Here is a 115,343-nt window from a genome sequence, read left to right as displayed (position 1 = left end):
CTTTTAGTGATGAGTTTTAACGAAGCAACTTGCTGTGCACACAGTTTTTGGTGTAGTTCCGAATGTTTCGCATAAGCTAATCCGAGCAATCCAATGATGCTAAAAAAAAGTATTAAATAATAAACTGTCCAAATATTTCTTTTCATTAAATCTCTGCTTATTGAAGTCGCTTATGCATAAGCTTGCTTATAGTAGTGGCTAAATATTAATTATCAATTGAAATGTTTTGAATATAGAGTTTATCTAATCAATTTAAGTTTGATATATCAAATATATTAATCCATAGTTTATACGGCATTATCGCCAATAACTTTAATATATCTATGTTGAAAGGTTGTTAAAGCCGTAGCGTAACTTTTTACAAATTCACAATTTACCAGGCCTGGTAAATTGCTTTTTGAATTGAAATATTTGAGTTCTTAGAAGCTTAAAAATGGTTTGATTTGATTTTAATAAATTCAAACTTATTTTAGGTGGGTTAAATCATTATTCTTGGTTATAACTAATCGCATTCACAAACCAAGTTTTTTTGCCCGTTGGTATATTTACAACCACTTCATCATCAACGGTTTTGCCAATGCAGGCTCTGGCCATGGGAGAATCTATCGAGATATAGTCTTTTGCACCGTAAATCTCTTCTGGACCAACGATTTTGATTTTAAGTGTTGTGCCCTCTTCGTCTTCCAGCTCTACCCAAGCACCAAAAAAGATTTTGCCTTCTTGTTGTGGATGGTATTCAACAATTTTTACTTCTTCTAAGAATCTTCTTAAAAAGCGTACTCGGCGATCGATTTCTCTTAAACGACGTTTATTGTATTGGTAGTCTGCATTCTCCGACCTGTCTCCAAGACTGGCTGCCCAGGTGACAATTTTGGTGACTTCTGGACGTTCTTTACGCCAAAGTTCGTCCAGTTCAGCTTGGAGTTTTTTAAAACCTTGTTTGGTGATTAGTTTGGTTTTCATGTTTCTTTGTTATTTTCCGTTTAGCTTTGGAGAGCTTTAAAAGTCAAATAGGATTTCTAATTAATCGCACCACTGCTTTGTAATTGTTTATAAATTGCGTCTGCCATGGCTTGGTAACCTTGCTGATTAAAATGCACGTAGTCTGACTTCATGGATAACCTTTTCATAAGGTTTGCCACAATATCATCTTCTAGTGGTATGTTAAATTCGTTGGCTAATTCTGCATATAATTCTAATGAACTGCCAAACAGTTTTTTCTCAGGAACTCCTACCAATAAAACCGCTGAACCGCTATTTTGAATGATTTGAATCATCTTGGCTAGATTGGCTTTGATTTGTAACTCAGGGACTTTTTGAAGTACATCATTACCGCCTTCTAACAAAATAACGAGTTTGGGTGAATATTTCTCTAAAACATTGGCTAAACGCTGCAAACCTTGAATGGTAGTCTCTCCTGAAACCCCTTCATTGATTACTTTTAATCCTGTCATATCAGCTAATACATTTGGATAACTGTACTTTTTATCAACTCCATAGCCAGCTGTTAGGCTGTCACCAAAAGCAACAATCACATCACCTTGTTGTAAGGCCGGCAATTTAGCACGGCTACATGCAGTAAGAGAGATAACGCTAAACAGTAAAATACTGAATAATAAAAGACTAAAAACAGAATTTACCAGGCCTGGTAAAGTACAAAATTGATTTTTAGATTTCATTAAAGCTACCCTAACTATTTGATTGAATATATTTTAATTGGCTTATCTAGCGTGATATGAATAACCGTATTTGCTACTTCACTATTTAATTATAGCTTAGCTAAATCTACAGGCATTAATACTGCATTTATTATTGCAGATGAAGTGGCTTTTATATTGATTTACTTCTGGCTGGTAAACCTTTATGGAGACATATTAAACAAATACTTAAACACCTAATCAAACAATAGAATGCTTAAACAATTACGACTCTAATCATTTTATATTATTAATTTTTTTCTAAAGTTTTTAATATGTTGCCGTTATATCTATTTATAAAAATATAAAAAAATATAAAAAAATATAACCAAAAATAATAACAAATTAATCAAGGGAACCTTTAATCCACAATATAAAACAGGATAGGTTCATGAGAATACAAGACCAGAATATACAATTGCAATCGCAACATCATTTTTTGCAGCAAAGACAAAGTGAACGTGTACATGAGACGTTTATTAACGGTCAACTTGCTACACGACAATCGATGAACTTTACACAGACTCAGCAAAATACCAAAACGCTCTCTATTCAACCCAGTGCCTTAGAAAATCACCAACGGCAACTTAATAGCCGCACGCCTTTAGCACAGCAAGAAACACAAGGGTTGAACAATCTAAATCAGGTTGATGGTAAATCTTCAGGACCAAGAAGCCAACTGCCCCCTAATTTACAAAAAATGATTGCTGCGATAGAAGCGTTATTGGAGCGATTAACAGGCAAAAAATTCAGACTAGAGGTGTATGGTTATAACGATTCGCCAAAACAGAGTAACGACACTTCAACCTTTGCACCACAACAGGCTAAAAACTCAAGCATCAATACAGCACCACCCACTAGTGGACAACGTTGGTCATGGAAAGAGATGTTTCATGAAGAAGAGCACAGCCATTTTCAAGCAAGTGGTAATGTAACTACCGAAGATGGCCGCTCAATCAATTTTGATTTAAGTTCCAGCATGTCACGCCAGTTTAGTCAGCAATTTAGCTTTGAAAAACAACAAGGAGCCATCTTTAAAGACCCCTTAGTGATTAATTTAAATGGCCAACCAACTTCTTTGACCGTGGATAAATTTGCATTTGATTTAGATGCAGATGGTCAAAAAGATAACATCTCATTTGTTGACAGTAATTCTGGCTTCTTGGCTTTAGATAAAAACCAAGATGGCGTTATTAATGATGGTTCTGAGCTGTTTGGAGCTTTAACAGGTAATGGATTTAGCGAACTCAGTCAGTATGACGAGGATGGTAATGGTTGGATTGATGAGAATGACAGTATTTTCAGCCAACTGCAAATTTGGCAAAAGAATCCAAACGGTTTTGATCAATTATCTGGTTTATTGGAGTTAAATGTTGGGGCGATTAATCTACAAAACATACAAACTGAATTTGCACTTAACGACTCTAACAATCAGCAACACGGTCAAGTTAAAAGTTCAGGTGTTTTTCTGCATGAAACCGGGCAAGCGGGAACCATTCAGCAGATTGATTTAGTGGTTTAAATTTAAAATTATGCTTAGCTGAAATATGAACTAGATTCAATTAAGCTTTGTTCATTTTACCAGGCCTGGTAATTCTATTTTACACAGGCCTTACCAATCCTTGCCAATCTCTTGATTTACATTAATTTATAAATAAACAATCCCCCTTAGTTTGACTCGTCTCATATATACTTAACGTTAACTCATCAAGTTAAACCATCAAATTAAACCATCAAGTTAGCCCAAAATATCAATTTACACATTGGCTACACTGATGGCATTTTTATAAAATAGCTCAAATGTGAAATAGTTAAGACGTGATTAGATTATGCAATCAAAAGTAGCCCTTTCAGCCGACGCGGACAATACGGTTTTTGAAGTAGAAAACATCACCAAAGTTTACCAAATGGGTGAGGTTGATGTGCATGCATTACGCGGAATCAATCTAAAGCTTTATCAAGGTGAATTAACGGTTTTGCTTGGGGCTTCTGGTAGCGGTAAATCAACCCTACTCAATATTTTGGGTGGTTTAGATACGCCCTCATCTGGTACGGTGCTTTATCATAATTCAGATAAAGTCACCCAAACTATTCAAACCATCGATTTAAGTAAAGCCAGTGAGCATGAACTGACTGAATACCGTCGCTATAATGTGGGGTTTGTTTTTCAATTTTATAATCTTATTCCCAGTTTAACTGCTCGAGAAAATGTGGCGGTAGTCACTGAAATTGCTAAAAATCCAATGACACCTGAAGAGGCTTTAGAGATTGTTGGATTAGGTGAAAGATTAAATCACTTTCCTGCTCAACTTTCTGGTGGCGAACAACAACGTGTAGCCATTGCCCGTGCTATTGCTAAAAACCCTGATGTCTTATTATGCGATGAACCCACGGGAGCTTTGGATTCTCAAACTGGAATAAAAGTGTTAGAAGCGTTACAACGTGTGAACCAAGAATTAGGTACTACCACCGCAGTCATTACCCATAATGCCGGCATTGCTGAAATGGCCGATAGAGTGATTAGCTTATCAGATGGACAAATTATCAAAAGTTACACCAACGAAACACGAATTGATCCCCAAAAATTAACCTGGTAATGGCTTGATAAGAGTTAGCAAACAGTAATAACAAACAGTAATAACAAACTGACTTAGCTCCCTTTGCATTGCAGATAAAAATGACAAGACAATAATGCACAAAACAATAATCAGCGATATATTCATTAACAACACATTAATGAGCAACATAACTTTATGAATGCAATTGATATTAAATTGTGGCGAGAACTTTGGAAGATGCGTATGCAAGCCTTAGCTATTGCTATGGTGATTGTGAGTGGTGTGGCCATTTTTATTATGTCGTTAAGTACCTATGATTCACTCTATCAAAGCCGTGCTAGCTATTATCAGGATCACCATTTTGCAGATGTTTTTTCATCACTAAAACGCGCCCCTCTCTCGGTTGCTAAACGTATTGCAGAAATACCAGGCGTTGATAAGGTAGAAACCCGTGTGGTGAGTTACGTAAATTTAGAGATTGCGGGTTATAACGACCCTGTAAGCGGACATTTAATCTCTCTGCCTGATAATAGTATTACTGGTACTAGCGATAATCCACGTGGCTTACTTAATCAAATCTATCTACGTGATGGACGGGTTATTGAACCTGGTCATGATGATGAAATCATTCTCAGTGAAGAGTTTGCCGATGCTCACAAATTAAAAGCTGGCGATAAAATCAGAGCCAATATTAATGGACGTAGTAAAAGTTTAACCATTATAGGTACTGGGCTTTCTCCGGAATATATTTATCAAATTGCTCCTGGTGCGATGTTTCCAGACTATAAAAGCTATGGGGTAATGTGGATGGCACGAGCGCCTTTAGCCAGTGCTTATGATATGCAAGGCGCCTTTAATAACGTCACCTTAACCTTGCTAAAAGGGGCCAATACACAAGATGTTATTGACCGCCTTGACCAAATACTCAAACCGTATGGCGGTATAGGTGCTTACGCACGTAAAGATCAACTTTCAAATCGCTTTTTAACGGAAGAGTTAAAACAACTCAAAAACATGGCCACCCTATTTCCCATTATCTTTTTTGGGGTTGCTGCTTTTTTACTGAATGTGGTTATTAGCCGTTTAATTTCGCTTGAACGAGAACAAATCGCAGTACTTAAAGCCTTTGGTTACAGCAATCTTGCGGTTGGCATTCATTACAGTAAATTGGTATTAATGATTGTCTCTTTGGGGATTATTATAGGTACAGCCTTGGGCATTTGGATGGGCAAAGGCATGAGCCAACTCTATATGGATGTGTACAGCCTGCCCTATATGAATTATATAGTGCAACCGCATGTGATTGCTTCAGCCGTGTTAGTGAGTTTTGCAGTGGCTTTAATGGGCACGTTGCATGCCGTTTATAAAGCGATAAAGTTACCACCTGCTCAAGGCATGCGAGCCCAGGCTCCGGCCAGCTATCACCCCACATTTATAGAACGTTTTGGCTTACAAAATCAGTTTTCTCAACCGTCTAGAATGATTTTGCGACACATTGAACGCCGCCCGATTAAATCATTATTAACCACACTCGGCATTAGTATGGCATGCGGCATTATGATGGTTAGTGGTTTCCAGGAAGGTGCCATTAATGAAATGGTTGATGTGCAATACAATATGAGCCAACATGAAGATTTAATGGCTTTGTATGCAGAACCTACCGCAACCAAATCGCTGTACTCTTTAAAAAGCATTAAAGGCGTTGAATTGGCAGAAGGCTTTAGAAATGTGCCGGCTAACCTCAAATTTGAACACCGTTCATATCGTAGCTCAATCAGTGGCGTTGAGCCTAAGTCTTTTTTAACGGATTTATTAGATAGCAAGCTCAATAAAATCAGCGTACCGCAAGAAGGCGTGATTATTACCGATTACCTATCTCAACAGTTACATATTAAAGTGGGCGATATTCTGACAATTGAAGTTTTAGAAGGCAATCGCCCCACTATTCATGTCCCCATTATTGGTACAGTAAAACAATATTTGGGTTTAAATGTTTATATGCAACGCCGCACCCTAAACCGCTTATTAAAAGAAGGAAATGTCATTTCTGGTGCTTATTTACAAGTGGATGAAAAGTACCAAAAATCGGTGTATAACCAGTTAAAAAACATGCCTAGAATTGCGGGCGTAGTACAGCAAAAATCAGCCATTGAAGGTTTTTATGAAACCATGGATGATACCATTTTATTCTTTAGTTTTATCTCAACCTTACTAGGGGCAAGCATCGCTTTTGGGGTAGTTTATAACAGTATGCGAATTGCGTTATCTGAACGCAGTAGAGAACTGGCTAGTTTAAGAGTATTAGGATTTCATCGTTCAGAAATTGCCTATATTTTATTGGGTGAGCAAGCTTTATTAACCCTTTTGGCGATTCCACTTGGTTTTGTGATTGGTTATCTATTGTGTGGATATTTGGCCTTCCAATTTAATAGTGATCTGTATCGAATTCCACTTATTCTAGAAAACGATGTCTATGCCAAAGCCGCACTTGTGGTTTTAGCTTCATCGCTACTTTCTGGTTTTATGATATGGCGAAATCTTGGACAGCTTGATATGGTATCGGTATTAAAAGCCAAAGAATAAATAAAGATAAAGATTAAAAAACAAAACGGTCAATATCCAAACGATCTACAGCAAAAATTAAGAGTTTAACTATGAATAACCCATTTAAAAATTCAACCCTACTTAAACACCCAGGTATTCTGGTTACTCTCATTTTGATTATCGCAATGCTAATCTGGGGTTTTTGGCCAAAACCAATTATGGTAGAGGTTGTTAAAGTTAAAAAAGCTCCGCTTACCGTCAGCATTCAAGAAGATGGCCGAACTCGAGTCATTGACCGTTATGTGATTACCTCGCCCATTAATGGAATGACTTGTCGTATGCATTTAAAAGTGGGTGACACCGTAACTCAAGGCCAAAATCTACTTAATATCAGCCCATTAGAATCTCAAGTATTGGATGCCAGAAGCCGAGCTCAAGCACAAGCTCAAGTGTCGGTTGCCAATTCTGCTCTGCAAGCGGCCAAACAGCAAGTGGTTTTAGCAAAAGCCAATGCTAAACTGGCTAGTGATAAACTCAAACGATATAAACCGCTTTTAGCCAAAGGCTTAATTTCTCAAGAAGCCTTTGATGAAACAAAAACTGCTGCACTGACAACACAAAGCCAACAACGCTCGGCTACTTTTGCGGTTGAGGTGGCTCAATTTGAACTGCAATCAGCCAAGACGATTCTCAACTATTCCGCTGCGCAACCCCACAATAATAACCTAGAGCGTGTACCTGTTAATTCACCTATTAATGGCAAAATTTTAAAAGTCGCTCGTAAATGTGAAGGCCCTGTTATCACTGGCGAAGCATTATTGGAGGTGGGTGATCCAACTGCATTAGAAGTAGAAGTTGATGTACTATCTGCCGACGCCGTTAAAATCAAACCAGGTATGAAAGTATTATTTGACCGCTGGGGAGGTTTACAACCTTTAGAGGGTGTTGTAAGAGTGATTGAACCAGTTGGTTTTACCAAAGTTTCAGCTTTAGGAGTAGAAGAACAACGTGTATGGGTGATATGTGACTTTACCTCTGCAACACAAGAGTGGCAACGTTTGGGTGATGGTTACCGCGTGGAAGCTCAATTTATTCTGTGGCAACAAGACGATGTATTACAAATTCCTTCCAGTGCTTTATTTCGCTACAAAGATGGCTGGGCGGTATTTAAAAATGTAAATAACACCGCAATAAGACAAGAGGTAAAAGTTGGTCAACGCAATGGTTTAAGTGTGCAAATTTTATCAGGCCTGGTAGAAGGTGAATCCATTATTAATCACCCTAGTGATGCTGTTGAAAACAACAAAACCACAAAAACACGTATCAATAATTAATCAAAAAGATTAACGTCTCTTTTAAAATAGTAATTTACCAGGCCTGGTAAATTACTTTTCTACTTTGAACCTACAAATAACAATGGGCATAACGATCTTTAAAACAGTGGTTATAACCAATATAGCCATTAGTTTTATTAATTATACTTAATAAACAAAACTTATTAACATATCTTTATCAATCTTGGGATATGTTTATGAATCGCACAAAATTTTTTCTCTACATTTTGCTTTTAACGTCACCATTATGGGTGTTTGCTCTAAATAACGTTATGCAAAATAGCCAACTATTCACCTTTAATTTAATATTAATTGGTGCTCTTTTGGGTGCTAGTTTAAATTACTTTCAGTTTGGTTTTAGCAGTAGTTTTCGCTCTTCTATTACAGAAAAACGCACCGCAGGTATGCGATCAATTATTTGGTTGTTAGCTATAGCGATACTCTTGTTTGCCCCGCTTTTAGCCCTACAAGCTTGGCACGAGCAAACCTTTACTGGGTTTATTCGCCCATTGAGTTTAGCCATACCATTAGGGGCATTTATTTTTGGAATAGGCATGCAAATTGGCTGTGGATGCACCTCAGGTACACTTAACCGAGTGGGCCAGTTACAGGCTATGTCGTTCTCTACCCTACTGTTTATGATTATTGGCGGCAGCTTGGCAGCCATGACTTTTGCTGACTGGAATCAATTACCTGTTTTTGAACCCTTTGCTTTTCAACGTCAGTTTGGTTGGGCGTTAGGTTTATTGATTCAACTGCTTTTATTGGCATTTTTGTATCTGTTATTAAAACGTTTAGAGCAACGCCATCATCAAGATTATCAACCTTTAATCGCTAAACAGCATTTTTTAAAGACACACCCGTTTTTAGCCGCAGCCATCAGCTTGGCATTTTTAAATGCTTCGCTGCTGTTTATATCAGGTACACCTTGGTCTATTAGTTCAGTTTTTCCGTATTGGGGAACGAGCTTAATTGATTTATTTGGTCTTTCTATTGATTGGACATTTTGGGATTACACCATGGAAAACAGTACCCGAATGAATCAAGGACTGTTTGAAAACACCGTGAGTTTAACAACGATAGGCGTCATTTTAGGGGCTTTTATTGCCTCACTAATTCACCCAAGAATAAAGGTAAAGATTAGTGCAAAAGCCTTAGCCGCGAGTATGATTGGCGGTACCATTATGGGGTTTGGTGCGGTTATGGCTTCTGGCTGTAATATTGGGGCTTTTTTTAGCGGTATTGCCTCTGGCAGTTTACACGGATGGGTATGGTTAGTGTTTGCGTTATTTGGCAATATGTTAGGTTTAATGATTAGAAAACAAGTTTTTAATATTAAGACTTAATGATGAGTAATAGATTATGAATTTAAATAATGAATTCAAATAATGAACCCATAATCTATAACATTAAATATCACAGCCTGATTCCGCTATCTTTTATAGGACTCGGCTTAGTTAAAATTGACCAATAGACAATGGTTAAAATGGCAAAACTTATCGCCCAACCCCATTGGCTGAGATGCATCCATAAAACATAGTGACTGGCATCTACCAACGGTAAAATAACTCTAACAATAGCGGTAATCGTTAACAAAGCAAATACTGCAACGACTATTTTAGGAGGTTCAAATACATTTCTATTGGTATGTCCTAAAGAGATTCTCGCCATCATTGATGAGCACAATAAACCGATACCACCAGCGGCTAAAGCGTGAATGGCTAAAGACTCACTGACCATTTTCAAGCCAACAAACCCATACAAAAACATCCCTAAAATCATAAAGGCATAAGAGACATGTAACGGCCAAAGTAGTGTGATTTTCCAGATTTTAGGGTGATACCATTTTAACCAACGCCAGCTATGAATAAACCCAAGCGGAAATGCTATAACAGTGATTAGCCAATGGTTGGGTGCAAACATTACGACAATCATTAACCCTAAAAAGCCGCCTACTGCTGATGCATCAAGCCATTTTTCATTCACTTTTTCTGGCAATCCTAAAGCTTTCTCGGTAAAAAACGGAATCAAGCGACGCATCATAGTTAAATTAATGGCCAAGACCAAAAACAGCCCAGCTATCATGCCCCAGTACTCGCCTTTTTGCAGTAAGCCTAACGCACCTGAATAATAGAGAGTATTAGCGAAAATTAGCAAAAAGAATTTAACGGCTAAACCAGCTTGTTTCCACTGTTTGGTTTTATACACGGGTATAAAGAAGTGTAAAAATAGACCTATGGTAAAGCCGATATCAGCAATGGCAATGTATTGGATAGGTAGATCAACCAAATAACCAAAACGTGCTAATAACCATAAAACAAATAAACCCGCCAACCACTTACCAGAAGCTGAGTTTAAACCCGTCCAGTTCATTACTGCGGTAAGTAAAAAACCCGTTACCGTTGCCAAGGCGTAACCAAAAACCATCTCATGACCATGCCAATAAATAGGAGAAATACCTGAAAAACTGGTTAGCTTTAAGCTTGCATTTAGTACAGGATAATTAAGCCACCAAACAAGCATGGAAATGGTGGCAAAGATCGCTCCACCAAGAAAAAATGAACGGAAAGCTCGGTCAAAAAAATACATAATTCTGTAAAGCCTTTAAGCCAATGAGGTTTAAATTTTTAAAATTTTACCAGGCCTGGTAATTCTCTTTTATAAGTAAGATTTAGTTATCTCAAAAATAAGGCTGCTGTCGCTAGTTGACTAGTTGACTCATTAAATGATTACTTAGGTGACTTATCTTTCTTTTGCCAATAACTGGCAAAAACCGATCCTGAAATATTATGCCAAATACTAAACACCGCCCCTGGCAAAGCACTAGCGGCGGTAAAATATTTAAGGGCTAAAGCCACACTTAAGCCTGAGTTTTGCATACCCACTTCTATTGCAACCGTTCTGGCAATTACAGAATCGTAACCAAACTTTCTGGCTAAATAGTATCCAGAGGTCATACCAATTAAATTGTGCAATATCACCGCCGCAATCACCGTCCAGGCAACGGTTTCAATATTATTAGCATTTAACGCTACCACTATAGCAATAATTAATAAAATCACAGCCATAGAAAACAGCGGAAACAAAGGCAACACTTTTTGTAGTTTAGCATGCCAAAAATGATTAATTGCCATGCCCATTAAAATCGGCAACACAATCAACTTTAGTAACATCATCAACATAGACATCACTGGCACATCCACTTTTTGGCCAATATACAACCATGTTAATAACGGCAATAAAAAAACAGCGGCTAAAGTAGAAATTAGTGTCATGCTAACTGATAAAGCAACATCACCTTTTGCCAAATACGCAATGACATTAGAAGCGGTACCTCCTGCGGTTGCACCTACTAACATCATGCCAATGGTGAGCTCTAAAGAGAGCCCAAATAACATAGAGAGCAGCCAAGCGGCAAATGGCATAACCAAAAATTGGATGGCAACACCTAAAGCCACCACAAACCGATGCTGCCAAACCTGCTGAAAGTCTTGCCACTTAAGCGTTAACCCCATACCGAGCATAACCAGCATTAGTAAAGGGACAATCCATGATTTCAAATCCACAAATAGTTGCGGAAAAACCATGGCTAAACCACTTAAGAGTAACGCCCAAATTGGAAATGCTGTCATGACCATAAGCAGAGTCTTTTTTAAAAATTAAAATATATGATGGTGTGAATATAAATACAAAAAGCTAAACTACCAGGCCTGGTAATTTAGCTTTGAGATACGAATCGGTTTTGAAGTGTTATAACGGCATCATCATAAGTGCAGTAGTGATTAGGCCAATTAAAGCACCAAATACACCACCCCAAACAACTAACCATCCAAGATGCTCTTTAATCATTTTTTGCACCATCTCTTTAACCAACTGAGGCGTTAGCTCTTCTAAACGAGCATCAATGATTTCGGCAACTTTGGCTTGAATATCTGCCATAACATCGGGTTGATCTAGCTCTTCTTGAAGCATTTGGTGAAATTCATCGGTTTGCGTCATTTCGATTAATGAACTCTGCATATTGGTTAAAAACGGTTCTTTTAACGGTGTTAATGCATCTGCCCCACCAAACATCCCTAACATTGAACCAAATGATGAGTTCATAATCACTTCAACCAGACGTTCATAAGAAGGGGTTAAATCGACTTTTTCTATAATAGGTTTTAACTCGAATTTTGAATTTTGAGCACTGTTAGAAACAAACTTATCTATATTTTCTTGAGTAAAAAACTGTTCCATCATTAAAGATTTAATGGCTGTTTTAAACTCTTCAAAACGGTTAGGAATCACACCAGAACCTACCAGGCCTGGTACTTTTTCAAATAACATATAGATCGCTAACCAGTTGGTTAAAGCTCCAGACAAAGCAAAAATTCCCATCATTAAAAGAAACGTATTCTCTAAAACGTAACCTAAAACGATAAGAATTACTGCTGTTAAGTTAGTAACAAGCGATTTATTCATGCTAAAAAACTCCTAATATCTGTTGAATGGTTTATTCGTAATTAAATTTATATTACTAAGTTCGCTGTTCTGCGACCACAAAAGCAACAGTGTGATGCTTTTCGTCACTAATGCTTATCGCCCAGTCAGTAATACCCAACTCATTGGATTTTTCTAAGGTTGAGCCCGCTAAGACTAAAACCGGCTGACCACTCTCTTTGTGAGCAACCGTCATATCTTTAAAGCGAACACCTTGAGAAATACCGGTACCCAAGGCTTTAGATACCGCTTCTTTTAGCGCCCAACGTTTGGCTAAAAATCGTTCTGGATAAAGTTGATTGGTAAACTCATGTAACTCAGCTTCTGAAAGCAATCGTTGAGCAAAGGAATCACCCTGCTTTTTATAGACTTTTTCAATACGTTCTACATCAACAATATCTGTACCCACGCCAACTATCATCGCAACAGCCTATGCATCAGTTGAACTAGAATCATTTAAATACGCTTGCTGACGAGCTTCAATCATTAAACGTTTCATCTCTCTCACAGCCTCTGGCAAACCTGAGTAGATGGCTTGAGCAATAATAGCGTGCCCAATATTAAGCTCTTCAATCTCTTTCATTGCCGCTATTGGTTGAACATTGTGATAATGCAAACCATGCCCAGCATTAACCACTAAACCTAAACGATTTGCGTATTCTGCCGCGTGTTGAATACGGGCGATTTCTGCAGCAATTTCTGCTGGATTTTCTAATTCAGCGTAAGTTCCAGTATGCAGTTCAATTACTGGTGCCCCCACTTCTTTAGCAGCTTCAATTTGTGTTTCATCTGGATCAATAAACAAAGATACACGGCAACCCGCTTGAGCTAAACGAGCACAAACATCGGTTAACCAAGCTTTTTGTCCTGCCACATCTAAACCACCTTCAGTGGTCAGCTCTTCACGTTTTTCTGGTACTAAGCACACATCTTCAGGTTGTTGCTTAATGGCAATTTGCACCATCTCTTCAGTGGCCGCCATTTCAAGGTTTACTTTGGTTTGACGCATCGCTGAGATTTTAACCACATCCTCATCTTGAATATGGCGTCTATCTTCACGTAGGTGCAATGTAATACTGTCTGCACCTGCCATTTCGGCATCTAACGCTGCTTTGATAGGGTCTGGATAGCGAGTCCCTCGAGCTTGGCGTAAAGTGGCAACGTGATCAATATTTAAACCTAGGTAAATTGGATTCATTACTTTTCCTTGAAAATAGCGTGAATAAACATGTTAAGACCTTTAAATGAGTGAGGTCTCAATAAAATTAAGTGACTTATTATCACCGTTTAACGGTGAAATATCATTGAAAAAAACTGTATTAGACAGAAAAAAAGAGTTTACTTAAAAAGTTCGCGAGTCATTATCGGCTTATTGCCTAAATAAATGCTTAATACGCTTCTAAATAAGCGTTTTAAATCTGGCAAACAAGCTTCGCAATAAAGCATATCTTGAAGTGCTAACAAACATTGTCCTTTTATGGGCACACCTTGTTTTTGACTGTCTAAAGTGGCTAATACCGCACCATGTTGTGGGTAAAAATAGTAATCCTGATCTGGCAAAATAGCTTGTTGATTCATATCTGTATCGCATTGAATACCATGTCCCATTTCTGTAAGCAGTTGGTATTCAAATTGCCTTAATGACCAGGCCTGGTCAGAACGTTGTTTAGCTGCAAGTAATTCATACAAAGTTTGCTGATAGATTTCAAAAAGTGTTTCAGTGGCAACCTGCGGAAACAGTAAGCGGTATAACAATTCATTGATATATAACCCGCAAATATTAGCTTCAGCCATTAAGGGAAAACGAAGTGGAGCCATTTCTATCTGTTGAATACTAACTAAATCAGAACGATTATTGGGTTTTTCTCTCCACTGAATAGTGAGTTTTTGAAACGGTTGTAACAGTGCCGTTTTTTGAGATGAGGTTTTGCGACCACCTCTTACCCCACGCACTACGCCATTCATTTTGCCGTATTCAGGGGTAAAAAAAGTTACTAAGGCACTGGTTTCTCTGTAAGGTCGAGAATGCAGAACAAAAGCAGACTGTTCTATCTCCATAACTCAGAAAACCTAATCTAAGACAATATTAACTTGAATAATTATCGTCATACCCCAAACTGGCTAAGGCACGAGCATCATCAGACCAGTTTTCTTTGACTTTAACCCAAAGCTCTAGATGCACACGACCATCTAGCAGTGCTATCAAATCTTTACGAGCCTGTATTCCCATCTCTTTAATGAGAGCTCCCTTTTTACCAATAACAATCTGTTTTTGGCCTTTTCTTTCAACCAAAATTAAGGCATTAATAAACCAACGGTCTTCTTCTTTATCGTATTTAAACTGTTCAATTTCAACCGTTGAACCATAAGGCACTTCTTCACCCAAAGTACGCATTAGCTTTTCACGAATAATTTCTGCAGCTAAAAAACGTTGCGAACGATCGGTAACATATTCTTCTGGAAAGATTTTTTCTTGATGCGGAAGATATTTAAGCACTTCTTTTTTAATCAAATCCAAGCCGTTTTTCTTGTAAGCAGAAATGGGGATTAAGGTATCCATCTTGACGTTTTCGCCAACTTTTTGCATAAACGGAAACAGGTCTTCTTTGTTTTTGTAGTTATCGATTTTATTCATCAAAACCACAACTGGCGTATCAATACCTTCTAGCTTTTTAGCGACTGCGGCATCTTCTTTGGTCCAACGCCCTGCTTCTACCACAAATAAAATGACGTCCACATCTGCAAATGCACTATTGGCTGTGCGGTTCATGTATTCGTTAATCGACTTTTCACCGCCCAAATGCATACCTGGAGTATCCACATAAATAATTTGGTGTTCTGGCGTGGTGTAAATACCGTGAATACGGTGGCGAGTGGTTTGTGGTTTATGAGAAGTAATACTGAGTTTTTGACCTAGCATCTCGTTCATAATTGTGGATTTACCCACATTTGGACGACCAATTACCGCGGCAAAGCCAGCTTGGTAATCTGTAACCGCTTCTGCATCTTGTTCAGCAGAACCTGCTAGGATTTTTTCTAAAGATAATTCGTTATCTGACATTTTTTTCTCAATATAATCATACTATTAGATGATTTATTATAATTTATAAAGTGCGGTAAATAAAAGCTTTTACCAGGCCTGGTAAAAGCTTAATTGTTTCTGAAATAGCCAGCAAAAACAGCTGAAGATAACTATAGTTCGCCCAGTGCTTCTAATGCAATCTCTGCGGCTTTTTGTTCAGCTTTTCTGCGGTTTGAGGCGTTTGCTTCAAATTTTGAATTTAATTTACCTACATAACAAGAGACCGTAAACTCTTGGGCATGTGCCGCACCGTTTACGCTGATAATGCTGTATTCTGGTAAATCTTCGTTATGTGATTGCAGATATTCTTGCAGACGTGTTTTAGGATCTTTACCCACTTTTTTAGGGTCTAACTCTTCAAGGCGTTTTTTATAAAAACGCATGACTAATTCTCTACAAACGTCTAAACCACCATCTTCATAGACAGAGGCAATAATCGCTTCAACCGAATCGGCAATAATGGAGTTTCTTCTAAAGCCACCGCTTTTTAATTCACCTGGCCCAAGTACGAGGTAGTCACTTAAATCATACTCTTTACCAATAACGGCTAAAGTATCACCTTTAACTAAATGAGCACGCACACGACTCATATCACCTTCTGGCAAACGATTAAACTGATGAAATAAAACATCAGCAATCATAAAGTTTACTAAGCTATCGCCTAAAAATTCCAAACGTTCATTGTTGGTTGCCCCCATACTGCGGTGGGTAAGAGCATGCTGTAATAAAGCAATATCGTTATATTGGTAACCCAATTTTTTAGATAGTTGCTGTAATTTTGCCATGCGTTCAACAGAGAGTTTAGCGTTTGACTTAGCCATGTTAGTGAATCCCTGTTCCAAGTCTGTTTAGGTGTAAACCATCATCCCAGTTCATCCAGATACCAAAAGCTTTACCTTTTAGGTTTTTCTCAGGAACAAAGCCCCAAAAACGACTGTCGTTACTGTGATCACGGTTGTCACCCATCATAAAATAATGACCTTCAGGTACGGTAACCGTCTTCATATCAGCAGAAGACTTATCCATATCTAAAAGGATTTGGTGAATATTACCATCATCAAACGTTTCTTGAACCACTGAGGCACCATTCATAATGGCACTTGATTCTGTGCCATGGTATTTACCAATGTATTTTTGCGGCACAACTTTACCGTTAATAAAAAGTGTTCTATCAATGTAGGTAATTTTATCGCCTGGTAAACCAATAACACGTTTGATGTAATCAACATCTGGATCATTTGGGTATTTAAAGACCACAACATCGCCACGCTGAGGTTCTGAGATAGGAATGATTTTAGTTTGTAATACCGGTAATTTAATTCCGTAAGCAAACTTATTAACGGCAATAAAATCACCTATTTGTAATGTTGGATACATTGAACCTGAAGGAATTCTAAACGGTTCAATAATAAAAGAACGTAAAACCAATACCACTAAAAAAACAGGAAATAAAGAGCGCGCATATTCAACCAATATTGGCTCTTTTTCAGGCATCATTGCAGACAGTCTCTTAGGACGCCAAACTACACGATCTACGTAGGCAATTACACCCGTGATTGCCGTTACAATCACTAAGATTAACTCAAAACTCATAATTAAGACTCTCCTGTGTCTAAAATGGCCAAGAAGGCTTCCTGTGGCAATTCTACACTACCTATTGATTTCATGCGTTTTTTACCCTCTTTCTGCTTTTGCAGAAGTTTCTTTTTACGTGAAACATCACCACCATAACACTTAGCGGTTACGTTTTTACGTAGGGCTTTAACATTTGAACGGCCAATAATTTTACCGCCAATCGCCGCTTGAATGGCAACATCAAACATTTGACGCGGAATGACTTCACGTAATTTTTCAATGATGACTTTACCTCTTTGTACCGCAAAACTTCTGTGTGCAATTAAGGCCAAAGCATCGACCTTTTCGCTATTAATCATGAAATCAATACGAGTCAAGTCATCGGCTTGGAAACGCTTAAATTCATAATCCATCGAGGCGTAACCACGGCTGCATGATTTTAAGCGGTCAAAGAAATCTAGCACCACTTCATTAAGCGGTAGCTCATAATTAATTGATACTTGACCACCTGAATATTGCATGTCTTTTTGCACACCACGTTTTTCAATGCACAGTTTCATTACCGCACCAACATACTCATTTGGCACCAAGATATTCGCCTGAATAATCGGTTCACGAATTTCTTGAATAAGCCCTGCATCAGGTAATTCTGAAGGGTTATCAATAGTAATAACATTACCTGCTTTGGTTAAGACTTCATAAATAACCGTTGGTGCAGTTGTAATCAGATCAATGTCATATTCACGTTCAAGACGCTCTTGAATGATTTCCATATGCAACATGCCTAAGAAACCACAACGGAAACCAAAACCTAATGCTTCTGAGGTTTCTGGTTCAAAGTGCAAAGCCGCATCATTTAAACGTAGTTTACGTAGTGCTTCTCGTAGGTCTTCATATTGCTCAGAAGTCACAGGGAACAAGCCTGCAAAAACGCGTGGCTGTGCTGGTTTAAAACCAGGAAGAGCTTCTACATCTTCACGTGCAGCATCACATAATGTATCACCAACAGGTGCTCCGTCGATATCTTTAATACCCGAGATAACGTAACCTACTTCACCCGCAGATAAAAAGGGCTTTGAGGTTCTTTTTGGCGTAAAGATACCAACATCATCAACCAAATATTCCTCTTTAGTTGACATCACTTTCATCTTGGTTTTTTTACCAATTTTGCCATCTATCACTCTTACTAAAGAGACAACACCTAAATAGTTATCAAACCAAGAATCGATAATTAAAGCTTTTAGAGGAGCATCGGTATCACCTTCTGGCGGCGGAATCTTTAAAACAATATCTTCTAATGTTTCACGAATACCAATACCCGATTTTGCACTAGCATGAACGGCATCGACAGCTTCAACACCAATAATTTCTTCAATCTCTTCAATAACACGATCAGGGTCGGCAGCTGGCAAATCAATTTTATTAAGAACAACCAAAACTTCTAAACCTTGCTCAATAGCGGTGTAACAGTTAGCTACAGTTTGAGCCTCTACACCCTGAGAAGCATCAACCACTAGCAAAGCACCTTCACATGCCGCTAAAGAACGAGAAACTTCATAAGAGAAGTCAACGTGGCCTGGAGTATCGATAAAGTTTAATTGATAGGTCTCACCATTATCAGCCTTGTAGTTTAAGGTGACACTTTGTGCCTTAATAGTAATGCCGCGTTCTTTTTCGATATCCATCGAATCTAGAACTTGAGCTTGCATCTCACGATCAGTTAAGCCACCACATAAGTGAATAAAACGATCTGCAATGGTCGATTTACCGTGGTCAATGTGCGCAATAATCGAAAAATTTCGAATATGTTTTAAACTGTCTGACATTTAAGCTCCAACTTAATGATAAACGTTTCACCTGCTTCAAATCTTTAAGCAAATGAAATAAAAAATATAAAAAAAAGGGGCCACAGCCCCTTCTTAAACAACAATTATCTACCTAATTTTTTAAAAGATGTAAACAACGCTGTTCTGGTTACCAATGAATGGCGGATATTTTACGCTAATTAAAGCAATTTCGCATTGATAAATCACCTTGATTCATTTGCTTAATCTAAATTTAAAGCTAAATACCCTGCCGTTTTATTTATTTGTATTTTATAACCCTTTAAAAAGTTACTTATCTAGTACTAACGGTAAGAACAATGAACGTTTATTACGAACAACTCGTACCGGTAAAGAACGATTTTTTGGCAAGGTTTTCATTAATTTTTTCAAACCTTTTATACTTTTAACTGGTTTAAAATCAATAGTGACAATAATATCACCACTGCGCAAACCTGCTTTTTCTGCCGCTCCACCTAGAACATCAGTAACCATAACTCCAAACGGTAAATTGAGAGCTTTAAGTGATTCACTATCCAACTCTTTAACAAGAGCACCTAAACGGTTATTTTTATCAGGTTGAGCTTTTGAGTTTTGTGTGTACTCTTCAGCTTGATCAAGTGAGTTTAAATGCACTGTAAAATAGATTGTTTTACCTTGGCGTAACACTTTCACTTTTACTGATTTTTTTAGCGATGTCATACCAACTATCGGCGGTAAATCCGCAGATTTTTTAATTGGTTTACCATCAAATTCAAGAATAATATCACCTGGTTGAATACCCGCTTTAGCGGCAGCCGTATCTGGATAAGTTTGCCCTACCAAGGCACCTTCAGGTTTAGACAAGCCAAAAGACTGGGCTAAATCATTAGTGACTTCTTGAATTTGCACACCTAAATAACCACGTGCAACTTTACCGTTGGTCTTTAACTGATTCACCACATTCATAGCAATATCAATTGGAATTGAAAATGACAGCCCCATGGAACCGCCTGTTTTGCTGTAAATTTGTGAATTAATACCAACGACCTCACCATTTAAATTAAACAGCGGCCCACCTGAGTTACCTGGATTAATCGGAACATCAGACTGAATAAAAGGAACATAAGTATCTTCTGGTAAAGCACGTCCTAAAGCACTAATAATTCCGTGTGTAGCTGTAAAATCTAAACCAAATGGTTCACCTATAGCCAATACCCACTGCCCTACTTTTAGGTCACTTGATTTACCAATTTTGGCAAAAGGTAAATTATGTGCATCAATTTTAATTAGAGCCACATCTGTACGAGGGTCTGTACCAATCACTTTAGCTTTTAACTCTTGGCGATTACGCATTCTAACGATAATTTCGTCGGCACCATCTATGACATGGTTATTAGTTAAAATATAGCCATCTTCACTAATAATAAAACCTGAACCTAATGAATGAGTTTCTTGCTTTGGAGCTTTTTTAGGGTCTGAGTTCGGGTTCGGGTTTCCATTTGGATCGTTTCTAAACTGCGGCAAACCAAAGAAATGACGTAACATCTCTTCTGGCATCCCCTTAAATTGTTCTGCCATAGCTTGACGATCAATTTTTTTGGTTGTGCTGATATTAACAACACTTTGATTCGTATCGGCGACTAACTGACTAAAATCAGGCAAGCCGTATTTATTAGGACTAGCGGCAAAACTGGTAACTGGCTGAAACACCATCCAGGCACTGATAATGACACTAAAAAATATGGATGTTTTTTTCATAGTTAAATGACTCCCTATAAGCATCTTTTAAAAGCTGCATCACTTAAATTATTAAAACCTATTATTTAAGACCTATTGTTGTTAAAACTCATTGCTATACATATCAGGCCGCTAAGAAAACCTATAATGAATCTAAATCAATCAAGCAAACCCTACTTTATTAAAATCAAATAACAGCTTGCGAAGGCTCTAAGACTTTACTTAACTCCGGCATAACAGGCTTATAGATTTTACGGGTTATCCACCAACCACAATATAATCCAAACGCACCGCCTAAAATTGCCGCTAAATCTGCTTGACCAGGTAGCTGCAAAACATGCACAGCTAGGCTTGAAAAGGTAATTGAAAAAACAAATAGTCCAATTAATGGTAAACCATAAGCCATAAATGAATGTTGGAGCAATCGTGACTCATCCAATACTAACTCAACAGAGTCTCCAACTTGGCAGGAAAGGCTTTTCTTTACTCTAATCGGTTTTTTACTGGTACCAGAAAACAACTTAGATAAGGCCGAAGTACCGCAGCCAGATGCAGAAGCACACCCCGAACATCCAGTTGTTCTTTGGGTTTCTACTAAAACCTCTTGCCCCTCAATGGCAACCACAACGCCTTGCTCTCGCAATATTCGGCCAGTTTGATTTTCCATTAGTTTATTCTAGTCCTTTTTTAAATGATCTCTTCTATTGGCAAATATTGTACAAATCTAGCACCCGCTTTACTTGAACACTTTATACTTAATTTAAGGAATATTACCTCAAGTTTCAATATTATGTGAAATCCTAATCATAAAAGAGCCTTACAAAAGATGAATGCAGAGATTTTCATTTTTAAAGTAAAGTTCATTGTATGAGCATTAACAACGGTATTTTATAATGTTTGAGTAAAATATCTTTTTTAGATCACTCTACAGCCCAGTATAATAAGTGAAGTAAAAATAAATGTTATGTTTAGTAGATAAAAAATGACTAATAAAAAACGTAACCCTACATTTAAAAATCTAGACTTTTGGCTTAGCTCTTAACTCCTGCATATTACTTACTTAAGGAATAAATTTGTTTTCAGAAAATAGCTCAAATCATGATACTGACATCCTTGTTATTGGAAGCGGTATTGCAGGACTCTCCATTGCTTTAAAACTGGCTGAAGAACACCGCATTACGATTCTAGCCAAAGGCTCACTATCAGAAGGCAGTACCAATTATGCACAAGGTGGTATTGCTGGCGTTTTAGGCCCATTTGATAGCATACAAGCTCATATAGAAGACACTCAAAATGCAGGTGCGGGATTAAGTGACCCTAAAGCGGTAGCGATTGTGGCATCTCATGCCGCCGAATCTATTCAAGAACTGATTGAGCTTGGCGTACCTTTTAGTATTGATCACATTGAAAACAATGATCAAGATAAGTCAAAAAATGAGTTTCCATTTCATCTTACCCAAGAAGGCGGTCACAGCCACAGACGAGTGATTCACGCTGCGGACCATACTGGACAATCGGTATTAAAGACCTTAATTGATAAGGTTAAAAGTCATAAAAATATTAGATTACTACCAGATCACATGACTATTGATTTAATCAAAAATCAAAAACGTAATCGTTGCATTGGGGCTTATGTACTCAACCAAGAAGATAACAGTATTTACACCATCTCATCTCTGTTTACCGTTTTAGCCACTGGAGGTGCCAGCAAAGCCTACTTATATACCAGCAATCCTGATACCTCAACGGGTGACGGAATTGCTATGGCTTGGCGTGCTGGCTGTAATGTTGGTAATATGGAATTTAATCAATTTCATCCAACATGTCTGTTTCATCCTAAAGACCGCTCTTTTTTAATTAGTGAAGCGGTTCGTGGTGAAGGAGGAATTCTTCGTTTGCCAAATGGTGAAGCGTTTATGCATAAATACGATGAAAGAGCCGATTTAGCTCCTAGAGATATTGTGGCTCGAGCTATTGACCAAGAGATGAAAATTCATGGTATTGATTGTGTGTATTTAGACATCACACATCAACCCGCTGAATTCATTCAAAACCATTTCCCAACTATTTACGAACGTTGTAAAAAAGTGGGGATAGATATCACTAAAGAACAAATACCGGTTGTGCCAGCGGCTCACTATACTTGTGGCGGAGTTGTAACTGACTTAGAAGGTAAAACCAATTTAAACGGTTTATATGCCATAGGTGAAACCGCCTACACAGGACTGCATGGAGCCAACCGTTTAGCCAGTAATTCTTTAGCGGAAGGTTTGGTTTTTGCCAAGATGGCACAAAAAAGCATTAGTAAGGAGTTTGCAACTCACGAGTTTACCCGCGAACCGGTAAGACCGTGGGATAGCAGCGGTACAACTGAACCAAAAGAAAAAGTTTTAGTAAGCCATGATTGGGATGAACTTCGCCGAGTTATGTGGGATTATGTCGGCATCGTTAGAACTAATAAACGCTTAAAACGTGCTCGTCAACGTATTAAAAACTTACAAAAAGAAGTCGATGAATATTACCATCAACATACTTTAACGCGTGACTTACTAGAACTAAGAAACTTAGTGCTGGTTGCCGAGCTGATGGTAATCAGTGCTCAACGCCGTAAAGAAAGCCGTGGTTTGCACTATAACTTAGACTACCCGCATATTCATAAAATACCCAAACCAACTATCTTAAAACCCAAAACGAATTAATCAATATTAGCTTCATCAATACCTCACAATAAAATTCAAATTTACCACACCCCGCAAGGGGGGTATAAAGGCCTGGTAAATTTGAAAAAAATGCAATTTGAAAATCCAAATTTAAAATTACACAAGTTAAATTAAGTATAAAGTTCGATGGGAGGTTCTTGGGCTAAACGACTGATTAAATCACTCTCAGTAACAATACCTAAGATCTTTTGATATTCATTCATAATTACCAATACATCAATTTGATACTCAGTTAACGCTAAAGCAATATGCCTAATATCTGTTTCATGAGAAGTAGTAATTACCTCTGGCTTCATGACATCACTTACCTTTTCAGGTTTAACGCCTTCCAACTCACCAGACGAACTCACAATCATTCTTGTTAATAAATTAGCTTGTGAACACATAGCAACCAATTCACCATTATTTAAAACTGGCAAATGTTTAATCTTGTGTTTTTGCATTAAAAGCCAAGCTTCTTCTAACGAGCTATTACTTTCTACCGTAATCACTGGGGAACTCATTATTTCAGCAACTTTAACGATAATTTTTCGCTGTGAGCTTTGTTGATTTACCTTATAGGCATTTAAAGCACTATTTTCTTTTTTACTACTATCTTGACGATTTTTAATATCAACTTTTAAGCCTTCAAGCTCTGTCTCTTCAATTCTATTTATACGTTTAGCAGGATCAACTTTTAGTGCAGGTAAGTTTTGCAATGCACCAATAAAGCTCTGCCCTTCAGGGCTGTAAACAATAAACATAAAATATACCTAATCAAAAATTGAAACGTAACAAAGTATTACAACTTAAAAATAAATCATTACACAAATTCCTAAAAAAAGAATGAGTCATTTTTTATCTTATCAATAACTTTATCGGCCAGCTAATCTCAAAGCTTTAATGCAATGAATTCTCTTTGTTTGAAGACAAACTTGAATCAAACCTTTTTACAGGCCTGGTAAAAAACAAAATTGTTGGTTATTCACTAGAATAAGCCACCGTAATTGACTATACTATTTCAGTTAATTTAATCAGAATCATTTACTTAAATAAGGATGAAAACTATGTCAGTTCTTGTAACAAAACAGGCTCCAGATTTTACTTCAGCAGCAGTCTTAGCAGACGGTTCTATTGTTGATGACTTTAACCTAAAAAGCCACATTGCTGGTAAATACGCAGTTGTGTTTTTCTATCCGCTAGATTTTACTTTTGTTTGTCCTTCTGAAATCTTAGCATTTGATCACCGTGTTGAAAGATTTAAAGAACTAGGTACTGAAGTAGTTGGTATTTCTGTTGATTCTCAGTTCACTCATAACGCTTGGCGTAATACTCCAGTAAACCAAGGTGGTCTTGGTCCAGTTAAGTTCCCTCTAGTTGCTGACTTAGGTGGTTCTATTATGGAAGCATACGGCATTGTTCACCCAGGTAACGTAGCACTTCGTGGTGCATTCTTAATTGACACTGACGGTGTTGTTCGTCACCAAGTAGTTAACGATCTTCCTCTAGGTCGTAACGTTGATGAAATGGTTCGTATGGTTGAAGCACTTCAGTTCCATGAAGAAGTTGGTGAAGTTTGTCCTGCTGGTTGGAACAAAGGTGATGCTGGAATGAAAGATACTCCAGACGGTGTTGCTGAGTACCTAAGTGAGCATTCTGACGAACTATAATTCGTTGAGATAAATGTTAGCAACGGCCTTAATGAGTTTATTTAAACTCAATTAACCGTTAAAATAGCTACAATATTTATCGCACTCAAAGTGTGATTGTTTTCTTTAAAGACTTCAATCACACTCTAAAAAGAGGCCGTCAATAGACGGCTTTTTTTATGGAGAAAACTTTTGCAAACTCAACTTACTTTTTTTCAAGACCGAGTAAATCAAGCTCTAATAAAAAACCTGTCTTATTTTTGTAAACCTCAAATTAACTCTAACCAAAGCTTATTTGAAGCCATTCAATACGCAACGCTAAATCAAGGTAAACGTTTACGCCCTGCTTTAAGTTATGCTGTTGCTGACGCCCTTGGTATTCCATTGAATCAAATCGATAGTGCCGCCTGTGCCATTGAACTGATACATAGTTACTCATTAGTTCATGACGATTTACCCGCAATGGATAATGATGATTTACGTCGTGGACAACCAACTTGCCATATTAAATATGATGAAGCTACTGCCATTTTAGTGGGCGATGCGCAGCAAACCTTAGCATTTCAAATATTAAGTGAAGACTCACTGTTACAAGCCAAACATGCCTTAGAAATGATCTCTTTATTAAGTAAAGCCAGCGGCCCGCTTGGAATGATTGGTGGCCAAGTGTTAGATATAGAATCGGAAGGTAAGTCAATCTCAACCGAGCAACTTAAAAATCTGCATGGTTTAAAAACCGGAGCACTGATTCAATGTGCTTTATTGCTTGGTGCGGTGCAATCAGAGCAATACCAACAAATCAAACCAGGCCTGCAAAAATTGGGAGAATTAATTGGTTTGGCTTTTCAAGTTCAGGATGATATTTTAGATATCGAGGGTAACACTGAAACTCTTGGCAAACCGCAAGGCAGTGATTTACAACTTGATAAATCAACTTACCCAAAACTACTGGGGCTTGAACAGGCTAAAGCATACCGAGATTCACTCATCTCTGAAGCCAAAAACATCGTAAAAGAACTAAACTTTAACAGTCCTTTTTTAACTCAATTAATAGACTATATTGCCCAGAGAAAACATTAAGGTTAAATTTTATATTTACTCTTTACGGTTAGACTTTGGACAACTTTATATTTAAAACAAAAATCTTAGCTTTTCAAAAAGTTAGCTTTTATTAGTAAATAGTTTTGGTTATAATCTGTCCCCCTTCTGAGCTAGCGAAAAATAAATAGCTACTTGAGATACAATATACTTAAGCATCTCTTAGCGTAAACATTATTTAGATAACATTATTTAAATAACGCCAAATTCAGAATTCAACCAAATAGAAAAAGTGATTTACTATGGCACAAACGTTTGTATTAAAAACTCTACTTGATTTCGCCTCTGCTCATAGCCTAAGAGGTTATCCAGGCGACTGTGCAAAACTGCATGGCCATAACTGGAAAATTGAAGTACAAGTGTCAGGCACTCAGTTGAATGAAATTGGTATGGTCATTGATTTTAAAGAAATTAAACGCCATGCTAAAGAAGTGGTTAAAGAGTTAGATCACACGTTTTTAAATGATCACCCTCACTTCAAAACGGTAAACCCTACTGCAGAAAATATAGCCGTTTACATCTATAAAGAGATAGAAAATCGCATTCAAAGCCCAGAGGTTAAAATGCACAGCCTCACTGTTTGGGAAAACGATCGTAATTGCGTCACTTATTCAGAGTAAATTAATCAAAGTAACTTACATAAAAAAGCCGATTCTAATTTGAATCGGCTTTTTTCGTTATACGATGTGTCAATATTAACAAAACAATCAGCCATTTCCTGTTGGCATACTGTCCGCCTTCATTACAACATCTTTAATGATATTTTCAGAAGCTAACTTGTCTACATCTACCACAATCACCATGCGCCCCTTTTCAGATACAGCTATTTCATTTGCTGTTCCCATTCGAGCCGCACTACTCTGACCTTGACTATCTTTAATCGTTGTTAAACCCAAAATATATTGGCTATCAATTGAATCAGAAATATCTGGTGGTGCTTGCAAGTTACTAACATCAAATTGATGAACATCTGATACTGCATCAACCACTAAACCAACAATTCTTTCACCTTGAGAAGTCAGGATATGAACAACAATCACCACTGTTGTTCCATCATAATTCGCGTTAAGATGAAACTTCTCACGCAAATCAATAATGGGTACCACCGTCCCACGAAGATCGACCACCCCTTTAATATAGCTAGGTACATTCGGCAGTGGGTTAGGTCTCTCCCAACCACGAATTTCTTGAACGCGAAGAATTTCAACGGCAAATTCCTCTTTACCAATGATAAAAGTTAAAAATTCTTGCTTAGTACTCGACACAAACGGCCTCCGTTTTGCAAAATCAGCTGGTTAATACCAGAAAAAAATATTCTCATAGTGTTTAACATCCATCACACATCATAAAACACGCTACTGCCTTTTACTTAAAAGTCAGTTCTTCACCCCAAATTACACCTCATTGCCAAGGTTTTATTTATGTTAAAACTCATACAAACTGGCAATAAACGACTAATTTGGCATGCATCATATTAGGATTTTAGCCACTAATCAGTTAACGTTAATTTTACACGCAAGAAATACGCCAAGATATTTTGTTATTTTAATTGAGTAAGGTATCATCTGCTTAAAAATAAATTTAAGGATAAAAAATGGCAGCACAAAGCACTTTAAGCCCAATTTGGTCAGATTTTTTAACCAGCCAGAATGCTCAATTTGACGACACTGGCAAAATTTGCAGTTTTGGTCAGCCAGAACTAGAACGTTATTTAGTCAAAAATGGTCCTATTGTCACTAGCCTCACTGAGCAAGCTTTAATTAAGGTTGCTGGTAGTGAAGCCTTTACTTTCTTACAGGCTCAATTAACCAGTGATCTTGCTGAAGTCAGTGACAATAAAGCTCAGTTTTCTGCCTACTGTGACCCTCAAGGTCAAGTATTAGCTAACTTTTTAGTTTTTAAATATCAAGGTGATTATTATCTTAATTTTGATGGTTCTTTAAGAGAAGCTATTTTAAAACGTTTAACCATGTTTGTTTTGCGTTCTGATGTTCAATTAACCGAAGTCTCAGATGAATTGATTCAAATCGGTTTTGCTGGCGAATTTGCAGATTTAGATATTCAACGCCGTTTAAGCACCAAAGTAAAAGAAGTTTTTGAATCAGGTTTAGCCGAGCTTGAAGGTATTGAAGATGTATTAGTGATTAAAGTACCAGGCCCTTATCACAGATACGCTCTATTTGGTCCTGCAGAACAAATGATCCAAGCTTGGAAAAGAATTCGTGACAATAGTGATGTAACCAATAACTATGACTGGAGACTACTCAATATTGCCGCAGGTGTACCAGAAGTCACAGTAGCAACCAGTGCTCAATTTATTGCTCAATTCTTTAACCTAGATAAGTTTGATGCAATCAACTTCAAGAAAGGTTGTTTTCCTGGGCAAGAAATTATTGCTCGTATTCATTACCGCGGTAAAGTCACCAAGCGCATGTTACGTCTTCATTTAGATGAGGATCTGACCTTAAACGCAGGCGATACCTTAACCTTAAAAGATAATGCGGATAAGTCTTATAAATTGACGGTAGTGAGTTCTAATCCAGATGTTTTAAATGGCACACTTTGTCTTGCCATTGCCACCTTAAAATCACTTGAATCGGCAGAAGGCGATCTAATGACTGAATCTGGCAAAGAAGCGATTATTGAACCGTTACCTTATTCCATTACTGAAGATGAGTAATAAATAAAGTTCTGCTTAGACTTTAATAATCTACTGGATATAAAAAACCCCATATACCTACTTGGTATATGGGGTTTTTATTTAACTAAAATAAACTTAAAGTGGAGTTTAAAATTTAATTAGTGTTGACGCATATGAGGGAACAATAGAACATCACGAATAGAAGCCGAATCGGTAAACAACATAACTAAACGGTCAATACCAATACCCTCACCCGCTGTTGGCGGCATACCATGCTCTAAAGCGGTAATATAATCTTCATCATAATGCATCGCTTCATCATCACCGGCATCTTTAGCTTCTACTTGAGCTTTAAAACGCTCAGCTTGATCTTCTGCATCATTTAACTCATTAAAGCCATTAGCTAATTCACGACCACCAATAAACAATTCAAAACGGTCTGTGATAAATGGATTTTCATCATTACGACGAGCTAAAGGTGAAACTTCAGCTGGGTATTCAGTAATGAAAGTTGGATCCATTAACTTCTCTTCAACGGTTTCTTCAAAGATTTCAGTAATAATCTTACCTAAACCATAACCTTCTTTAACATGAATTTTAAGTGATTCTGCTAAAGCGGTTGCCGCTTCGATGGTATCTAGCTGTTCTGCAGTCACACCGTCATTGTATTGAAGAATAGCGTCTTTCATACTTAAACGTGCAAATGGTTTACCAAAATCAAATTCTTGACCTTGATAAGGTACTTTAGTAGATCCAACCGCTAATTCAGCAAGCTCTTTTAATAACTCTTCAGTGTAATCCATAAGTTGGTGATAATCCGTATAAGCGGCATAAAACTCAACCATGGTAAATTCTGGGTTATGACGAGTTGATAAACCTTCATTACGGAAAGAACGGTTAATTTCAAACACTCGCTCAAAACCACCCACAACCAAACGTTTTAGGTAAAGCTCTGGAGCAATACGCAAATATAAAGGCATATCTAAAGCGTTATGATGCGTGTTAAACGGCTTAGCTGTAGCCCCACCAGGAATAACATGCATCATTGGCGTTTCAACTTCCATAAATTCTTTACGGATTAAGAAGTTACGCACATGCTGAACAATTTTAGAACGTAACATAAAGGTGTCACGGCTCTCTTGGTTTACAATTAAATCAACATAACGCTGACGATAACGCATCTCTTGATCTTGTAAACCGTGGAACTTATCAGGCAGAGGACGAATTGATTTAGTCACTAATTCAATGTGTTCAACATGAATAGAAAGTTCACCCGTATTCGTTTTAAACAGATAACCTTCAGCACCAACGATATCGCCTAAATCCCATTTTTTAAACTGGGTGTTGTAAAAACCTTCTGGCAATTCATCTCGTGTGACATAAACTTGAATACGCCCTGTTGGATCTTGTAAAGTGGCAAAACTCGCTTTACCCATAATACGACGCAACATCATACGACCAGCAATCTTAACTCTTACTGGTTCAGCTTCAGCCAACTCTTCTTTGCTCATTTCGTCAAATTTAGCGTGTAACTCAGCAGCATCATTAGTACGGCGAAATGTATTTGGATAAGAATGCCCTTCTTCTCTAAGAGCATTTAGTTTGGCTCGACGCTCAGCAATAATTTTATTTTCATCGACTTCTGGTGCGTTGTTTTGTGTTTCCGACATCAACTTTCTCTCTTAAAACTTAACGCTTTAAAACAACCAGGCCTGGTAATTTGTGAATTAACCAGGCCTGGTAAATTTAAAACAAAATATAATTTGAAATATAAGGTCATTTTAAGCGTTTAGCTCATTAAACTCTAGCAAAATCGCTTTTAATTCCAATATTTAGAACAATACAATTGAACTGTAAAAATTTATACGCCAGACTTTAAACTAGCCACTATGAATTGATCAAGATCACCATCCAAAACACCTTGTGTATTGCCTGACTCAACGCCAGTTCTTAAATCTTTAATACGACCAGAATCTAAGACATAAGAGCGAATTTGACTCCCCCAGCCAATATCTGATTTAGTGTCTTCTAGCTCTTGTTTTTCAGCACTTCGGCTTAACATCTCTAACTCATACAGTTTTGCACGAAGCTGCTTCATAGCTTCAGCTTTGTTTTGATGTTGAGAACGACCGTTTTGACACTGGGTAACCGTATTGGTTGGTAAGTGGGTAATACGCACCGCCGATTCAGTTTTGTTAACGTGCTGACCACCTGCTCCACTGGCACGATAAACATCTATACGTAAGTCTGCAGGGTTAATATCAATCTCAAAACTGTCATCAATTTCAGGTGAAATAAATACCGAAGCAAACGAGGTATGGCGTTTGGCATTTGAATCAAACGGTGACTTACGAACTAAACGATGCACCCCCAATTCAGTTCTTAACCAGCCATAAGCGTAATCACCTTGAATATGAACAGTAGCTCCTTTAATTCCCGCTACATCACCGGCAGAGATCTCTGTAATTTCTGCTTTAAAGCCGTGACGATCAGACCAACGCAAATACATTCTAAGGATCATATTTGCCCAATCTTGAGCTTCTGTACCACCAGAACCCGACTGTATTTCTAAATAGGCATTATTAGGATCTAGTTCACCAGAGAACATGCGTTGAAATTCAAGCTTATCTAAACGCTCTCCTAAACGGTCTAGTTCAGCAATGACTTCATCAACCATCTCTTGATCTGAATCCATCTCAGCCATTTCTAGTAACTCTTTAGCAGATTCCGTTCCTAATGTTAAATCATCAATGGTTGAAACAATATTTTCTAGTTGAGACTTCTCTTTACCCAATGCTTGGGCTTCTTGAGGTTTATTCCAGATATTAGGGTCTTCTAACTCTTTAGAGACTTCTTCTAAACGTTCGGCCTTAACATCATAGTCAAAGATACCCCCTAAGAATTTCGCTACGTTCTTGGTAGTCTTGAATTCGATTGTAAACAGGATTTAATTCCATGCTAATTTGTCCATACTTTTTACTTTTTGAATAAGCCGCAAATAATACCAGGATTCATTGAATCCTGTTGTAATTCTCTGCAATCTCAGCAATATAAAACGCTTACTTTATTCATTTTAAACATTATTTTTAAATATCTACTCAAGATAACGTCGATTTAGCCGTTACATAAATTACAAACTCTATTTAAAAAATGAGCCTCTGTAAGTTTTGCCCTAAAATAATAGTTAAGTATCATAATAGTTAAGCATTTAAAAATGCTGGGGTTAACTTTGATAGAAACATTTGGCTCACATTTACTTTTGATTTCTTGACCAGAAAAAGGCTTCCATTATGGCTATCGACACAAAAAACTTAGGCTCTATCCAAGCTTATCAAAAACATGCATCGCTGCCCAATGCGGATATAGCTTCCACCAAAGCAAACCAACATAGTCGTGTTGCTCAATCGGCAGAACAACCAACCCTAGATGCAACTAAAATGACAATTCGTAATGAAAGACAAGCCAGTTTAGTTGCCCATCTTTTTGGTGATGGTCAGTCGGCACAATCTAGCTCTTTAAAACTGACCTATCAGGCTGCCATTGCAAAACTCAACGAGTTGCTAACCCCACAAGATAAGCCACAGGATTCAGTATCTGAAACTCAAAATGGTAGTGTTCCAAAACCGATTAGTGAGCAAGCTTTAAAACAACAAGGCGGCATGGATTACTGGACACCAGAGAACACGGCTAAAAGGATTGTTGATGGTGCAACTGCTTTTTTGGGTGGTTTTCAAAAAGCACATCCAGATCTCCAGGGTGAAGCTTTAATGAATAAATTTATGGAAGTTGTAGGTGGTGGTTTAACCCAAGGATTTGATGAAGCCAAAGGTATTCTTGGAGATTTAAATGTATTGCAAGGTGATATTGCAACCAACATAGAATCTACCTATAAACTAGTGCAAGATGGAATGGTAAACTTTAAAAATCAATATTTAGGTATTACTCCAACTGAAGAACCGAATACTGAAAACACTTCAGAGTCGATGTCCACAGAAACGGATAATGATAATAAAGAGACTACAACAAACTAGTCAATAAATAATGACAGACAGAAATTACAGATATAAAAAAAGGCGTTTTAAACGCCTTTTTTGTTATCTAGAAAATGAATACTATCTATATGATGGTAGATTATTCAATCTCTTCTAAACCTACTTTGGTTAAACCAGACTCGTTGGCATAGTTAGTTAACTCAGCCGTTGAAGTCATACCCATTTTGGTCATTAAATTTTCGCGGTGTTTAGAAACTGTTCTATCACTAATTTCTAATTTTTCAGCGATATCTTTAGTTTTAAACCCTTCTGCAACCAGTTTTACAACTTGTTTTTCACGTACTGATAAACGTTTATTAACAAGACCACCTTCTGCTTCTAGGATTGGTTGGATTTCAGAATGAATAAATGTTTCACCATTCATTACCTGACGAATTCCAGAAACCAATTCTTTTGGAGAGATTGACTTCATCGCCAACCCTTGGATTCCCATTTCCAACACTTCACGCCATACATTGGTTGTTTCAGCCGCAGTAAGGACAATAATTTTAGTATCAGAATATCTTTTTTGAATGTGGGTAATCGCGTTTACACCACTTAATTTAGGCATTGATAAATCAAGCAAAACAACATTAGGCGTTTTAGCTCGAATCAATTCTAAACATTCTAAACCATCTTCAGCTTCTGCAACCACTTCAAAGTCAGCTTCACCTTCAATGATAGATTTGAAGCCAGCTCGTACTAGTGCATGGTCTTCAGCTAATAAAACACTAATTTTTTCAGACATAGTCGTCTCTACCTAACCTGTTAATTTTACTTAGAATATAAGGATATTTATTTCTTGTTAACTGTTATTATGACTAATCGAGCCAGACTTCTCAAGACTTTTAACAATTAATACTATCTTAAGTAAGGCCTTTTCTGTTTTTTTCAAGCGTTGTTGTTTATTTATTATATTTTGCTTTGCGTCTTGCTGTATGGTTTCAATCAGTTTGAATAATTTAACTAGGCCTGATAATTGAAATAACATGCAATTACCTTTCAAATAATGCGCTAGCTTTTTAATCTCTTCTACTTCATTTTGTAGATTGTCCTGTTCAATTTTCTCTAAACCTGAATTCATCTCTTTTATAAAGGCTTCAAATAAATGATGAAATTGTTCAGGGATATCGCTCAAACTATGTAAAAAATCTTCTTCAACATCTACTGATTCACTAAACTCATTTTTTGCCAACGGGCTTTGAATCACTTCACCCAACGGATCTGGTGATTCAATTGCTTGAGGCTGACGGTAATTTTTGTCAAGTAAGGTAATAATCTGATTTTTACCAACAGGCTTCACCAACCATTGATCAAAACCAATACCCTCATGATGCTCGTTTTCGTCCATAAATCCTGATGAATCACCACCAGCGGTTATGGCAAACACACCTTTTAAATTTGGTAATTTGCCCTCGTCATAAAGGGATTGAATATTTTTACTTACCTGCAAGCCATCCATAAAAGGCATTTGAATATCCAATAACACATAATCAAATTCAGATTTTTGAAATAAATCCCACGCTTCTCGCCCATCTTTGGCCTCAACCACATCACAATTTAGTTCAGCCAAGTAACCAGCCAAAACCATACGGTTAATTTTAGAGTCATCAGCAATCAACACTTTATAATTCTCGCCATTAGCGATTTTATCTTCTTCTGGTAGCGGTTCTTCTTTCTTTGTAGCAGGTTTGGGGTTAATTTTTATTTTGGTTAAATTGGTTACATCCTTATTAGTGTGCGGTGATTTTAACAATGATTTTTGCTTGTCTTTATGAATACACGGCAATTGCAAACTAAATTCAAAAGTGGTTCCCACACCCACATTGGAAGTTACCTGAATAGTCCCTTGCATAAGCTCAACTAACTGCTTAACCACAAACAATCCAAGCCCTGCTCCTAAATAGGTGTTATTTCTAGTGTATGGCCCCTCAGCTTCTAGTTGAGCAAAGGGTTCAAAAATTCTATTGAGCCTACTTTCTGGAATACCCTCACCAGAATCGGTAATTTTAAAAACAAACAACCCTTCTTGAGTCTCATTTACTTCAATATTAACTCCGCCATACTGAGTAAATTTAATACCATTTACAATAAGGTTAATAAGTATTTGGGTTAAACGAACACCATCCACCATGACATAATCATGCTTACCCAGATATACAAGAGAAATAACCAAATTTTTATCAGAACCAATCGATTTGGTTAGCTGTTTTACACTCTCAAGCAGTTCAGATAACGAAACTTCTGAAGGATGTAAGGTAATACCGTCATATTCGGTTTGTGAGTAGGTCAAAATATCATTCACAAGATAGGTCGATTGCTCAGCCGTCATATGAATGGTTTTCAGCATATTTAATACTTCTGGAGAGGCATCTACTTCATTTCTTAAACGTTTCACTAGGCTACTAATACCTAACAGAGGTGATCGCAATTCATGACTGAGCATCGCTAAAAACCGAGATTGCTTATCATAAGAGTCATGTACAAAACGGTTTTTATCATTAATATACTGTTCTCTTTCCACCACCTGCTGTAAAGACAAACGCCCTTGAGCATCAACCATCTCTCGCTCTAAAGCAGCCAATTCTGAGACATCAATACACTGACACCAAACAACTTTATCGCCATTAATTTCTAAAACCCGTAATTGGTGTTGAAAAGTTTTTTTGCCTTTAAGCGTTTCATAACTGGCAACAAAACGCATATCAAAATCTTTATTGGTTGATTTTTTTGAAGCCAATGCCTCTGCTATTTTAAGTCTAAGTAATTGGGTTGCGTATTCACCCATAATATCTTCCACCACTGCCACTGGTCGGCCTAGATATTGTTGTAATCCATAAGAAATATGCAAAACTTCTTTATCACCTTCTTTGGCGTAAGACCACCATAAATTCTGGTGAAACATTTCATTGGCTAATATGGGTTGTGGAATAGTCATCTCTTTTCACTTAATAGCTGGTCTGTATTTTTAATTCAAAAATGCTAGAATAATTGGCATTAAATTGACTGCGTTTATTTAACCACGAATAAACACTTTCATCACTCCCAACCCGTAAATTTTGTTTACTAAAACTCTGCGGTTACTAAACATTAGGCCTAACAAGAATCCTTAACTATGTCACTACCAATCTCCACAACCGAAACTCGTATTGAAAAAGACAGCATGGGCAGTTTAAACGTGCCAAAAAATGCTCTTTATGGTGCACAAACTCAACGTGCTATTAATAACTTCCCGATTAGCGGAATCCCAATGCCAAAGAGCTTTATTCAAGCATTGTGCTATGTCAAATTTGCCTGTTCTGACAGCAACCAGGAGCTTGGTTTATTAAGTGAAGAAAAAGCCGATGCTATTCAAACTGCAGCTAAAGAAGTTATTCAGGGTGATTATTACGATCATTTTCCAATTGATATTTTTCAAACGGGTTCTGGTACAAGTACCAATATGAATGCCAATGAAGTTCTTTCAACCATAGCCAAACAACTTACAGGTATTGATGTTCATCCAAATGACGATATCAATATGAGCCAAAGTTCTAATGATGTGATGCCAACCGCCATTCATGTAGCTGCGGCAATTGCTTTAGAAGAGACTTTAATGCCTGCTCTTCTTCATTTAGTTGAAGTCATTGATGACCGTGAGAATGAGTTAAAAGATGTCGTGAAAACCGGTCGCACTCATTTAATGGATGCTATGCCAGTTAAAATCAGCCAAGAACTAGGTGCATGGAAAGCCCAAATTAATGACAATATTGCTCGTTTAAAAGATACTCAAAAACGTATTCAAATGTTGCCTCAAGGTGGTACAGCTGTTGGTACTGGCGTAAATGCTGATCCAGAATTTGGACGTTTAGTTTCTGCAAACTTAGCCACAATTACTGCCATTCATTTTGAGCCAATGGAAAATCTATTTATTGGCTTAAGCTCGCAAGATACGGCACTTGAATTAAGTGGTCAATTAAATGTCCTTGCCGCAAGTCTAATGAAAATCGCCAATGATTTACGTTGGATGAACTCAGGCCCTTTAGCTGGCCTGGGAGAAATTCAACTACCGGCATTACAGCCAGGTAGCTCAATCATGCCAGGTAAAGTAAATCCGGTAATTCCAGAAGCTGTGGCAATGGTTGCTGCACAGATCATGGGTAACCATACTGCAATCACCGTTGGTGCTCAGTCAGGTAATTTTCAGTTAAATGTTATGTTACCAATGATTGCTTATAACCTATTACAAAGCATAGAAATTGCAGCATCAAGCTCTATTCAGCTTGCTGACATGGCAATTAAAGGCTTTACCGTGAATACGGCAAATATTCAAAAAGCACTTGATGTTAACCCAATTTTAGTTACCGCATTAAATACGGTAGTAGGTTATGAAAAAGGTGCGGCTATTGCTAAAGAGGCTTATGCCTCTGGTCGCCCTGTGTTAGAAGTAGCTTTAGACATGACCGATTTAGACGAAGCCACATTAAAACAGTACCTTAACCCTGCTCTATTAACCGAAGGTGGTAACCCATCAATTTAATCCCCCTTTTAGGCCTTTGTTCTTGATACAAAGGCTTAGTCTCATTTTCACTAAAAAGGAAAAACCATGGCCGTAATTAATTTAAAAACCGAACAATTTGAAGAAACCATTGCCAATAATGACATCGTTATTTTCGATTTCTGGGCAGAATGGTGTGGTCCTTGTAAACAATTTGGTCCAGTATTTGAAGAGATCTCTGATAAGTATCCAGACATCGCTTTTTGTAAAGTCAATGTGGAAGAAGAAGAGCAATTAGCTGGCATGTTCCAAGTTCGTTCAATTCCTACTTTAGTCTTTATGCGTGAAAAAATTGTTGTTTTCTCAAACCCTGGTGCAATTCCAGGAAGTGCCTTAGAAGAAGGGATTGGTCAACTTTTAGAACTAGACATGGAAAAAGTCCATGCTGACCTAGCAGAACAACAAGCTAAACAAGAAGGTTAATTCTTAACTTTTCGCCTTTTAGGGTGCATTTTCTATATCTGCACCCTACTGATACAACTTATATATCACCTCCCAAAAACCAACCATAAATAAGCACTTCAAATTCATAAATCTCCTATAATCATGTAAACGTTTTAACGCTACAAGCATACGGAATTTACATGTCACAAAACACATTAATTACCCAACTTTTACCACCTAGCACCATTGTTATTACTGGCTGTTCAACAGGCATTGGTTACCATACTGCTCATGCTTTAAAAGATTTAGGTTATAACGTTATTGCCACTTGTAGAAAACAAGAGGACGTAAGCCGTTTAAATAAAGAAGGCATTACCTGCTTTCAATTAGATTTAGCTTGTAGTGTATGTATTGATTTTTCGATACAACAAATCTTAACGGAAACCGATGGAAAAATTGATGCCCTATTTAATAATGGAGCTTTTGGTTTACCTGGTGCGGTAGAAGATTTAACCCGTGAAGCGATGGAATATCAGTTTAGAACCAATGTCTTTGGTACCCAAGAGTTAACCAATAAAGTGGTTAAAATCATGCGTAAACAAGGCCACGGAAAAATTATCTATAACAGCTCTATTTTAGGTTTCGCCGCAATGCAGTATCGTGGAGCTTATAACGCCAGTAAGTTTGCCATTGAAGGTTTTGCAGATACTTTAAGAATTGAGGTAAAGCAAGATAATATTCAAGTTAGCCTAATTGAACCAGGCCCAATACTTTCAGACTTTAGAAAAAATGCATTTGAGCAATTTAAACGATGGATTAAGGTTGAAGAAAGTGCACATAAAGCAAAATACCAAGCAATGGTAGCCCGCTTAGAAACAGTTGGACCAAGCGCCCCATTTACCTTAGGACCAGAAGCCGTAAGCAAATGTGTAGTACACGCATTACGGCATAAACGGGCTAAAATTCGCTATAGAGTAACTGTACCAACCATTGTTTTTGCCTATCTAAAACGCTTTTTACCAACCCGATGGTTGGATATTTTATTGATTAAAGCAGGTGGAGACGGAAAGCGTTAGTTTTACTGATTTTATTTATTGAACCACGAAGTGATTAGGCTTTCAAAAGTAGGTCAGTTCAAGGCAAAGGAACGTGAAGTTTACTATAAGTAAATGAACGTTTCTTTAACGCAGAAATGGCCTGCTTTAGGAAGCCTAATCAGAGAAGACCATTGAGTATGGTCTTGCTATATCTTGTATTACTTTCTGCAAACTAAAACTTCTGACTTCTTCTATAAATCGCTGACCAGTAAAAAATACCTGTAATGTTGGCAAAGTAAACACGCCATTTTGTGAACAAATTTCAGTTACCACATGGCAATCGACATACACCAATTTTACTTTTGGGTAATTCTCGGCCATTAGTTCAATTAACTTAGGTTTGATTGAATGGCAGACATTGCACTCTTTACCGCCAAATAAAATGAGTAACGCATCTTCAGATTGTTTTAAAACATCCAACTCTTCTAAAGTTTCAATATTTTGCATAATGACTAAGCTCTATTCTAATTACTAGAAAATGTCTTTTTGAATTTACCAGGCCTGGTATGCCCTGTGGCCATTAATACAATGCGAGCATAGGGTAAATTCTATTTTGACTTATTCTTTGATTTTAAAAAGTATGATTAAAAATTTTTAGTAATACATTTTAGTAATACGTTTTAGTAAGAAATTTATAGTAAAACAATATTATCAATAATTTTACTAAACCGCATTTACCTCACAATTTACTTAGGATTTAGTCGTATTTGACTGACCACCACGCCTGCTACCAGGTTTATTTCCATGATTAGTTCGCGTATTTTGACCTGTATTGTGGCCTGTACGGTTTTCACCAGAACGTTGACCATCTTGATGATTTACTTTTGGTTTTTTAGGCTTTTTAGGTTTCTTTGGTTTTGGGTTAAGTCTAGATTGCTTAAGCGGGTGCGTTGGCACATAACCTTCAATGGTTCTGCGTTCTAATAGCTCACCAATTAATCGTTCAATATCAAACAGTAACTTATCTTCTTCAGAACATACTAAAGAGATCGCTTCACCACTCGCACCGGCACGCCCTGTTCTACCTATACGATGTACATAATCTTCTGGCACATTAGGTAAATCATAATTAACAACGTGCGGCAGTTGATCAATATCCAAACCACGGGCTGCAATATCGGTTGCAACTAATACACGAATCGCACCTGATTTAAAGTCGGCTAAGGCTTTTGTTCTAGCAGACTGGCTTTTATTCCCGTGAATAGGTGATGCCGTAATGCCAATGGCATTTAACTGTTTGGTAATTTTATTGGCACCATGTTTGGTTTTACTAAAAACCAATACCTGTTCCCAATTATTATCTACAATCAGATCAATCAGTAATTTGGTTTTATGGCCTTTATCTACCGCATAAATCCACTGTTCAATTTTTTTAACTGTACTATTTGGAGGGGTAACAGAAACTTCTACCGGATTATGTACAAACCCCTTTGCCAATTCTCTAATTTCTGTTGAAAACGTCGCTGAAAACAATAAGGTTTGACGATTTTTAGGCAGTAATTTCATAATACGTTTTAAGTCATGAATAAAACCCATATCCAACATTCTATCGGCTTCATCTAATACTAAAACTTCAAGCTGATTAAACTTAATGGCATTTTGGCTATGCAAATCTAATAAACGACCTGGCGTGGCAACTAACACGTCTACCCCACGTCTTAAACGCTGCATTTGCGGGTTAATTTTAACGCCACCAAACACCACATCTGAACGCAAAGCGGTATGTTTGCTGTACTGATAAACGCTCTCTTGAACCTGGGCCGCAAGCTCACGAGTTGGCGTTAACACCAACGCTCTTGCTTGGTTACTCTGAGGGCGGTCGCCTTTTAATAATCGCTCTAACATGGGTAAGGTAAAACCAGCCGTTTTACCAGTACCTGTTTGAGCTGCGGCCATAACATCACGACCTTCTAAAATAGCTGGTATCGCTTTTTCTTGAATAGGTGAGGCTTTGGTGTAACCTTGTTCAGTTACTGCTTGTAAAATAGGTTCAGATAAACCTAAAGATGAAAATTCCATATATCGCTCTTTGCTTATTGGCAAAGAAAAGTAAAAGTCTACGATATTTGCCAGAATTAAATTGAGCGAGTAGCTTACCTTAACAGCCTACATAAAGCCATTCGAATACTTGCTGATATTTCCAATCAGTTATTTAAAAAACAAATTACCAGGCCTGGTATGCCCTGTGACCGAGTGTACAAATGAACATAGGGTAATCGTAAAATTTAAAGCCTATTAGCTTGCAATGAATCCGCGTATGCTAAGATAGTTTTTTTATTAAACATGAAAGAAAAGTTATGAATATTTGGGTTGATGCCGACGCTTGTCCTGCGGTTATAAAAGAAATCATATTTAGGGCTGCAACAAGAAGCGAAACTCTAACCACCTTAGTAGCAAACCATACCATGCGTATACAACCTTCTCCTTGGATAAAATTTCAGCAAGTGCCTCACGGCTTTGATGTTGCGGACAATAAAATCGTGGCTCAATGTGAAAAAGGTGATTTGGTGATAAGTAGCGACATTCCGCTAGCAGCTGAAGCCATTGAAAAAGGAGCCATTGTATTAAGCCCTAGAGGTGAGTTATATACAGAAGCGAATATTAAAGCACGGTTAACAATGCGTGACTTTATGGAAGGTTTACGAAATAGTGGCGTAGATACTGGTGGCCCAAATGCATTAAATCAAGCTGATAGACAAGCGTTTGCTAATCAACTTGATAGATATTTAACCCAAAATAAACCTAATAAAATCTGATCTAGATCATTACATTTATTAACTCTTATTACTCTTAATTATTCTTAGTAACTGTTAGCTATTGATTCTATTGCTTGGAAATAAAATAAAATGAAAAAAAGCCCTCAAGAACGTCTTGAATTTGAACACCGTCCAGAAGTTATTGCAAAAAGGTTAAATTCACCTCAAAAAACCCAAAATATTTCTGATGCTGTCTTAGGGGCTATTGATGGCTGTGTAACTACATTTGCCATTATCGCTGGAACAATTGGTGCTGGGTTTTCTGCTACCACCGCGTTAATTTTGGGTTTTGCCAATCTGTTTGCTGATGGTTTTAGTATGGCGGTTAGTAATTATGAAGCGAATAAAGCTCAACAAGATTTTGTTGAAAGCGTTCGTCAAACTGAAGCTAAACATATTCAGCAAATACCTGAAGGAGAGCGAGAGGAGATTAGGCAAATATTTCAACGTAAAGGGTTTGAAGGCCAAACGCTTGAAAAAATTGTACAAACTATTACCCAAAATAAAACCCTTTGGATTGATACCATGATGATTGAAGAGCATGGCATCCAAACGCAAGCTCCAGAGCCTATTAAGGCTGCTTTAACTACTTTCGCCGCTTTTTTAGTGGTCGGGGCAATTCCACTCATTCCTTTTTTAATTCCATTACTTGATGTTTATCAGCAGTTTTTATTCAGTACGATTTTAGCGGCAATCATGTTTTTTACCATTGGCTTATTAAAAAGCCTAGTGTTTACCAAACCCATGATTTACTCTGGTTTAAGTACTTTATTAACGGGCGGCACTGCTGCTGGTTTGGCGTATTTAACGGGCTATATGCTCAGAGAATTATTTGGTATTTAATCTAATTACCAATGCAATGCACGCATATGGGTGTGACTTTTAAATTGATGCCCTTCCATTCGCTGTAAAACATCACTCAAAATTTTTACTGCCTCGGCAATATATGGCCCTTTATTAAGCATGACACACTCTGCTCTTTGTGACATCGCCGCATCACTAATTTCTGGCCGTGAAATTGCACCTTGTTTAGCAAGGCTTTCCAGAACCTGTGTTGCCCAAATAACAGGAATATGAGCTGATTCACATAAGCGAATAATTTCATCTTGTATTTCAGCCATACGCACACTACCAAGTTCTACGGCAAGATCGCCTCGTGCAATCATCACACCTAAATCCATATTTTTAGCTAAGGCATTGAGCATAATATCGGGTAAATTTCTCACACCTTTTGAGGTTTCTATTTTTACCAAAATGGGTAAGTTAGCATTACCTAGCTCTTCCAACATCCCTCTCAAAAAAAGCACATCATCAGCCGCTTCGGTAAATGACAAGCCAACCATATCAGCATGCTTTGCAACAAACTTTAAATCATGACAATCTTTTTTACTGAGAGTGGGCAAGTTCATATCAGTTTCGGGAAAATTTAACCCTTTTTCTTCTTTTAAACGCACGCCTTTAGGGCCAACTTGTTTAACTTGTAACAATATTGCATGATTATTTTTGGCTTTGATAACCGTGCCAATTTTGCCATCGTCAATCCAAACTGATTGGCCAACTTCAACCATATCTATGATTGGCGGATAGGTACAAGTCACAGCAATAACATTAGAGGGTTCAAAATTTTCAAGAATGTCGTTTTCAATAACAGAGCCTTTAGAAAGCACTATAAAATCGCCGTTAAAGACACGAGGAGTATCTCCGCTAATTTCTTTGATTTTTGCTTTTTTAGTTTTTTTAGCTTTAAGGTCATAAACGTGGCCCGTTCTAATTTTATGACCCGCTAAATCCATTAAAATACGGCAATCTTGTTTATTTTTATCAGCGGCTTTTTTAATATTTTCAATCATCTTCAGCCAAGTTTTTTTATCGTCATGTGCACAGTTAATACGTGCACAATTCATACCCGCATCCAAATAGCTCTCTACCAATTCAACCGAATCTGAAACCTCAGAAGGCATGGTAACCATAATATACTCAGAACGCTTTTTAGGCGGGCGACCAAATAATCTTTCGGCTCTTAATCTTAGCTGTTTATAACCACCATCATAGTCAACACAATATAAATTATTTTGCTCATATGGCTGGCATGTATTTAATATCGATAATACATTCAACACCGAATCAATGTTACTCATAACATGTGGCTCGACTCGCCCGAGTGAAGAGATTCCTGCACGGGCTAAATTTGATTGCAAAGGATGAAGTTCATTGCGTCGCATCACAACGTAGTTGATTAGATTTAAAATACTATAAAGAGAGGATTCTGTTGCTTCTTGGAGATTAAGTTTTGCTTTCTCAATTTCAGTCTGTTCAATCACATTTTGTTTTAATTTTAAGACATCTTCTTGTAGCAAAGAAAAAGGTTGATAACATTCTTTGAGTAAATCTGAGCTAGACATGAATTATTTTCCTTTAATTTATAAGAAAAATATACATGTCTAAAATGAAAGTTTTATGAACAGGAGTTGAACTTTAAGAGTTACAAAATATAAAGAAACTAACAATAAGTTTTTACAACCAAGCCGCCCCTCTAACCCCACTAGAGTCACCAAACTTTGGCGGTAGCAATTTGGTATCAACCACATCACTAAATACCCATTTTTGCCAAATTTTAGGGATATCTCTATATAAGCGATCAATATTTGACATGCCGCCACCCAGCACAATTACATCGGGGTCGATTACGTTAATGACACTCGCCAGACCTTTAGCTAACCAAGTAATATAATCTTGCATTAATTGCTCGGCTTCTTTATCACCCTGCTCACTTAAAGCCACAATTTGCTGGGCCGTTTTTACCAGGCCTGTACGTTGAAAATAATGATTTTCAAAACCACTACCGGACAAAAACGTCTCATTACAACCTTGCAACCCGCAATAACAATCCATGGCAATATCATCTTGAGTCATCCAAGGCAACGGGTTATGACCCCACTCTCCGCCAATGGCATTGATACCATTGAGGATTTGGCCATTAACGACCACTCCGCCGCCACAACCCGTACCAATAATCACACCAAATACGATATTAGTGGCTTGGTTAATATTTTGTCCTGCACCATCTGTCGCTTCAGAAAGTGCAAAACAGTTCGCATCATTCGCTAATTTTACTGGGCGATTCAGTTTTGCTTGCAAATCGCCTTGCAAATCTTCACCAATCAACCAAACAGAATTGGCATTTTTCACTTTACCTGTTTTTAAAGAGATTGCTCCAGGAATACCAACACCTACCAGGCCTGGTAAAAAGCTTTGGTACTCTTTAGAAAGAGCAGCTTCTGCATTGGTAACCAAATCAGTAATGGCGTTAAGAGTGGCTGCATAGTCACCCTTTGGTGTTGCAATACGCTTTTGATAAATAGTTTCAGAGGTAACCTGTTTATCATTTTGCTTTACCAATAAGCCTATGATTTCAATTTTGGTACCGCCTAAATCAATGCCAAAACGTATTTGTACCATGTATTAATACTCCAAACCCTTAAACATTTTTGATCCTTTTTAAGCCTTTTTAAGCCCTTTTAAGTCTTTTTAAGTAAATAAAGGGTAAAGTCGTTTTCTAAATAGCCCTCTATTAAGGTCACTTCATCGGCAAACGATTGACAAAAATTCACCATCTCATCGGGTATAAAACTTTGCAAATCAAAACGGCTTTTTACCCAAGGATGACGATTGTCTAATAAATTAAAAGCAACCCCCTTTTTAGCAATCAGATACATCTGTTTTATAACAGATTTAGCGTAGTCACCTTGATTGTCTGCAGTCCCTTCAATTTCCGTTTCAACCACTTCATTAAGAGCACCAGAGAGCATGACATAATCAAATTGGCTTTCTATAAAGTCACAATCGGCTAATTCGGCTTGTAATATTGTTTGCTGTGGATGAAGGGATTTAGCGGCTAAAACAATATCAGGAGAGATATCAACACCTGTATATTGAGGTACATAATCACGATTTTCTAAATAGTTAAGTAAATCAGCAAAACCACAACCTACGTCTAATAAAGACCAGGCCTGGTGATTTAGTTTTTGTGGCGGCGGTAAAAGTTTAATCAGCTGTTCAAAACGCTTTTCCTGAATCTCACGATTGCTCCAATACAACGCTTGGGGTTCATAACCATGCTGTTCTATCGACACTTTATGACGAGTTTGAATACGTAATCGCTGTTTATCAGAAAGCTTTATCACTGAGTTTTGCATGTTGTTACCAGGCATCTAAAGATGTGTAATACAGAGTCTATCAATCACTTATGAATCGTTTAAGAAATAGATTTTAACCAACTGATTTCTTGCTCACAAAAGCCCGCTTGCTGGCGTGCTTCAAAATTGAATGGGCCGCGTAAATCTCCATGAAAGTAGTTCTCTATAATATGTTGAAACTCATCAAACGGATTTAAATTACGTTCTTTACACAAATAACGGAACCAGCGAGTTCCAACCTCAACATGACCAATTTCATCCCGCAGTAGAATTTTTAAAATCTCCACCCCACGCTTATCACCAATTGAGCGCAGCTTACTAATCATTGGCGGTGTCACGTCTAACCCACGGGCTTCTAAGGTTCTAGGCACTAAAGCCATTCTGATTAATGGATCATGGTCGGTTTCGTAAGTTGTCATCCATAAACCATCATGTGCTGGCATGTCACCATATTCATAACCAAGGCTATTTAAATGCTCTCTTACTATCTGAAAATGATAAGACTCTTCACCTGCCACACCTAGCCAATCACGATAATATTCGTACGGCATATTTTGAAAACGGTAAATAGCATCTAATGCTAAGTTAACCGCATTAAATTCAATATGAGCAATAGAGTGCATTAAAGAGGCATGGCCTTCATTAGAACCTAAACGACGTTTTGGTAAATCTTTTGGTGGAACCAGCTCTGGTTTTTCAGGTCTTCCGGCATCAGGTACTCGTACTATGCTTTGTGTTGGAGAAAGTTCAAATACATCATTAGACCAATCTTCTTGTAATTGAGAAAGCATCGTGACTTTACGATTTAAGTCTTTTTCCATCAAGCAGGCATAGACTGATTCAAATAGGTTTTGCGACATATAGGCTCTTAATAATGCGATAAATATAGGAAATTTAGGAATGAATCATTACTCAAAATATTATTGAATAATAAGTTTAATGCGGTAGTTTAAACGATTAGATCATAAAAACAAAAAAACCGGCTATAAAGCCGGTTTTTTAAACAAGACTTACAACCAAATTAACGGTAGTAAGAAGCTTGTAAAAATGGAACACCTTTGTATTGTTTTGCATCAATAGCATCAAACAATTTAGCCCATTTTGCACGATCTTCTGGAGTCATTACGTAAGATGGGTTTTTAGCGATTGTTTTATCGCCGTATTTTGCTTCAATTTTAGAAAGCTCACCCATGCAAGTCGCTACATCAGTTTTTTGCTCAATCGCTTTTGCTGCAGTAGAACCTTCTTTCTTAGCTGTTGCAATTACGTTTTCAGCATCAGCGATACATTGGTTATATACATCGTCTGCTGCTTGTGTGTTCATAGACATTACCGCGATTGCAGAAACGAATAGTGCTTTTAGTGTTAACTGTTTCATTAATTAAACTCCGAAGTTTTGATTTTGTCGCTTTAACTCTTCAATTTTGACTGTTTTCAAACTAAATTGCAAGTCCAATTGGATTAGAAAATAATGAAATGCTTATAAACTTTATTTATCACTTAATCATGCTTAATCCCAAGGCTTTTGCAGACTTTACCACACCCCAAATTAACATAATAATTACAACAAGATAGCCTATTTGGTAAGCCCCGTGTAAACTTGCAAAAAGAGGCCAATCAGCAGAATTAGGAGTAACACCTAATGGATTTTTCGCTTTAATTTCACTCATTAAAGGGTTAATCCACCACAATAAAATCAACATTATTGAGAAAGATAAAATATTTGGCCAACTAAAACTAAACTTAACCTTTAAAGTTAACTGCCAAATCAAAAGCAAAACCAAAAAAGCCAATGTGATATAGCCAGAAAATTGAAACAAAATGCCTGCAATATCACCTGCAATTTTTGAACTTAATTGGTCAAATAAAACTGGAGTAACGATATAACCAACCGTAATTAACATTGTGGTTAAAACTAAATATAAAACCTGACTAGAGGCAAAATAAAAAGCAGGTGATTTTATAACTGCAAAAAACTTCATGGTCTTTTTTCCGTTATTTATAAAAATGTCTTAGCAATAAAACTATTTGGTTCAACCAAGTTATTTTAAAAAATAAAAAACCAGGCCTCGTAAGTTTACCAGGCCTGGTTAATGTGATTGGCTAAAACTCTAAATGCGTTAATCAATGCTATTTAGATATATTGAACTTCAACAATCTCGTAATCAATATTTCCACTCGGTGCTTGCACAATCACCTCGTCACCCTCTTCTTTACCAATTAAAGCACGAGCGATTGGCGAGTTTACAGAAATTTTGTTCGCTTTAACGTCAGACTCTTCATTACCAACAATTTTATAAGTCAATTCAGCATCAGTATCAATATTTAAAACCGTAACGGTTGCACCAAATACGATTTTGCCACCTGGATTTAATTTAGTGACATCAATAATTTGAGCATTAGAAAGCTGAGCTTCAATTTGGCTAATTCGGGCTTCTGCTAAACCTTGCTGTTCACGTGCTGCATGGTATTCAGCATTTTCTTTTAAATCGCCATGTTCACGAGCATCAGCTATTGCTTGAGTAATACGTGGTCTATCTTCTTTTTTAAGCTTATTTAATTCTGCTTGAAGTGCATCAGCACCTTCTTTTGTCATAGGATGTTTTTGCATAAAATCGTATCCTTTTTGTTATGTTTGTTGGTTACAAGAAACGTAAAACGCCAAAGCCTAATTAACTTAGACTTTGGCGTTTAAGACAAGCCGTTTAGATTTAGTGTAAATCTTGTAAACGTGTTACAGGCTGATCATCTAAATGATCCATAGCCGCAACCATTGCAAAAGCACCCGCAATAGTTGTTGTATAACATGTCTTATGCATTAAAGCTTCACGACGAATAGATGATGAATCTTGAATACTAACCGAACCATCAGAAGTATTGACAATCAAAGCAATCTCTTCGTTCATAATTGAGTCAACAATGTTTGGACGACCTTCAGTCACCTTATTGACCGCTTCACACTCAACGCCTGCTTCTTTTAAAGAAGCCGCAGTTCCGCGTGTTGCAACAATTTCAAAACCTTTGGCAATCAATTTCTCCGCTAAACCAATCACACGTTCACGGTCTGCTTTACGAACAGATAAAAATGCCTTACCTGAACGTGGTAATACCGTACCCGCAGCCAATGAAGCTTTTGAGTAAGCTTGAGCAAAGCTCGTACCTACACCCATAACTTCACCTGTTGATTTCATTTCAGGCCCAAGAATTGGATCCACACCCAAGAATTTAATGAATGGGAATACCGCTTCTTTTACGGAATAATGTTCTGGTTTTACTTCAGAAGTAAAGCCTTGGTCTTTTAATTTTTGACCCACCATACAACGAGCCGCAATCTTAGCCAATGGGTGACCAATTGCTTTTGAAACAAAAGGAACCGTACGTGATGCACGTGGGTTAACCTCAAGAACATAGATATCGTCACCCTTAACCGCAAACTGTGTATTCATAAGACCAACTACACCTAAAGCGTATGCCATCTTTTCAACTTGAATACGAATACGATCTTGCACTTCATCAGAGATACTGTATGGAGGTAATGAACATGCTGAGTCACCAGAGTGAATACCCGCTTGCTCAATGTGTTCCATAATCCCACCAATTACGACTTGCTCACCATCACAAATGGCATCTACATCAAGCTCAACCGCATCATCTAAGAAACGGTCTAATAAAACTGGTGATTCATTAGATACATCAATTGCAGCTTGCATATAACGCATTAGGTTCGCTTCGTCATAAACAATTTCCATACCTCGACCACCTAATACATAAGATGGACGAACCACTAAAGGATAACCAATTTCTTTTGCTAAAGCCGCCGCTTCACCAGCATTAGTTGCTGTACGGTTAGGTGGCTGAAGTAGGTCATTATCATTTAGAATTTTTTGGAAACGTTCACGGTCTTCAGCTAAATCGATAGACTCTGGAGACGTACCCACAATTGGTACCCCTGCCGCTTCTAAATCTTCTGCCAATTTAAGTGGTGTTTGACCACCATACTGAACAATGACACCCTTAGGTTTTTCAACTTCAACAATCTCAAGAACGTCTTCAAGTGTTAACGGCTCAAAATACAGACGATCAGAAGTGTCGTAATCTGTTGAAACCGTTTCAGGGTTACAGTTAACCATAATGGTTTCATAACCATCATCACGCATAGCCATTGCCGCGTGAACACAACAGTAATCAAACTCAATACCTTGACCAATACGGTTTGGACCACCACCTAAAATCATGATTTTTTCACGATCTGTTGGTTTTGCTTCACACTCTTCATCATAAGTTGAGTACATGTAAGCAGTAGACGTTTCAAATTCTGCCGCACAGGTATCAACACGTTTAAATACTGGACGAATATTTAAGGTATGGCGGAACTTACGAACAAACGCTGCATCCGTATCAAGCAACTTAGCCAAACGGTTATCTGAGAAACCTTTGCGTTTTAAATTACGTAGGTAAGTCTCATCTAATGCATCTAAACCACGCTGTTTGATATCATCTTCCATATCAATCAGTTCTTTAATTTGTGCTAAGAACCATGGGTCAATTTTACAAATATCAAAAACGGTTTCTAGATCCCAACCTGCGCGGAATGCATCTGCAACGTACCAAAGACGCTCAGCTCCTGGATTACGTAATTCTTGACGTAGTTTATCTTTGATTTCTTTTTCTTCCATCGTTGCCAATGGCATGATTTCATCAAATCCAGATTTATCGGTTTCTAAACCACGTAATGCTTTTTGAATAGACTCTTGGAAGTTACGACCCATCGCCATCACTTCACCAACCGACTTCATCTGTGTCGATAGACGGTTTTGAGCTTGAGGGAACTTCTCAAATGTGAAACGAGGAACTTTTGTTACTACGTAATCAATCGTTGGTTCAAACGATGCTGGTGTTGCGCCATTAGTAATATCATTAGATAGCTCATCAAGCGTGTAACCCACGGCTAATTTTGCTGCAATTTTAGCAATTGGGAAACCAGTTGCTTTCGATGCTAAAGCTGAGGAACGAGATACACGTGGGTTCATCTCAATAATAATCATACGCCCTGTATCAGGGTGGATTGAGAATTGAACGTTAGAACCACCCGTTTCAACTCCAATCTCACGCAATACTGCCAAAGAGGCATTACGCATGATTTGATATTCTTTATCTGTTAAGGTCTGTGCTGGTGCAACAGTAATTGAGTCACCAGTGTGTACACCCATTGGATCTAAGTTTTCGATTGAACAAACAATAATAGAGTTGTCGTTTTTGTCACGTACCACTTCCATCTCATACTCTTTCCAACCTTCAATTGATTCTTCAATCAAAAGTTCTTTAGTAGGAGAAAGGTCCAAACCAAATTTACAAATTTGTTCAAATTCTTGTTTGTTGTAGGCAATACCACCACCAGAACCACCTAAAGTGAATGATGGGCGGATAACCGTTGGAAAACCAACTTCAGCTTGAATAGCCCAAGCTTCTTCCATATTGTGAGCCACATCAGACTTAGGCATATCAAGACCGATTTTAGTCATTGCTTGACGGAAACGGTCACGGTTTTCAGCTTTATCGATAGCGTCGGCATTCGCACCAATCAACTCAACACCGTATTTGGCTAATACGCCTTTTTCATCTAAATCTAAAGCACAGTTCAGCGCTGTTTGCCCACCCATGGTTGGCAAAATTGCATCTGGACGTTCTTTTGCAATAATCGTTTCAACTGTTTTCCACTCAATTGGCTCGATATAGGTTGCATCAGCCATATCAGGGTCAGTCATAATAGTTGCTGGGTTAGAGTTTACTAAGATGACACGGTAGCCCTCTTCTTTAAGTGCTTTACACGCTTGAACTCCAGAATAATCAAATTCACATGCTTGCCCGATAATAATAGGGCCAGCACCAATAATCATAATACTTTGTATATCACTTCTTTTTGGCATTCTAACTTCCTACTGTCGGTTACGCGTTTTTTGCGTTTTTCATGTTATCAATAAACTGGTCAAATAAAGGTGCAACATCGTGCGGACCAGGACTCGCTTCAGGGTGACCCTGGAAGCTAAATGCAGATTTATCTGTACGAGAGATACCTTGTAAAGAACCATCAAACAATGATTTATGTGTAGCTTTTAGGTTTGCTGGAAGCGTCTCTCCATCTACCGCAAAACCGTGGTTCTGAGAAGTAATCATCACTTTCTTAGAATCCATATCTTGTACAGGGTGGTTAGCACCATGATGACCAAACTTCATTTTAACGGTTTTTGCTCCGCTCGCTAAAGCAAGTAGCTGATGACCTAAACAGATACCAAATACTGGGATATCTGTTTCTAACACTTTTTGAATTGCTTCAATCGCATAATCACATGGCTCTGGATCACCAGGTCCATTCGACAAGAAAATGCCATCTGGATTCATGGCTAATACATCTTCGGCTGGAGTTTTTGCTGGCACAACGGTTAATTTGCAACCACGGTCGGCAATCATGCGCAGGATGTTACGCTTAACGCCATAGTCATAAGCCACAACATGAAAATCATTATTGGCAGAACAATCTGCATGGCCTTTACCTAAAGACCAAGAACCTTCTGTCCAAACATAAGTTTCTGCAGTCGTTACTTCTTTAGCTAAATCTAAACCTTTTAGACCACTGAATGCTTTGGCTTTTGCCACAGCATCTTCAGCATCAATATTTTCTCCCGCAACAATCACACCAGACTGAGCACCCTTATCACGCAAAATACGTGTTAGCTTGCGAGTATCAATATCAGCAATTGCCACTACATTTTGTTCTTTTAAATAATCAGGCAAGCTTTTCTCTGCACGGAAGTTACTCATCACTGGTGGACAGTCTTTAATAACCAGACCTTGAGCCATGATATTTGGAGACTCTTCATCCTCTGCATTCACACCAACGTTACCAATATGTGGGTAGGTTAATGTAACGATTTGTTTGAAGTAAGAAGGATCCGTTAGGATCTCTTGGTATCCTGTCAACGAGGTGTTAAAAACTACTTCACCTGTTGTTTCCCCTTCCGCACCGAGCGAGGTTCCCCAAAAAAGGGTTCCGTCTTCTAAAGCCAGCAAAGCTTGTGTCATTTATATATCCATCCAAAAGTGTTTTGAAAATAATCCAGAATTACAAAATAAAATCTCTACATAAGTTAAGAGATCTCAATATATTTACGGCACATACAAAAAAACGGAGCCAGCCTCCCTGAGAAGACTCACTCCGTTTCTTAGTTGCTAAATGAACTGAATCATCCCCGCTAAATACTCCGTAAATTGCAATTAACTGTTTAATTTCAGTCGCAAAAATCAATAACGCGGATTGTACTGTATATCCATATCAATGTCTATATGAAAAACCGCATATCACTGGGTTTTATTGACTTTTTTTGCTCGAGTTAACTGAGTTCATTGTGCTCGCTAAATATAACCAGTTGCGCTTTTATAAACTTAGTTAAAATTGAGTTAAATATTTCTCCAATCATTTTCATAGGATTCAACAAAATAACGGGAACATTGAATGGAATCTGACCAACTAAAAATCCCCGCTTTTCGCATTAAATGCTCGACGAAAAGATGCTTATCTTCAAGTTGCTGCCATACTGAGGGTAAAAAAGTCGCTCGTCGTACACCATCAGAAATAATCAAACCATCTTTAAAGGGGGTTAACTGTTCAACTAAATCTGCTTTGTTGTCACATTGAGTTATCTCCTCAGGTTCAGACAATATCGAAATTTCCAAATTCAAATCGTCAATTTCTAAAGCCGATACCGGACTAAATCGAGGATCTTTAAAAGCGGCTGCATAGGCATTGTAAACCACATCATCATATAAGCTTCGATGTGCCTCTAATGTACCAATGCAACCGCGCAACTGTTGCTGTAAATGCAAAGTAACAAAAGTAGCAGCCATACTATTAAATGGACTCTGCTGTTTTAGCTCTGCAAAAGGTAAATCCATTGATTTTTGCAAAACACCATTTTCTATAGTCGATTTAGCAAGCGTAAAAAGCTGATTAACATTTTCATTATTCAATTTCATTACGCAATTCCTTGACTACTATCATAAATTGCCCAAGTACCATACCCCACAACACGTTGTTTATCTCCTGCTGTATCAGCAGAATTCAATAAAGCCAATCGTTCAATATGAATTCCCTCATCAAACTGACTTTCTGTAATATGTTTTAAAACCCCTTGAATTCCTACATACCCACAAGCACGTTCATCGTTAAGAGCTTGCCACTCTCCACTTTCAATCATATCGGCCGTTTGTTGATCAATACCTTGAGCGACCTCATAAGAATGAAAATGACTCAGGTCACTACTAATAACAAAATAGATATCTTTTCGATTCCACAGATAAGAGACTATCTGGGCAACCTCTTGAGCAGAAGTTCTCCCATTAAGAAGAGGTAAAATCTTAGCTTCTGGCACAAATGTCTGAATAAACGGTAATTCCACTTCTAAACTATGCTCCTCAGCATGAGCAAAATCTGAAACGCCTACAAATTCAAATTTATTAAGTAACTCATCTCGCAACTCATAATCTACTACACAGTTACCTAGTGGAGTTGCCATTGCCTCATTAGAAATCGTCGCTACACCTTCAAAAGCCACTCTATGAGCTGGGCCAATCACCACAATAGTCTTAATTTCCTCATGGTTTTGCCATAAACGTGCACCTTGGTAGGCCGCACAACCAGAATAAACATAACCAGCATGCGGCATAACCAACACTCTGGGTGCATCTTCTCTTTCAGAATTAGCTTGCTCTGACAAAGCAAGTTGGCAAGATTCCATAAAATGAAGAATTTGCGCATCTGAGTCAGGATAAAACAAGCCTGCTACTGCAGCTTTTCTAACATTCATCATTTTTCCTTGAATAATAATAAGTTACCTCTATATATAAGAGTAGATTTGTAAATTTCAAGAGTAATTAGATAATGAAAAATATTGACCTTAATATGCCGTCAATCATCCCTGTTGAACACTGGCATCAATTAGAAAATGGGTTAATTCAATGTGATTTGTGTCCACGAGAATGCCAACTAAAAGAAGACCAAAGAGGGTTTTGTTTTGTACGTGGACGTAAAAACAATCAGATGTGGTTAACTTCTTATGGGCGTTCAAGTGGATTTTGTATTGACCCTATTGAAAAGAAACCCCTTAACCAATTTTTACCTGGATCATCCGTATTATCATTTGGTACCGCTGGTTGTAATTTAGCCTGTAAATTCTGCCAGAACTGGGATATGTCTAAAGCAAGAGATATGGATAGACTACTCGACCAGGCCACTCCTGATATGCTAGCTGAGGCTGCACAAAAACATCACTGTGCATCTGTTGCATACACCTATAACGATCCCGTTATTTTTTACGAATACGCTTTGGATACTGCAGAAGCGTGCCGTGAAAAAGGAGTTAAAAATATTGCTGTAACGGCAGGCTATATCAGCGAGCAACCTCGTGAAGAATTTTTTAAAGCAATGGACGCCACTAACATAGACTTAAAAGCGTTTAACAAACGTTTCTATCAAAAGCTGACTGGTGCAAAAATTCAACCTGTGCTTGATACCATTGAATACGTTGCTCAGGAAACCAATACATGGCTTGAACTCACCACCCTATTAATACCTGGCGAAAATGACTCTGAAAAAGAAATTACTGAAATGTCTGAGTGGATTTTAGAGCACTGTGGTGCAGACGTACCGATTCACTTTACAAAATACCATCCAGATTATCGAATGATGGATAACCCTGCCACGCCATTCTCAACGTTAGAAAAGGCTCGTACAATTGCAATGAACACAGGGCTAAACTATGTTTATACAGGTAATGTGACCGATCCAGATGGCCAGGCCACTTATTGTCCAAACTGTGGCCAAAAGGTGATAGAACGCCATTTTTATGAAATTACAAATTGGCAGTTAGAAGGCGGCTGTTGTAAACACTGCCAAACACCAATTACAGGGGTATTTGATGAATTACCTGGTACATGGGGAAATCAGCGTTTGCCAATACGGTTAGGTTAATAGAAAACCTTTAATTTAATAGATACGTCTTGATAGGTAATAGGTTTTTTTCCAGTACACATTTTCTAAATTAGAGATAGTGACGCCTTTGCTACTCGAGGCATGTACAAATTGTGATTGACCAATATAAATACCATTATGCAAAGAATTTCTACCGGTTTTAAAAAATACAATATCACCAACTTTTAGCTGTTTTTTGGAGACTTTTCGTCCCAATTTAATTTGCGTTCTAGTGGTTCTTGGAATGGCGTAACCTAATTTAGAACGGAATGTATTTTGAACAAATGCAGAGCAATCAACACCATTAAAATCAACACCACCGTATTCATACGGTGTGCCTTTCCAAAGTCTGTATTGCGACAATATAAGACTTTTGACTTTATTAGAGTCCTTAAGGTTAACTTGTTTTGCAATCTTAAATGATGGCTGTGACTTGTTTGGTGTGCTTGAGCATCCACCCAAAACCGCGACCATTAAACACAACGTAATCAAAAAAAACTGATTCACCCTTATCTTTGCTCTCACAAAAACAGGCATGATAAATTTGTTATTCAGTAATAACACATGTGTACTCTCACTCTCAATCTCTACTCCCATTCTAGCAAGGCTTTCTCAAAAATGTAAAACTGCATTTTTAAACAAAAGCCTGCAATCATGAACAAAACATGGAGTTTGAAAAAACCAAGTAAGAAATTTTTAATAAAGCTGTCTATATTAGAGAGCACAATAAAAAATTAAGATATTAAGGATATAATCCATGCCAGCATTACATTTAAATACAACCAAACTGTCAAAGTGGTTGATTGCCCTCTTACTTCCATTAACTCTAAGCTTACCCGGCTGTGCCAAGGAGCCTGATATGACAAACAAAAATGATATGGTAGAAACCAATATTGATAGCAAAACAATTGTATTGGGGATGGGCTGTTTTTGGGGAGCAGAAAAACGTATGTCTGAAATACCTGGCGTCATTGATGTAGAAAGTGGTTACGCTGGCGGTGAAGATACTCAAGCTGGTTATCAAGATGTTTTGGGACTTGAGCAAAAAATTCAAATGGGACTCTCTACCAAACGTAATCATGCCGAGGTTATTAAGGTTACCTACAATCCCACAATGGTCGATTTAAAAACCATCCTAATTAAATTTTGGGAGAGTCATAATCCTACTCAAGGTAACCGTCAAGGTAATGATGTCGGTACAAATTACCGCAGTGTCATTTACTATCAAACGGATGACGAAAAGAACCTCGCAGAACAAACTAAAGCGATTTATCAGCAAGCATTAACAAAAGCGGGCTTTCCAAAAATCACTACTGAAATCGCCCCCTTAGTTAACTACATTTCGGCTGAAGAGTATCATCAAGATTACCTTAAAAAGAATCCAAACGGCTATTGTGGACTAGGCGGAACAGGCGTTGCTTACCCAGGCTCTGAAACCAAACAACACGCTCAACTAAAGGCAAGTGAACTCAATAAACAACGCCAATTGATTGTTTTTGAAGCTGAAGATTGTCCTTATTGTAAAAAGTTTAAGGCGGATATTCTCAACACTTGGAATTCTGAAGTACCCATTGTGGCCACTTTAAATCCAAACCCTCCTCAAGATTGGAAATTAGAAAAAGCACTGTTTGCCACTCCAACAATTGTGCTGTTTGAAGAGGGTAAAGAAGTTTCTCGTTTTACTGGCTATAACGGAGATAAAGCCCGTTTTTGGAAATGGTTAGGCTTTAGATTACTCACACCAGAACAGCGTAAAATTGCGTTTGAAGAAGGCACCGAGAGACCATTTACAGGCTCGCATTTAGATGAGACCAGGCCTGGTTATTTTGTTGATCCAATTACAGGTGCTAAATTGTTTAGAAGTGACACTAAATTTAAAAGTGGTACAGGTTGGCCAAGTTTCTTTAGCCCGGTAGAAGGTGCGATTACTGAGCACACAGACAATAGCATGGGCATGACAAGAGTCGAGGTTCGTAGTGCAAGTTCTGGGATTCATTTAGGTCATGTATTTAACGACGGCCCTGCCCCAACTTTTAAACGCTATTGCATAAATGGCAATGTTTTAAAGTTTGTCCCCGATAAAGAAGAGTAATTTGTTTTGAGATAGCTTTGCACTTGCATGAACCTGTAAAGGCAGCTCTTATTCTGTTTTTAATAACTAAACAAAATTAAGTAAACAAAAATTAAGTAAATAAAATTTAAGTAAACAAAAAGGCCAACTCAATAATATTGAGTTGGCCTTTTTTAGCTAGAACTTAAAACATTAAAGTTATTATTTACTTCTCTTTTTTGCTTTTTTTAAGCTCTTTCTTGGCTTCTTTTGTCGCTTTTTTAGCCGCTTTCTTAGCGGCTTTTATTTCTTCTTTTATTTTCTTAGCTTCTTTATCTTCTTTCTTCTTTATTTTCTTTTCGGCTTTTTTTATTTTTTCTTCGGCCTTTTTTTCGGCTTTTTTAGCTTGCTGAGCCAATTTTTTCTCAATTTTTTCAGCGGTTTTTAACGCAGCTTTTCTATCAAGTTCTTTATCCGTTTTTTTATCATTTTTTTTCTTAGACTCTTTAGACATAACGTTCTATTACCCTTTACTTGATTACTTATATTTTCACTTTACCAGGCCTGGTAAATTAATCAAACCCTAAAAACAAAAAAGGTACTCAATAGCAATAATTGAATACCTTTGATACAAAACCTTATCTTAAAAATTGTTTAAACGGGTTCTTTACAATCTTTAGCGTAAATTCAATACATCTTGCATATCAAACAAACCTTTTTCTTTGTTTGCTATCCAGTTACAAGAACGTGCCGCACCATTCGCAAAGGTCATGCGACTAGAAGCTTTATGAGTAATCTCTACACGTTCACCTTCAGTGGCAAATAACACGGTATGATCCCCCACAATATCGCCTGCACGCACGGTAGCAAACCCAATAGTATTTGGATCACGTGCACCAGTAATGCCTTCACGACCATAAACCGCGCACTCTTTAAGGTCACGCCCTAAAGTTTCCGCTACGACTTCACCCATTCTTAATGCGGTACCTGATGGAGCATCGACTTTATGACGGTGATGACCTTCAATCACTTCAATATCATAGCCTTCATTTAAGACTTCTGCTGCTTGCTTTAACAGTTTTAAGCACAGGTTAACACCCACACTAAAATTAGCCGCAAAAATAACGGCAATGCTCTCTGCAGCCTTATCAATTGCGGCCAATCCAGCATCATCAAATCCAGTTGTACCTATCACAATTTTTTTATTGTGAGCCACACAAACTTCTAAATTATGTACCGTGGTTGTCGGTGTTGTGAAATCAATCAACACATCAAAATCATCTACTACCGCTTCAATATCACCCACAATAGACACACCAAGCTTACCAACACCCGCTAGCTCGCCAGCATCCGCACCAATGAGAGAACTTTCTGGACGCTCAATAGCCGCACTTACCGTTAATCCTTGCGTTTGATTTACCGCATCAATTAGGTTTTTACCCATGCGACCTGAAGCTCCAATAATGGCTACTCTCATCTTTTGTTTCCTTTTGTCTTTGTACCGTGAATTAGCGTTGAATTAATTCCAAGGCTCATTCTTATCTTTTTTTGATTTTGAATCATTATCATCATCGCCAGTAAAGAACGATTTAACTGAATCAAAGAAACTATGTGCTTGTGGGCTATGCTGTTTGTGATGTTTACCTTGTAAACTCTCATCAAATTCTTGCAATAACTCTTTTTGACGTGATGTTAATTTAACAGGCGTCTCAATATTAATTTGCACAACCATATCACCGATATGTGAAGATCTAACCGATTTAACCCCTTTACCTGACAATTTAAAACGTTGGCCAGATTGTGTACCAGCAGGGATTTTTAAGTTAGCTTTACCACCTAAAGTAGGTACATCAACAGAACCACCTAAAGCCGCTGTTGCAAAACCAATAGGTAATTCACAATAAAGCGTATTGCCATCACGCTCAAAGATTGCGTGTTTTTTAACTCTAATTCGAACATATAAGTCACCACGTGGTGCACCTGGTTCGCCAGCTTCACCTTCACCTTGAAGACGGATACGGTCGCCTGTATCCACACCCGCAGGAATCTTCACTGACAATGTTTTATTGTCATGAGTATACCCTTCTCCGCGGCATTTTTTACAAGGTGTTTTAATTAACTTACCAGAACCATGACAACTTGGACAAGTGCGGTTTACAGCAAAGAAACCTTGTTGCATTCGTACCTGACCTGCACCATGACAGGTTGGGCATGTTTCTACATCACTGCCAGGTTCAGCTCCTGAACCATCACAAGCATCACAAATGTCTTTGGTTGGAATGCGGATATCAACGGTAGTACCAGCAACTGCATCCTCTAAAGAGACTTCTAATTCATACTGTAAATCTTGACCAGGTTGCGGGCCACGTTGCCCACCAAAACCACCGCCAAAGATATCACCAAAAATATCACCAAATGCATCACCAAAACCACCGCCGCCAAAGCCGCCTCCACCATGACCACCTTCTAAACCAGCATGACCAAACTGATCATAGGTTGAACGTTTTTGTGGATCAGAAAGCACTTCATAAGCTTCTGCTGCTTCTTTAAATTTATTTTCAGCTTCTGCATCACCCGGATTACGGTCAGGGTGATACTTCATTGCCATTTTGCGATAGGCTTTTTTAATTTCACCTTCAGAAGCCGTTTTTGAAACGGATAGGATTTCGTAGTAACAGGTTTTACTCATCGATTTCTCGTCCAACGCTTTTGCGTTTTTTATGTTTAATAAAAGAGAGCTTTGTACGAGATGGATACACGGCTAAAAATGGCTAAAACCTTACTGAATGTCGTTGAAAAACTCGTTAATAGCTAGCTATTAACTCCGTTTTCCGCCTAATTCAGAAAAATTTTATCTCATTTTTTCCTCGCGTCCCACTCGTGTAAAGCACTCAAATAATATTAAAAGTTAATTTACGTTCTATTTAGAAACAACCTCAATAAAAAGCCAGGCCTTTATACCCCCTTGCGGGGTGTGGTAACTTTTAAATAGAGAGTAAAATCAAGATATAAAAATGCACAAATGCCCTAGAAAACTAGAATATTCGTGCATTTTTTATTTTAATAAGCTTTTTATAGCATTACAGATTGCGACCATAAGTTGTCAAATCAAGGCGGAGAAATGTGAGCGTACAAATAGTACGTGATCATTTCCCAACGCAGAGTTGGTATCTTATGGGCGTGATATGAATGTTATAAATTATTTCTTATCGTCATTCACTTCTTCAAACTCTGCATCTACGATGTCATCGTCTGCATTGTCTGTTGAACCTTGCTCTTGAGCTGCATCGCCACCAGCTTGCTGTTTAGCTTGTGCTTTTTGAGCAATTGACTGACTTGCTTCACCTAGTTTAGTCACAGACTCTTCAATCGCTGCTTTGTCAGAACCTTTAATAGCTTCTTCTACTGCTTTGATTGCTGTTTCTACGGCTTCTTTTTCAGCTGCATCAACAGAGTCACCTGCATCCGCTACCATTTTATTGGTTGCGTGAACCATTGCATCTGCTTGGTTACGAGCTTCAACTAGTTCTTTCATTTTTGCATCTTCTTCAGCGTGAGCTTCAGCATCTTTAACCATTGCTTCTACTTCTTCTTCAGAAAGACCAGAAGATGCTTGGATTGTGATGTGTTGCTCTTTACCTGTATTTTTATCTTTAGCAGATACGTTTAGTATACCGTTGGCATCAATATCAAATGTTACTTCAATTTGTGGTGTACCACGTGGTGCTGCTGGAATCTCATCTAGGTTAAATTGACCTAAAGATTTGTTACCAGAAGCCATTTCACGCTCACCTTGAACTACGTGAATTGTTACCGCATTTTGGTTATCTTCCGCTGTAGAGAATACTTGTGACTTACGTGTTGGAATCGTTGTGTTCTTCTCAATCAACTTAGTCATTACACCACCCATAGTCTCAATACCTAGAGATAGAGGAGTAACGTCTAATAGAAGTACATCGTTTACATCACCAGAAAGTACACCACCTTGAATCGCCGCACCCATTGCTACTGCTTCATCAGGGTTTACATCTTTACGTGGCTCTTTACCAAAGAATTCTTTAACCGCGGCTTGTACCATTGGTACACGAGTTGAACCACCCACCAAGATAACATCGTCAATTTCAGAAGCTGAAAGACCTGCATCTTTAAGAGCCATTTTACATGGGTCAATTGAACGCTTAACTAGGCCTTCAATTAAAGACTCAAACTTAGCACGAGTAATTTTCATGTTTAGGTGTTTTGGACCCGTTGCATCAGCCGTTACATATGGTAGGTTGATGTCTGTTTGCTCACGTGATGAAAGCTCAATTTTTGCTTTTTCTGCCGCTTCACGAACACGTTGTAAAGCCAACTTGTCTAACTTCAGATCAACATTTTGATCTTTCATGAACTCTTCTGCAATGTAGTCAACAATTACGTTATCGAAATCTTCACCACCTAAGAAAGTGTCACCATTAGTAGAAAGTACTTCTACTTGTTTTTCACCATCTAAATCCGCTACTTCAATGATAGAGATATCAAACGTACCACCACCTAAATCGTAAACTGCGATTTTGCTGTCACCTTTGGCTTTATCCATACCATATGCAAGTGCTGCCGCTGTTGGTTCGTTGATAATACGCTTAACTTCTAAACCAGCAATTTTACCGGCATCTTTAGTCGCTTGACGCTGAGCATCGTTAAAGTAAGCAGGAACCGTTACCACCGCTTCAGTTACTTCATGACCTAGGTAATCTTCTGCTGTTTTCTTCATTTTCATCAGAGTACGTGCAGAAACTTCCTGTGGAGACAATTTCTTACCAGCTACTTCAACCCAAGCATCTCCGTTATCAGCCGCAACGATTTTATAAGGAACCATATCCTTATCTTTAGCTACTACTTCATCATCAGCACGACGACCGATTAAACGTTTGATTGCGAAAAGAGTGTTTTCTGGGTTTGTAACCGCTTGACGTTTTGCTGAATCACCAACCAGTACTTCACCATCTGCTGTATAACCAACAATCGATGGAGTTGTACGTGCACCTTCGGCGTTTGGAATAACTTTAACTTCTTTACCTTCCATTACCGCAACACATGAGTTGGTGGTTCCTAAATCGATACCAATAATTTTAGCCATTTGATTTTCTCCAAATTGCAAACTTAGAATTACCAGGCCTGGTAGCTTTAAATTAAAGCGTTTAGCGGTCTGAAATTGTAAGTTAAGACTTTTAAATAATATTTGTTAAATAATTGTTTTTACTAAGTTGACTTGTATATAGGGCTGTAAAAAAAGCTTTCAAGTCTAAAAACCACTTTTTTTCTATTTTTTACGCTGTTTTTTGTGTTTTATTTTGTCTTCACTAAACACAAACAAACGCCCCCTTACAAATAAAGACTTACTGAGCAACTATCACTCGTGCAGCACGTACTAAACGCTCGTTTAATGTGTAACCCTTTTGAATGGTATCAACTACCGTATTACTTTCATGATCTGGCGATGGAATCATCGTTAAAGCTTCATGCAAATTAGGGTCAAACTTTTCACCCGTTGGGTTTACACGCTCAACGTTAAACTCTTGAAGTACATCCAACATCTGCTTAAAGGTCATTTCAACCCCCTCACGAATACTTTCAAGAGTCGCCTCTTCTTTAGAGGCAGCATCAATCCCCATTTCCATAGAATCCATAGCAGGCAATAACGCATTAACAAATTTCTCTAATGCATACTTGTGTGCACTTTCTACATCAATACGAGTACGGCGACGTAAATTTTCCATATCGGCCTGAACACGTAATGCCATATCTTTATGCTTTTCCGCTTCTGCTTTGGCTTCTTCTAATAAAGCTGCAATATCATCTTGAACCGCTTCTTGTGCATTATCTAAAGCTTCTTCAGCCTGCTGAACCGCCTCTTCTGCAGTTTGGGTTTCAACAGCTTCTGCATTAACGTCATCATTCATTTTTTGCTCTTTTTCAGACATGGTTATCTCCAGTAAATTTCTAGTCGGGAGTTTTATAAGGGATAGCTTTAAGTAATTCAAGCCAAAGACGGATTTTTTTTAAAAGAATTTACCAGGCCTGGTAACAAAGCAAAACACGCTAGGAATCAGTTGGGCTGAAATAGTCGAAACGAAAAAAGCCTGGCTTAAATAGTTTTTTCAGCTTTGAGACGAATAGCACGGCTATTCAATGAAAAAGTGGACAAAAAAATCACCAAATCTGGTTTTTGCAGCCATTTAGCTTTAAAATAGCTGGCCTTCTTACAAAGCCATGTCCAAAATTCATGAATATACTCATCGTAGATCCATCCAATAGCTATCGTAATGTTATCAAGCTCACACTAAGCAATGCAGATACGCACATCATTGAAGCTAGTAATGGAAACGATGGCTTGGTTTATTTAAAAAAACACAAACCTTCCGCAATCTGTGTGGCACATGAACTAAGTGACATGGACAGTTTTAAGTTTCTGAAAAAGCTAAAGTCCAACAAAATCCTATGCAACACGCCCAAGTTCTTGCTCACTTCAAATAATTCGTCCGACTTTAAACGCCAAGCCTACGATGCTGGCTTTACCGAAATATTTATTAAATCAGACTTTCCAACCCTAAAACGTGCTCTACACAGCTTAATGCTCTATGCCACGCTTAACATATCCGCTCGTGTTCTTTATGTGGAAGACACACAAAGCACCGCTGACTTTACCAGTCACATTATGAAATCGGCAGGCTGGAAAGTGATGCATGTTAAAAGTGGCGAAGAAGCCGCTGCACTGTTAGACAATACTAAAAAATCGTTTGATATTGTCGTTACTGACTTGGTTTTAGAAGGTGAAGTGAGTGGTATTGGCCTAATTAACCTAATTCGTCAAGGCAATGAACGCATTCGCGACATCCCTATTCTGGCCGTTTCTGGGTGGAACGACTTATTACGCCAAGTCTATGTTCTTAAACACGGTGCGGGCGACTTTATTGCCAAGCCATTTAATGAAACTGACTTTTTAGCACGAGCCATCAACCTAATTATGGGCAAACGTGCCCGCGATGAACTCATAGAAGAACAAGCCGCACTTCACCAAAAAGTAAACATAGACTCGCTAACCGGCATCAACAACCGCCATTATTTAGATGAGTATGGAGATAAACTAGTCAGATCCGCAATCACTAAAAATGAAGCGATTGCCTTGATGTTATTAGATATCGATCAGTTTAAAGAAATAAACGATATGACCGGGCACACTGCAGGCGACACCATACTTGAAACCGTTGCTTCTATTCTAAAAAACAATGGTCATGCAAACGACATAATTGCCCGCTATGGTGGCGATGAATTTGTTGTCATCATTAAAGATTTAAATCAAGAAGAAGTCCTACAACGAGCTGAAACAATTCGCCAACAAGTCGCTGAAGCCCAACCATTAGGAATAACGACAACCTGCTCCATTGGATTAGCTTACCACCATAAAAAAATTGCATTACAACTGGTCGAACTACTTGAAAACATCAATCAAAGCCCTGAAGAGTTTGAGCTAAACTACCAAACCCTATTTAAAGCCGCAGACCACTCTCTATACGCCGCAAAAAAGGCTGGACGTAATCAAGTTTGTATCAACAACTCACTAAAACCCATTCAACAATAAAGAATCAATCGAGCCAGACAATAAAAATTTTAACAGCCTTAATATGAGCGTTAATTATGAAATTATTTTTTAAGAAGTGAGCTTAAGATTTTGGCGGTCATATCGACTCTAGGTACGACTCTTTGATAGTTCATTCGGCTTGGACCTACTACACCTAGTACACCTAGAATTTCGCCCTCAACTTCATAAGGCGTAGTGATAATACTGCAGTCTTGGTAAATTTCATTACCGCATTCGTGGCCTACAAATACTTGTACACCTTGGGCTTGCATGCTTTTATCGAGCAGTGACACCATTTCATTGTGTTGTTCAAATGAGTTAAATAGGGCTTTTAATTTTTCTGAACTCGCCAGCTCTTGGTAATTGAGTAAATTGGTTTTACCTGAGACTAAAAATGGCATTTTTTGGGCTAGCTGACTTTCTAAAACAAAGTCGGTTGCTTGCACAATCGAGCTCATAAATTCATTGGTGGTAGAACGAATGGTATCCATTCTAGACATTAAAAATTGTTTAGCTTCGGCTAGATTTTTGCCTAAACAGTGTTCATTTAAATAGTTTGCAGTTTGCTGAAGTTCATCACCACTAAAAGGTTTTTCGAGCTCAATAATGCGGTTTTGCACATCTTGATCATTAAAGACCAACACCACTAATACACGATTAGCACCGAGCTGAATAAAATCGATATGCTTGAGCACCTCTTGCTGTTTATTTGGCATTAACACCAAACTGGTCATACCGGTAATGCCAGACAATACTTTTGAGGCACTTTCTAACAAGTCATCTTGGTTTAAACCCACCGATAACTCATTACGAATGGAGGCTTGTTTTTGCTGTGAAAGAGGCTCGTAGGTAAGCATGGAATCAAGAAACAGTCTGTAACCGGTATCGGTAGGCACGCGCCCTGCTGATGTGTGCGGTGAGTGAATCAAGCCCATTTTTTCAAGGTCTGCCATCACATTACGAACCGTTGCTGAACTCAAGCCAATATCGGGTAATTTGGCGAGTGTAGTTGACCCTACCGGCTTGCCATCATTAAGGTATAATCCCATTAAGTTTTTAAATAATAGTTGTGAACGGTCGTTTAACACTTTAAGCACTCTTTAAGATACACTGCTAAATTATATGAACAATAGTTGGTTATTCAAGGCCTTCAATTGACTTTTATATAGAATTTATAAAATTAAAAACACTAGAATAAAGCTACAACAAAGCTAGAACAAAGAGTTAAATAGAACACTTATTACCCATCCCTTAAGCTTGGCTTAGATTACATATGAGTTTATGAACATGTTTCAAACAATCGGAATATTTGGAAAATACACAGGCAATCAATGTTGGGAAAATATTGAAATGCTAATTGATTATCTTCACTCTAAATCCCGAACTGTGTATTTAGATAAGCCCTCTTGTGAAAAATTTCCGCGACATGAATCAGTTGAACTTTTAGAACGAGAAGACTTAAAAAGTAAAATTGACCTTGCGGTTATGGTGGGTGGCGATGGCACTTTTTTGGATGTCGCTCGCTGTATTACCGATAACGATGTTCCGATACTGGGTATTAACCTGGGTCGCCTTGGTTTTTTAACCGATGTATCCGCAGATGACATGATTGAAACCATGGAAGAGATTTTGTCTGGTGTGTATCAAGAAGAGTTACGTAATGTCTTGCAAGTGAGTGTTTATGAAAATGGTGAGCTCACATTCCAAGAACGTGCTATTAACGATGTGGTGATTCATAAAACCGACTCTCCACGAATGATTGAATTTGAAACTTTTGTAGATGGTCGCTTTTTAAACAGTCAACGTTCTGATGGCATGATTATCTCTACCCCAACGGGCTCCACAGCTTATGCATTGTCTGCTGGTGGGCCAATTTTAGATCCGGGTGTTGATGCGATAACGTTAGTTTCTATTAATCCGCATACCATGAGCACACGCCCTTATGTGATTAATAGCAGTAGTACTGTGGAATTACGTGCACATGAATATTGTGACAAAACAGCGCAGATTATTTGTGATGGTCAAATCACCCATGATATTTCGCCAAACCATCAAACAATCGTGAAACGTAATGAACATTATTTACGTCTTTTACACCCAAAGAATCACGACCATTTTGAGCTATTACGAGCTAAATTACACTGGGGCGACAAGCTTTCTTAAACGCCTTTGTGAAAGGCTGACAAAAAGCGAAATTAAAGCATTTTTTGTTATATTTATTTCCTATATAATCTCAAATCAATAGCAAATCACCAGGCCTGGTAAATTGTTAAATTACCAGGCCTGTTTAATTTATTAATGTGAAATGAACTCCTTATATGCTGCAAGAACTCTCTATTCAAAACTTAGCCCTAATTGAAAAACTTCAACTGCAATTTAATACTGGCTTCACTACCCTAACGGGTGAAACAGGTGCAGGTAAATCGATTTTATTAGATGCCTTAGGCCTCGCTTTAGGTGAACGTGCCGATAGCTCTTTAGTTCGCCACAACACCCCAAAAGCCGATGTAACCGCCCTATTTGAAATTGAGAAACTTCCGCATGTTCAAAGCTGGTTAGTTGAGCAAGAATTAGATGATGACACTCAATGTTATTTGCGTAGAACCGTTACTTCAGAAGGCCGTTCAAAAGCTTACATTAATGGTTACCCTGTTGCGGCAAACCAACTGAAAACCCTAGGGAGTTTTTTGATTGATATTCATGGCCAACATGAGCATCAAACATTATTGTCTAGCAATAAACAGTTAGACCTTCTTGATGCCTACGCCAATCATCCAAAAAATCTTAGCCAAACACATCAAGCCTTTAAAGCATGGCAAGATTTAAAACGCCAACTAAAACAAATTGAAGAAGAACAAGCCGACTACCAAAGTAAGCTTGAATTATTAAGTTTTCAAAAAAATGAATTTGATGAAATCAACCCGCAAGATGGCGAATTTGATGCTTTATCTGAAGAACAAAGCCAACTCTCTCATGCAAGTGAAATCAAACTGGCTTGTGATAAAGCCTACAATGCAATTGAAGAAGAACAAGGCGCCGTTGATTCAATCAACCAGGCGATTCATGCATTAGAGTCGATTATTGAATTCAGCCCAAGCTTAGAAGGTTTAATCACCCAATTAAACAGTAGCGTAATTGAGGTACAAGAAGCGGCAACCGAAATTCAACATCATTCTGAAAACATTGATTTAGACCCACAACAACTTCAAAACGTTGAAGAACGTTTGTCTGCTCTATTTGGCTTGGCTAAAAAATACAATATTGAAGCAGAGCAACTGGTTGAGAAACACCAACAAATTCAAGAAGACTTAGCTCGTTTAGAACAGTCTGATGCCTCTTTGGAAATATTAAAAGCCGAACTTGACCAGGCCTGGAAAAATTATCAAGACCAAGCTAATTCACTCAAAAAATCACGTCAAAAAGCGGCTAAAAACCTGTCTAAAATTGTTACTGAAGGCATGCAAACCTTAGGCATGCCTAATGGACTCTTTGAAGTAGCCTTAAGTGATGCTGAGCAACCTAATACCAATGGTACAGACAAAGTAATCTTTAATGTGACAGCTAACAAAGGCCAGCCATTACAGCCGCTTGCTAAAGTCGCATCGGGCGGTGAATTGTCTCGTATTAGTTTAGCGATTCAAGTCGCCACCTCAGAAGTCGCACAACTGCCAACCCTGATTTTTGATGAAGTGGACGTGGGTATTGGTGGCGGTATTGCCGAAGTAGTCGGTCAAAAAATGCAGCAATTGGGTAAAGACAAACAAATCTTTTCCATTACCCATTTGGCTCAAGTGGCTTCTCATGGTCACAGTCATTTACATATTGCAAAACAGACACAAAACAATTCAACTACCACACAAGTTAAACAGCTTAGTTCAGAACAGCGTATTGAAGAGTTAGCAAGAATGATTGGTGGCCTAACCCTCACAGAACAAACTCTCAGCCATGCCAAAGAGATGCTAGAAAGTGCACAAAATAAAACAACCTAATTGAATTTTGGCACAGGGTTATCCCAAAACAATTAAGGTCTTATGAGATTTTAAACATACAAAAAAGGGGCGATTAAGCCCCTTTTTTATTTCTGATAACTATCAAATATTATTTGGATTCTTGTGGCAAAGTCCCATAAATAACCAGACTATGGCCTGATAAATCATAACCATTTTCTTTGGCAATTTCTTGAATACGGTTCTCAATTATAGGGTCAACAAACTCTTTGACACGGCCAGATTTTAAACAGACTAAGTGATCATGATTATCACCAGTATCAAGTTCAAAGATAGAGATATTATTCTCAAAGTTTAAACGTCTAACAATACCCGCTTGTTCAAACTGAGTAAGCACACGATAAACCGTTGCCAAACCGACTTCTTCACCCTGTTCTAGTAGGATTTTATAAACGTCTTCAGCCGTTAGGTGATGCTCGTCTCCAGAAGTTTCTAAAATTTCTAGAATTTTTAATCTTGGTAGAGTCACTTTTAAACCGACTTTTTTGAGTTCTGCTCCGCTCATACTATCCTCTTATACTTTTTGCTTTTCTTTTTACTGAGTGTAACTGTTGATTTTATGGGCTATTTTTTAATTACCCTAATCCGGATATAGTTCACTCATATTTAGCAGTAAATAATTAACAAGTTTATCGCCAATTGCACTTTAAAACAGCCAGAATCCTGATGTCCGTTAGCCACTAAAATTTAATTGATAGGACTAAAGGTGCATAGCAAGAATAGTGTGTATAATACCCTAAAATATTCATAACTAGAATTTAAATAGAAATAATGATTTTACAGAAAACTGTCCTTACAAACTCAAGATTGGGCAATATTCATTCTGAGGAAAGCATGTCTAAAACAAACACTTCTTTTACGTTACTCTCTCGTACTCGTTCACTTTTTTTAGTGGGATTAATGAGCTTTGGGCTTTTGTCTGGCTGTTCTTATTTAGAACCTTATAAAGCTCCGTTAACTCAAGGTAATGTTATGACCAAAGAGTCTTTAACATTATTACAAGAAGGTTTAACTCAATCACAAGTTAGAGAATTATTAGGGCCACCAATGGGGAAAAACCCATTTAACCCTTCTGTTTGGGAATATATTTACTACAGTTCAGAGCAAAATTCTGAACGTGAAAACCATACCGCACACGTAATATTAAAGTTTGATAACGACAAACTGCTAAGCAGTTGGAAAGAACAAAAACAAACTGCTCAACTTAAAAAAGATGATTCTTGGTTAGGGTTAGGTTGGTTTTAAATAACTCAAACAAATAAAATCGTATTTAATAACTTTTAACATCTAATGCTAAAAGTTTTAAACTAAAAAGGCCTGGTAAATCTAATTTACCAGGCCTTTTTATTGAGTTAGTTTGAATGGGTAAAACTTATTAGGCAATAATTAACTCAAAACTAAACCACATCAACCACAGACAACGCCTATTTTGCTGCTTTACGCTCTTCTTCAACTTTTTGTCTTCTACGATCTCTTGGATCAACCTTTAAAGGGCGATACACTTCAATTCTATCACCCATTTTCAATACCGTTTCTGGTGTAACTAACTTTCCAAAAATTCCCACTTTATCAATTACCAGGCCTGGTAATTCTTTTAAAAGCTTTGATTTTTCTAATGCTTGTGCAACGGTTGTACCCTTTTCTACGGTTTCGGCAAACAGGTATTGCACCTCTTCTAAGGCATAAGCGACTTCTATTTGAATCATCTCACTCATCATCAACTCTTATTTACTGGTAAATCTGTTTGGCTCGTTCACAAAAGGAATCAACTAAGGTACTTGCAATATGTTCAAATATTGGACCAATTGCCATATTTAATAGACCATTACTCACTTCAAATTCTACTTCAAAAAGTATTTTACAGGCATCCACATCCAACACTTTAAACTCCCATTCACCTCGAAGAGACTTAAATGGACCATCGAGCAAATGCATCTCGATACGTTCACCTGGAACTAGGTGGTTTTGGGTTTTAAACGTCTGCTTAATACCCGCCTTAGCAATGGTAACACTTGCTTGCATTTCATATTCAGAGGCACTCAAAACCTCCGAGCCACCACACCAAGGTAAAAATTCTGGGTACGATGCCACATCATTTACTAAAGCGTAAACTTGTTGAGCTGAATAAGGTAACAAAGCGGTTCTTGCAATTTTTTTCATTATAAATATATCGTTTTTAAGCTTTTATAATTCACTGTTACTCTACGAGAGCCAACACATTAAGGTGCATTATTATAACAAAGCCTAGCTAAGCGTTTTTTAATTAACCGAGTGTTAAAATTAATAATGCGGTATGGTATATTTTTAAACCATAAAATAACACAATATTTATGCTATCTGCTCGCTACACAAACAAAGCCAACGCTGGAGAAAACTGTGAATTCATCTACGCCTAATGCATTGCAAAAAAGCTACCAAATAAAAGCATTTTTACCCAATCGATCTAAAAAATTTGCAAAGATGCTGCTTTACATTGGGTTTATCGGCTATGTTTCAACTAGTTATGCAGATGAAGACAAATTGATTGAAAACCCATCTAATCCATACATTACCGATAGCTGGGTCGTAAACTACAAATCCGATGATTTTACCGATAAAGTCACCGAAGCAACGGTTTTATATATTCCACCAAACTTTGGTGAACAGGCGGCTTTTTTTCTACGTTGTAAACCTTATTTTACTAACTTCAGTATGCAATACACTGAACAAGAAAAAAACCTAACCGAAAACGGCAAACTGCCCAATGCATCCGATAAGTTTGCCAAACACGGTTATGTATATGACGACAAACAAGATATGAAAGTGACCGTAGGTGATGATTCAGAAAATTACACCCTTTCAGTGGGCGGGCAAAACAATCATCTAACCAAACTGTTTAAAACAGAGAAAACGCTTCAACCAGGCCAACTTGGTATGAGTTGGTTTTACTCATTCACCTTTAAAGAGATGCCAAGCTTTAGACCTGGAAAAACACCCGATGACCAGCGTGATTTTTTTACACAACTCAATCAAGCCATCAAACAACAAAAAGACATAAAATTCAGTCTAAAAGCGGATAACGGACATAAACGTGACTTTACAATGGACACTCAAAGAATGGTTAAATTTATCCCGCCAGAAGTCATGGATTTTTGCATAACAAATCGTCAACTCAAATAAGCTTCACCGCAACACTGTAAAGCCCTGGTATAATGCCAGGCCACACGCTGTGCATAAAACTGTGTCCCTTGCACAGACAAACTGAAAGACACAATAAAAATTAAAATAATTTATTTAAAGACACATCATGGCTAAAAAGAAAAAACATAACAAAGAAAATACCATTGCCCTTAATAAAAAAGCTCGCTTTGACTACTTTATTGAAGACACATTAGAAGCAGGTATTAGTCTTGAAGGCTGGGAAGTAAAAAGCTTACGTGCAGGCAAAATTCAACTAGGTGAAAGCTATGTTATGTTTAAAGATAACCAGGCCTGGTTATTTGGTGCATTAATCACTCCGCTAATGACCGCCTCTACCCATAGTTTTCACGACCCTTTAAGAACTCGCCAACTGCTTTTACACCGCAGAGAAATTAATCGCTTACGTGGCTTGGTAGATATTGAAGGCTCGACCGTTGTGCCATTAGAACTTTATTGGAAACAAGGTAAAGTCAAATTAGCCATTGGCCTTGCCAAAGGTAAAAAACAACACGACAAACGTGCCACCATGAAAGAGCGTGATTGGAATCGTGACAAACAACGCATTTTAAAAGGCGACATAAGATAAATATCACTCTTTTTGGTCTTTTATTCAAACCATCCCTTGAATTATTTTGATTCACCCCCAATAATACCTCAACTCTTAAAAGATTCCCCTTGTTAGCCAAAACACCGGCTAGCAAGAAAAATTCGGGGCTGTACTGGTTTCGACGGGGAGTACAAAATTTGAGATGCATGTCGTGCCTGAATGATGCACGTAAATCTTTATTTCAACTTTGTTATAGTTGCAAACGACGATAACTACGCTCTAGCAGCTTAGGCCGCTAGTGCAGCCCAGGAAAGTTGTCTATGGCCCCTGGTCGCTGTATCATATTACATAGAACCGTGTTAAGTACGTGTTTGGGTACTTAGCATCAAACTTTACAAGCTCGCCTGATGTGATCCCTGCTGGTTGGGTAACATCTTGGTTAAATCAATAAACCAAATAAGCATGTAGATTTTTAGATGGCGGCTTCGCGGACGGGGGTTCGACTCCCCCCAGCTCCACCAAATAACTAAGCCCGCTCTTCTTTTGAAGGGTGGGCTTTTTTATTGTCTTTTATTTATCTTCTGATCACGCTAATGTCAATGTCTATTAGACCCACCACATACTTTTTTAGATTAATTAGACATCTTTACTGAAAAGCATAGTAAAGTCGAAACATAAAGCTAAAGAAGGTGTGAGCACATTCAGATTTTTATCCGTTATCAAATCCCCGCTGCCTTACCATCACTTCTCGGGTCTGTTGCCCCCTCAATTTTTGATGATGGATAGAGAACCAATGCTCCTGCATGCCCGACGACGGAATCTAAAGGATTAAGCCATTCAAATTCATGACCTTTTTCGGTAAGAGCTTCTTCATATGAATCAGAAAAACGTGATTCAAGCTTTAAACTTTCAGAAGCATTACCCCAGGTTCTTCCTAATAACCATCTCGGCTTATTTATGGCCGTTTGTAAATCATCTTCATAATAAGCATAACGACTATAAACGGCGGCTTGTGTTTGTGGTTGACCGTCGCCTCCCATTGTTCCATAAGCCATTACTCGACCATCTTTAAATAAAGCAATCGCAGGGTTTAAGGTATGAAAAGGTTTTTTATGTGGCTCTAGACTACGAACGTGATGAGTATCAAGTGAAAAACTGCACCCTCTATTTTGCCAAACAATACCTGAAGATGGGAGCATAAATCCACTACCAAATTCATGGTAAATACTTTGAATAGCACTGACGACCCGTCCTTTAGAATCAATGACACCAAACCAAGTTGTATCTCCTGGCGAGGTTATTTCATCCCAATCATGGGTTTTATTTAAATCAATTTGTTGGCTCAATTTATCAAGATATTTTGGTTCCAGCCATTTTTGTAAATCTTCTTTACTCGCTGATGTATCCATTTTATTTCGATGAGAAAAAGCGATTTTGGTGGCCTCTACCAATAGATGAACGTAATCGGCAGAATCATTTTTAGGAAGCTTTTCTTTCCATCGGTCAAACAGTCCTAAAATCATTAGTGAAGCCACACCTTGAGTAGGAGCAGAGGCATTAAAAAGTGTGGCTTTTGAGGTTTCCAATTCAAGGTAGGGTTTCCAACAAGCTTGATGGTTTTCTAGATCTTGTTGAGTGATATAGCCTTCTCGATTAGAAAAGTCTGTTGCTATTGAGCTTGCAAGTTCTCCTCGATAAAAATCATCAAAGCCCTCTTTGCCTAATTTTTCTAAGGTCTTACCTAAAGCGTTTTGAACTAAAGTGTCTCCTTCATTCAGTACCTTTCCTTCAGGATAATAGACTTCTGAAAAAGGTAAATCTGCTTGAAGTTCTTTGGCTTTCTCTTTTAGGGTTTCAGCTAATGATTGTGTTACGGATATACCCGTCGTAGCAGAATCAACGGCTTCTTGCATGAGTGTCTTAGAAGAGGTTGTTCCACCCCACTCTTTTTGACTTTTTTGATAAGCTAAATCCCAAGCTGAAACTGCTCCTGCAACTGTATTCGCTGCGAGCTTACCTCTAAATGGAATGGTTTCCATACCTGAGTATAAATCTGTCGTGATTTTAGAGCCTGAATAGCCAGATGCTTCAATAAAACTCACACCGTCTTCTGGGTCATAAATTAACCAAAAAGCATCTCCTCCAATTCCTGTCATGTGGGGGTAATGCACGGCTAGAGAAGCTGCTGTTGCTATGGCGGCTTCTATGGCATTACCACCTGACTTCAAAATGTCTAGGCCTGCATCTGCAGCGGCATAGTGTGGTGCTACAACCATGCCTTTTGTACTTACTTGTGTTTTGAATTGTTCTGGCATTCTGAACTCCAGTCGATCATTTTAGATAACGAAACTTTATGAACGACCTATAAACTTAGATTTAAAGAAATTGGCCAAGTAAACGCATCGTGTATTCATAACACAAACTGCATTTACTGCTTCTAGGCCCTGCGACATTGAGTGTATTAACATGATAATTGGACACAAACTCTTTAGCTTTTTGCCCCCAATAGTTTGGTGTTTTTTGGGATGCATCAATTAATAAAACAGGTTTATCTTCTTGTCTGCAAAAGTCTCGGGTATTTAAGGTTCCGCCTGAGAGCTTATCAAAATAGATAATAAGAGTTGCGTCGCTATTAATGACGTTTTTTAAAGTTCTTTGGCTGTAGTTTTGACTTGAAAGCTCTGTTAAACCATATTTAGATGGAATAACACCATCTTCAGCGATTTTACCTTTTGGACAATAACCGCCAATTTCGATTTGGTGTAATAAACCAAAATCTAATGCCGCTCTATCCACGCCTGTTTGACCACCGGATATTATTTTCATATAAATATTTCCGTTTCAACATCTTGATATTAAAGAATTACTGTATAATCTTTCAAAATTAAAAAAAGTAGCGGCTTATGACAACACAAATTAAAAAACATATTATTTCTTGGGATCAATTTCACCGTGACTGTAGAAGTCTTTCACATGATTTAATAGCATTAGACCAAAAATGGGATGGCATTATTGCAATTACACGTGGTGGTATGATTCCAGCTGGAATTATTGCTCGTGAACTTGGAATCAGAGTCGTTGATACCATTTCAGTTAGAACCTATAGCCATAAAGAAATTAATGAGCCTGTAGTATTAAATGATGTAACGGCAACAGTCGATGGTGAAAACTATCTATTAATTGATGACTTGGTTGATACCGGGAAAACGGCAAAGTTTGTTCGTGAACGACTACCAAAAGCGTACTTTGCAACCGTATATGCAAAACCTGAAGGACGACCTTTAGTAGATAACTTCATAACTGAAGTACCGCAAGATACTTGGATTTATTTTCCATGGGATTTAGAGTTAGATTACGTAAAACCAATCTCTAAACACGCTGACGAATAAACCTATCTTAGTTAATCCGATGGTTAACAACGCTTTTTAGCCATCGGTTTAAAACTTTGATCTTTTCCCAGTGTAACTATAGCCAAAGCAATCCGATCAATCTATTCGATTAATTTTGTCACTCTTATCTGAGCAATTTTAATTAGTTCTGCTACAGATACAGGCCATTCTATCTCTTCAGCGTGATTTAAACGCTGTTGCATCAACTTCAATATCTGTGCCTTATTCATCCCCGTAACGGCTACCACAAATGGATACCCCATCTTGTTTTCATATTCTTGGTTTAACTTTTTAAATAACATCAATTCATCTTCATTCAAACTCGATAAACCTGCTTGCTGTTGTTCTGATTGAGAAAAACCTGGTTGAGCTTTACCTACACCAAGTTTAGGGTGTAATTTCAAAGCTTGTTTCTGCAAATCCAAAGGGGCATTTTTGATTGCAACAGCCAGTTTGTTTTGCATATCTAAACTACTCATAAAAGGACGAGATTCAGCTAAGATTGGTAAAACCCAATCACAGTGTTCTAACAACAATTCACACTGCTCTAAAAAGGCTTTGGGCGGTAATTTATTAAGTTCATCCAATGTCATGAAAAGATTACTTCTATATTTAATTTAGTTTAATTCCTAAAAGCCCACTTAGTCATGCGTTTTTCTAATAATGCAAACAAGGTATAAACAGCTAAACCTTCTATGGCCAAAACAACCAGGCCTGCAAAAACTAATGGAACGTCAAAGTTGGCTTGTGCTGAAAGCATTAAATGCCCTACACCTGCATTGGCAGCAACTGTCTCTGCAACCACTGAGCCAACAAACGCTAAAGTAATTGAGATTTTTAATGCTCCAAAAAAGTACGGTAATGTATTAGGAATACCAACTTTAAATAAAATTTGGCGCTTACTGGCTTTTAGTGCTCGCATTACATCAACGACTTCTGGCTCTAAAGTTGCCAGACCTGTTGATACGTTAACAACAATTGGAAAGAAAGAGATAATCCATGCCGTTAAAATCGCCGGTGTTGTACCGATACCAAACCATAATACTAAAATAGGAACTACGGCAACTTTTGGAACGGTTTCAAATGCAATAAACAAAGGGTATAGAGCATTATACAAGGTTTTTGAATTACCAATTAATGCCCCAACAGCAACGCCAAATACAACTGAAATTGCAAAACCAATAATAGTCGTTTTAAGAGTTTGCCAACCATTTTCAATTAACGCATCTTGATATTCCATCATCGATTGAAATATACGAATAGGTGATGGTAAAAAATATTCAGGAATATTTCCCAACATACACGTTATCTGCCAAATACCAATTGCTGATAAAAAAATCAGTAACGGTGCACCATATTCATAAGACTTTGTTTCTGTTAATGAAGTCCATGCGGTTTTTTTCATGCGGCCTCCTTAGCAGCTTTAATAAAGCCTCTAAGCTTTTGCACAAGATGGGTAAATTCTGCGTCGTAACGAATATCAATAGATCTTGGACGAGGGAAATTAACTTTCTCTTCATGGACGATTTGCCCAGGACGAGTAGACATAACATAAATATCGTCAGCCAAATATGAGGCTTCTTCTAAGTCATGAGTTACCAATAAAACAGTAAATTTTTTGGCTGCTTGAAGTTCACTCAACATAATCCAAAGCTCTTCGCGAGTAAATGAATCAAGAGCTCCAAAAGGTTCATCTAAAATAAGTAAACTTGGCTCGTGCACTAACGCACGACATATTGAAGCACGCTGTTGCATTCCGCCTGATAATTCCCAGGGAAAGCTATGTTCATAACCTTTTAAACCAACTTGCTCAAGTAGTTCAGTCGCTTTATCAATGTATTTTTGTTTGTTTCTACGATATTGATTTTCATAATCAGGGCTTACTTCAAATGGCAATAATACGTTATCAATAATATTTCGCCATGGTAATAAAGTCGATTTTTGGAAAGCCATTCCAACCCCAGAAACGGGGCCGTTGACCTCACGATTATTCATAAAGACATAACCTAATGTCGGTGCTTGTAATCCCGACAAAAGTTTCATCATGGTTGATTTACCGCAGCCACTTGGACCGACAACTGCGGTAAAACTTCCTTTCTGAATGGTTAAATCGACTTCATGTATTGCCATATCTTTGATTTCTTCTGAGCCGTTATAGCTTAAAGAAACTTTTTCTAGCTGAATAAAGTCTGACATAGTCTAGAATTCTCTTTCTGATTTAGCCGGTAAAAATGCTTCTGTAAAAATAGCTTCTGCTGCTGGCTTATGTTTAAACGTATAACTGATTCCAATTTGATCAATAGACTCTGCTAAGCGAGCGTAATCTACCCCGCCAAAGCCCTCTGCTTTTACTTGATCGGTTACCACATTGCCATCAATACACATTTGTAAACGTTCTAATTCAACAGGTTCTTTCGCAATTTTGTTTTTTTCCATAACATATTTCACCGCTTCAGCTGGATGCTCAACGGTATACTTCCAACCTTTAATAGTCGCTCTTACAAAACCTTTAACGAGTTCTGGATTTTTTGCGGCGAATTCTGGATTTACAATAATTGTGTTGCCATAAAGTTTTAAGCCATAATCTGCCATTAACATGACATTGATGTCTTTAGGATCTAATCCAATTTTCTTAAGATTTAGGAATGAAGAAAATGAGAAGCCAGCGATTGCGTCAACACGTTTTTGAACCAACATAGATTCACGCACAGCAAAACTTACATTGTCAATTTCGACTTTAGAAGGATCTATACCTGTTACTTTAGTAAAAGCCTTCCACTGTGCATAGGCACCATCAGGTGCAGGAGCTCCTAAAATTTTGCCTTCCAAGTCCTTAGGCTTTGAAACACCTGTTTGCTTAGAGCCAATAATCGCAAAAGGCGGTTTGTTGTATACCATCAAAATACCTTTAAGCTTTGATTCTGGATTTTGATCTTTAAATTTAACTAGAGAGTTGGTGTCTGCAAAACCAAATTCATATGTTCCCGATGCCACCTTAGGAATAGCATCTAATGATCCTTTTCCGGAATCAATGGTTACATCAAGACCCTCTTCTTTATAAAAGCCTTTGTCTATTGCGACTAAATACGCGGCGGCGGGACCTTCAAACTTCCAGTCTAAAGTAAACTTAACTGGGGTAGCGGCTAATGCGGAAAAACTTGCTACAGAAGTTACAACGGCAGCAAAAAACATCTTCAATTTCATCGGAAACACTCCAAAATGGTATAAATTAAAATTAATAAATTGCTGACGCCGTTGCCAACATAAAATGATTGTTAAACTAGTTTTAAACTACTTTGCTAGGGTAATGATTGGTATGCCAATGCTTAGCAATGTCCTCTCTTGTACATACCCAAACATCTTGTTTAGATTCTACGTATTCAATAAACCGTTTTAATGAAGCGATACGTCCAGGCCGACCAATTAACCGGCAATGAAGCCCAACAGACATCATCTTGGGAGCAAACTCCCCTTCTTCATACAAAACATCAAAACTGTCTTTTAAATAATTAAAAAATTGATCACCTGAATTAAAACCTTGTGCAGATGCAAAACGCATATCGTTAACATCCAAGGTATATGGCACAATCAAATGAGGCTCTCCAGATTTAAGCCCTGTATTTTCGACCCAGTAAGGTAATTCATCTGCATAAGAATCCGCATCATAAAGAGGTGTAACCTCTTCCAAGATTAGTTTTCTGGTTCTATGGTTGTCTCGCCCGATATACCAACCACTCGGTGCCTTACCTGTAAGCTCAGTATGAATTTCCAATGCTTTTTGAATGTGTAAACGTTGGGTCTCATCAGTTACATCGCGATAATCTATCCATCGATAACCGTGTGAAGCAATTTCCCAATTAGCTTCTAACATTGCGGTAACAGCATCTGGGTTACGTTGCATTGCCATTGCAACTCCAAATACGGTTACGGGTAAGTTGTGTTGAGTAAATAACCTGTGTAATCGCCAAAAACCAACTCTAGAGCCATACTCATAAACCGATTCAATACTCATATGACGTTGATTAGGCCAATGAGAGGCACCGACTACTTCAGAAAGAAATGCTTCAGAGGTCTTATCGCCATGTAAAATGCAGTTTTCTCCACCTTCTTCATAATTAATAACAAACTGTAGAGCAATTCGAGCATTATTTGGCCAAGTTACCTTTGGTGGAGTTTGTCCATAACCAATTAAGTCTCTTTCGTATAGTTCTGACATTAATTACTCCAATCTCTATTGCGAAGTTTTGCTTTTAAACGTTTTGTACCAGTTGGCTAACAAAGTACGTTCTTCAGCAGTCATTTTTGTCAAATTACCGATAGGCATTGCATGAGTTGTTACCGTTTGGGCATACACGCTATCGGCCTCTTTTTCTAAATCACCTTTCGTCTCTAAAACAATCCCCTTTGGTGCAGTTTTGAAAGCCATATTGGTTGGTTTAGTTGCATGACAAGACATGCATCTCTGCTCAATAACAGGTGCAATCGTTGCATAATTAACTGTAGTAATTTGAGCAGAATTATCATTTGATTTAGGCATTGTTAAATAAGCTAAAGTAGCCATCAACAATGCCGCTAGAGGCAACATCCAAACTTTATTTTGACCACGGTTTTTTAAATTAAAGTAATGACGAACAAATACACCAATCAAAGCAATAGCGGCTAAAACCAACCAGCTATACTCACTACCAAAAGTGAGTGGGTAGTGACCACTTAACATGATGAATAAAACAGGAAGCGTGAAGTAATTATTGTGCAACGAACGTTGAAAACCACGTTTACCTACAATCGGGTCAGGGATTTCACCCTTTTTCATCGCTGCAACCATTTTCTTTTGAGATGGAATAATGCCAAAAAATACATTAGCCACCATAATGGTTCCGATAACAGCACCTACATGAATATAGGCTGCTTTGGCACTAATCAGATGGGTAAGAACATAAGCTAATAAGGTTAAGCTTAAAAATATAATCCAGAAAAACAACATGCCGTTTTCTGAAAGCTTGGTTTTACACAATTGATCGTAAATCAACCAACCAAACAACATTGATCCCAAACTAATCGCGATTGCTGTACCTGGAGAGATGTTAGAAACAGAAGCGTCAATAAGATAAATGCTTGGTGCAAGATAAAACACTAGGATCATCATTGCAAAACCTGTAATCCAAGTTAAATATGCTTCCCATTTAAACCAGTGGAGAATGTCTGGTAATTTTTCAGGTGCGTTTTCAAATTTTTCAACATGGTAAAAACCACCGCCATGAACGGCCCATAAGTCACCAGCAACACCTTTATTAAGGCCTGGTTTATTACGCTCTAAATTGCCCTCAAGCCAATTAAAGTAAAATGAGGCTCCAATCCAAGCAATACCAACAATCAAATGTATCCATTTGACATTTAAATTAATCCACTCTACAACTTGAGGATCCATTCCATTCTCCATACTAATTTAGAACGTCCATCCTCAAAAATAGGTTGGAATCAGCTCTCTTTTAACAATGCATATAAATCAGGTTCAATATTTTTTTCGTTGAGCTGCAAACCATGCTCAATATGTTCAATATGCTCAATCATCATTTTTTCGGCGACCAAAGGATCACCGTCTTTGAGTATGTTTACCAAAGTATTATGATCAATACATGCACAACCACCTGAACCGGGAAGGTTATACTGTGAAACAATCAATGATGTTCTTGCTATCAATTGTTTGGCAATTTCAGCTAGCGGTTCATTTTTAGCCGCATCTGCAATAAAAAAGTGAAATTCGGTTGATTTTCTAAGCCCTTTTGCCAAATTTCCCATTTCAAACATACGGTCTTCTTCTCTAACCATTGCACTTAGCATTTCAGCCTGATAATCGGTTAAATGTCCGCACAGTTTTTTGGCAAGAGCACCTTCAATGATTTTTCTTGCTTCAAAATACTGACTCACCTCTTCTGGTGCTGTTGAAACCACACTGGCACCAACATTTGGTTTGATCTCAACCACTCCCTCATGTGACAACCTCAGTAACACACGACGAATAATGGTTCTACTAACACCAAAAATATCTGCTAAAGGAACCTCCGTCAGACGTGAACCAGGTTGCAACTTTTGTTCTAGAATGACATCAAACAAGCGATCATAAATTACCTGTTCTTGATTCTTTGACCCTTTAGATTTATCCATTTAAAGGACTCCTTTCCTTGAAAAGATCAATATCAAGGCTTCTACTTCTTGATATAGATTGTATACAATTTAAAAAACAATAGTAAAGAGTTTTTTATAGTTTTTATTTTTAAACCGATTATTATGAGTTATATAAAAAACTAAAAACCACCCTAAAAACCATTACTTATGACTTGTTTGGCAGTAATAAATTAAAAATTTAATTTAATTTTATTTTAATCTTTTCTTGAATTTTATATTCACTTATTCTGCATTTATAACGATAAAGTCGATAAAATTTGTTCATATATTCGTAATAAAACCTAGAAACCAAAATCAACATTGTGTACAATATTTATAAACATTTAGAACAAAACCAACTTTAAGAGATCCTTACAATGAATGCACTAACCACACACATTCTTGATACTAGCTTGGGACGACCTGCTGGAGGCGTACAAATTAAGCTTTACTACTTGGAGGGCTCTCAGTATAAACTTGTTCGTGAAACTACCACTAATGACGATGGTCGCACAGACCTGCCTTTATTAAGTGAAAAAGAGATGAAGCTAGGCAGATATCAAATAGTGTTTGAAATGGCTAATTACTTCTTATCAACAAATCCAAGCCTCTCAGAACCGCTTTTTATATCTGACATACCTATTCAATTTAGCATTACCGATTTAAATTTCCACTACCATGTACCTTTACTAGCATCACCGTTTGCCTACAGCACTTATCGCGGCAGTTAAGGAGAAAACAATGAACTCTAATAACATTCAATTCTTGCTTAATAAACGTCCAGTCATTTTAACTAATTGCTCTCCAACCCTTACTTTGCTTAACTACCTGAGAAATGATGCTCGTTTAGTAGGCACAAAAGAAGGTTGTGCCGAGGGCGATTGTGGTGCTTGTACAGTGGTATTAGGTGAACTGATAAATGGAAAGCTAACTTATCGAGCAGTGAATGCTTGTATTTTATTTGTTTCAATGCTCGATGGTAAACAGGTGTTAACAGTCGAACATCTAAAAACACAAGATGGTGCTCTCCACCCTGTTCAACAAGAAATGGTTAACCATCATGCATCTCAATGTGGCTTTTGCACTCCTGGGATCGTGATGTCTGGGTTCGCACTTTATCAAAATACCCGGTTAAACAAAAAGGACATAACCACTGTTAATGAACAGGCCTGTGAAAATGAAACAGAGATTGATCAAATTAATGCTTTGAACAAAGCATATGCTGGAAATCTTTGTAGGTGCACAGGGTATGGGCCAATTATTGAATCCGGTAAAAATTTAATAAAAAAAGCCTTGGAAGACCAAAAGAACATTGAAGAAGAAAGTGCTGAAATAATCACGTTACTGAAAGCGATTCAACCAACTGAGACAAAGAAGTTTTCAATCGCAACTCAAACTTACATCCAACCCAGCAATATTACAGACCTGACGAATGCAATAGAATCAGAACCCGAAGCTCATATATTGGCTGGAGCAACTGATTTAGGTCTATGGGTAACCAAACAACGAAAAAAACTCGAAACTCTGATTTATTTGGGTCAAATCCCCGAACTAAAGCGTATTAAAGTGACCGATAAATATATTGAATTGGGAGCTTCCGTTACCTATTCCGAAGCCATGCCTATTTTAGCTGAGCATTTTCCAGAAATGGATGATTATCTAGAAAGACATAGTTCTACTCAGATTCGTAACTCTGGAACCATTGTTGGAAATATAGCTAATGGCTCTCCAATTGGTGACATGCCCCCGCCACTAATAGCACTTGGGGCAAGTATCGTTTTAAGTAGCATCAATGGTAGCCGAACTCTAGCTTTACAAGATTACTTTATAGCTTATGGACAACAAGACTGCAAACCGAATGAATTTATTGAATGTGTCCGCATCCCTTTAAATACAGAGGGCGTTTTTAAGGTATATAAAATATCAAAACGCTTTGAACAAGATATTTCATCAGTCAGTACTGGCTTTTATATTGAGCTAGTCAACAATAAGGTCAAGACTGTTCGCCTATGCTACGGGGGAATGGCTGGAACACCTTTAAGAGCCTCTAAGACGGAAGCCGCTCTAATTAATCAAGTCTGGTCAGAAGAAGTTATTGAACAAGCTTGTTTAAATTTATCAGAAGACTATCAACCTTTGGATGACTTTAGAGCATCAAGTCAATACAGAATGACCGTAGCTAAAAATCTACTCAGAAAATTTTTTATTGAAACTCAATCACCAGATGATTCCACCCCAAAAATTGCCATACAGGTTTTACACACCGGGGAGATAAAACATGCCTAATATTGACTCAAAAACAGAAAACTCACGCCTTCCTAAAAGAATTAACAGTGGTGTTAAAGCCGCTGTTAAACACGATAGTGCAAATAAACATGTAACTGGGGAAGCCTTATATATTGATGACCTTCCAGAACCAAGTGATTTACTGCATGTTTACATTGCTCAAAGCACCCAGGCCCATGCCAAAATAATAAATTTAGATGTTTCACCTGTAGAATTTTTTCCTGGTGTACACAAGGTAATTACCGCAAAAGATGTCACCGGAAAAAACGACTTCGCACCCGTGATAGATGGTGACCCTATCTTTGCAGATGGCTTAGTTGAATATGTGGGCCAATCTTTATTTGCTGTTGCTGCTGAGAGCATTGATATTGCAAGAGAAGCTGCTCAGTTAGCCATCATTGAATATGAAACGCTTCCTGCCATAACTACGGTTAAGCAAGCATTAGAACAAAACTCTTTTGTACTTGAGTCTAAAACCTTTTTACGTGGTGAACCAGCTGTTGTATTACCTACTACAGAAAATCGAATTCAAGGCGAAATTGAAATTGGAGGCCAAGATCACTTCTACTTGGAATCCAATGTTGCTCTTGCTATTCCTGGTGAAGATTATGATATTAAAGTGTACAGTTCAACACAGCATCCAAGTGAAGTTCAACATTGCTGTGCGAGAGCAATTGGCCTGCCTAATCATGCCATTCATGTTGAAGTCCGTCGAATGGGCGGTGGATTTGGAGGTAAAGAATCTCAACCAGCGTTGTTTGCGAGTATCGCTGCTTTAGTAACTCACCATACCAAACGCCCTGCAAAAGTCCGCTTGGATCGTGATGATGATATGACTATGACTGGTAAACGCCATGATTATGTTATTCAGTATGATGTAGGTTTTGATAATTCGGGACAAATTAAAGCCATTCAATTTGAAGCCGCTTCTCGCTGCGGAATGTCAGCTGATTTATCGGCATCTATTAATGATAGAACCATGTTTCACCTCGACAACGCTTACTTTTTAGAAAATGTTTCAATCATATCTCATCGTTGCAAAACTCATACCGTTTCAAATACCGCTTTTAGAGGATTTGGAGGCCCACAAGGGATGGTTGCTATTGAACGAGTAATGGATGAAATTGCTTGCCATTTGCAACAAGATCCCCTGTCTATTCGTAAACGAAACTATTACGGTATTAATGATCGCAACATTACCCCATATCATATGCCTGTTACAGACAATATCATCCACGACATTACCAAAGAGCTTGAGGCAACCTCAAACTATAAGGCACGTCGCAAAAACATCTCAGAATTTAACCAAACGAGCCCATACATTAAAAAAGGTATTGCTTTATCTCCAGTGAAATTTGGTATCTCTTTTACTGCAACACACTTAAACCAGGCTGGTTCACTGCTACATATTTATAATGATGGCTCTATTCACCTTAACCATGGTGGAACAGAAATGGGTCAAGGACTTTTTACTAAAGTGGCACAGATTGTCGCTGAAGAGTTTCAAGTTGAAATTGAGACCATTAAAATCACGGCAACAGACACTTCTAAAGTGCCTAACACCTCACCTACGGCGGCTTCAAGTGGTTGTGATCTTAACGGTAAAGCAGCCCAAAATGCTGCGATTATTATTAAACAACGTTTAATTGAATTCGCATCCAAACATTACACAACGGAACCAGAAAATATTACCTTTACCGCACAAGGTGTACAAATTGAAGACCAGTGCATTCCATTTAAGCAATTGATTATGCAAGCTTATCTAGCTCGTGTATCACTATCCACCACTGGTTTTTACAAAACACCCAAAATCTATTTTGACCAAACCATTGGGCAAGGTCACCCATTCTTCTATTTTGCTTACGGTGCTGCCGTTTCTGAGGTAACCGTTGATACTTTAACGGGAGAGTACAAAGTTGATCGTGTTGATATTGTGCATGATTGCGGTGACTCAATTAACCCTGCAATAGACACCGGTCAGATAGAAGGTGGATTTATTCAAGGAATGGGCTGGCTTACCACTGAAGAATTAGTGTACGACTCTGCCGGAAGATTAAAAACACACGCACCTTCCACTTATAAAATACCCTCATGCGGGGATCGCCCTAAAGAGATGAATATTCACCTCCGTTGTGACGCAAACAGAGAAGACACTGTATATCGTTCTAAAGCAGTAGGTGAACCACCTCTAATGCTTGGTATAAGCGTATTCAATGCTTTAACGGATGCGGTTGCAAGTGTTAATAATTACCAGGCCTGTCCAAAACTAGATGCTCCTGCCACACCCGAACGTGTACTTCTTGCGTGCGAAAACTTGCGAGAAATTGCAAAAGGAGCCAAAAGTGCCTAATTCTTTAAACTGGAAAGTCTTAGCTGATTATGCAAACTCCAAATCCCCGTTTGTCTTAATTACAGTTGGTAATGTAAAAGGGTCATCTCCCAGAGAAACCGGTGCCAAAATATTAGTCAATCATGAACACGTTATCGGCACAATTGGTGGGGGAAATCTTGAGTTCTTTGCTATCGCAAGAGCCAAAGATATGCTTACTCATGCAAATGATAATGAAATTAGCGAGCATAAAACACCATTAACCCCAAATTATGATCAATGTTGCGGCGGATTAGTACAACTAATATTTGAAAAAATTAACCCACAAACCTCAACTTGGTTGCCCGCTCTATTTGAAAACATTTCTAAAGATCAAACTGCCTGGTTAGTAACTGACACAATACAAAAAAAGCGGTTTATTAAAACTCAATTAAAAATTGAAAACTCATTAACTTTAAATAAAGCTTCATGGACAAACAAACAGAATCAACTCATTGAACCGTTGCAAAGCGATGAAATATCAGTTGTGATATTTGGTGCTGGTCATGTTGGAAAAGCCATTGTTAACCAGCTGCAATACTTAAATACCAATATAACGGTAGTTGATAGTCGCCCTGAACACATACCAAATTCAAGTCCCAAAAATGTCGAATTCATAGAGACTAATAATTGGAAAAGTTTACTTAAAACAATAAGTAAAGAGAGCTATTTTTTAGTAGTAACGCACAGCCATAAACTAGATTACGAAATAACCGAAGAAATTCTAAAACAAGGTGAATATCGTTATTTAGGATTAATTGGATCTAAAACTAAAAAAGTGCGGTTCCAGCGTAAATTACTAGCCAATGGCATTACACAATCTCAACTTAATACTCTTACTTGCCCAATTGGACTCCCAAGTATTCAGGGTAAAACGCCTGAAGTCATTGCTGCTTCAGTTGTTGCACAAATATTAGAAATAGATACTCAAACCATCCAATCTCATTTGATGTTGCCACCAACAAAAAGGATTCAACATGTGTAATTGTAATCATAACGGTCAACCGCATTTGATGCGTCACGCTATCAAACTCTCAAAGGAAAAAATGGAAGCCGGTTTTGGTGGCCCTTTTGGGGCTCTTATTACCAAAGATGGTGAAGTCGTTGCTGAAGGTTATAACAAAGTTACCTCAGAAAATGATCCAACCGCCCATGCAGAAGTAACAGCCATAAGAGAGGCCTGTAAAAAGCTAAATACCTTTGACTTAAGTGGCTGCGAAATTTATACCAGTTGTGAACCTTGCCCTATGTGTTTAAGTGCTATTTATTGGGCTCGTATTGAAACTATTTACTATGCAAACTCTCGTGAAGATGCAGCTGATATTGGGTTTGATGATGAAATGCTTTATAACGAAATTCCAAAACCCATTTTAGAGCGAAGTATTCCAACCTACCGATTTTTGGAAGAAGAGGCTATCAAGCCGTTCAATGATTGGAAACTCAAAACAGACAAAATTCATTACTAATAATTTTGCCAAGGAGAAATACCATGACCCAAGCTTCCCCGCCAAGACTCCAACTGGTAGAAATCACCAAAGAATTCCCAGGTTGTTTAGCCAATGACAAGGTTAATTTAACTATTGACCCTGGTGAAATACATGCATTACTAGGTGAAAATGGTGCTGGCAAAAGCACACTCGTTAAAATGATTTATGGCCTAATGAAAGCAGACAGCGGCACGATGCTTTGGGATGGTAAAAGCGTAAATATAGACAGCCCAAAAGAAGCAAGAGCTCTTGGGGTGGGCATGGTGTTTCAACACTTCTCATTATTTGACGCATTAAGTGTTTTAGAAAACATTGCCGTAGGTATAGATGGTGAATTTAATCTAAAGAAGCTTGAACAACGTATTATCCAAGTTTCTGAAGATTACGGTCTACACATTGATCCAAGAATGACAATTCATGACCTCTCTGTTGGTGAACGACAACGTGTTGAAATCATTCGTTGCTTACTCCAAGACCCCAAATTATTGATTATGGATGAACCTACATCCGTACTGACTCCTCAAGAAGTTGATAAACTTTTTGTTACCTTAAGACGTCTCTCCTCAGAAGGCGTTTCAATTCTCTACATAAGTCATAAACTTGATGAAATAAAAGCACTTTGCCATCGAGCAACAATTTTGAGAGGTGGTCGATATATTCAGGAGGTTGACCCAACGCAGGAAACCGCAAAAAGCATGGCTCAGCTTATGGTAGGTGAAAAAATAACCCCTCCTAAACGCGAATCTACAGCGGTTTATGGAAAAGAAGTTATTCGGGTACAAAACTTATCAATTAAATCAGATCAACCATTTGGAAATGATTTAAAAGACGTCAATTTTGTTATTCGTGAAGGTGAAATCCTTGGGATTGCTGGGATTGCGGGAAATGGTCAAACTGAACTTTTATCTGCGTTAAGTGGAGAAGCAAATACCGCGGTTGAAAGCATTATCATTCATGGACGACCAAGTGGTAACTTACCCTCAAACCAACGCAGAATGATTGGCATGGCCTATGTGCCTGAAGAACGTCTTGGACATGGTGCAGTTCCTAATGATGCTCTGCATGAAAACGCTTTTTTAAGTGGTTACCAGTCCCAGAGTTTACAAAAAAACGGATTCATTGATTTTTCAAAACGCGATGCCTATGCCCAAATGATATGTGACAAATACAATGTAAAACAATCAGGAATTCATTCCGCAGCTAAAAGCCTATCTGGAGGTAACTTACAAAAATTTATTGTAGGACGAGAAATCGAACAAGGCCCAAGCCTATTAATAGCTGCTCAACCCACTTGGGGGGTCGATGCAGGAGCAGCAGCTTCAATTCATCAATCAATTTTAAACTTGGCAGAAAAAGGTAGCAGCATACTGGTACTTTCCCAAGACTTAGATGAACTTTTTGAAATATGCGATTCTATTTGCGTGATTTATGAAGGAACCCTATCTAAGCCCTACCTAATCTCCGAAATTAGCCGTGAACAAATAGGATTATTAATGGGTGGAATTTCAACCCCTATGCCCAACTCTTCAGGAGTAGACCATCATGTTTCTTAGACTTGAATCAAGAAGTGCACCTTCTAAAAAAATGACCTATTTATCTCCCTTCATCGCGGTAATACTTACCATGATTTCAGGAATGATTATATTCGCCGCCATGGGAAAATCACCCGTTGAAGGTATTTACGTATTTTTTATAGAACCAGTAACGAGTATTTACGGTCTTGGAGAATTAGCCATTAAAGCTACTCCTCTGATATTGATTGCCCTAGGTCTCGCAATTGGCTTTAAGGCGAATATATGGAATATTGGTGCTGAAGGACAATTGGTAATGGGAGCCATAGTTGGCGGAGGTTTAGCACTATGGTTCTATGACACCGAGAGTGCTTGGTTACTCCCAATGATGATTATTTTTGGTGCTATTGGAGGCATGCTTTGGGCAGCTATCCCCGCTTTTTTAAAAACCAAATTTAACACCAATGAAATCCTTACAAGCCTAATGCTTAGTTATGTCGCAATTTTATTTTTAAATTTTATGGTCAATGGGCCTTATAGAGATCCATCAGGTTATAACTTTCCTGAGTCTCGGTTATTTACTGATTCAGCCTTATTACCCATATTAGTTGAAGGAACACGATTAAACCTAGGAAGTGTTATCACACTTGTACTTTTAATTGGTCTATGGATTATGCTTGCAAGAACCATTATTGGTTTTCAAATACGAGTGGTTGGACAAGCCCCTGAAGCAGCAAAATATGCAGGATTTAATCATAAAAAGATTATTTGGTTTTCGTTTTTATTAAGTGGAGCCATGGCAGGTATGGCAGGAATTATGGAAGTATCTGGTCCAATTGGTCAGCTGTTACCTACAATATCTCCTGGTTACGGTTTTACAGCCATCATTGTTGCCTTTTTAGGTCGCTTGCACCCTCTCGGAATTTTATTTGCCGGGCTAATTATGGCCATTTCTTATCTTGGCGGTGAATCCGCACAAATATCCTTAGGATTACCCGTAGCCTTAACTGGCGTTTTTCAGGGATTATTACTGTTTTTCTTACTCGCAGCTGACGTTTTAATCATGTACAAAATTCGCTTTGCTTTTAGTCATAATCCAGCCATAAAAGAAGGGGCATAATATGGATGCACAAATTACCTCTCTCATTATTGTTACCATTATTGGAGCAGCGACTCCCCTTTTACTTTCAGCCTTAGGTGAATTAATTGCAGAAAAATCTGGTGTTTTAAACTTAGGGTTAGAAGGGATGATGATCATAGGAGCTGTCATTGCTTTTATGACAGTTACCTCAACAGGTAGTGCAACATTGGCTATTATTGCGGCTATCTTGTCAGGCATGGCCATGGCTTTAATCTTTGGCTTTTTAACGCTCTCCTTACAATCAAACCAGGTTGCAACCGGTCTTGCGTTAACCATTTTTGGTTTAGGTTTAAGCTCGCTACTAGGTCGCAACTTAGTGGGTGTTGCCTACGAAGGGTTACCAAAGTTACATATAGATTTTTTATCTAACATTCCATTTTTTGGCAATGTATTATTTAGTCATGACATTCTTATCTACTTCTCTCTAATCATGGTTTATGTCACTTATTGGTTCTTAAATAAAACCCGATATGGCTTAATTTTAAGGGCCGTAGGTGAATCTCATGATGCGGCACACTCCATAGGTTATCCCGTTATTAAAATTCGTTACATGGCCGTTTTATATGGTGGAGCCATGAGCGGCTTAGCAGGAGCTTATCTATCACTGTCCTATTCACCGATGTGGGCTGATAATATGACCGCTGGTCGTGGTTGGATTGCGGTGGCCTTGGTGGTATTTGCAATGTGGATGCCATCACGAGTTTTGATGGGAGCTTACATGTTTGGTGGTATAACTATCTTACAACTTCATGGCCAAGGTATTGGAATCGCCATTCCATCTGAATTCCTTTCCATGTTGCCATATTTAGCAACTATCATTGTTTTAGTATTTATATCTAGACAGGCTCAAAATAGTTTTGCCCCAGCCAGTTTAGGTAAACCCTTCCATCCAACCCACTAATTAATTAACTGTAACAAACGTTTGGGACTTAGGAAGCAAAACAAAAAAAGTGCTCTATGTGGGGCACTTTTTTATTAAATTCAAATCACTATCAGACAAATCTATCAGCTACATTTAATGTGCTTCAGCGTAATCTTTTAACTTATTTAAATATGCTGCTTTAGCAGACTCATCTAAAAAGGTCGCATTAAAAGCATAGCCAGAAATCTTCACTATTTCATCCTTATTCAAATCAAAGGTTTCTTGCATGATCTGATAATTCTCATTTAAATATCCACCAAAATAGGCGGGATCGTCTGAATTAATAGTGACTTTTAAGCCCATATCAAACATCTTCTTTAAAGGATGATTTTTAGGGTCTGTCACAACCTGTAAACGAAAATTAGAAAGCGGACATAATGTTAAGGCAATCTCTCTATCTTTTAACTCTTCTAACAAAGAAGAATCTTGAATGGCATTATTCCCGTGATCAATTCTATCCACTCTAAGATACTCTAAAGCACCCGATACGTAACTTGAATCGCCCTCTTCACCAGCATGTGCTACTAAGTAAAAACCCTCTTCACGAGCTCTTCTATAAACATGTTTGAATTTCTCTGGTGGGTTGCCTTTTTCTGATGAATCTAAACCCATTCCAATTAAACGATCTTTGTATAAAATTGCCATATCTAATACGATTTCGGCGTCTTCTTCAGTTAAATGTCGCAAAATTGAAAATATAATTTTAGCTTCAACACCTAACTCTTCTTTTGCTTGAACTGTGGCTTGGTATATTCCATCTAAAACCGTTTCAAATGCAAGCCCGCGAGCCATATGTGCTTGAGGATCAAAAAACAATTCACAATAAACAATATTTTGCTCTGCACAACGCTTTAGATAAGCCCAGGTTAATTGATAAAAATCAGATCTGGTCTGTAACACCTGCATAGATTGGTAATACAAATCTAAAAAGGATTGTAGATTTTCAAATTGATAGGCAGCTTTAACTTCCTCTATATTTTTATAAGGTAACACCACATTATTTTTCATAGCTAACTCTAAAAGCATTTCTGGTTCTAAAGTTCCCTCTATATGTAAATGTAATTCTGCTTTAGGCATATTTTTTATAAAGTTTTTCATACCAATATTCTCTTTTTACAAGGTACAAAAAAGCAGCCGTAGCTGCCTTATTGAGATTACTAAAATTTTTAAACGAATACTTAATCCAAAAATGGATTAAAACTATTTTTCTTGAAACATTTCTTTTTCTGAAACTTGTTCTTCTGAGCTACTAGGTTCAGGCAAAATCACACTTAAAGTAATCGCAGTCAATCCACTCAAAGTAACCGCTGAACCTAAAATATTTTGTACAATTTTTGGCATCTCACCCAACACACCTGGATTCAATAAAACGCCTAAACCTGCACCAAATGACACCGCCATAATAAGAAGCTTTCTTCTGTCCAGGTTTTCAGAGGCCAAAATTTTAATACCTGCTGCGGCAACCGTTCCAAACAGAACCAAAGTGGCTCCACCTAGAACAGGTTTAGGAATTTGCTGTAATACACCTCCAATGATTGGAAATAGACCCAAAACTATTAAAATCGCAGCAATAAAATAGGCCACATAACGACTTGCCACACCAGTTAATTGAATCACACCGTTGTTTTGACTAAATGTTGTATTTGGAAAAGTATTAAACATTGCCGCTATCAGTGAATTAACTCCATCCGCTAATACGCCACCCTTAATTCTTGACTGGTATAAATCACCTTTAATAGGTTGCTTAGAAAAAATAGAATTTGCAGTCAGATCTCCAGATGTTTCAATTGCAGTAATCAAATAAATTAACGCAATGGGAATAAACGCATTCCAATCAAATGAAAATCCATATTTAAATGGAATTGGGATATTTATCATTGGCAGAGTTGCTAGACCTGCAAATGAAATTTTGCCTAAAAACCCAGCAATAATAAATCCAATGACTAAGCCTATAATGATTGATGAAAGACGGATTAATGCATTACTAGAGCGGTTTAAAACAATAATAATGGTAAGAACCGTTACACCTAAGATAAGATTTTCTGCACTACCAAAATCAGGTGCTTTAAAACCACCTGCTAAATCAGTAATTCCCACTTTAATAAGACTTACACCAATTGTGGTTATGACAATTCCAGTAACTAACGGTGTAATAATTCCTTTCAGTTTATGCAAAAACTGACTAAGAAAAATCTCTACAAAAGCACCCAAAAACGCGACACCAAAAATTAATGCCAAAATCTCATCTGGCCCACCACCATTAGCTTTTGCAATAAAACCAGCAGCAAGTATTGAACTTAAAAAAGCAAAACTGGTACCCTGCACACATAACATACCAGCCCCTACACCTGCTGGTCGCTTTGCCTGAATAAATGTCGCAACACCAGAAACAATTAAAGCCATGCTTATTAAATAAGAGATGTGTTCCCCCAACCCTAAAACACCTCCAATAACTAACGTTGGCGTAATAATTCCAACAAAACTAGCTAGAACATGTTGAATGGCTGCATAGGAGGCTTCTCTAAATGGAGGGCGGTCGTCTAGTGCGTAAATTAAATCACTTTCATTGGATGAGCTCATAATCTATTTCCCTTTGCTAAATATAAAAATAGAATAAAAAACCCATAAAACAGAATAATTTCTTTGCAAAATTTTAAGAGCACAATAGGTTATTGAGCCCCTCAATCAATGGGTTTTATATAGCCTCTAGTCTTAAGCTAAAAGCATAGAATAAGGTGGGTGGCTAGGCCACCCGGTTGAAGCAAGAGCTTCGGAGAGAAAATAAATATTATTTAAAACTTACTTTGGTAGTTTTCCGTCAACGCCTTCAACATACCAATTCATTCCAAGCAATTCTTTGTCTGGAATCACTTGTCCTTTTGCAACGACAAGTTTTCCAGACTGATCCTTGATTGGGCCTTGGAATGGGTTAACCGCTCCAGACTTGATATCTTCAATCGTTTTTTCAGCCATTGCCACGACATCTTTTGGTACAAAATCGGCAAATGGTGCAATACCAACCATTCCAGATTTAATTCCACCCCACGTATTGTCAGGTTCCCAAGTTCCGTTCATGGTCTCTTTGACTTTTTTAATGTAATAACCACTCCAGTCATCAATAATGGCACTGATTTGAGCTTTAGGAGCAAATGCTTTCATATCTGAAGCTTGACCAACTGCATAGACTCCACGCTGTTCAGCCACTTGTAATGGAGCTGGAGAGTCAGTATGTTGCATAATCACATCAACGCCTTGATCTATTAATGCTTTTGCTGCATCACCCTCTTTTCCTGGATCATACCAACTGTTTACCCATACCACTTTTACCGTTGCGTCAGGGTTAACCGATTTTAATCCTTGAACCGTTGCGTTAATCCCACGGATAACTTCAGGAATAGGAAATGAGGCGATATATCCAATGACATTAGATTTAGTCATTTTGCCAGCTACTTGGCCCATTACATATCGGCCTTCATAAAATCTTGCACTATAAACACCTACATTTTTAGCCATTTTGTAGCCAGTAGCATGTTCAAATTTCACGTTTGGAAATTGCTTAGCAACCTTTAAAGTTGGATTCATATAACCAAATGAAGTTGTAAAAATAATATTGTTACCTGTTGAAGCAAGCTTACGAATGACTCGCTCAGCATCAGCACCTTCAGGCACCATTTCAACATAGGTGGTTTTCACCTTATCACCTAAAGCTTTTTCTACTGCCAAACGCCCTTGGTTATGCTGGAAACTCCAACCGTGGTCACCAATAGGCCCGATATAAACAAAACCTGCTTTAACTTCTTTTTCTGCCAAAGCAGAAACCGAAGTTAATCCCATGGATGCCGCTAAGAAACCTAATGCGATTGGTTTTAAAAAGTGTCTTCTTTTCATGATTGTTCCTTTCGAATTGATTTCTAGATTAGAAAGTCCATTTAACAGTGGCTTGAGGAACACCCTCATCTATGCCTTTAGTACCATACTTATTCATCCAATAAGCGTACTCAATACCTGCTGAGATTTTCTTAGGAGAACCAAATAAAGCACCAATATCCATAGTCAATCGAGGTGACGCTATAATATTCTCTACTTTTCCAACTTCTTTTTCTGCTGTTGCATAGTCTAAGAAACCTTCAAATGTCCAACTTGTTGACCCTAAATTAAATGGAGCCATCCATACAAACGTCACTTGCTGACCACTACCCATTTTTCCAGGGTAAAACTCGCTAGTACTGGCTCTTTGATAAAAATTCACTTTAGCAACCGGCACACCAGGAATATCTAAATCAAAACCTATACCATATAATTGAGCGTTCGTTACTTGTCCAATCTCTAATGTACCTGTAAGAGAGACGTCTTTAACAAAACCAAAAGAAAGATCTTTACCTGTCATTTTTCCAAAAGATAAGCTAGGTGAAATTTCACCATAAAAATCACTTTTACTGGTATTTGCATTAGTAACATCAAAAAAGAAAAAGTTTGAACCATATTTCCAACCACTAACATGTTCAACGGTTACAACAGTACCATCAACTTCATTATTAGAAGGGACCTGCTTGTAACCTGAACCATTTAAGAGTAATAAATTCGTATTACTCCAATCTGCCGCTTGTGACATTGGTGACATTAGCATTGCACCCGCTAGAGCAATTCCCGAAAGCAATGATTTCTTTTTAAATGTAGTTGATATTGACATTGGTATCTTCCTTTTAGACTTACTTAAATAATAGTTATGTAAACAACATTGTACACAATTTAACTATTTATTTGTATGCAAGATAAATGCCAACAAAACATAAAAAATAAATTTAAAATAAATTCCTTTTATATCAACAACTTATTAAGCTTCCTTTTACACAGCTCTTATTACCCCTTCAATCTCCTACCCAAACACTACTTACAATACACCATAATGGTGCAAAAAAGGCACTAGGTTAAAGCGTCTTACTGAATACTTTGTGCACAATTTTGATGTTTGTGCATCATATTAACCAAATCAATACCAACAAGATTCCCATCTACCACACGCCATTGACCATTTATCATTAAACGATCAACTGTTTGAGCTCCACACAATATTAATGCTGCTAGAGGATCACCCGCTCCTGAAAACCGTAACTCATTCAATTTGAACATAGCCAAATCTGCCTGTTTTCCAACAGCAATTTCTCCAATATCATCACGCCCTAAACAGCCGGCAGAACCTTTAGTGGCCCATCTCAAAACATCTAAATGAGAAACTTCATCTGCCTGATAACGTAATCGTTGAATCAACAAGGCTTGGCGAACTTCTGAAATCATATTTGAACCATCATTGGAGGCAGAACCATCTACTCCAATACCAACAGAGCACCCTGCCTGCTCTAATTCAATGCCTCTACAGATGCCCGACGCTAAAACCATATTTGAAGATGGACAGTGACTTATACCCACACCTTTAGCACCAAGTCGTTGGACCTCTTTATCATCAAAATGAATACCATGTGCCAACCAAACTTTATTGTTAAGCCAATTTACTTTTTCTAAGTAATCTAAGGGTCTTAAACCAAACATTTTGATGCAAAAGTTATTTTCATCTTCAGTTTCAGCTAAATGGGTATGCATCATTACGCCATATTGTTGGGCTAAATTGGCCGTTTGTACCATTAAGTCTTCTGTTACCGAAAAGGGAGAACATGGTGCTAAAGCAATTCGCTCCATCGCCCCGGGTTGTGGATTGTGATAAGTTTTAATTAGGCGTTCACTATCTTCTAAAATGACTTGCTCTGTTTGCACCGTGTTTTGCGGTGGTAAGCCACCTTGCTCTTCTCCAAGGCTCATTGACCCTCGAGTTAAATGAACACGCATTCCAAGCTTTCTTGCTGCTTCTATTTGAATATCAATTGCGTTTTCTAGCCCATCGGTAAACACGTAATGATGATCTGAAGCGGTAGTACAGCCAGATAACATTAATTCAGCCATTGCCAAGGTAGATGAAACTTCCAATTGATCACTTTTAAGTCTAGACCAAACCGGATAAAGCGTTTTTAACCATGGAAATAGACGTTTATTTAATGCTGGTGGGTAAGCACGAGTGAGAGTTTGATAAAAATGATGGTGAACATTTACCAGGCCTGGTAAAACAACAGATTCAGATGCATCATAAACTTCTGTATACGCCGTTTTTGGCTGTGCACCTTTAGCAACTAGTTCAACAATGATATTGTTATCTATAACAATACCACCATGAGCGTCTAAATCATTAGCCGTATAGATTGAGAGAGGGTTTTTAATCCAAATTACTTTAGATGTTTGATGTTTTTCAGACAAAATCACATTCCTTAATTGAGTACACTTTATAAATCCATTGTACACAATCAAGAAAAAGATGGAACGTTTAAGCGATACGATTTAAGAAGAGAAATAATGAATCAGCGTTAATTTTTAGATATAAGACGGTGTTGTTGATTAAATATATCATCAAATTCAGTAAAAGTTTCTTGAGAGAGTAAAACGCCGTCTTCATCAGCATAAACATACATACCTGGTTCTATGTTTATTGACTGAAATGAAAGATTTACTGCTAATTTCGCTTCAGAAACCATAGTTCCTTTCATGGGACAACTACCTAATGCCCAAACAGCTAATGGTAAAGTTTTTATAATAGCAGTATCACGAATATACCCATTAATTACCATTCCATACCAGCCATTTTCAACTGCAATAACGGCCATCTTATCGCCCATAACCGCACTATAATCAGCACCTGCATCAACAAAAAGCACTCTACCTAAACCAGGTTGGCGAAGTACTTCCCAAAACATTGCATTATCTTGATAAATCTTTAACGTTTCTATCTGAGCTGCAACGGACTTACAGCCACCATAAGACTTGAACACAGGTGGAAAAACTTGAAGTTTTTCACGATACTGATCACAAATGTCTGGTGTACCTAATTGCATAACCTAAGCTCCTTTTCTACTAATTGAACTACTCAAGTGGTAACATTCAGCTAGCTTTTCTAAAGCAATCAAAGTGGTGTTTACTGCAATTTCTGCATCCTCTTCACTTACATATTCATCAGGGTGATGACTAATCCCCCCTTTACAACGAACAAATAACATGGCTATATCGGTAATTTCAGCAAAGGTCATTGCATCATGACCCGCTCCGCTAACTAAAGAACGTACATGTATTTTTTGTTGTGAGATTGCTTCCTCAAATAGGATTCTAAAATCAGGATGACATTGCCTAGCTGGTGCCCAATGGTAATCCTTCCAATATATTTCCACATCCCTTTGCATACTGATACTTTCAGAGGTATGGTAAATTAGGTTCATTACCTTCTCTTTTAAAGCATCATTATCACTACGAATATCTACAGTAAATTCTACCAGGCCTGGTATAACGTTAACGGCTCCTGGGTAAGTTTGTAAATGACCAACAGTGGCCACAAGCCCATGCTGTTGAGCACTTTTTTCTATCATTAAAATCACTTCAGCGGCTGCAGTAAGAGCGTCATGACGTAAGTTCATGGGAACCGTACCAGAATGACCTGCTTCACCTTCAATCGTGACTTTAAACCTTCTTGCTCCTGCAATCGCCGTTACTATCCCAACAGGCAATTCCTCAGCCTCAAGAACTGGGCCTTGCTCCATATGAACTTCCCAATAACCTAATAAGTTATCACCAACACGAGAAGCTTTAGCATATTCATCTCCAGGCAGACCATTCGCAATTAAAGCTTTCTCTAAAGTTTCGCCTGCAGCATTGGTTAGCTCTAAAGTATCATCACTCCATTGACCTACAATGGCACGACTTCCTAACATAGAGGCATCAAAACTCACACCTTCTTCATCACCAATACCAACCACTTCTATATGAAATGGCAATTCAATTCCTTTTTCTTGTATCCGCTCAATAACTTCTATGCCAACCATTACACCTAAAATACCGTCAAACATTCCTGCATTAGGAATGGTATCTAAGTGCGAACCAATAATGAGTGTTGGAGCAGTTTCATCTTTACAGGCAAAACAACCCCAGAGGTTTCCTACTGAATCAATCCAAGTTTTCATATTAGCTTGTTGCATCCACTTCTCAACCTGATTCAAACCAGCTCGATAAGAAGGACTCAAATAGAGTCTAGAAATACCTACTGGACTATCTGAAATTTTGGCTAATGTTTGGCAACGTTTAATGACATTTGACATCTGTATTAATCCGTTAACTCAGTTTCATAATGCAACATAGCTCTATCTATCGCTTCTCCAGCTGGTAACTTATGCCCCATTCTTCTTAAGACATTTTCTAATGCCGACAGTGTTACAAGCACACAATCTTTTCTGGCGTTGTATCCCATGGTACCAATACGCCATACCTTACCTTTTAGAGGTCCAAAAGAGGTGCCAATTTCGATACCAAAATCAAGTAGCATTGAGGTACGTACGGCTTCACCATCCACCGCTTCTGGAATAACAACCCCCACGATATTATTCATTTTATGGCTCTGATCACCATAAATTTCCAGGTTCATTCCTTCTAATCCAGAGCGAATAGCATCGCCATGTAATTTATGGCGAGCGATACACTCTTCTTGCCCTTCTTGAAGAACAATCCGAGCACATTCTCTAGATCCGTATAACATGGTTGAAGCTTCTGTATGATGGTTTAGGCGTTCTGCTCCCCAGTAATCTAAAATCATGGGTATATCAAAATAGTTAGAATGAATAATTTCTCCGCCACTATCTTTATGATGTTTATCACGAATACCCGCTTCTACATGACGACGTTTATTAACCTCTGCAACATAACGTTCACTTAATGAAATTGGTGAACTTCCTGATGGACCACCCAAACATTTCTGCAGTCCAACAGATACCGCATCAAGCCCCCAAGCATCGGTTTGAAAGTCATTACCACAAATAGAAGCCGTCGCATCTGAATAAAATAAAACATCATGACGCTGACATATCTCACCAATATGCTCAAGCGGTTGAAGCATAGTGGTAGAAGTATCTCCCTGCACTAAAGCTAATAATTTTGGTTGCACTTTTTTTATGGCTTCTTCTATTTGCTCAGGTTCAAAAACGGTTCCCCAAGGTGCCTCAATGATATGAACATCAGCACCACACCGTATAGCAATCTCTTTTAACAAATGACCAAATCGTCCAAAAATAGGCACCAAAACTTTATCGCCGGGAGTAATTACCGATACTAAAACGGCTTCAATTCCTGCTCTTGATGTACCGTCAATTAATAGAGTCGCTTCATTTTGAGTTTTAAAAATTTGTCTATAAAGTACCTGTGTTTCATTCATATAATCCGTCATCGCAGGATCATACTGCCCCACTAATTGTGCAGACATCGCTCTTAAAACACGTGGATCAACCGTAATAGGACCTGGCCCCATCAAAAGACGTGACGGTGGATTAATTTGATCAAAAATAGTTGCCATTTTTATACTCCTAAAGCTTGGGTAAACATACGAACACTGGTAATGAGTAACACAACAGCAAACACTTTTTTAAGGGTTACTGCATTTAATTTTTGGCCTAATTTCACCCCTATAGGGGCAAAAAGAATAGTCAAAGGAATAATTGCCAGTAGACTTGGTAGGTTGACTGCCCCATAGGTACCAATTGGGCTGTTTTCAGGTACTGAACCAAGAACAAGCATCAATCCAGCTCCAGGTAAGGCAATAATTAACCCAAACACAGCGGCTGTTCCAACTGCTCTATGAGTTACAAAGTTGAATTTTGATAAAACGGGTACTCCTAAAGTTCCGCCACCAATTCCAATCATAACGGATAAAAAACCTATCACACTGGCAACAGTTCTTTGCATAACCAGGCCTGGTAAATTAGTTACTGAAGCATTTTTACTAAACAGCATTCGCAAAGAAACAAATCCCGCAATAAGGGCAAACAACACAATAAAAACACTACTCTTATAAATAGAAATTAAATAACCACCTAACACAACGCCAAACAATAGCCAAAACCACCACTTTTGTATCAATGACCAATCCACATTACCTTTTGAGTTATGTGCTCGGATTGAACTGATTGAAGTAGGAATAATGGTTGCAAGCGATGTACCAGTCGCCAAACTCATTGCTTCAATATTCCCCATTCCAAGCCCCTGAAAAACAAAATAGAGAACAGGGACAATCACAATGCCTCCGCCAACGCCTAGCAAACCTGCTAATAAACCGCCCACAACACCAGTAGCCATAAGCGAGAGTAACAGTGGAAGATATTCCATCAAAAGATTACTTTCCATTATCAACCTCCAAACTAAGTAGGCTTTCGACTGTTATTTGCATAACATCCAATTCATAATTTTGTTGTGAAATAAAAGAATAAAAATCCATAAACTAAACCATCTTTCTTGTCATTATTTGTTAATTAATTGCATGTGTAATAAGCCCCATTAGGCTATCAGTTTCGATGTAAACCCAAGTACTAAAGCCAATTTGAAACATGTATTCATTTCCCACCATTACTAGTGAACGGTTCAGAAGAAACTCACTCTTAAATAGAGATGTCCATACACGTATTCTTCTAATTTATGTGCTGTTAATTTATGTGCTGTTAATTTATTAGAATTTTAGCTAAATCGATTAAGTCCAAATCTGAGTTTTTTGCACCTAGTAGAGACACACCCCAAGGAGCGTTTTGATCTTTTAAAATAGGTAAATGTAACTGTGGCCTTGACGATAAACCTGCTAAAGCAGTAAGCCCCATTAACTGAATACGATATTCATCCATAAATTGTCTACTAGAGTCCAATAGAGGTGCTGCACCAGGTGTAGTTGGCAAAAGCATCACGGTATTTTCATCGGTAAGAATAGAATCCAATTTTTGAATAACTTCCTGACGAACTTCTAACGCTTTATCTATATCTGAAAGGCTAATTGTCTTACACCATTCAAATCGAGCTTGAATATCTGGCGAAAAAACGGGCTGCTCTTTTTCAATCCATTCACCATGGGTTTGCCAAATCTCTTTCCCTTGCAAAACCCTAAAAGCTTCACTGGCTTTACTATAGAAAGCCCCATCTAGAATGACATTCTCAATAGAGTCAAATTTTGTTGCGTGCATATCAATCCAATGATCAATATCGCTATGCCATATAGTTTTACCGGCTATTTCAGGCTTTAAAACCATCATTTTTTTTGGCTGAGGCCTCTCACCCAAGATTGTATTTGGTAATAACACCTGTGCGACTTTTGCCAAAGTTTCAATATCTTTTGTTAACCAACCAACGGTATCAAAGGAAGGTGCCAATGGAACCATATTATCCATTTCAATCAGACCATGAGTTGGACGTAGACCAAACAGACCATTGTAACTAGCAGGCACTCTAATAGAGCCGCCAGTATCTGTACCAAGACCTATATCTGCAACACCAGAAGATACAGCAACGGCTGATCCACTGCTTGAACCACCTGGAATACGCAAAGGAGAGCTATGATTTAACGGCGTACCGTAATGTATATTTGTGCCATTTAAGCTGTAAGCCAATTCATCAGTAAGCGACTTACCTATTACTGTCGCCCCCGAAGCTAAAAGTTTCTCAACGGCTGATGCTGTTTGATTAGGAATTTCATGAGTATTTAACCAATCAGGGTTTCCTGCACCTGTTGCAGCCCCCTGAATATCAAACAAATCTTTTACAGCCACGTTTAAATCTGATAACAAACCTTTCTTTGAAGATTTATGTAGATTTAACTCCAACACAATACCTGTTTCTCGCATGTTCAGAGACAAAACAAATTCCTTTTATGTAAGCTTTTCCATATTGTACACAATATTGTGCACAATTAAATAAAAACATTTTATTATTGTGGCAATACAATTTGATGAGGAGCAACAAAACGTTATAAGCTGTAACATAGAAGCAGTAATGACTAAAAATCAAACAACCGTTGTGCCTCAAGACTTAAAAAATAGCCAGGCCTGGTTGCAAGGGTGGAAATAATGAGTACTGATCATTTACAACTGTTAAAAACACGCTCTCGACTAAATGAAAATGAGGAGTTTGTTCATTCAGACCAAGAAGACATTGAGTTTGAAAATAAGGACCTTGAAAGCAGACAAATGCAATGTCCCTATTGCTGGGAACTGTTTGAATGGGTGTTTGATGAATCGGATGAGTCGGATGAAATGATTGAAGACTGTCCAGTCTGTTGCAGACCCATTCATTTTAAAAAGCTGACTGCCCAAGGGATTAATGAACCATCCCAATGGGAAGCCATGAGTGAGGAAGATTTTTATGAGTAAAACGTTTAAAGACTTGGCTGATATGCGTTTAAGTTACCAAAAAGGTGGTTTAAATGAAGACGAGGTTGAAAAAAGTCCTTTTGAACAGTTTGATATTTGGTTTGAGGAGGCGAAAAAAGCCGATTTAACTGAACCAAATGCCATGACCATATCGACAGTTAGCCCTGAATTAACACCTACTAGCCGCACAGTATTACTTAAATACTTTGATGAAACTGGTTTTGTATTTTTCACCAACTATACCAGTGAAAAATCGCAACATATTGATAACAACCCCAATGTTAGTTTGCATTTTTTATGGCTCGATCTAGAACGCCAAATTCGAATTGAAGGTGTCGCTAAAAAAATCTCCACTGCGGAGTCAATAAAATACTATAGCCGCCGCCCTAAAGGTAGCCAAATTGGTGCTTGGGTAAGCCATCAAAGTGAAATTATTTCCTCAAAATCTTTATTAAAAGCTCAGTATGAGAAACTGATGGCTAAGTTTAAAGATGGTGAGGTTCCATTCCCTGATTTTTGGGGTGGCTATAGAGTTGAGCCAAATAAAGTCGAGTTTTGGCAAGGTGGTGAAAACCGTCTACACGACAGAATTGTCTATGAATTAGATAAAGATCAACAGGCCTGGTTAATTAGACGATTAGCCCCTTAAAAAGGGCTTATTCAATGCCTATGCAATGCGTTAGCTTTTTCTTAATGAGTTTTTAAAAGATAGCAAAGCGAATAGTAAAAATGATGAGTAAAAAAATTACGTATTTTTAAACTTATCTGATGAAGATGTTAGCCGAGTCATTAAGATGGCTTAAGAAGACAGAACCCCATTTGAAGCGATTGAAATCAATTATGATTGGAGTGAAATCAAGTCATTAAATTGATGCGTGGAAAACGTTCTTAAACACCATTGTGCAGTGCAGTATAAAGTTCCTTTAGGTTGGTAGTTGGGTACGGTTTCATTGTCCTTGTTCTCTAGAAAAGACTTGATAGAAACGCTTACTACAGTTTACTAGCCACGCTTCTAACGAGCTTATCAAGATACTAACTTAGTCACCTCTTAAAGATGCCCTGTCTTTACATAAATTAATGTCTCTTCTTCAACATATGGAAAGTGTTTACTCATATGCGGAGTTCGCATCCAAGTTCCAGCTGGATAGCGACCATGTTCGTCAATAAACTCACCGCTAATCACATATATTTCTTCTCCCCCAAAATGAGTATGAGGCTGAAAAACCTCTCCCTTTGGCCAATACACTAAAGCGGAACCTTCAGTGCCATATGTGTGTAAACTCATGACTTTCAAATTGCCGATTCCTGGCATTTGTGGATCAAAGTTGGTTTGCATTTTTACGGTTTCTAAATCGCCAGGCTGAAAATAATCTAACTTAACAAATAATACACAGCCCTCTTTTGAGAAAGGCTTATGCATAGAACCAGGTGGGTTTCTTATATAACTGCCAGCAGGATAATCCCCTGTTTCATCAGAAAACACGCCTTCAAGGACTAAAATTTCTTCACCCATTGGGTGTCTATGCGGAGCAAAAGAAGCACCTGGTAAAAACTTCACTAAACTAGTTGTACGACCACTCTCGGCAAACTCTTTTTCAAGCGGCTTACGCATAACACCATCAGATGGACTTCCTACCCACTCTTTATTATGGGTTTCAATAACAATGCTCTTGTTAAAGTCAATCGACTCTTGCTGACTCATAGATTTTTACTCCACTTATTTTGATTTTTACCAGGCCTGGTAAAATGCTTTAGGGGTTTAGTATTAAAGAATAATTTACCAAGATTCACCTGAAATTACTTCAAATGAAGTCTGAAATCCATCTGACCAGGCGTTTTTCACCTCTTCAGAAAAAGCTTCATTATCACGGTAAGGGTTTTTAGTTGCACGTAATTTTATACCTTCTGCACTTACCTGCTCTGGTGGTAGCTCATAGGCATAGCTACGACCTTCTTCAAACGCTCTGGTTTTAAAAAATTCTAGACTTGCTTTGTCTGCCAACTTTTTTAAACGCAAGTTATTACCCTTAGTACTATAAAACGCTTTCTGAATATTAACCCAACAGGCCATCTCTTCTTCATTGGCTTGAAGTAAAAAAGCCCGCATATCAACTTCAACATTAGCACCGTACAAGCTCGCTAACATAAAACGCATACGCTGTGCCGCAGGGTAATTTGACTCTAAAAGCTGAAAACTCTTTGCATTCAGTGCCATAGTCTTTCCTTTACATTTTAAGTTGCATAGAGAAGTCTTTTATAGATTATTCATTGCGGTAAACCCCAAAACGCCCAACACATTTTTGGGTTTCAAAGGCATCCCCAATTACTACCAGCGCAAAACGTGTGACTTTAACAGGGTCAAATTTTGAAAAAGTACGGTAACTTTCAAATTCTGCAAGAGGAATACATAACCGTTGCCAATTGTCAGTTACAGCATTTTTTACGGAAAGATTTCCATGCAAACCAGCGCTGTAAGGTTTTTAAAGTACAAGCTGTAACTCATAAACAGAGGTTTGACCTCGCTATAAGCTAAATAGTTAAAAACCGCCAAGCCAACACACTAAATTAAGCCTGCATAATCTAAAAAGCTAGCGACCGATATTACTTTAGGTCTCCAAAAAGTTGTTTTTTAGCTTCTTTCCAAAACTTAAAGAAACCAAATGGCACATTTTGATCAAAGACAATAAATTGATTTTGTTTTAGCGGCTCGACAAACTTCCAACGTTTGTAATTAAATGCTGGATTTTCCGGCGTAAATATTTGGGTATTAGGTTGTTCACGGTATATTTGCTTTAAAACGGCATCCGTTTCACCTTTTATCACCGTCATATTTTTAGATTTAAAATCAGTTAAACACTGCCAAATAAAATACATTCTTTGTTTAGAAAAAAACTGGCTATTAAAGTAGTCTTCATCCCAAATAAATAACACGGCATCGTAATCTTTCACATGCTCAAAAATCTTATGTTCAGGGTTAAGGTGGTTGTAATGCAACCATATCCATTTTTTAGCTTTTAATTTAGAACTCATGGCAAGTTTCTCTTTGTTTTCGTTTCTCTAAATCCTCTATGCGGCTTTTTTAGGAAACAACCTTTGGGTTAACACTTCATAAGAACCGTATATAGCAAAATTATGTTCAACTGATAGATTCATACCTTCTTTGGCATATTTTCTGACGGTTTCTAAGTTAAAAATATAGGCTTTTTTACTGCCTGTACTGGCTACCCACTGCCATGAAAAGTTGTTAGAAGCCAAGTTGCCATCTATTAGGTGGCTTAGCATCCAACGAGCTCCAACCTGCCATTTAACTTTACGCCAATGCACAATATAAGAGGCTAAAAATAAGCGTGCATGATTGTGCAAATAACCGTTTTCTCGTAACTCTCTAATAAACTCGTTAATCACTGCCACATTGGTAGTGGCACTTAATACATCACTCGGCAAAAAATCACCGTAATCATCATGTTTAAAACCCGTTTTATAATCTTCTAGGTTTTCCCAAATCGCTTCGGGGTTTTCAAAATACTTTTTTTGATAAAAATCACGCCAACTCAACTGTTGTAAAAAATCATAAGCTTGCATACGCCCTCGTTGTGAGTCGATGTATTTCAAAATCTCAGAAGGATCTATCAAACCATGCTCAATGTAAGCGGAAAGCATGGTGATTGAACCATCTAGATAATTACGCGTTTTAGAATAATTATTAACATCTAAGTTTTTCAGTTTTTCTTTTGCTTGAGTCACTCCACCTTCTATGGGGGATGGAGCAAAATCTTGTTCTTCTAAAATCCAATCCTGAAAACGTCTGTAGGCTGTTTTTCCTAAAAGCTGTACAGGATGAAACTGCCCAGTTAATGATTGTTCATAAAACTTCATAACACCTTCTCCCTAACTCTTTAAGTTAATTACTTACCGTTAAATTAACTATAAAATTAACTATTAAAATAGCCATTAATAGACTTACTTCAAGATATCGGTTAATGCTTGTTTAGCGTCTGTAAATTTAAATTCAAATCCTTGATCAATTAACCGTTTGGGCATAATGGCCGATGAATGCGTTAACACCCTAGCCCCCTCTCCAAACATTAATTTAAGCTGCCAAAGTGGTAGTGGAATAAGATAGGGTCTTGATAAAACCGTAGCCAGAGCCTGTCCAAAATCATAATTTGATAATGGTTTTGGAGCGGTTAAATTAAATGCCCCTTCTAGCTCTTCATTGAGCATTAAATATTCAATGGCTCTTACTAGATCTTGGTGGTGAATCCAAGAAAAACATTGTTTTCCTCCTGCTACTGGACCGCCTAAACCAAGCTTAAACGGCAATAACATCTTGGCTAAAGCACCACCCTCTTTGCCCAATACCACACCAAAACGCATAGTCACCGGTTTAGGGTTCAGTTGGTTATTTTGTTCTTCCCATGCTTTACCCAGTTCTGCCAAAAAATTATCACCGTAGATATTGGTATTTTCATCGATTAAATGTTGGCAATCATTTTCTGGATAAATACCAATGGCTGACGCCGCAAGAATACGTTTCGGCTTGTGTTCGCTCTGTTCAATGGCCAATTTCAACTTTTGACTGGTGACTATGCGACTGTCTAACAAAACTTTTTTGTATGACTCTGACCAGCGTTTGCCAATATTTTCACCCGCCAACATAATCACAACATCTTGGCCATTTACCTTATTCGTTAAATCAAAGCCTGTTTCAAAAGCCTTTCTACCTAAAGCCGTAACGTGATGGCCTTTTTGGGATAAGTGGGTTTTAAGGTGCGTTCCCACAAAACCTGTACCGCCTAAAATCAACACTTTCATAAAAAGACCTCTGGTAAAATTAAACTTATACATTAATTATACATAAATACATATTAATGCATAATTTTTATACAGAGAATTATCACAAGCTCACTTTATTAAAGTGTGTTGTGAGTTCTTAATGAGGTTTTAAGAGTGGTTTTTGGATATTTTTTGGAAAGTTTTGAGAGCTTTTATTAGAATTTTTAACCGAGGTTTGGAGATAAAATCCAGGCAATAAAAAACCCGCTAGCTATTTTTGAGATGCTTAGCAATCAAAAATAAATTAGCAGGCCTGGTAAAACGTTTAAAAATACGCTTTGAAAGTAAATTGTTAGGTTTACACTTTAATTCTTTGCACCAAGTTTTTTCGCATTTTCTTTTACTTTGGCAAGGTCCGCTTCATCCACGGTAATATCCCAACCCTGAAGGTTTTGCAGAACTAGATCCGCTAGAGCTTGAGCATGGTCGTCTCGGTCATTTAAACACTTTATATAACCAAACTTTTCGCCACCAGCTTCTTCAAAATATTCCCGGTTCTCTTCGCCAATCTCTTCAATAGTTTCTAAACAGTCGGCTGAAAAACCTGGACACATTACCTGAATGTTTTTGATACCCTTTTTCGGTAAACTCATCATGGTTTCATCGGTATAAGGCTGTACCCAAGGCTCTTTACCAAAACGTGATTGAAACGTTACCATATACTGATCTTTAGTTAAGCCAAGTTTTTCTGCTACCAAACGTGAAGTTAAATGACACTGGCAAGGATAAGAATCGCCATTATCCCAATAGCGTTGCGGAATACCGTGGTAAGACATAACCAACAGTTCTGGTTTGCCATGAGCCGCTTGGTACTCAGTAATTGAGTTAGCTAATGCTTCAATATACCCTGGATGACGATAGTATTGGCTAATGGTGCGAATATCTGGCACCCAACGCCAATCTTTAAGCTCTTCGTTTACTGCATCAAATGTAGAAGCCGTAGTTGCCCCTGCATATTGTGGATAAAGCGGTAACACCAATATTTTTTGACAGCCTTTTGCCTGTAAATTTTGCAAGGCAGAAGCTATTGATGGGTTACCGTAACGCATACCTAATTCAAACTCGACTTCCGTATTCAGTTTTGGTTTTACATACTTTGCAATGGCATCAAGCTGTCTTTGAGAAATATTAAGTAATGGTGCACCTGGACCTTCAGAATCCCACACAGTTTTATAAGCTTCGGCAGATTTAGCAGGCCTGGTATTTAAGATAATGCCATTTAGAATTAACTTCCATAACCAACGTGATGGCGGTGGCTCAACCACACGTGGATCAGACAAAAACTCTTTAAGATACGGTCTCAATGCTTGTTTAGTTGGTGCATCAGGCGTACCTAAGTTGGTCACTAACACACCAATTTTTGAGGCGTCACCATGTTGATATTGGCTATAAGACTTGTAATGCATATTGGATTCCGTTTCTATTTTATTTTTCGTTTTGAATTTATTGTTTTGATTTTTTACTGTTAGTGGTTTGTTAAAACCAGCCCGAGCAATTTAATTTATAAATCTCAGTTGGGCTATTCAACCGACTGTAATTTCTTTAAATCAGCCATAACAATTCGCACATGTTCGCGTGGATTAACATCACGGTAAATTTTGGCAATTCTGCCCTCTTTATCAATAATAAAGCTATTTCGTTTAGCAAACTTTATGACTTTTAAATCTAAAATGGCATCATACTTTCTAGCTACGTCACCATTCACATCGGCTAACAGTGAGAAGGGTAAATCATGTTTTTCCGCAAATGCTTTATGGCTTGCAGTATCATCAACAGAAACACCTAAAATTACCGCCTTTTGAGCAATCAACTTATTAATGTTATCTCTAAAACTACATGCTTCTGTGGTACAACCAGGAGTATCGTCTTTTGGGTAAAAGTACAGCACCACCCAATGGCCTCGTTGGCTGCTAAGTGATATTTTTTCACCATGCTGATTAAGTAATTGAAAGTCAGGAGCCGTATCACCAATTTTTAACTCATTGGCTTTGACCTGCGGGCTTAATATCAAAAGAGAAGTTAAACTAAAACAGATTGTAATTAATATTTTTTTCATAGTGCTATATCCTATGGATTATTGTCATAGAAAACAATTTCTATTTACATTCTAATTCATCATGCAATCAAATGAACCCTAATTGTATAACTATTGTACAATATATATAAAAGATTAATATTCTGTTCACATTTAATACTGTTTCAAGGAGGTCGCATGGAATTTCCAAGAATTAGAATCGCTGTATCTGACTGTTTAAGAGGAACTGAATGCCGCTATAACGGCGGTCATGCACAAGATGATTTTGTTAATCACCACTTAGCTAAATACGCTGATTTTTACCCTTTTTGTCCAGAAGCGGCGGTTTTAGGTACACCTCGTGAAACGATTCGTCTTGTGGGCATTGGTACCGAAGTAAGAGTTATTGGCCCCAAATCTAACACGGATTATACTGACGGACTGCAGGCCTATAACGATAAAATCGTTCCCAAACTGACTCATAAGAAAATAGATGGTGCGGTAGTGAAATCACGCTCTCCAAGCTGCGGGCTTGAACGTATTAAGGTTTATCAACCAACTGGCGAATGGCATGGCTCAAAAGATCCTATGCAAGCCGGGTTATTTACTAAAGATTTACGCCAAGCCATGCCTTATTTGGCTATTGAAGAAGAAGGCAGGTTATCTGATGCTTGGTTAAGAGAAAACTTTATGGTCCATGCTTTTACTTCTGCTCGCTGGAGAGAGTTTTTAGAATCTGACCCTACCTTAGCTAAGTTTCAATCGTTTCATCGAGATCATAAATATCTGTTTTTGTCTAAAAACGAAGAAATATATCGTGAAATGGGTGCACTGGTAGCCACTACACGTAAATTTAATTTAGAACAGAGTATGAAAGGTTATGAACGTAAGTTGTTTGAACTACTTGCTTACCGTTCAAAAAAAGGTGCTGTAAAAAATGTTTTAGAACACATCTATGGCTACTTTAAAAAACAGATTACTGAAGCTGAAAAGTTGCATTTTCATCAAGCCGTTGAAGAGTTTATGCAAGATATTGTGCCGTTAATTGCGGTTATAAAAGTTTTAGAACAGTTTTTAAGTCATTACGGTTCAGACTATTTGCAGTCGCAAATCTTCTTTAATCCTTATCCTGCTGACCTAGCGTTAAGATCAAAAGTAACGGCTTTTAGGTAAATTTAACTGCGTTTAGAGTGTTTCAAGCTGGGTTAAATCAAGCTATTAATAAACATTGCTTGACCCTTAATATGAGTAAGGCATAATAAGTATTCACTGAAAATGCATTAATAAAATCGAGCTTATGAAAGATCCTAAACTTAGAACAAGTCTACTACTTCAACTAGTTGAAAATGCACAAGAAGGTATTGTGGTTGCTGAAAAAGAAGGCCACGATACGATACTTATTTATGTAAACCCTGCATTTGAGCGTTTAACAGGATACCCTTCAGAAGAAATTTTGTATCAAGACTGCCGATTTCTACAAGGTGATGATACGGAACAACAAGCGATTAAAGTAATTCGTAATGCAATTGATGATTCAGCTCCGGTAAGAACAATCTTAAAAAACTATCGCAAAGACGGTTCTATTTTTTGGAACGAATTAAGCGTAACACCTTACTTTGATGAAGTAGATCAGCTTACTTATTTCATTGGTATTCAAAAAGATGTAACTGAAGAAGTGACTTTACAAGAAGCTTTAGATGAAGCAAATCAAAAAATCGCACGTTTAGAATCTGAGATTCAATCTCTTAAAAAATAATGCCATCTAGTAAGGTCTTGCTCACTACTATTAATAAATATACAGGCCTGGTAACTTCTAAATCTCAATGTATTTTCTTTAAGAGTTTAAACACTCTTGCCTCGCTATGAAGCGTAGTTTTGAATGTTATAGATTGAGCAATTCGTTTTAGAATTTAATGTCGTTTGCACAGAACCTTCTAAAAAGAAGTGCATTGCAATCGCAGGATTATTCTCTGACCACATACTCCAAAAACGCTCATCAAAATTTGTGTTATCACATACAAAAGCAACCGCTTCGCAATTTAAGCCTGCCAATGCTGTCTCTAACTCTCTATAGTTTTGATCCGCATAAATGGTATATAAGTTAATAAAAGGATAAAAACCTTTATTAACCATACTTAATGCGGCTAAGAGTGAAATAGATTGAGGTGTGCCTGGTTGAGATTCAACCCATAAGGTATTACGGTTCTTAAACTGGCTTGAACGCATAGCAAAGCGTAATCTAGTATGAAGTCTTGGTAGAAGCTGAGATTCCCAAAAAGTAAACCCTGAACGTGACTCTCTTTTTAACATTTTGGTCACTGAACTTAATATTGGTAACCAATATATTTCTGACATATCATTGAAAAGGTTATCTAATTCAAGATTTAGATGCTCGCAATCATAAGCAAAGGCGTATTCCAATAATCGATTTTGAAAATCAGATTCACCCATTTTAAAGTCAATTTTAGTGGCGTTGGCCTTCTCATCTAATAAGGCCTTTACTTGGCTGATGGCAACGCCTTGCTCAGTCAATGCAACCGCGGCTTTGATTTGGTCAATATGACTTTGCGTATAAAGCCTATGCCCACCTTCTGTTCTAACAGGTTCAATTAAACCGTAGCGTCTTTCCCACGCTCTTAAAGTAATAGAGTTAACCCCTGTTAAATTGGAGACTTCTCTAATCGGGTATAGTGCTTCGTTAGCTTGCATAGTTCTCTTTTCAAACATTTAAAGGGGTTCAAGTATCATTTCTCAAACCAAAAGGTTCCATTTACATTTTAGAACCCGTAATAAGGTGAGCCGATCGTGCATAAAACAAACAATATTCGCAATCTTACTAAAACCCTAAAGACTGTGCATATATTAGACAAAAAGTTATACCAAAGCAATTAACTATGGTTTTGTTCCATTTTGGGGTTATACGATTTAAGAGCCTGTTTATTACGAAACTTTCATTTTGCTAACTCTAGCAAGATGCTCTTCACGACTCTGTTTCAAATCAACCAGTGGTTTGGGATAATTTCTGCCTAAAACAATCCCTTTTATCTCGCACTCTTGTTTAAAAGCCCAAGGCTCATGTATCGCTTTTACTGATAACATTTTTAGTTCTGGTAACCAACGCCTTAGATAGTCGCCATTTTTATCAAACTTTACGCTTTGAGTAACGGGATTAAACAATCGGTAATAAGGAGCGGCATCGACTCCGCAACCCGCTACCCATTGCCACCCCATTACATTATTTGCAGGGTCCGCATCTAACAAGGTATCATCAAACCACTGTTTGCCTAATAGCCAATGTTGATTTAAGTTTTTAGTTAAAAACGAAGCGACCAACATACGCACCCGGTTATGCATAATTCCGGTTTCCCAAAGTTCTCGCATCCCCGCATCAATAATAGGAATACCGGTTTGACCTTGTTGCCATAACGCTAAAAGATTGGCGTTTTTGTCCCATTGCATAGAGAGATATTTCTCTTGAAACGGCTTTGTTTCGGTCTTAGGAAACCAATGTAATAAATGACGTGCAAACTCTTTCCAAACCAGTTGTCGTAACCACGGTTGAGCAATATCTGCTTTAAGGCGACCTTGTTCTATTTCCGTTTGTACATAAAAATAAATTGCTCGAATCGAAAT

111 protein-coding genes and 1 other RNA gene (2 of these 112 only partly in view) are annotated in these 115,343 nt (G+C 37.9%); 39 read left to right on the top strand and 73 right to left on the bottom strand.

Annotation, left to right across the window (positions count from 1 at the left end):
- The 3 genes from ACORJQ_RS06555 to ACORJQ_RS06545 all read right to left on the bottom strand — a co-directional run.
- Positions 1–146, bottom strand: partial view of a bifunctional diguanylate cyclase/phosphodiesterase gene (locus ACORJQ_RS06555; RefSeq protein WP_321323021.1) — the 5' end (the start) only. 2,119 nt of this gene lie to the left of the window's left edge; the window shows 146 of its 2,265 coding nt (coding positions 1–146); its start codon is at positions 144–146; its stop codon lies beyond the left edge, outside the window.
- 340 nt (positions 147–486) lie between these two features.
- Positions 487–963 (bottom strand): transcription elongation factor GreB, encoded by a 477-nt coding sequence (gene greB, locus ACORJQ_RS06550; protein ID WP_321323019.1) that lies wholly within the window; start codon positions 961–963, stop codon positions 487–489.
- Between the two features lie 56 nt (positions 964–1,019).
- Positions 1,020–1,679, bottom strand: a complete 660-nt coding sequence (locus ACORJQ_RS06545; RefSeq protein ID WP_321323017.1) for a GDSL-type esterase/lipase family protein — start codon at positions 1,677–1,679, stop codon at positions 1,020–1,022.
- Between the two features lie 409 nt (positions 1,680–2,088).
- On the opposite strand from ACORJQ_RS06545, the gene ACORJQ_RS06540 reads away from it, so the two are divergent.
- From ACORJQ_RS06540 to ACORJQ_RS06520, 5 genes are all read left to right on the top strand, one after another.
- Positions 2,089–3,219, top strand: a complete 1,131-nt coding sequence (locus ACORJQ_RS06540) for an SPM autocatalytic domain-containing protein (RefSeq protein ID WP_321323015.1) — start codon at positions 2,089–2,091, stop codon at positions 3,217–3,219.
- 307 nt (positions 3,220–3,526) lie between these two features.
- On the top strand, positions 3,527–4,294 hold the full coding sequence (locus ACORJQ_RS06535) for an ABC transporter ATP-binding protein (RefSeq protein ID WP_321323014.1): 768 nt from the start codon (positions 3,527–3,529) through the stop codon (positions 4,292–4,294).
- 156 nt (positions 4,295–4,450) lie between these two features.
- Positions 4,451–6,838 carry an ABC transporter permease gene (locus tag ACORJQ_RS06530; protein ID WP_321323013.1) on the top strand — a complete coding sequence of 796 codons (2,388 nt, stop codon included), beginning with the start codon at positions 4,451–4,453 and terminating at the stop codon, positions 6,836–6,838.
- Between the two features lie 71 nt (positions 6,839–6,909).
- Positions 6,910–8,133 carry an efflux RND transporter periplasmic adaptor subunit gene (locus ACORJQ_RS06525; protein ID WP_321323011.1) on the top strand — a complete coding sequence of 408 codons (1,224 nt, stop codon included), beginning with the start codon at positions 6,910–6,912 and terminating at the stop codon, positions 8,131–8,133.
- 197 nt (positions 8,134–8,330) lie between these two features.
- Positions 8,331–9,479, top strand: a complete 1,149-nt coding sequence (locus ACORJQ_RS06520) for a YeeE/YedE family protein (RefSeq protein WP_321323009.1) — start codon at positions 8,331–8,333, stop codon at positions 9,477–9,479.
- A 70-nt stretch (positions 9,480–9,549) separates the two neighbouring features.
- On the opposite strand, the gene ACORJQ_RS06515 is transcribed toward ACORJQ_RS06520, so the two are convergent.
- The 12 genes from ACORJQ_RS06515 to ACORJQ_RS06460 form a co-directional block, all read right to left on the bottom strand.
- Positions 9,550–10,722 carry an NnrS family protein gene (locus tag ACORJQ_RS06515; RefSeq protein ID WP_321323007.1) on the bottom strand — a complete coding sequence of 391 codons (1,173 nt, stop codon included), beginning with the start codon at positions 10,720–10,722 and terminating at the stop codon, positions 9,550–9,552.
- A 140-nt stretch (positions 10,723–10,862) separates the two neighbouring features.
- Complete coding sequence (locus ACORJQ_RS06510; protein WP_321323006.1) at positions 10,863–11,771, bottom strand: bile acid:sodium symporter family protein; 909 nt, start codon at positions 11,769–11,771, stop codon at positions 10,863–10,865.
- A 112-nt stretch (positions 11,772–11,883) separates the two neighbouring features.
- Positions 11,884–12,597: a DUF445 domain-containing protein gene (locus ACORJQ_RS06505; RefSeq protein ID WP_321323004.1), complete on the bottom strand. Its 714-nt coding sequence runs from the start codon at positions 12,595–12,597 to the stop codon at positions 11,884–11,886.
- Between the two features lie 55 nt (positions 12,598–12,652).
- Positions 12,653–13,036, bottom strand: coding sequence for a holo-ACP synthase (gene acpS, locus ACORJQ_RS06500; RefSeq protein ID WP_321323001.1), 384 nt, complete (start codon positions 13,034–13,036; stop codon positions 12,653–12,655).
- Between the two features lie 9 nt (positions 13,037–13,045).
- Positions 13,046–13,813 (bottom strand): pyridoxine 5'-phosphate synthase, encoded by a 768-nt coding sequence (pdxJ, locus tag ACORJQ_RS06495; protein ID WP_321322999.1) that lies wholly within the window; start codon positions 13,811–13,813, stop codon positions 13,046–13,048.
- Between the two features lie 140 nt (positions 13,814–13,953).
- On the bottom strand, positions 13,954–14,673 hold the full coding sequence (gene recO, locus ACORJQ_RS06490; RefSeq protein ID WP_321322998.1) for a DNA repair protein RecO: 720 nt from the start codon (positions 14,671–14,673) through the stop codon (positions 13,954–13,956).
- A gap of 28 nt (positions 14,674–14,701) precedes the next feature.
- Positions 14,702–15,676: a GTPase Era gene (gene era / locus ACORJQ_RS06485; RefSeq protein ID WP_321322996.1), complete on the bottom strand. Its 975-nt coding sequence runs from the start codon at positions 15,674–15,676 to the stop codon at positions 14,702–14,704.
- 131 nt (positions 15,677–15,807) lie between these two features.
- Positions 15,808–16,518 (bottom strand): ribonuclease III, encoded by a 711-nt coding sequence (rnc, locus tag ACORJQ_RS06480; RefSeq protein ID WP_321322994.1) that lies wholly within the window; start codon positions 16,516–16,518, stop codon positions 15,808–15,810.
- Position 16,519: 1 nt separating this feature from the next.
- Positions 16,520–17,290, bottom strand: a complete 771-nt coding sequence (lepB, locus tag ACORJQ_RS06475; RefSeq protein ID WP_321322993.1) for a signal peptidase I — start codon at positions 17,288–17,290, stop codon at positions 16,520–16,522.
- 2 nt (positions 17,291–17,292) lie between these two features.
- A complete protein-coding gene (gene lepA, locus ACORJQ_RS06470; RefSeq protein ID WP_321322991.1) occupies positions 17,293–19,098 on the bottom strand; it encodes a translation elongation factor 4 in 1,806 nt (601 codons plus the stop codon).
- Positions 19,099–19,386: 288 nt separating this feature from the next.
- A complete protein-coding gene (locus ACORJQ_RS06465) occupies positions 19,387–20,835 on the bottom strand; it encodes a DegQ family serine endoprotease (protein WP_321322990.1) in 1,449 nt (482 codons plus the stop codon).
- Positions 20,836–21,001: 166 nt separating this feature from the next.
- Positions 21,002–21,481 carry a SoxR reducing system RseC family protein gene (locus tag ACORJQ_RS06460; protein WP_321322988.1) on the bottom strand — a complete coding sequence of 160 codons (480 nt, stop codon included), beginning with the start codon at positions 21,479–21,481 and terminating at the stop codon, positions 21,002–21,004.
- Between the two features lie 406 nt (positions 21,482–21,887).
- On the opposite strand from ACORJQ_RS06460, the gene nadB reads away from it, so the two are divergent.
- Positions 21,888–23,513 carry an L-aspartate oxidase gene (gene nadB / locus ACORJQ_RS06455; RefSeq protein ID WP_321322987.1) on the top strand — a complete coding sequence of 542 codons (1,626 nt, stop codon included), beginning with the start codon at positions 21,888–21,890 and terminating at the stop codon, positions 23,511–23,513.
- A 131-nt stretch (positions 23,514–23,644) separates the two neighbouring features.
- Here the strand turns inward: nadB and ACORJQ_RS06450 are convergent, their stop codons facing one another.
- Positions 23,645–24,277, bottom strand: a complete 633-nt coding sequence (locus tag ACORJQ_RS06450; protein ID WP_321322986.1) for a CBS domain-containing protein — start codon at positions 24,275–24,277, stop codon at positions 23,645–23,647.
- Positions 24,278–24,580: 303 nt separating this feature from the next.
- On the opposite strand from ACORJQ_RS06450, the gene ACORJQ_RS06445 reads away from it, so the two are divergent.
- From ACORJQ_RS06445 to queD, 3 genes are all read left to right on the top strand, one after another.
- Positions 24,581–25,183: a peroxiredoxin gene (locus ACORJQ_RS06445; protein ID WP_321322984.1), complete on the top strand. Its 603-nt coding sequence runs from the start codon at positions 24,581–24,583 to the stop codon at positions 25,181–25,183.
- A gap of 171 nt (positions 25,184–25,354) precedes the next feature.
- Complete coding sequence (locus tag ACORJQ_RS06440) at positions 25,355–26,242, top strand: polyprenyl synthetase family protein (RefSeq protein WP_321322983.1); 888 nt, start codon at positions 25,355–25,357, stop codon at positions 26,240–26,242.
- A gap of 260 nt (positions 26,243–26,502) precedes the next feature.
- Positions 26,503–26,880: a 6-carboxytetrahydropterin synthase QueD gene (gene queD, locus ACORJQ_RS06435; RefSeq protein WP_321322981.1), complete on the top strand. Its 378-nt coding sequence runs from the start codon at positions 26,503–26,505 to the stop codon at positions 26,878–26,880.
- A gap of 87 nt (positions 26,881–26,967) precedes the next feature.
- Here queD and ACORJQ_RS06430 read toward each other — a convergent pair whose 3' ends face one another.
- On the bottom strand, positions 26,968–27,525 hold the full coding sequence (locus ACORJQ_RS06430) for a chemotaxis protein CheW (protein ID WP_321322979.1): 558 nt from the start codon (positions 27,523–27,525) through the stop codon (positions 26,968–26,970).
- A 329-nt stretch (positions 27,526–27,854) separates the two neighbouring features.
- On the opposite strand from ACORJQ_RS06430, the gene ACORJQ_RS06425 reads away from it, so the two are divergent.
- On the top strand, positions 27,855–28,940 hold the full coding sequence (locus tag ACORJQ_RS06425) for a CAF17-like 4Fe-4S cluster assembly/insertion protein YgfZ (protein ID WP_321322977.1): 1,086 nt from the start codon (positions 27,855–27,857) through the stop codon (positions 28,938–28,940).
- Between the two features lie 119 nt (positions 28,941–29,059).
- On the opposite strand, the gene lysS is transcribed toward ACORJQ_RS06425, so the two are convergent.
- Together lysS and prfB are read right to left on the bottom strand one after the other, a co-directional pair.
- Entirely contained in the window at positions 29,060–30,571 is a 1,512-nt protein-coding gene (gene lysS, locus ACORJQ_RS06420; protein WP_321322973.1) for a lysine--tRNA ligase, read from the bottom strand.
- A gap of 191 nt (positions 30,572–30,762) precedes the next feature.
- A protein-coding gene (gene prfB / locus ACORJQ_RS06415) for a peptide chain release factor 2 (protein WP_321322970.1) occupies positions 30,763–31,858 on the bottom strand; the annotation gives its coding sequence in 2 pieces (ribosomal slippage) (positions 30,763–31,785 and positions 31,787–31,858; 1,095 coding nt in all).
- A 333-nt stretch (positions 31,859–32,191) separates the two neighbouring features.
- On the opposite strand from prfB, the gene ACORJQ_RS06410 reads away from it, so the two are divergent.
- Positions 32,192–32,932: a DUF5610 domain-containing protein gene (locus ACORJQ_RS06410; RefSeq protein WP_321322968.1), complete on the top strand. Its 741-nt coding sequence runs from the start codon at positions 32,192–32,194 to the stop codon at positions 32,930–32,932.
- A gap of 100 nt (positions 32,933–33,032) precedes the next feature.
- Here ACORJQ_RS06410 and ACORJQ_RS06405 read toward each other — a convergent pair whose 3' ends face one another.
- Together ACORJQ_RS06405 and ACORJQ_RS06400 are read right to left on the bottom strand one after the other, a co-directional pair.
- The gene (locus ACORJQ_RS06405; protein ID WP_321322966.1) at positions 33,033–33,680 is read right to left on the bottom strand and encodes a response regulator; all 648 of its coding nucleotides are present in this window, start codon (positions 33,678–33,680) and stop codon (positions 33,033–33,035) included.
- Between the two features lie 57 nt (positions 33,681–33,737).
- Entirely contained in the window at positions 33,738–35,870 is a 2,133-nt protein-coding gene (locus tag ACORJQ_RS06400; RefSeq protein WP_321322964.1) for a hybrid sensor histidine kinase/response regulator, read from the bottom strand.
- Positions 35,871–36,047: 177 nt separating this feature from the next.
- On the opposite strand from ACORJQ_RS06400, the gene ACORJQ_RS06395 reads away from it, so the two are divergent.
- The 3 genes from ACORJQ_RS06395 (at position 36,048) to ACORJQ_RS06385 (ending at position 38,929) form a co-directional block, all read left to right on the top strand.
- Positions 36,048–37,451: a class II fumarate hydratase gene (locus ACORJQ_RS06395; protein WP_321322962.1), complete on the top strand. Its 1,404-nt coding sequence runs from the start codon at positions 36,048–36,050 to the stop codon at positions 37,449–37,451.
- Between the two features lie 66 nt (positions 37,452–37,517).
- Positions 37,518–37,892: a thioredoxin gene (gene trxA / locus ACORJQ_RS06390; RefSeq protein WP_321322960.1), complete on the top strand. Its 375-nt coding sequence runs from the start codon at positions 37,518–37,520 to the stop codon at positions 37,890–37,892.
- A gap of 161 nt (positions 37,893–38,053) precedes the next feature.
- Positions 38,054–38,929 (top strand): SDR family NAD(P)-dependent oxidoreductase, encoded by an 876-nt coding sequence (locus ACORJQ_RS06385; RefSeq protein ID WP_321322958.1) that lies wholly within the window; start codon positions 38,054–38,056, stop codon positions 38,927–38,929.
- 135 nt (positions 38,930–39,064) lie between these two features.
- Here ACORJQ_RS06385 and ACORJQ_RS06380 read toward each other — a convergent pair whose 3' ends face one another.
- Positions 39,065–39,397, bottom strand: coding sequence for a thioredoxin family protein (locus ACORJQ_RS06380; RefSeq protein ID WP_321322956.1), 333 nt, complete (start codon positions 39,395–39,397; stop codon positions 39,065–39,067).
- Positions 39,398–39,640: 243 nt separating this feature from the next.
- Positions 39,641–40,969 carry a DEAD/DEAH box helicase gene (locus ACORJQ_RS06375; protein ID WP_321322954.1) on the bottom strand — a complete coding sequence of 443 codons (1,329 nt, stop codon included), beginning with the start codon at positions 40,967–40,969 and terminating at the stop codon, positions 39,641–39,643.
- Positions 40,970–41,247: 278 nt separating this feature from the next.
- On the opposite strand from ACORJQ_RS06375, the gene ACORJQ_RS06370 reads away from it, so the two are divergent.
- Together ACORJQ_RS06370 and ACORJQ_RS06365 are read left to right on the top strand one after the other, a co-directional pair.
- The gene (locus ACORJQ_RS06370) at positions 41,248–41,706 is read left to right on the top strand and encodes a YaiI/YqxD family protein (RefSeq protein ID WP_321322952.1); all 459 of its coding nucleotides are present in this window, start codon (positions 41,248–41,250) and stop codon (positions 41,704–41,706) included.
- A 90-nt stretch (positions 41,707–41,796) separates the two neighbouring features.
- Complete coding sequence (locus tag ACORJQ_RS06365; protein ID WP_321322950.1) at positions 41,797–42,549, top strand: VIT1/CCC1 transporter family protein; 753 nt, start codon at positions 41,797–41,799, stop codon at positions 42,547–42,549.
- A gap of 5 nt (positions 42,550–42,554) precedes the next feature.
- Here the strand turns inward: ACORJQ_RS06365 and ACORJQ_RS06360 are convergent, their stop codons facing one another.
- The 11 genes from ACORJQ_RS06360 to amrB all read right to left on the bottom strand — a co-directional run bounded on the left by ACORJQ_RS06360 (position 42,555) and on the right by amrB (position 54,763).
- Complete coding sequence (locus ACORJQ_RS06360; RefSeq protein WP_321322949.1) at positions 42,555–44,108, bottom strand: pyruvate kinase; 1,554 nt, start codon at positions 44,106–44,108, stop codon at positions 42,555–42,557.
- A 112-nt stretch (positions 44,109–44,220) separates the two neighbouring features.
- Complete coding sequence (locus ACORJQ_RS06355; RefSeq protein ID WP_321322948.1) at positions 44,221–45,165, bottom strand: ROK family protein; 945 nt, start codon at positions 45,163–45,165, stop codon at positions 44,221–44,223.
- 59 nt (positions 45,166–45,224) lie between these two features.
- On the bottom strand, positions 45,225–45,902 hold the full coding sequence (locus tag ACORJQ_RS06350) for a class I SAM-dependent methyltransferase (protein ID WP_321322946.1): 678 nt from the start codon (positions 45,900–45,902) through the stop codon (positions 45,225–45,227).
- Positions 45,903–45,961: 59 nt separating this feature from the next.
- Positions 45,962–46,762, bottom strand: a complete 801-nt coding sequence (locus tag ACORJQ_RS06345) for a ferritin-like domain-containing protein (protein WP_321322945.1) — start codon at positions 46,760–46,762, stop codon at positions 45,962–45,964.
- A 161-nt stretch (positions 46,763–46,923) separates the two neighbouring features.
- Complete coding sequence (locus ACORJQ_RS06340; RefSeq protein ID WP_321322943.1) at positions 46,924–47,280, bottom strand: hypothetical protein; 357 nt, start codon at positions 47,278–47,280, stop codon at positions 46,924–46,926.
- 118 nt (positions 47,281–47,398) lie between these two features.
- Positions 47,399–47,884 (bottom strand): DUF4149 domain-containing protein, encoded by a 486-nt coding sequence (locus ACORJQ_RS06335; protein ID WP_321322942.1) that lies wholly within the window; start codon positions 47,882–47,884, stop codon positions 47,399–47,401.
- A gap of 152 nt (positions 47,885–48,036) precedes the next feature.
- Positions 48,037–48,513: a transcription elongation factor GreA gene (gene greA, locus ACORJQ_RS06330; RefSeq protein WP_321322940.1), complete on the bottom strand. Its 477-nt coding sequence runs from the start codon at positions 48,511–48,513 to the stop codon at positions 48,037–48,039.
- Between the two features lie 100 nt (positions 48,514–48,613).
- Positions 48,614–51,829, bottom strand: coding sequence for a carbamoyl-phosphate synthase large subunit (gene carB, locus ACORJQ_RS06325; RefSeq protein WP_321322938.1), 3,216 nt, complete (start codon positions 51,827–51,829; stop codon positions 48,614–48,616).
- A gap of 19 nt (positions 51,830–51,848) precedes the next feature.
- The gene (carA, locus tag ACORJQ_RS06320; protein ID WP_321322936.1) at positions 51,849–52,982 is read right to left on the bottom strand and encodes a glutamine-hydrolyzing carbamoyl-phosphate synthase small subunit; all 1,134 of its coding nucleotides are present in this window, start codon (positions 52,980–52,982) and stop codon (positions 51,849–51,851) included.
- A gap of 375 nt (positions 52,983–53,357) precedes the next feature.
- Positions 53,358–53,933 carry an AmmeMemoRadiSam system protein A gene (gene amrA / locus ACORJQ_RS06315; protein WP_321322934.1) on the bottom strand — a complete coding sequence of 192 codons (576 nt, stop codon included), beginning with the start codon at positions 53,931–53,933 and terminating at the stop codon, positions 53,358–53,360.
- On the bottom strand, positions 53,933–54,763 hold the full coding sequence (gene amrB, locus ACORJQ_RS06310) for an AmmeMemoRadiSam system protein B (protein WP_321322933.1): 831 nt from the start codon (positions 54,761–54,763) through the stop codon (positions 53,933–53,935). Before amrB ends, amrA begins: the two co-directional genes overlap by 1 nt.
- A gap of 74 nt (positions 54,764–54,837) precedes the next feature.
- Between amrB and amrS the strand changes: the two genes are divergently transcribed.
- Positions 54,838–55,926 carry an AmmeMemoRadiSam system radical SAM enzyme gene (gene amrS, locus ACORJQ_RS06305; RefSeq protein ID WP_321322931.1) on the top strand — a complete coding sequence of 363 codons (1,089 nt, stop codon included), beginning with the start codon at positions 54,838–54,840 and terminating at the stop codon, positions 55,924–55,926.
- A gap of 15 nt (positions 55,927–55,941) precedes the next feature.
- On the opposite strand, the gene ACORJQ_RS06300 is transcribed toward amrS, so the two are convergent.
- Positions 55,942–56,433, bottom strand: coding sequence for an NlpC/P60 family protein (locus tag ACORJQ_RS06300; protein WP_321322929.1), 492 nt, complete (start codon positions 56,431–56,433; stop codon positions 55,942–55,944).
- A gap of 352 nt (positions 56,434–56,785) precedes the next feature.
- Here ACORJQ_RS06300 and msrA point away from each other — a divergent pair, with 352 nt between their 5' ends.
- A complete protein-coding gene (gene msrA, locus ACORJQ_RS06295; protein WP_321322927.1) occupies positions 56,786–58,018 on the top strand; it encodes a peptide-methionine (S)-S-oxide reductase MsrA in 1,233 nt (410 codons plus the stop codon).
- A gap of 184 nt (positions 58,019–58,202) precedes the next feature.
- Here the strand turns inward: msrA and ACORJQ_RS06290 are convergent, their stop codons facing one another.
- The 5 genes from ACORJQ_RS06290 to grpE form a co-directional block, all read right to left on the bottom strand.
- Complete coding sequence (locus ACORJQ_RS06290; protein ID WP_321322926.1) at positions 58,203–58,490, bottom strand: hypothetical protein; 288 nt, start codon at positions 58,488–58,490, stop codon at positions 58,203–58,205.
- Positions 58,491–58,652: 162 nt separating this feature from the next.
- Positions 58,653–59,453: a 4-hydroxy-tetrahydrodipicolinate reductase gene (gene dapB / locus ACORJQ_RS06285; protein ID WP_321322924.1), complete on the bottom strand. Its 801-nt coding sequence runs from the start codon at positions 59,451–59,453 to the stop codon at positions 58,653–58,655.
- A 42-nt stretch (positions 59,454–59,495) separates the two neighbouring features.
- Positions 59,496–60,665, bottom strand: coding sequence for a molecular chaperone DnaJ (dnaJ, locus tag ACORJQ_RS06280; RefSeq protein ID WP_321322922.1), 1,170 nt, complete (start codon positions 60,663–60,665; stop codon positions 59,496–59,498).
- A gap of 510 nt (positions 60,666–61,175) precedes the next feature.
- The gene (gene dnaK, locus ACORJQ_RS06275) at positions 61,176–63,095 is read right to left on the bottom strand and encodes a molecular chaperone DnaK (RefSeq protein ID WP_321322920.1); all 1,920 of its coding nucleotides are present in this window, start codon (positions 63,093–63,095) and stop codon (positions 61,176–61,178) included.
- A gap of 259 nt (positions 63,096–63,354) precedes the next feature.
- Positions 63,355–63,939 (bottom strand): nucleotide exchange factor GrpE, encoded by a 585-nt coding sequence (gene grpE / locus ACORJQ_RS06270; protein ID WP_321322919.1) that lies wholly within the window; start codon positions 63,937–63,939, stop codon positions 63,355–63,357.
- 302 nt (positions 63,940–64,241) lie between these two features.
- On the opposite strand from grpE, the gene ACORJQ_RS06265 reads away from it, so the two are divergent.
- Positions 64,242–65,597 (top strand): diguanylate cyclase, encoded by a 1,356-nt coding sequence (locus ACORJQ_RS06265; protein ID WP_321322918.1) that lies wholly within the window; start codon positions 64,242–64,244, stop codon positions 65,595–65,597.
- A gap of 62 nt (positions 65,598–65,659) precedes the next feature.
- Here the strand turns inward: ACORJQ_RS06265 and hrcA are convergent, their stop codons facing one another.
- Positions 65,660–66,685: a heat-inducible transcriptional repressor HrcA gene (gene hrcA / locus ACORJQ_RS06260; RefSeq protein ID WP_321322916.1), complete on the bottom strand. Its 1,026-nt coding sequence runs from the start codon at positions 66,683–66,685 to the stop codon at positions 65,660–65,662.
- A 199-nt stretch (positions 66,686–66,884) separates the two neighbouring features.
- Between hrcA and ACORJQ_RS06255 the strand changes: the two genes are divergently transcribed.
- Both ACORJQ_RS06255 and recN read left to right on the top strand, forming a co-directional pair.
- A complete protein-coding gene (locus ACORJQ_RS06255; protein WP_321322914.1) occupies positions 66,885–67,760 on the top strand; it encodes an NAD(+) kinase in 876 nt (291 codons plus the stop codon).
- Positions 67,761–67,915: 155 nt separating this feature from the next.
- Positions 67,916–69,586, top strand: a complete 1,671-nt coding sequence (gene recN, locus ACORJQ_RS06250; protein ID WP_321322912.1) for a DNA repair protein RecN — start codon at positions 67,916–67,918, stop codon at positions 69,584–69,586.
- Positions 69,587–69,695: 109 nt separating this feature from the next.
- Here recN and fur read toward each other — a convergent pair whose 3' ends face one another.
- A complete protein-coding gene (fur, locus tag ACORJQ_RS06245; protein ID WP_321322910.1) occupies positions 69,696–70,109 on the bottom strand; it encodes a ferric iron uptake transcriptional regulator in 414 nt (137 codons plus the stop codon).
- Positions 70,110–70,438: 329 nt separating this feature from the next.
- Between fur and ACORJQ_RS06240 the strand changes: the two genes are divergently transcribed.
- Positions 70,439–70,849: an outer membrane protein assembly factor BamE gene (locus ACORJQ_RS06240; protein ID WP_321322908.1), complete on the top strand. Its 411-nt coding sequence runs from the start codon at positions 70,439–70,441 to the stop codon at positions 70,847–70,849.
- Positions 70,850–71,028: 179 nt separating this feature from the next.
- Here ACORJQ_RS06240 and ACORJQ_RS06235 read toward each other — a convergent pair whose 3' ends face one another.
- Positions 71,029–71,319 carry an RnfH family protein gene (locus ACORJQ_RS06235; RefSeq protein WP_321322906.1) on the bottom strand — a complete coding sequence of 97 codons (291 nt, stop codon included), beginning with the start codon at positions 71,317–71,319 and terminating at the stop codon, positions 71,029–71,031.
- A 13-nt stretch (positions 71,320–71,332) separates the two neighbouring features.
- Positions 71,333–71,764, bottom strand: coding sequence for a type II toxin-antitoxin system RatA family toxin (locus ACORJQ_RS06230; protein WP_321322904.1), 432 nt, complete (start codon positions 71,762–71,764; stop codon positions 71,333–71,335).
- 216 nt (positions 71,765–71,980) lie between these two features.
- On the opposite strand from ACORJQ_RS06230, the gene ACORJQ_RS06225 reads away from it, so the two are divergent.
- The 3 genes from ACORJQ_RS06225 to ssrA all read left to right on the top strand — a co-directional run bounded on the left by ACORJQ_RS06225 (position 71,981) and on the right by ssrA (position 73,852).
- Complete coding sequence (locus tag ACORJQ_RS06225) at positions 71,981–72,763, top strand: hypothetical protein (protein ID WP_321322902.1); 783 nt, start codon at positions 71,981–71,983, stop codon at positions 72,761–72,763.
- 127 nt (positions 72,764–72,890) lie between these two features.
- Positions 72,891–73,370 carry an SsrA-binding protein SmpB gene (gene smpB / locus ACORJQ_RS06220; protein WP_321322901.1) on the top strand — a complete coding sequence of 160 codons (480 nt, stop codon included), beginning with the start codon at positions 72,891–72,893 and terminating at the stop codon, positions 73,368–73,370.
- 124 nt (positions 73,371–73,494) lie between these two features.
- Positions 73,495–73,852, top strand: a transfer-messenger RNA (tmRNA) gene (ssrA, locus tag ACORJQ_RS06215).
- 198 nt (positions 73,853–74,050) lie between these two features.
- Here the strand turns inward: ssrA and ACORJQ_RS06210 are convergent.
- On the bottom strand, positions 74,051–75,646 hold the full coding sequence (locus ACORJQ_RS06210; protein WP_321322899.1) for a gamma-glutamyltransferase family protein: 1,596 nt from the start codon (positions 75,644–75,646) through the stop codon (positions 74,051–74,053).
- A 61-nt stretch (positions 75,647–75,707) separates the two neighbouring features.
- Complete coding sequence (locus tag ACORJQ_RS06205) at positions 75,708–76,157, bottom strand: putative molybdenum carrier protein (RefSeq protein WP_321322897.1); 450 nt, start codon at positions 76,155–76,157, stop codon at positions 75,708–75,710.
- Positions 76,158–76,234: 77 nt separating this feature from the next.
- Here ACORJQ_RS06205 and gpt point away from each other — a divergent pair, with 77 nt between their 5' ends.
- Positions 76,235–76,720, top strand: coding sequence for a xanthine phosphoribosyltransferase (gene gpt, locus ACORJQ_RS06200; RefSeq protein WP_321322895.1), 486 nt, complete (start codon positions 76,235–76,237; stop codon positions 76,718–76,720).
- Between the two features lie 101 nt (positions 76,721–76,821).
- Here gpt and uraD read toward each other — a convergent pair whose 3' ends face one another.
- From uraD to ACORJQ_RS06165, 7 genes are all read right to left on the bottom strand, one after another.
- Positions 76,822–77,313 (bottom strand): 2-oxo-4-hydroxy-4-carboxy-5-ureidoimidazoline decarboxylase, encoded by a 492-nt coding sequence (gene uraD, locus ACORJQ_RS06195; RefSeq protein ID WP_321322893.1) that lies wholly within the window; start codon positions 77,311–77,313, stop codon positions 76,822–76,824.
- A gap of 29 nt (positions 77,314–77,342) precedes the next feature.
- Positions 77,343–78,125 (bottom strand): ABC transporter permease, encoded by a 783-nt coding sequence (locus ACORJQ_RS06190; protein ID WP_321322890.1) that lies wholly within the window; start codon positions 78,123–78,125, stop codon positions 77,343–77,345.
- Positions 78,122–78,916, bottom strand: coding sequence for an ABC transporter ATP-binding protein (locus ACORJQ_RS06185; protein ID WP_321322888.1), 795 nt, complete (start codon positions 78,914–78,916; stop codon positions 78,122–78,124). Before ACORJQ_RS06185 ends, ACORJQ_RS06190 begins: the two co-directional genes overlap by 4 nt.
- Before the next feature lie 3 nt (positions 78,917–78,919).
- Positions 78,920–79,924, bottom strand: coding sequence for an ABC transporter substrate-binding protein (locus ACORJQ_RS06180; protein WP_321322886.1), 1,005 nt, complete (start codon positions 79,922–79,924; stop codon positions 78,920–78,922).
- An 82-nt stretch (positions 79,925–80,006) separates the two neighbouring features.
- Positions 80,007–80,936, bottom strand: a complete 930-nt coding sequence (gene puuE, locus ACORJQ_RS06175) for an allantoinase PuuE (protein ID WP_321322884.1) — start codon at positions 80,934–80,936, stop codon at positions 80,007–80,009.
- A 15-nt stretch (positions 80,937–80,951) separates the two neighbouring features.
- Positions 80,952–82,148 carry a urate hydroxylase PuuD gene (locus ACORJQ_RS06170; protein ID WP_321322882.1) on the bottom strand — a complete coding sequence of 399 codons (1,197 nt, stop codon included), beginning with the start codon at positions 82,146–82,148 and terminating at the stop codon, positions 80,952–80,954.
- 50 nt (positions 82,149–82,198) lie between these two features.
- Positions 82,199–82,885, bottom strand: coding sequence for a GntR family transcriptional regulator (locus ACORJQ_RS06165; protein ID WP_321322880.1), 687 nt, complete (start codon positions 82,883–82,885; stop codon positions 82,199–82,201).
- A 377-nt stretch (positions 82,886–83,262) separates the two neighbouring features.
- Between ACORJQ_RS06165 and uraH the strand changes: the two genes are divergently transcribed.
- Genes uraH through ACORJQ_RS06125 form a run of 8 tightly spaced genes read left to right on the top strand, consistent with a single transcriptional unit; the run spans position 83,263 to position 92,579 of the window.
- Positions 83,263–83,616 (top strand): hydroxyisourate hydrolase, encoded by a 354-nt coding sequence (uraH, locus tag ACORJQ_RS06160; protein WP_321322878.1) that lies wholly within the window; start codon positions 83,263–83,265, stop codon positions 83,614–83,616.
- 10 nt (positions 83,617–83,626) lie between these two features.
- Positions 83,627–85,171: a xanthine dehydrogenase small subunit gene (gene xdhA / locus ACORJQ_RS06155; RefSeq protein ID WP_321322877.1), complete on the top strand. Its 1,545-nt coding sequence runs from the start codon at positions 83,627–83,629 to the stop codon at positions 85,169–85,171.
- Positions 85,164–87,521, top strand: a complete 2,358-nt coding sequence (xdhB, locus tag ACORJQ_RS06150; RefSeq protein WP_321322875.1) for a xanthine dehydrogenase molybdopterin binding subunit — start codon at positions 85,164–85,166, stop codon at positions 87,519–87,521. Before xdhA ends, xdhB begins: the two co-directional genes overlap by 8 nt.
- A complete protein-coding gene (gene xdhC / locus ACORJQ_RS06145) occupies positions 87,514–88,524 on the top strand; it encodes a xanthine dehydrogenase accessory protein XdhC (protein WP_321322872.1) in 1,011 nt (336 codons plus the stop codon). The genes xdhB and xdhC overlap by 8 nt, the downstream gene beginning before the upstream one ends.
- A complete protein-coding gene (locus ACORJQ_RS06140) occupies positions 88,517–89,005 on the top strand; it encodes a nucleoside deaminase (protein ID WP_321322871.1) in 489 nt (162 codons plus the stop codon). The genes xdhC and ACORJQ_RS06140 overlap by 8 nt, the downstream gene beginning before the upstream one ends.
- 23 nt (positions 89,006–89,028) lie before the next feature.
- Entirely contained in the window at positions 89,029–90,579 is a 1,551-nt protein-coding gene (locus ACORJQ_RS06135; RefSeq protein WP_321322869.1) for an ABC transporter ATP-binding protein, read from the top strand.
- Positions 90,569–91,657 (top strand): ABC transporter permease, encoded by a 1,089-nt coding sequence (locus ACORJQ_RS06130; protein ID WP_321322867.1) that lies wholly within the window; start codon positions 90,569–90,571, stop codon positions 91,655–91,657. Before ACORJQ_RS06135 ends, ACORJQ_RS06130 begins: the two co-directional genes overlap by 11 nt.
- A 1-nt stretch (position 91,658) precedes the next feature.
- Positions 91,659–92,579: an ABC transporter permease gene (locus tag ACORJQ_RS06125; protein ID WP_321322865.1), complete on the top strand. Its 921-nt coding sequence runs from the start codon at positions 91,659–91,661 to the stop codon at positions 92,577–92,579.
- Between the two features lie 114 nt (positions 92,580–92,693).
- Here the strand turns inward: ACORJQ_RS06125 and ACORJQ_RS06120 are convergent, their stop codons facing one another.
- The 10 genes from ACORJQ_RS06120 to ACORJQ_RS06075 all read right to left on the bottom strand — a co-directional run bounded on the left by ACORJQ_RS06120 (position 92,694) and on the right by ACORJQ_RS06075 (position 104,347).
- Positions 92,694–93,698 carry an adenosine deaminase gene (locus ACORJQ_RS06120; RefSeq protein WP_321322864.1) on the bottom strand — a complete coding sequence of 335 codons (1,005 nt, stop codon included), beginning with the start codon at positions 93,696–93,698 and terminating at the stop codon, positions 92,694–92,696.
- A gap of 102 nt (positions 93,699–93,800) precedes the next feature.
- Positions 93,801–95,180: a uracil-xanthine permease family protein gene (locus ACORJQ_RS06115; protein WP_321322862.1), complete on the bottom strand. Its 1,380-nt coding sequence runs from the start codon at positions 95,178–95,180 to the stop codon at positions 93,801–93,803.
- A gap of 219 nt (positions 95,181–95,399) precedes the next feature.
- Positions 95,400–96,488, bottom strand: a complete 1,089-nt coding sequence (locus tag ACORJQ_RS06110; RefSeq protein ID WP_321322860.1) for a BMP family ABC transporter substrate-binding protein — start codon at positions 96,486–96,488, stop codon at positions 95,400–95,402.
- A gap of 28 nt (positions 96,489–96,516) precedes the next feature.
- Positions 96,517–97,290 (bottom strand): DUF5020 family protein, encoded by a 774-nt coding sequence (locus ACORJQ_RS06105; protein WP_321322858.1) that lies wholly within the window; start codon positions 97,288–97,290, stop codon positions 96,517–96,519.
- A gap of 248 nt (positions 97,291–97,538) precedes the next feature.
- Positions 97,539–98,903 (bottom strand): 8-oxoguanine deaminase, encoded by a 1,365-nt coding sequence (locus ACORJQ_RS06100; RefSeq protein ID WP_321322856.1) that lies wholly within the window; start codon positions 98,901–98,903, stop codon positions 97,539–97,541.
- A gap of 107 nt (positions 98,904–99,010) precedes the next feature.
- Entirely contained in the window at positions 99,011–99,535 is a 525-nt protein-coding gene (gene rraA / locus ACORJQ_RS06095; RefSeq protein ID WP_321322854.1) for a ribonuclease E activity regulator RraA, read from the bottom strand.
- A gap of 3 nt (positions 99,536–99,538) precedes the next feature.
- Positions 99,539–100,786, bottom strand: coding sequence for an allantoate amidohydrolase (locus ACORJQ_RS06090; RefSeq protein WP_321322853.1), 1,248 nt, complete (start codon positions 100,784–100,786; stop codon positions 99,539–99,541).
- A 5-nt stretch (positions 100,787–100,791) separates the two neighbouring features.
- Complete coding sequence (locus tag ACORJQ_RS06085; protein ID WP_321322851.1) at positions 100,792–102,030, bottom strand: (S)-ureidoglycine--glyoxylate transaminase; 1,239 nt, start codon at positions 102,028–102,030, stop codon at positions 100,792–100,794.
- 2 nt (positions 102,031–102,032) lie between these two features.
- Positions 102,033–102,857, bottom strand: coding sequence for a sulfite exporter TauE/SafE family protein (locus ACORJQ_RS06080; protein WP_321322849.1), 825 nt, complete (start codon positions 102,855–102,857; stop codon positions 102,033–102,035).
- Positions 102,858–103,168: 311 nt separating this feature from the next.
- Positions 103,169–104,347, bottom strand: a complete 1,179-nt coding sequence (locus ACORJQ_RS06075; RefSeq protein ID WP_321322848.1) for an amidase — start codon at positions 104,345–104,347, stop codon at positions 103,169–103,171.
- A 70-nt stretch (positions 104,348–104,417) separates the two neighbouring features.
- On the opposite strand from ACORJQ_RS06075, the gene ACORJQ_RS06070 reads away from it, so the two are divergent.
- Genes ACORJQ_RS06070 through pdxH form a run of 3 tightly spaced genes read left to right on the top strand, consistent with a single transcriptional unit; the run spans position 104,418 to position 105,509 of the window.
- Positions 104,418–104,558, top strand: coding sequence for a TIGR02450 family Trp-rich protein (locus ACORJQ_RS06070; RefSeq protein WP_321326852.1), 141 nt, complete (start codon positions 104,418–104,420; stop codon positions 104,556–104,558).
- Positions 104,558–104,860, top strand: coding sequence for a CPXCG motif-containing cysteine-rich protein (locus tag ACORJQ_RS06065; RefSeq protein WP_321322846.1), 303 nt, complete (start codon positions 104,558–104,560; stop codon positions 104,858–104,860). Before ACORJQ_RS06070 ends, ACORJQ_RS06065 begins: the two co-directional genes overlap by 1 nt.
- Positions 104,853–105,509, top strand: a complete 657-nt coding sequence (gene pdxH / locus ACORJQ_RS06060) for a pyridoxamine 5'-phosphate oxidase (RefSeq protein ID WP_321322844.1) — start codon at positions 104,853–104,855, stop codon at positions 105,507–105,509. The genes ACORJQ_RS06065 and pdxH overlap by 8 nt, the downstream gene beginning before the upstream one ends.
- A 399-nt stretch (positions 105,510–105,908) precedes the next feature.
- Here pdxH and ACORJQ_RS06055 read toward each other — a convergent pair whose 3' ends face one another.
- The 8 genes from ACORJQ_RS06055 to ACORJQ_RS06020 all read right to left on the bottom strand — a co-directional run bounded on the left by ACORJQ_RS06055 (position 105,909) and on the right by ACORJQ_RS06020 (position 111,752).
- Positions 105,909–106,562 (bottom strand): cupin domain-containing protein, encoded by a 654-nt coding sequence (locus ACORJQ_RS06055; protein WP_321322842.1) that lies wholly within the window; start codon positions 106,560–106,562, stop codon positions 105,909–105,911.
- A gap of 75 nt (positions 106,563–106,637) precedes the next feature.
- The gene (locus tag ACORJQ_RS06050) at positions 106,638–107,075 is read right to left on the bottom strand and encodes a hypothetical protein (protein ID WP_321322841.1); all 438 of its coding nucleotides are present in this window, start codon (positions 107,073–107,075) and stop codon (positions 106,638–106,640) included.
- Between the two features lie 46 nt (positions 107,076–107,121).
- Entirely contained in the window at positions 107,122–107,322 is a 201-nt protein-coding gene (locus ACORJQ_RS06045) for a hypothetical protein (RefSeq protein ID WP_321322840.1), read from the bottom strand.
- 139 nt (positions 107,323–107,461) lie between these two features.
- The gene (locus ACORJQ_RS06040) at positions 107,462–107,890 is read right to left on the bottom strand and encodes a hypothetical protein (RefSeq protein WP_321322838.1); all 429 of its coding nucleotides are present in this window, start codon (positions 107,888–107,890) and stop codon (positions 107,462–107,464) included.
- A 36-nt stretch (positions 107,891–107,926) separates the two neighbouring features.
- Complete coding sequence (locus ACORJQ_RS06035) at positions 107,927–108,736, bottom strand: FAD-binding domain-containing protein (protein WP_321322836.1); 810 nt, start codon at positions 108,734–108,736, stop codon at positions 107,927–107,929.
- A gap of 84 nt (positions 108,737–108,820) precedes the next feature.
- A complete protein-coding gene (locus tag ACORJQ_RS06030) occupies positions 108,821–109,675 on the bottom strand; it encodes a TIGR01777 family oxidoreductase (protein ID WP_321322834.1) in 855 nt (284 codons plus the stop codon).
- 326 nt (positions 109,676–110,001) lie between these two features.
- Positions 110,002–111,102, bottom strand: coding sequence for a ferrochelatase (gene hemH, locus ACORJQ_RS06025; protein ID WP_321322833.1), 1,101 nt, complete (start codon positions 111,100–111,102; stop codon positions 110,002–110,004).
- A 113-nt stretch (positions 111,103–111,215) separates the two neighbouring features.
- Positions 111,216–111,752, bottom strand: coding sequence for a peroxiredoxin (locus ACORJQ_RS06020; RefSeq protein WP_321322831.1), 537 nt, complete (start codon positions 111,750–111,752; stop codon positions 111,216–111,218).
- Between the two features lie 156 nt (positions 111,753–111,908).
- Between ACORJQ_RS06020 and ACORJQ_RS06015 the strand changes: the two genes are divergently transcribed.
- The gene (locus ACORJQ_RS06015; RefSeq protein ID WP_321322829.1) at positions 111,909–112,883 is read left to right on the top strand and encodes a YbgA family protein; all 975 of its coding nucleotides are present in this window, start codon (positions 111,909–111,911) and stop codon (positions 112,881–112,883) included.
- Positions 112,884–113,007: 124 nt separating this feature from the next.
- Entirely contained in the window at positions 113,008–113,466 is a 459-nt protein-coding gene (locus tag ACORJQ_RS06010; protein WP_321322827.1) for a PAS domain S-box protein, read from the top strand.
- 104 nt (positions 113,467–113,570) lie between these two features.
- Here ACORJQ_RS06010 and ACORJQ_RS06005 read toward each other — a convergent pair whose 3' ends face one another.
- Positions 113,571–114,419: a MerR family transcriptional regulator gene (locus tag ACORJQ_RS06005; protein ID WP_321322825.1), complete on the bottom strand. Its 849-nt coding sequence runs from the start codon at positions 114,417–114,419 to the stop codon at positions 113,571–113,573.
- Between the two features lie 231 nt (positions 114,420–114,650).
- On the bottom strand, positions 114,651–115,343 hold the 3' end of the coding sequence (locus ACORJQ_RS06000; protein WP_321322822.1) for a cryptochrome/photolyase family protein. The gene runs 750 nt beyond the window's last position; 693 of the gene's 1,443 nt are visible here — the last part of the coding sequence; its start codon lies beyond the right edge, outside the window; it ends in the stop codon at positions 114,651–114,653.

This window comes from Thiomicrorhabdus sp., assembly GCF_963662555.1.
Classification (GTDB): domain Bacteria; phylum Pseudomonadota; class Gammaproteobacteria; order Thiomicrospirales; family Thiomicrospiraceae; genus Thiomicrorhabdus.
Note: the sequence above shows the minus strand (reverse complement) of the source record. Positions and strands in the feature narration are given on the sequence as shown.

Excerpts from the sequence above, each read along its gene's own strand:
- greB (WP_321323019.1), bottom strand. The coding sequence starts at position 963 with ATGAAAACCAAACTAATCACCAAACAAGGTTTTAAAAAACTCCAAGCT.
- ACORJQ_RS06545 (WP_321323017.1), bottom strand. The coding sequence starts at position 1,679 with ATGAAATCTAAAAATCAATTTTGTACTTTACCAGGCCTGGTAAATTCT.
- ACORJQ_RS06540 (WP_321323015.1), top strand. The coding sequence starts at position 2,089 with ATGAGAATACAAGACCAGAATATACAATTGCAATCGCAACATCATTTT.
- ACORJQ_RS06535 (WP_321323014.1), top strand. The coding sequence starts at position 3,527 with ATGCAATCAAAAGTAGCCCTTTCAGCCGACGCGGACAATACGGTTTTT.
- ACORJQ_RS06530 (WP_321323013.1), top strand. The coding sequence starts at position 4,451 with ATGAATGCAATTGATATTAAATTGTGGCGAGAACTTTGGAAGATGCGT.
- ACORJQ_RS06525 (WP_321323011.1), top strand. The coding sequence starts at position 6,910 with ATGAATAACCCATTTAAAAATTCAACCCTACTTAAACACCCAGGTATT.
- ACORJQ_RS06520 (WP_321323009.1), top strand. The coding sequence starts at position 8,331 with ATGAATCGCACAAAATTTTTTCTCTACATTTTGCTTTTAACGTCACCA.
- ACORJQ_RS06515 (WP_321323007.1), bottom strand. The coding sequence starts at position 10,722 with ATGTATTTTTTTGACCGAGCTTTCCGTTCATTTTTTCTTGGTGGAGCG.
- ACORJQ_RS06510 (WP_321323006.1), bottom strand. The coding sequence starts at position 11,771 with ATGGTCATGACAGCATTTCCAATTTGGGCGTTACTCTTAAGTGGTTTA.
- ACORJQ_RS06505 (WP_321323004.1), bottom strand. The coding sequence starts at position 12,597 with ATGAATAAATCGCTTGTTACTAACTTAACAGCAGTAATTCTTATCGTT.
- acpS (WP_321323001.1), bottom strand. The coding sequence starts at position 13,036 with ATGATAGTTGGCGTGGGTACAGATATTGTTGATGTAGAACGTATTGAA.
- pdxJ (WP_321322999.1), bottom strand. The coding sequence starts at position 13,813 with ATGAATCCAATTTACCTAGGTTTAAATATTGATCACGTTGCCACTTTA.
- recO (WP_321322998.1), bottom strand. The coding sequence starts at position 14,673 with ATGGAGATAGAACAGTCTGCTTTTGTTCTGCATTCTCGACCTTACAGA.
- era (WP_321322996.1), bottom strand. The coding sequence starts at position 15,676 with ATGTCAGATAACGAATTATCTTTAGAAAAAATCCTAGCAGGTTCTGCT.
- rnc (WP_321322994.1), bottom strand. The coding sequence starts at position 16,518 with ATGGCTAAGTCAAACGCTAAACTCTCTGTTGAACGCATGGCAAAATTA.
- lepB (WP_321322993.1), bottom strand. The coding sequence starts at position 17,290 with ATGAGTTTTGAGTTAATCTTAGTGATTGTAACGGCAATCACGGGTGTA.
- lepA (WP_321322991.1), bottom strand. The coding sequence starts at position 19,098 with ATGTCAGACAGTTTAAAACATATTCGAAATTTTTCGATTATTGCGCAC.
- ACORJQ_RS06465 (WP_321322990.1), bottom strand. The coding sequence starts at position 20,835 with ATGAAAAAAACATCCATATTTTTTAGTGTCATTATCAGTGCCTGGATG.
- ACORJQ_RS06460 (WP_321322988.1), bottom strand. The coding sequence starts at position 21,481 with ATGGAAAATCAAACTGGCCGAATATTGCGAGAGCAAGGCGTTGTGGTT.
- ACORJQ_RS06450 (WP_321322986.1), bottom strand. The coding sequence starts at position 24,277 with ATGTTTATTGTTTACAGCCCTGAAGGGCAGAGCTTTATTGGTGCATTG.
- ACORJQ_RS06445 (WP_321322984.1), top strand. The coding sequence starts at position 24,581 with ATGTCAGTTCTTGTAACAAAACAGGCTCCAGATTTTACTTCAGCAGCA.
- queD (WP_321322981.1), top strand. The coding sequence starts at position 26,503 with ATGGCACAAACGTTTGTATTAAAAACTCTACTTGATTTCGCCTCTGCT.
- ACORJQ_RS06425 (WP_321322977.1), top strand. The coding sequence starts at position 27,855 with ATGGCAGCACAAAGCACTTTAAGCCCAATTTGGTCAGATTTTTTAACC.
- lysS (WP_321322973.1), bottom strand. The coding sequence starts at position 30,571 with ATGTCGGAAACACAAAACAACGCACCAGAAGTCGATGAAAATAAAATT.
- ACORJQ_RS06410 (WP_321322968.1), top strand. The coding sequence starts at position 32,192 with ATGGCTATCGACACAAAAAACTTAGGCTCTATCCAAGCTTATCAAAAA.
- ACORJQ_RS06405 (WP_321322966.1), bottom strand. The coding sequence starts at position 33,680 with ATGTCTGAAAAAATTAGTGTTTTATTAGCTGAAGACCATGCACTAGTA.
- ACORJQ_RS06400 (WP_321322964.1), bottom strand. The coding sequence starts at position 35,870 with ATGACTATTCCACAACCCATATTAGCCAATGAAATGTTTCACCAGAAT.
- ACORJQ_RS06395 (WP_321322962.1), top strand. The coding sequence starts at position 36,048 with ATGTCACTACCAATCTCCACAACCGAAACTCGTATTGAAAAAGACAGC.
- trxA (WP_321322960.1), top strand. The coding sequence starts at position 37,518 with ATGGCCGTAATTAATTTAAAAACCGAACAATTTGAAGAAACCATTGCC.
- ACORJQ_RS06385 (WP_321322958.1), top strand. The coding sequence starts at position 38,054 with ATGTCACAAAACACATTAATTACCCAACTTTTACCACCTAGCACCATT.
- ACORJQ_RS06380 (WP_321322956.1), bottom strand. The coding sequence starts at position 39,397 with ATGCAAAATATTGAAACTTTAGAAGAGTTGGATGTTTTAAAACAATCT.
- ACORJQ_RS06375 (WP_321322954.1), bottom strand. The coding sequence starts at position 40,969 with ATGGAATTTTCATCTTTAGGTTTATCTGAACCTATTTTACAAGCAGTA.
- ACORJQ_RS06370 (WP_321322952.1), top strand. The coding sequence starts at position 41,248 with ATGAATATTTGGGTTGATGCCGACGCTTGTCCTGCGGTTATAAAAGAA.
- ACORJQ_RS06365 (WP_321322950.1), top strand. The coding sequence starts at position 41,797 with ATGAAAAAAAGCCCTCAAGAACGTCTTGAATTTGAACACCGTCCAGAA.
- ACORJQ_RS06360 (WP_321322949.1), bottom strand. The coding sequence starts at position 44,108 with ATGTCTAGCTCAGATTTACTCAAAGAATGTTATCAACCTTTTTCTTTG.
- ACORJQ_RS06355 (WP_321322948.1), bottom strand. The coding sequence starts at position 45,165 with ATGGTACAAATACGTTTTGGCATTGATTTAGGCGGTACCAAAATTGAA.
- ACORJQ_RS06350 (WP_321322946.1), bottom strand. The coding sequence starts at position 45,902 with ATGCAAAACTCAGTGATAAAGCTTTCTGATAAACAGCGATTACGTATT.
- ACORJQ_RS06345 (WP_321322945.1), bottom strand. The coding sequence starts at position 46,762 with ATGTCGCAAAACCTATTTGAATCAGTCTATGCCTGCTTGATGGAAAAA.
- ACORJQ_RS06340 (WP_321322943.1), bottom strand. The coding sequence starts at position 47,280 with ATGAAACAGTTAACACTAAAAGCACTATTCGTTTCTGCAATCGCGGTA.
- ACORJQ_RS06335 (WP_321322942.1), bottom strand. The coding sequence starts at position 47,884 with ATGAAGTTTTTTGCAGTTATAAAATCACCTGCTTTTTATTTTGCCTCT.
- greA (WP_321322940.1), bottom strand. The coding sequence starts at position 48,513 with ATGCAAAAACATCCTATGACAAAAGAAGGTGCTGATGCACTTCAAGCA.
- carB (WP_321322938.1), bottom strand. The coding sequence starts at position 51,829 with ATGCCAAAAAGAAGTGATATACAAAGTATTATGATTATTGGTGCTGGC.
- carA (WP_321322936.1), bottom strand. The coding sequence starts at position 52,982 with ATGACACAAGCTTTGCTGGCTTTAGAAGACGGAACCCTTTTTTGGGGA.
- amrA (WP_321322934.1), bottom strand. The coding sequence starts at position 53,933 with ATGAAATTGAATAATGAAAATGTTAATCAGCTTTTTACGCTTGCTAAA.
- amrB (WP_321322933.1), bottom strand. The coding sequence starts at position 54,763 with ATGAATGTTAGAAAAGCTGCAGTAGCAGGCTTGTTTTATCCTGACTCA.
- amrS (WP_321322931.1), top strand. The coding sequence starts at position 54,838 with ATGAAAAATATTGACCTTAATATGCCGTCAATCATCCCTGTTGAACAC.
- msrA (WP_321322927.1), top strand. The coding sequence starts at position 56,786 with ATGACAAACAAAAATGATATGGTAGAAACCAATATTGATAGCAAAACA.
- ACORJQ_RS06290 (WP_321322926.1), bottom strand. The coding sequence starts at position 58,490 with ATGTCTAAAGAGTCTAAGAAAAAAAATGATAAAAAAACGGATAAAGAA.
- dapB (WP_321322924.1), bottom strand. The coding sequence starts at position 59,453 with ATGAGAGTAGCCATTATTGGAGCTTCAGGTCGCATGGGTAAAAACCTA.
- dnaJ (WP_321322922.1), bottom strand. The coding sequence starts at position 60,665 with ATGAGTAAAACCTGTTACTACGAAATCCTATCCGTTTCAAAAACGGCT.
- dnaK (WP_321322920.1), bottom strand. The coding sequence starts at position 63,095 with ATGGCTAAAATTATTGGTATCGATTTAGGAACCACCAACTCATGTGTT.
- grpE (WP_321322919.1), bottom strand. The coding sequence starts at position 63,939 with ATGTCTGAAAAAGAGCAAAAAATGAATGATGACGTTAATGCAGAAGCT.
- ACORJQ_RS06265 (WP_321322918.1), top strand. The coding sequence starts at position 64,242 with ATGAATATACTCATCGTAGATCCATCCAATAGCTATCGTAATGTTATC.
- ACORJQ_RS06255 (WP_321322914.1), top strand. The coding sequence starts at position 66,885 with ATGTTTCAAACAATCGGAATATTTGGAAAATACACAGGCAATCAATGT.
- recN (WP_321322912.1), top strand. The coding sequence starts at position 67,916 with ATGCTGCAAGAACTCTCTATTCAAAACTTAGCCCTAATTGAAAAACTT.
- fur (WP_321322910.1), bottom strand. The coding sequence starts at position 70,109 with ATGAGCGGAGCAGAACTCAAAAAAGTCGGTTTAAAAGTGACTCTACCA.
- ACORJQ_RS06240 (WP_321322908.1), top strand. The coding sequence starts at position 70,439 with ATGTCTAAAACAAACACTTCTTTTACGTTACTCTCTCGTACTCGTTCA.
- ACORJQ_RS06235 (WP_321322906.1), bottom strand. The coding sequence starts at position 71,319 with ATGAGTGAGATGATTCAAATAGAAGTCGCTTATGCCTTAGAAGAGGTG.
- ACORJQ_RS06230 (WP_321322904.1), bottom strand. The coding sequence starts at position 71,764 with ATGAAAAAAATTGCAAGAACCGCTTTGTTACCTTATTCAGCTCAACAA.
- smpB (WP_321322901.1), top strand. The coding sequence starts at position 72,891 with ATGGCTAAAAAGAAAAAACATAACAAAGAAAATACCATTGCCCTTAAT.
- ACORJQ_RS06210 (WP_321322899.1), bottom strand. The coding sequence starts at position 75,646 with ATGCCAGAACAATTCAAAACACAAGTAAGTACAAAAGGCATGGTTGTA.
- ACORJQ_RS06205 (WP_321322897.1), bottom strand. The coding sequence starts at position 76,157 with ATGAAAATAATATCCGGTGGTCAAACAGGCGTGGATAGAGCGGCATTA.
- gpt (WP_321322895.1), top strand. The coding sequence starts at position 76,235 with ATGACAACACAAATTAAAAAACATATTATTTCTTGGGATCAATTTCAC.
- uraD (WP_321322893.1), bottom strand. The coding sequence starts at position 77,313 with ATGACATTGGATGAACTTAATAAATTACCGCCCAAAGCCTTTTTAGAG.
- ACORJQ_RS06190 (WP_321322890.1), bottom strand. The coding sequence starts at position 78,125 with ATGAAAAAAACCGCATGGACTTCATTAACAGAAACAAAGTCTTATGAA.
- ACORJQ_RS06185 (WP_321322888.1), bottom strand. The coding sequence starts at position 78,916 with ATGTCAGACTTTATTCAGCTAGAAAAAGTTTCTTTAAGCTATAACGGC.
- ACORJQ_RS06180 (WP_321322886.1), bottom strand. The coding sequence starts at position 79,924 with ATGAAATTGAAGATGTTTTTTGCTGCCGTTGTAACTTCTGTAGCAAGT.
- puuE (WP_321322884.1), bottom strand. The coding sequence starts at position 80,936 with ATGTCAGAACTATACGAAAGAGACTTAATTGGTTATGGACAAACTCCA.
- ACORJQ_RS06170 (WP_321322882.1), bottom strand. The coding sequence starts at position 82,148 with ATGGATCCTCAAGTTGTAGAGTGGATTAATTTAAATGTCAAATGGATA.
- ACORJQ_RS06165 (WP_321322880.1), bottom strand. The coding sequence starts at position 82,885 with ATGGATAAATCTAAAGGGTCAAAGAATCAAGAACAGGTAATTTATGAT.
- uraH (WP_321322878.1), top strand. The coding sequence starts at position 83,263 with ATGAATGCACTAACCACACACATTCTTGATACTAGCTTGGGACGACCT.
- xdhA (WP_321322877.1), top strand. The coding sequence starts at position 83,627 with ATGAACTCTAATAACATTCAATTCTTGCTTAATAAACGTCCAGTCATT.
- xdhB (WP_321322875.1), top strand. The coding sequence starts at position 85,164 with ATGCCTAATATTGACTCAAAAACAGAAAACTCACGCCTTCCTAAAAGA.
- ACORJQ_RS06140 (WP_321322871.1), top strand. The coding sequence starts at position 88,517 with ATGTGTAATTGTAATCATAACGGTCAACCGCATTTGATGCGTCACGCT.
- ACORJQ_RS06135 (WP_321322869.1), top strand. The coding sequence starts at position 89,029 with ATGACCCAAGCTTCCCCGCCAAGACTCCAACTGGTAGAAATCACCAAA.
- ACORJQ_RS06130 (WP_321322867.1), top strand. The coding sequence starts at position 90,569 with ATGTTTCTTAGACTTGAATCAAGAAGTGCACCTTCTAAAAAAATGACC.
- ACORJQ_RS06125 (WP_321322865.1), top strand. The coding sequence starts at position 91,659 with ATGGATGCACAAATTACCTCTCTCATTATTGTTACCATTATTGGAGCA.
- ACORJQ_RS06120 (WP_321322864.1), bottom strand. The coding sequence starts at position 93,698 with ATGAAAAACTTTATAAAAAATATGCCTAAAGCAGAATTACATTTACAT.
- ACORJQ_RS06115 (WP_321322862.1), bottom strand. The coding sequence starts at position 95,180 with ATGAGCTCATCCAATGAAAGTGATTTAATTTACGCACTAGACGACCGC.
- ACORJQ_RS06110 (WP_321322860.1), bottom strand. The coding sequence starts at position 96,488 with ATGAAAAGAAGACACTTTTTAAAACCAATCGCATTAGGTTTCTTAGCG.
- ACORJQ_RS06105 (WP_321322858.1), bottom strand. The coding sequence starts at position 97,290 with ATGTCAATATCAACTACATTTAAAAAGAAATCATTGCTTTCGGGAATT.
- rraA (WP_321322854.1), bottom strand. The coding sequence starts at position 99,535 with ATGCAATTAGGTACACCAGACATTTGTGATCAGTATCGTGAAAAACTT.
- ACORJQ_RS06090 (WP_321322853.1), bottom strand. The coding sequence starts at position 100,786 with ATGTCAAATGTCATTAAACGTTGCCAAACATTAGCCAAAATTTCAGAT.
- ACORJQ_RS06085 (WP_321322851.1), bottom strand. The coding sequence starts at position 102,030 with ATGGCAACTATTTTTGATCAAATTAATCCACCGTCACGTCTTTTGATG.
- ACORJQ_RS06080 (WP_321322849.1), bottom strand. The coding sequence starts at position 102,857 with ATGGAAAGTAATCTTTTGATGGAATATCTTCCACTGTTACTCTCGCTT.
- ACORJQ_RS06065 (WP_321322846.1), top strand. The coding sequence starts at position 104,558 with ATGAGTACTGATCATTTACAACTGTTAAAAACACGCTCTCGACTAAAT.
- pdxH (WP_321322844.1), top strand. The coding sequence starts at position 104,853 with ATGAGTAAAACGTTTAAAGACTTGGCTGATATGCGTTTAAGTTACCAA.
- ACORJQ_RS06055 (WP_321322842.1), bottom strand. The coding sequence starts at position 106,562 with ATGAGTCAGCAAGAGTCGATTGACTTTAACAAGAGCATTGTTATTGAA.
- ACORJQ_RS06050 (WP_321322841.1), bottom strand. The coding sequence starts at position 107,075 with ATGGCACTGAATGCAAAGAGTTTTCAGCTTTTAGAGTCAAATTACCCT.
- ACORJQ_RS06040 (WP_321322838.1), bottom strand. The coding sequence starts at position 107,890 with ATGAGTTCTAAATTAAAAGCTAAAAAATGGATATGGTTGCATTACAAC.
- ACORJQ_RS06035 (WP_321322836.1), bottom strand. The coding sequence starts at position 108,736 with ATGAAGTTTTATGAACAATCATTAACTGGGCAGTTTCATCCTGTACAG.
- ACORJQ_RS06030 (WP_321322834.1), bottom strand. The coding sequence starts at position 109,675 with ATGAAAGTGTTGATTTTAGGCGGTACAGGTTTTGTGGGAACGCACCTT.
- hemH (WP_321322833.1), bottom strand. The coding sequence starts at position 111,102 with ATGCATTACAAGTCTTATAGCCAATATCAACATGGTGACGCCTCAAAA.
- ACORJQ_RS06020 (WP_321322831.1), bottom strand. The coding sequence starts at position 111,752 with ATGAAAAAAATATTAATTACAATCTGTTTTAGTTTAACTTCTCTTTTG.
- ACORJQ_RS06015 (WP_321322829.1), top strand. The coding sequence starts at position 111,909 with ATGGAATTTCCAAGAATTAGAATCGCTGTATCTGACTGTTTAAGAGGA.
- ACORJQ_RS06010 (WP_321322827.1), top strand. The coding sequence starts at position 113,008 with ATGAAAGATCCTAAACTTAGAACAAGTCTACTACTTCAACTAGTTGAA.
- ACORJQ_RS06005 (WP_321322825.1), bottom strand. The coding sequence starts at position 114,419 with ATGCAAGCTAACGAAGCACTATACCCGATTAGAGAAGTCTCCAATTTA.